Origin of the sequence: Actinoplanes missouriensis 431, assembly GCF_000284295.1 — a bacterium.
In the GTDB taxonomy this organism is placed as follows: Bacteria; Actinomycetota; Actinomycetes; order Mycobacteriales; family Micromonosporaceae; genus Actinoplanes; species Actinoplanes missouriensis.
Genome location: NC_017093.1, coordinates 283,333 through 398,106 on the forward strand (window position 1 = coordinate 283,333; position 114,774 = coordinate 398,106).

The 114,774-nt window shown below is 69.8% G+C and carries 110 protein-coding genes, 1 tRNA gene and 1 pseudogene (2 of these 112 cut by a window edge); 72 read left to right on the plus strand and 40 right to left on the minus strand.

Features of this window, described 5'->3' with window-relative positions; all coding sequences use genetic code 11:
* The 8 genes from AMIS_RS01360 to AMIS_RS01395 form a co-directional block, all read right to left on the minus strand.
* A protein-coding gene (locus tag AMIS_RS01360; protein ID WP_014440390.1) for a UvrD-helicase domain-containing protein crosses the window boundary here: on the minus strand, positions 1–883 show its 5' portion. The gene continues 926 nt to the left of window position 1, outside the view; only the first 883 of its 1,809 coding nucleotides appear in the window; it begins with the start codon at positions 881–883; its stop codon lies beyond the left edge, outside the window.
* Positions 880–2,124, minus strand: coding sequence for a DEAD/DEAH box helicase family protein (locus AMIS_RS01365; protein WP_014440391.1), 1,245 nt, complete (start codon positions 2,122–2,124; stop codon positions 880–882). Before AMIS_RS01365 ends, AMIS_RS01360 begins: the two co-directional genes overlap by 4 nt.
* Complete coding sequence (locus AMIS_RS01370; protein ID WP_014440392.1) at positions 2,121–2,381, minus strand: hypothetical protein; 261 nt, start codon at positions 2,379–2,381, stop codon at positions 2,121–2,123. The genes AMIS_RS01365 and AMIS_RS01370 overlap by 4 nt, the downstream gene beginning before the upstream one ends.
* The gene (locus AMIS_RS01375; RefSeq protein WP_014440393.1) at positions 2,374–2,661 is read right to left on the minus strand and encodes a hypothetical protein; all 288 of its coding nucleotides are present in this window, start codon (positions 2,659–2,661) and stop codon (positions 2,374–2,376) included. Before AMIS_RS01375 ends, AMIS_RS01370 begins: the two co-directional genes overlap by 8 nt.
* Positions 2,661–2,882, minus strand: coding sequence for a hypothetical protein (locus tag AMIS_RS01380; RefSeq protein ID WP_014440394.1), 222 nt, complete (start codon positions 2,880–2,882; stop codon positions 2,661–2,663). The genes AMIS_RS01375 and AMIS_RS01380 overlap by 1 nt, the downstream gene beginning before the upstream one ends.
* Positions 2,879–3,583, minus strand: coding sequence for a hypothetical protein (locus AMIS_RS01385; RefSeq protein WP_014440395.1), 705 nt, complete (start codon positions 3,581–3,583; stop codon positions 2,879–2,881). The genes AMIS_RS01380 and AMIS_RS01385 overlap by 4 nt, the downstream gene beginning before the upstream one ends.
* 77 nt (positions 3,584–3,660) lie before the next feature.
* Positions 3,661–3,852 carry a MerR family transcriptional regulator gene (locus tag AMIS_RS01390; protein WP_014440396.1) on the minus strand — a complete coding sequence of 64 codons (192 nt, stop codon included), beginning with the start codon at positions 3,850–3,852 and terminating at the stop codon, positions 3,661–3,663.
* Positions 3,852–4,088 carry a helix-turn-helix domain-containing protein gene (locus AMIS_RS01395; protein ID WP_014440397.1) on the minus strand — a complete coding sequence of 79 codons (237 nt, stop codon included), beginning with the start codon at positions 4,086–4,088 and terminating at the stop codon, positions 3,852–3,854. The genes AMIS_RS01390 and AMIS_RS01395 overlap by 1 nt, the downstream gene beginning before the upstream one ends.
* Before the next feature lie 217 nt (positions 4,089–4,305).
* Here AMIS_RS01395 and AMIS_RS01400 point away from each other — a divergent pair, with 217 nt between their 5' ends.
* The 20 genes from AMIS_RS01400 (at position 4,306) to AMIS_RS01495 (ending at position 25,973) form a co-directional block, all read left to right on the plus strand.
* Complete coding sequence (locus tag AMIS_RS01400) at positions 4,306–4,722, plus strand: helix-turn-helix domain-containing protein (protein WP_172666557.1); 417 nt, start codon at positions 4,306–4,308, stop codon at positions 4,720–4,722.
* Between the two features lie 75 nt (positions 4,723–4,797).
* Positions 4,798–6,018 (plus strand): tyrosine-type recombinase/integrase, encoded by a 1,221-nt coding sequence (locus tag AMIS_RS01405; protein WP_014440399.1) that lies wholly within the window; start codon positions 4,798–4,800, stop codon positions 6,016–6,018.
* Between the two features lie 144 nt (positions 6,019–6,162).
* Positions 6,163–6,858 (plus strand): demethylmenaquinone methyltransferase, encoded by a 696-nt coding sequence (locus AMIS_RS01410; RefSeq protein WP_014440400.1) that lies wholly within the window; start codon positions 6,163–6,165, stop codon positions 6,856–6,858.
* Positions 6,859–6,907: 49 nt separating this feature from the next.
* Positions 6,908–7,168: a hypothetical protein gene (locus AMIS_RS01415; protein ID WP_014440401.1), complete on the plus strand. Its 261-nt coding sequence runs from the start codon at positions 6,908–6,910 to the stop codon at positions 7,166–7,168.
* Between the two features lie 120 nt (positions 7,169–7,288).
* A complete protein-coding gene (locus AMIS_RS01420) occupies positions 7,289–8,578 on the plus strand; it encodes a geranylgeranyl reductase family protein (protein WP_014440402.1) in 1,290 nt (429 codons plus the stop codon).
* Positions 8,579–8,661: 83 nt separating this feature from the next.
* A complete protein-coding gene (locus tag AMIS_RS01425; protein ID WP_014440403.1) occupies positions 8,662–9,027 on the plus strand; it encodes an NADH-quinone oxidoreductase subunit A in 366 nt (121 codons plus the stop codon).
* Between the two features lie 7 nt (positions 9,028–9,034).
* Entirely contained in the window at positions 9,035–9,706 is a 672-nt protein-coding gene (locus AMIS_RS01430; RefSeq protein ID WP_014440404.1) for a NuoB/complex I 20 kDa subunit family protein, read from the plus strand.
* Positions 9,703–10,422 (plus strand): NADH-quinone oxidoreductase subunit C, encoded by a 720-nt coding sequence (locus AMIS_RS01435; protein WP_014440405.1) that lies wholly within the window; start codon positions 9,703–9,705, stop codon positions 10,420–10,422. Before AMIS_RS01430 ends, AMIS_RS01435 begins: the two co-directional genes overlap by 4 nt.
* Complete coding sequence (locus tag AMIS_RS01440; protein ID WP_014440406.1) at positions 10,419–11,744, plus strand: NADH-quinone oxidoreductase subunit D; 1,326 nt, start codon at positions 10,419–10,421, stop codon at positions 11,742–11,744. The genes AMIS_RS01435 and AMIS_RS01440 overlap by 4 nt, the downstream gene beginning before the upstream one ends.
* Positions 11,744–12,895 carry an NADH-quinone oxidoreductase subunit NuoE gene (gene nuoE / locus AMIS_RS01445; protein ID WP_014440407.1) on the plus strand — a complete coding sequence of 384 codons (1,152 nt, stop codon included), beginning with the start codon at positions 11,744–11,746 and terminating at the stop codon, positions 12,893–12,895. The genes AMIS_RS01440 and nuoE overlap by 1 nt, the downstream gene beginning before the upstream one ends.
* Entirely contained in the window at positions 12,892–14,208 is a 1,317-nt protein-coding gene (gene nuoF / locus AMIS_RS01450; protein ID WP_014440408.1) for an NADH-quinone oxidoreductase subunit NuoF, read from the plus strand. The genes nuoE and nuoF overlap by 4 nt, the downstream gene beginning before the upstream one ends.
* Positions 14,208–16,703, plus strand: coding sequence for an NADH-quinone oxidoreductase subunit G (locus tag AMIS_RS01455; protein WP_014440409.1), 2,496 nt, complete (start codon positions 14,208–14,210; stop codon positions 16,701–16,703). The genes nuoF and AMIS_RS01455 overlap by 1 nt, the downstream gene beginning before the upstream one ends.
* Positions 16,700–18,067, plus strand: a complete 1,368-nt coding sequence (gene nuoH, locus AMIS_RS01460; RefSeq protein WP_014440410.1) for an NADH-quinone oxidoreductase subunit NuoH — start codon at positions 16,700–16,702, stop codon at positions 18,065–18,067. Before AMIS_RS01455 ends, nuoH begins: the two co-directional genes overlap by 4 nt.
* A gap of 1 nt (position 18,068) precedes the next feature.
* A complete protein-coding gene (nuoI, locus tag AMIS_RS01465; protein WP_014440411.1) occupies positions 18,069–18,698 on the plus strand; it encodes an NADH-quinone oxidoreductase subunit NuoI in 630 nt (209 codons plus the stop codon).
* On the plus strand, positions 18,698–19,441 hold the full coding sequence (locus AMIS_RS01470; RefSeq protein WP_041829498.1) for an NADH-quinone oxidoreductase subunit J: 744 nt from the start codon (positions 18,698–18,700) through the stop codon (positions 19,439–19,441). The genes nuoI and AMIS_RS01470 overlap by 1 nt, the downstream gene beginning before the upstream one ends.
* Complete coding sequence (nuoK, locus tag AMIS_RS01475; protein ID WP_014440413.1) at positions 19,438–19,737, plus strand: NADH-quinone oxidoreductase subunit NuoK; 300 nt, start codon at positions 19,438–19,440, stop codon at positions 19,735–19,737. The genes AMIS_RS01470 and nuoK overlap by 4 nt, the downstream gene beginning before the upstream one ends.
* A 10-nt stretch (positions 19,738–19,747) precedes the next feature.
* A complete protein-coding gene (nuoL, locus tag AMIS_RS01480; RefSeq protein ID WP_014440414.1) occupies positions 19,748–21,676 on the plus strand; it encodes an NADH-quinone oxidoreductase subunit L in 1,929 nt (642 codons plus the stop codon).
* On the plus strand, positions 21,673–23,211 hold the full coding sequence (locus tag AMIS_RS01485; protein ID WP_014440415.1) for an NADH-quinone oxidoreductase subunit M: 1,539 nt from the start codon (positions 21,673–21,675) through the stop codon (positions 23,209–23,211). Before nuoL ends, AMIS_RS01485 begins: the two co-directional genes overlap by 4 nt.
* 3 nt (positions 23,212–23,214) lie before the next feature.
* Positions 23,215–24,747, plus strand: coding sequence for an NADH-quinone oxidoreductase subunit NuoN (nuoN, locus tag AMIS_RS01490; protein WP_014440416.1), 1,533 nt, complete (start codon positions 23,215–23,217; stop codon positions 24,745–24,747).
* A gap of 266 nt (positions 24,748–25,013) precedes the next feature.
* Positions 25,014–25,973: a polyprenyl synthetase family protein gene (locus AMIS_RS01495; RefSeq protein ID WP_172666657.1), complete on the plus strand. Its 960-nt coding sequence runs from the start codon at positions 25,014–25,016 to the stop codon at positions 25,971–25,973.
* Positions 25,974–25,995: 22 nt separating this feature from the next.
* Here the strand turns inward: AMIS_RS01495 and AMIS_RS01500 are convergent, their stop codons facing one another.
* A complete protein-coding gene (locus AMIS_RS01500; protein ID WP_014440418.1) occupies positions 25,996–27,180 on the minus strand; it encodes an MFS transporter in 1,185 nt (394 codons plus the stop codon).
* A gap of 154 nt (positions 27,181–27,334) precedes the next feature.
* Between AMIS_RS01500 and AMIS_RS01505 the strand changes: the two genes are divergently transcribed.
* Positions 27,335–28,129, plus strand: coding sequence for an IclR family transcriptional regulator (locus tag AMIS_RS01505; protein WP_014440419.1), 795 nt, complete (start codon positions 27,335–27,337; stop codon positions 28,127–28,129).
* Positions 28,130–28,256: 127 nt separating this feature from the next.
* Complete coding sequence (locus AMIS_RS01510; protein ID WP_014440420.1) at positions 28,257–28,970, plus strand: anti-sigma factor family protein; 714 nt, start codon at positions 28,257–28,259, stop codon at positions 28,968–28,970.
* 16 nt (positions 28,971–28,986) lie between these two features.
* Here AMIS_RS01510 and rarD read toward each other — a convergent pair whose 3' ends face one another.
* The 3 genes from rarD to AMIS_RS01525 form a co-directional block, all read right to left on the minus strand.
* Positions 28,987–29,940, minus strand: coding sequence for an EamA family transporter RarD (gene rarD / locus AMIS_RS01515; RefSeq protein WP_014440421.1), 954 nt, complete (start codon positions 29,938–29,940; stop codon positions 28,987–28,989).
* A gap of 153 nt (positions 29,941–30,093) precedes the next feature.
* Positions 30,094–30,474: a phage holin family protein gene (locus AMIS_RS01520; RefSeq protein WP_014440422.1), complete on the minus strand. Its 381-nt coding sequence runs from the start codon at positions 30,472–30,474 to the stop codon at positions 30,094–30,096.
* 81 nt (positions 30,475–30,555) lie between these two features.
* On the minus strand, positions 30,556–32,448 hold the full coding sequence (locus AMIS_RS01525; RefSeq protein WP_014440423.1) for a hypothetical protein: 1,893 nt from the start codon (positions 32,446–32,448) through the stop codon (positions 30,556–30,558).
* Between the two features lie 212 nt (positions 32,449–32,660).
* Between AMIS_RS01525 and AMIS_RS01530 the strand changes: the two genes are divergently transcribed.
* Complete coding sequence (locus tag AMIS_RS01530; protein ID WP_386934407.1) at positions 32,661–32,990, plus strand: WXG100 family type VII secretion target; 330 nt, start codon at positions 32,661–32,663, stop codon at positions 32,988–32,990.
* A gap of 12 nt (positions 32,991–33,002) precedes the next feature.
* Positions 33,003–33,296 carry a WXG100 family type VII secretion target gene (locus tag AMIS_RS01535; protein WP_014440425.1) on the plus strand — a complete coding sequence of 98 codons (294 nt, stop codon included), beginning with the start codon at positions 33,003–33,005 and terminating at the stop codon, positions 33,294–33,296.
* A 2,206-nt stretch (positions 33,297–35,502) separates the two neighbouring features.
* On the opposite strand, the gene AMIS_RS43580 is transcribed toward AMIS_RS01535, so the two are convergent.
* Positions 35,503–35,862, minus strand: a complete 360-nt coding sequence (locus AMIS_RS43580) for a hypothetical protein (protein WP_041829500.1) — start codon at positions 35,860–35,862, stop codon at positions 35,503–35,505.
* Between the two features lie 111 nt (positions 35,863–35,973).
* Here AMIS_RS43580 and AMIS_RS41415 point away from each other — a divergent pair, with 111 nt between their 5' ends.
* On the plus strand, positions 35,974–37,347 hold the full coding sequence (locus tag AMIS_RS41415) for an SseB family protein (protein ID WP_051041791.1): 1,374 nt from the start codon (positions 35,974–35,976) through the stop codon (positions 37,345–37,347).
* Entirely contained in the window at positions 37,344–37,709 is a 366-nt protein-coding gene (locus AMIS_RS01550; RefSeq protein ID WP_014440427.1) for a hypothetical protein, read from the plus strand. Before AMIS_RS41415 ends, AMIS_RS01550 begins: the two co-directional genes overlap by 4 nt.
* Here the strand turns inward: AMIS_RS01550 and AMIS_RS01555 are convergent.
* The 4 genes from AMIS_RS01555 to acs all read right to left on the minus strand — a co-directional run bounded on the left by AMIS_RS01555 (position 37,706) and on the right by acs (position 44,763).
* Positions 37,706–38,620, minus strand: a complete 915-nt coding sequence (locus AMIS_RS01555; RefSeq protein ID WP_014440428.1) for an alpha/beta fold hydrolase — start codon at positions 38,618–38,620, stop codon at positions 37,706–37,708. The genes AMIS_RS01550 and AMIS_RS01555 overlap by 4 nt on opposite strands.
* A 42-nt stretch (positions 38,621–38,662) precedes the next feature.
* A complete protein-coding gene (locus AMIS_RS01560; protein WP_014440429.1) occupies positions 38,663–39,103 on the minus strand; it encodes a hypothetical protein in 441 nt (146 codons plus the stop codon).
* Between the two features lie 179 nt (positions 39,104–39,282).
* Positions 39,283–42,576 (minus strand): S8 family serine peptidase, encoded by a 3,294-nt coding sequence (locus AMIS_RS01565; protein ID WP_014440430.1) that lies wholly within the window; start codon positions 42,574–42,576, stop codon positions 39,283–39,285.
* 198 nt (positions 42,577–42,774) lie between these two features.
* Positions 42,775–44,763 (minus strand): acetate--CoA ligase, encoded by a 1,989-nt coding sequence (gene acs / locus AMIS_RS01570; protein ID WP_014440431.1) that lies wholly within the window; start codon positions 44,761–44,763, stop codon positions 42,775–42,777.
* 204 nt (positions 44,764–44,967) lie between these two features.
* Between acs and AMIS_RS01575 the strand changes: the two genes are divergently transcribed.
* Complete coding sequence (locus tag AMIS_RS01575; protein ID WP_014440432.1) at positions 44,968–45,705, plus strand: Fic family protein; 738 nt, start codon at positions 44,968–44,970, stop codon at positions 45,703–45,705.
* Positions 45,706–45,725: 20 nt separating this feature from the next.
* Complete coding sequence (locus AMIS_RS01580; protein ID WP_014440433.1) at positions 45,726–46,202, plus strand: PH domain-containing protein; 477 nt, start codon at positions 45,726–45,728, stop codon at positions 46,200–46,202.
* Positions 46,203–46,467: 265 nt separating this feature from the next.
* Here the strand turns inward: AMIS_RS01580 and AMIS_RS01585 are convergent, their stop codons facing one another.
* Together AMIS_RS01585 and AMIS_RS01590 are read right to left on the minus strand one after the other, a co-directional pair.
* On the minus strand, positions 46,468–47,271 hold the full coding sequence (locus AMIS_RS01585; protein ID WP_014440434.1) for an HAD family hydrolase: 804 nt from the start codon (positions 47,269–47,271) through the stop codon (positions 46,468–46,470).
* A gap of 311 nt (positions 47,272–47,582) precedes the next feature.
* Positions 47,583–47,960 carry an STAS domain-containing protein gene (locus tag AMIS_RS01590; RefSeq protein ID WP_014440435.1) on the minus strand — a complete coding sequence of 126 codons (378 nt, stop codon included), beginning with the start codon at positions 47,958–47,960 and terminating at the stop codon, positions 47,583–47,585.
* Between the two features lie 211 nt (positions 47,961–48,171).
* Here AMIS_RS01590 and ssd point away from each other — a divergent pair, with 211 nt between their 5' ends.
* The 7 genes from ssd to AMIS_RS41425 all read left to right on the plus strand — a co-directional run bounded on the left by ssd (position 48,172) and on the right by AMIS_RS41425 (position 53,356).
* A complete protein-coding gene (gene ssd, locus AMIS_RS01595; RefSeq protein WP_014440436.1) occupies positions 48,172–49,251 on the plus strand; it encodes a septum site-determining protein Ssd in 1,080 nt (359 codons plus the stop codon).
* On the plus strand, positions 49,248–50,483 hold the full coding sequence (locus AMIS_RS01600; protein ID WP_014440437.1) for a TadA family conjugal transfer-associated ATPase: 1,236 nt from the start codon (positions 49,248–49,250) through the stop codon (positions 50,481–50,483). Before ssd ends, AMIS_RS01600 begins: the two co-directional genes overlap by 4 nt.
* Positions 50,484–50,506: 23 nt before the next feature.
* A complete protein-coding gene (locus AMIS_RS43585; protein ID WP_407921886.1) occupies positions 50,507–51,328 on the plus strand; it encodes a hypothetical protein in 822 nt (273 codons plus the stop codon).
* Between the two features lie 122 nt (positions 51,329–51,450).
* Positions 51,451–52,038: a type II secretion system F family protein gene (locus AMIS_RS01610; RefSeq protein WP_231859363.1), complete on the plus strand. Its 588-nt coding sequence runs from the start codon at positions 51,451–51,453 to the stop codon at positions 52,036–52,038.
* A gap of 240 nt (positions 52,039–52,278) precedes the next feature.
* Positions 52,279–52,407: a DUF4244 domain-containing protein gene (locus tag AMIS_RS43845; RefSeq protein ID WP_231859364.1), complete on the plus strand. Its 129-nt coding sequence runs from the start codon at positions 52,279–52,281 to the stop codon at positions 52,405–52,407.
* A complete protein-coding gene (locus AMIS_RS01620) occupies positions 52,404–52,763 on the plus strand; it encodes a TadE family type IV pilus minor pilin (protein WP_014440441.1) in 360 nt (119 codons plus the stop codon). Before AMIS_RS43845 ends, AMIS_RS01620 begins: the two co-directional genes overlap by 4 nt.
* Complete coding sequence (locus AMIS_RS41425) at positions 52,763–53,356, plus strand: Rv3654c family TadE-like protein (protein WP_014440442.1); 594 nt, start codon at positions 52,763–52,765, stop codon at positions 53,354–53,356. The genes AMIS_RS01620 and AMIS_RS41425 overlap by 1 nt, the downstream gene beginning before the upstream one ends.
* 6 nt (positions 53,357–53,362) lie before the next feature.
* Here the strand turns inward: AMIS_RS41425 and AMIS_RS01630 are convergent, their stop codons facing one another.
* A complete protein-coding gene (locus AMIS_RS01630) occupies positions 53,363–55,720 on the minus strand; it encodes a DEAD/DEAH box helicase (RefSeq protein ID WP_014440443.1) in 2,358 nt (785 codons plus the stop codon).
* Positions 55,721–55,831: 111 nt separating this feature from the next.
* Here AMIS_RS01630 and AMIS_RS01635 point away from each other — a divergent pair, with 111 nt between their 5' ends.
* The 6 genes from AMIS_RS01635 to topA all read left to right on the plus strand — a co-directional run bounded on the left by AMIS_RS01635 (position 55,832) and on the right by topA (position 63,744).
* Positions 55,832–56,188: an STAS domain-containing protein gene (locus AMIS_RS01635; protein ID WP_014440444.1), complete on the plus strand. Its 357-nt coding sequence runs from the start codon at positions 55,832–55,834 to the stop codon at positions 56,186–56,188.
* Positions 56,185–56,625 carry an ATP-binding protein gene (locus AMIS_RS01640; RefSeq protein ID WP_014440445.1) on the plus strand — a complete coding sequence of 147 codons (441 nt, stop codon included), beginning with the start codon at positions 56,185–56,187 and terminating at the stop codon, positions 56,623–56,625. The genes AMIS_RS01635 and AMIS_RS01640 overlap by 4 nt, the downstream gene beginning before the upstream one ends.
* Positions 56,626–56,888: 263 nt before the next feature.
* Positions 56,889–59,300, plus strand: a complete 2,412-nt coding sequence (locus AMIS_RS01645; protein ID WP_014440446.1) for a sodium-translocating pyrophosphatase — start codon at positions 56,889–56,891, stop codon at positions 59,298–59,300.
* 103 nt (positions 59,301–59,403) lie between these two features.
* Complete coding sequence (locus AMIS_RS01650) at positions 59,404–59,934, plus strand: hypothetical protein (RefSeq protein WP_014440447.1); 531 nt, start codon at positions 59,404–59,406, stop codon at positions 59,932–59,934.
* Between the two features lie 18 nt (positions 59,935–59,952).
* Positions 59,953–60,738, plus strand: coding sequence for a hypothetical protein (locus tag AMIS_RS01655; protein ID WP_014440448.1), 786 nt, complete (start codon positions 59,953–59,955; stop codon positions 60,736–60,738).
* A 195-nt stretch (positions 60,739–60,933) separates the two neighbouring features.
* On the plus strand, positions 60,934–63,744 hold the full coding sequence (gene topA, locus AMIS_RS01660; protein WP_014440449.1) for a type I DNA topoisomerase: 2,811 nt from the start codon (positions 60,934–60,936) through the stop codon (positions 63,742–63,744).
* A gap of 3 nt (positions 63,745–63,747) precedes the next feature.
* On the opposite strand, the gene AMIS_RS01665 is transcribed toward topA, so the two are convergent.
* Positions 63,748–65,046 (minus strand): D-arabinono-1,4-lactone oxidase, encoded by a 1,299-nt coding sequence (locus tag AMIS_RS01665; RefSeq protein ID WP_014440450.1) that lies wholly within the window; start codon positions 65,044–65,046, stop codon positions 63,748–63,750.
* A gap of 157 nt (positions 65,047–65,203) precedes the next feature.
* Here AMIS_RS01665 and AMIS_RS01670 point away from each other — a divergent pair, with 157 nt between their 5' ends.
* Positions 65,204–65,833: a TetR family transcriptional regulator gene (locus AMIS_RS01670; protein WP_014440451.1), complete on the plus strand. Its 630-nt coding sequence runs from the start codon at positions 65,204–65,206 to the stop codon at positions 65,831–65,833.
* Positions 65,834–65,837: 4 nt separating this feature from the next.
* On the opposite strand, the gene AMIS_RS01675 is transcribed toward AMIS_RS01670, so the two are convergent.
* Positions 65,838–67,043: an amino acid deaminase/aldolase gene (locus AMIS_RS01675; protein WP_014440452.1), complete on the minus strand. Its 1,206-nt coding sequence runs from the start codon at positions 67,041–67,043 to the stop codon at positions 65,838–65,840.
* Positions 67,044–67,296: 253 nt separating this feature from the next.
* Here AMIS_RS01675 and tmk point away from each other — a divergent pair, with 253 nt between their 5' ends.
* Positions 67,297–69,294: a dTMP kinase gene (tmk, locus tag AMIS_RS01680; protein WP_014440453.1), complete on the plus strand. Its 1,998-nt coding sequence runs from the start codon at positions 67,297–67,299 to the stop codon at positions 69,292–69,294.
* Positions 69,295–69,389: 95 nt separating this feature from the next.
* Here the strand turns inward: tmk and AMIS_RS01685 are convergent, their stop codons facing one another.
* A complete protein-coding gene (locus tag AMIS_RS01685) occupies positions 69,390–70,583 on the minus strand; it encodes a DNA polymerase III subunit delta' (protein WP_014440454.1) in 1,194 nt (397 codons plus the stop codon).
* Positions 70,584–71,297: 714 nt separating this feature from the next.
* Between AMIS_RS01685 and AMIS_RS01690 the strand changes: the two genes are divergently transcribed.
* From AMIS_RS01690 to AMIS_RS01700, 3 genes are read left to right on the plus strand one after another with little or no spacing between them, the layout of a single operon-like run.
* Positions 71,298–71,624, plus strand: coding sequence for a hypothetical protein (locus AMIS_RS01690; RefSeq protein ID WP_014440455.1), 327 nt, complete (start codon positions 71,298–71,300; stop codon positions 71,622–71,624).
* A gap of 1 nt (position 71,625) precedes the next feature.
* Positions 71,626–71,922, plus strand: coding sequence for a hypothetical protein (locus tag AMIS_RS01695; protein WP_014440456.1), 297 nt, complete (start codon positions 71,626–71,628; stop codon positions 71,920–71,922).
* Positions 71,923–72,519 (plus strand): hypothetical protein, encoded by a 597-nt coding sequence (locus tag AMIS_RS01700; protein WP_014440457.1) that lies wholly within the window; start codon positions 71,923–71,925, stop codon positions 72,517–72,519.
* A gap of 83 nt (positions 72,520–72,602) precedes the next feature.
* Here the strand turns inward: AMIS_RS01700 and AMIS_RS01705 are convergent, their stop codons facing one another.
* On the minus strand, positions 72,603–73,985 hold the full coding sequence (locus AMIS_RS01705; RefSeq protein ID WP_014440458.1) for a hypothetical protein: 1,383 nt from the start codon (positions 73,983–73,985) through the stop codon (positions 72,603–72,605).
* 142 nt (positions 73,986–74,127) lie between these two features.
* On the opposite strand from AMIS_RS01705, the gene AMIS_RS01710 reads away from it, so the two are divergent.
* Complete coding sequence (locus AMIS_RS01710) at positions 74,128–75,000, plus strand: PSP1 domain-containing protein (protein WP_014440459.1); 873 nt, start codon at positions 74,128–74,130, stop codon at positions 74,998–75,000.
* Here the strand turns inward: AMIS_RS01710 and AMIS_RS01715 are convergent.
* The gene (locus tag AMIS_RS01715; protein ID WP_014440460.1) at positions 74,966–76,717 is read right to left on the minus strand and encodes a metallophosphoesterase family protein; all 1,752 of its coding nucleotides are present in this window, start codon (positions 76,715–76,717) and stop codon (positions 74,966–74,968) included. The genes AMIS_RS01710 and AMIS_RS01715 overlap by 35 nt on opposite strands.
* 82 nt (positions 76,718–76,799) lie before the next feature.
* On the opposite strand from AMIS_RS01715, the gene AMIS_RS01720 reads away from it, so the two are divergent.
* Positions 76,800–76,873: transfer RNA gene (locus tag AMIS_RS01720), tRNA-Thr, on the plus strand.
* Positions 76,874–76,890: 17 nt separating this feature from the next.
* Here the strand turns inward: AMIS_RS01720 and AMIS_RS43590 are convergent.
* Entirely contained in the window at positions 76,891–77,241 is a 351-nt protein-coding gene (locus AMIS_RS43590; protein WP_014440461.1) for a tyrosine-type recombinase/integrase, read from the minus strand.
* 353 nt (positions 77,242–77,594) lie between these two features.
* On the minus strand, positions 77,595–79,010 hold the full coding sequence (locus AMIS_RS01730; RefSeq protein ID WP_014440462.1) for a restriction system modified-DNA reader domain-containing protein: 1,416 nt from the start codon (positions 79,008–79,010) through the stop codon (positions 77,595–77,597).
* Between the two features lie 693 nt (positions 79,011–79,703).
* Between AMIS_RS01730 and AMIS_RS01735 the strand changes: the two genes are divergently transcribed.
* The 5 genes from AMIS_RS01735 to AMIS_RS01755 are packed head-to-tail and all read left to right on the plus strand — an operon-like array spanning position 79,704 to position 83,131.
* On the plus strand, positions 79,704–80,117 hold the full coding sequence (locus AMIS_RS01735) for a hypothetical protein (protein WP_014440463.1): 414 nt from the start codon (positions 79,704–79,706) through the stop codon (positions 80,115–80,117).
* Between the two features lies 1 nt (position 80,118).
* Positions 80,119–80,838 (plus strand): hypothetical protein, encoded by a 720-nt coding sequence (locus AMIS_RS01740; protein ID WP_014440464.1) that lies wholly within the window; start codon positions 80,119–80,121, stop codon positions 80,836–80,838.
* Positions 80,838–81,152: a hypothetical protein gene (locus AMIS_RS01745; RefSeq protein WP_014440465.1), complete on the plus strand. Its 315-nt coding sequence runs from the start codon at positions 80,838–80,840 to the stop codon at positions 81,150–81,152. The genes AMIS_RS01740 and AMIS_RS01745 overlap by 1 nt, the downstream gene beginning before the upstream one ends.
* Before the next feature lie 22 nt (positions 81,153–81,174).
* Positions 81,175–81,957 carry a hypothetical protein gene (locus AMIS_RS01750; RefSeq protein WP_231859206.1) on the plus strand — a complete coding sequence of 261 codons (783 nt, stop codon included), beginning with the start codon at positions 81,175–81,177 and terminating at the stop codon, positions 81,955–81,957.
* A 43-nt stretch (positions 81,958–82,000) separates the two neighbouring features.
* Complete coding sequence (locus AMIS_RS01755) at positions 82,001–83,131, plus strand: geranylgeranyl reductase family protein (RefSeq protein ID WP_014440467.1); 1,131 nt, start codon at positions 82,001–82,003, stop codon at positions 83,129–83,131.
* A gap of 14 nt (positions 83,132–83,145) precedes the next feature.
* Here the strand turns inward: AMIS_RS01755 and AMIS_RS01760 are convergent, their stop codons facing one another.
* From AMIS_RS01760 to AMIS_RS01780, 5 genes are all read right to left on the minus strand, one after another.
* Positions 83,146–83,667 (minus strand): DUF6226 family protein, encoded by a 522-nt coding sequence (locus tag AMIS_RS01760; protein WP_014440468.1) that lies wholly within the window; start codon positions 83,665–83,667, stop codon positions 83,146–83,148.
* Between the two features lie 56 nt (positions 83,668–83,723).
* Entirely contained in the window at positions 83,724–83,924 is a 201-nt protein-coding gene (locus AMIS_RS01765; protein WP_041829503.1) for a DUF397 domain-containing protein, read from the minus strand.
* A 212-nt stretch (positions 83,925–84,136) separates the two neighbouring features.
* Positions 84,137–84,331, minus strand: a complete 195-nt coding sequence (locus tag AMIS_RS01770) for a DUF397 domain-containing protein (protein WP_014440470.1) — start codon at positions 84,329–84,331, stop codon at positions 84,137–84,139.
* 21 nt (positions 84,332–84,352) lie between these two features.
* Positions 84,353–85,204 (minus strand): helix-turn-helix domain-containing protein, encoded by an 852-nt coding sequence (locus AMIS_RS01775; RefSeq protein WP_231859207.1) that lies wholly within the window; start codon positions 85,202–85,204, stop codon positions 84,353–84,355.
* A 230-nt stretch (positions 85,205–85,434) separates the two neighbouring features.
* Entirely contained in the window at positions 85,435–85,872 is a 438-nt protein-coding gene (locus AMIS_RS01780) for a DUF6232 family protein (RefSeq protein ID WP_014440472.1), read from the minus strand.
* A 508-nt stretch (positions 85,873–86,380) separates the two neighbouring features.
* Between AMIS_RS01780 and AMIS_RS43850 the strand changes: the two are divergent.
* The 3 genes and pseudogenes from AMIS_RS43850 to AMIS_RS01790 form a co-directional block, all read left to right on the plus strand.
* Positions 86,381–86,560, plus strand: a pseudogene (locus AMIS_RS43850) (DUF2231 domain-containing protein); the annotation flags it as partial.
* A gap of 79 nt (positions 86,561–86,639) precedes the next feature.
* The gene (locus AMIS_RS44540) at positions 86,640–86,774 is read left to right on the plus strand and encodes a hypothetical protein (protein ID WP_269447737.1); all 135 of its coding nucleotides are present in this window, start codon (positions 86,640–86,642) and stop codon (positions 86,772–86,774) included.
* Between the two features lie 24 nt (positions 86,775–86,798).
* On the plus strand, positions 86,799–87,338 hold the full coding sequence (locus tag AMIS_RS01790; RefSeq protein WP_041829504.1) for a type 1 glutamine amidotransferase domain-containing protein: 540 nt from the start codon (positions 86,799–86,801) through the stop codon (positions 87,336–87,338).
* Between the two features lie 142 nt (positions 87,339–87,480).
* On the opposite strand, the gene AMIS_RS01795 is transcribed toward AMIS_RS01790, so the two are convergent.
* From AMIS_RS01795 to ku, 3 genes are read right to left on the minus strand one after another with little or no spacing between them, the layout of a single operon-like run.
* Positions 87,481–88,779 carry an MFS transporter gene (locus AMIS_RS01795; RefSeq protein ID WP_014440474.1) on the minus strand — a complete coding sequence of 433 codons (1,299 nt, stop codon included), beginning with the start codon at positions 88,777–88,779 and terminating at the stop codon, positions 87,481–87,483.
* 24 nt (positions 88,780–88,803) lie between these two features.
* Entirely contained in the window at positions 88,804–89,319 is a 516-nt protein-coding gene (locus AMIS_RS01800; protein ID WP_386934425.1) for an NUDIX domain-containing protein, read from the minus strand.
* 24 nt (positions 89,320–89,343) lie between these two features.
* Positions 89,344–90,297 (minus strand): non-homologous end joining protein Ku, encoded by a 954-nt coding sequence (gene ku / locus AMIS_RS01805; protein ID WP_014440476.1) that lies wholly within the window; start codon positions 90,295–90,297, stop codon positions 89,344–89,346.
* A gap of 63 nt (positions 90,298–90,360) precedes the next feature.
* Between ku and ligD (AMIS_RS01810) the strand changes: the two genes are divergently transcribed.
* From ligD (AMIS_RS01810) to AMIS_RS01855, 10 genes are all read left to right on the plus strand, one after another.
* Positions 90,361–91,305, plus strand: coding sequence for a non-homologous end-joining DNA ligase (gene ligD / locus AMIS_RS01810; RefSeq protein ID WP_014440477.1), 945 nt, complete (start codon positions 90,361–90,363; stop codon positions 91,303–91,305).
* On the plus strand, positions 91,292–92,221 hold the full coding sequence (gene ligD, locus AMIS_RS01815; RefSeq protein WP_014440478.1) for a non-homologous end-joining DNA ligase: 930 nt from the start codon (positions 91,292–91,294) through the stop codon (positions 92,219–92,221). The genes ligD (AMIS_RS01810) and ligD (AMIS_RS01815) overlap by 14 nt, the downstream gene beginning before the upstream one ends.
* Before the next feature lie 42 nt (positions 92,222–92,263).
* Positions 92,264–93,688, plus strand: coding sequence for an Ig-like domain-containing protein (locus tag AMIS_RS01820; RefSeq protein ID WP_172666559.1), 1,425 nt, complete (start codon positions 92,264–92,266; stop codon positions 93,686–93,688).
* Positions 93,689–93,886: 198 nt separating this feature from the next.
* Positions 93,887–95,578: an Ig-like domain-containing protein gene (locus tag AMIS_RS01825; RefSeq protein WP_157434708.1), complete on the plus strand. Its 1,692-nt coding sequence runs from the start codon at positions 93,887–93,889 to the stop codon at positions 95,576–95,578.
* Positions 95,579–95,589: 11 nt separating this feature from the next.
* Positions 95,590–97,008, plus strand: a complete 1,419-nt coding sequence (locus AMIS_RS01830) for an Ig-like domain-containing protein (RefSeq protein ID WP_014440481.1) — start codon at positions 95,590–95,592, stop codon at positions 97,006–97,008.
* A 51-nt stretch (positions 97,009–97,059) separates the two neighbouring features.
* Positions 97,060–97,671, plus strand: coding sequence for a hypothetical protein (locus AMIS_RS01835; protein ID WP_157434709.1), 612 nt, complete (start codon positions 97,060–97,062; stop codon positions 97,669–97,671).
* A 166-nt stretch (positions 97,672–97,837) separates the two neighbouring features.
* Positions 97,838–99,172 (plus strand): Ig-like domain-containing protein, encoded by a 1,335-nt coding sequence (locus tag AMIS_RS01840; RefSeq protein ID WP_157434710.1) that lies wholly within the window; start codon positions 97,838–97,840, stop codon positions 99,170–99,172.
* Between the two features lie 115 nt (positions 99,173–99,287).
* Positions 99,288–100,604, plus strand: coding sequence for a tryptophan synthase subunit beta (trpB, locus tag AMIS_RS01845; protein WP_014440484.1), 1,317 nt, complete (start codon positions 99,288–99,290; stop codon positions 100,602–100,604).
* The gene (gene trpA / locus AMIS_RS01850; protein WP_014440485.1) at positions 100,601–101,338 is read left to right on the plus strand and encodes a tryptophan synthase subunit alpha; all 738 of its coding nucleotides are present in this window, start codon (positions 100,601–100,603) and stop codon (positions 101,336–101,338) included. Before trpB ends, trpA begins: the two co-directional genes overlap by 4 nt.
* Positions 101,339–101,359: 21 nt before the next feature.
* Positions 101,360–102,049 (plus strand): GntR family transcriptional regulator, encoded by a 690-nt coding sequence (locus tag AMIS_RS01855; RefSeq protein WP_014440486.1) that lies wholly within the window; start codon positions 101,360–101,362, stop codon positions 102,047–102,049.
* On the opposite strand, the gene AMIS_RS01860 is transcribed toward AMIS_RS01855, so the two are convergent.
* Entirely contained in the window at positions 102,032–103,693 is a 1,662-nt protein-coding gene (locus tag AMIS_RS01860) for a DNA repair helicase XPB (RefSeq protein WP_014440487.1), read from the minus strand. The genes AMIS_RS01855 and AMIS_RS01860 overlap by 18 nt on opposite strands.
* Before the next feature lie 135 nt (positions 103,694–103,828).
* A complete protein-coding gene (locus AMIS_RS01865) occupies positions 103,829–106,222 on the minus strand; it encodes a helicase-associated domain-containing protein (protein ID WP_041829507.1) in 2,394 nt (797 codons plus the stop codon).
* 79 nt (positions 106,223–106,301) lie between these two features.
* On the opposite strand from AMIS_RS01865, the gene AMIS_RS01870 reads away from it, so the two are divergent.
* Genes AMIS_RS01870 through AMIS_RS01880 form a run of 3 tightly spaced genes read left to right on the plus strand, consistent with a single transcriptional unit; the run spans position 106,302 to position 107,564 of the window.
* The gene (locus AMIS_RS01870; protein WP_014440489.1) at positions 106,302–106,505 is read left to right on the plus strand and encodes a hypothetical protein; all 204 of its coding nucleotides are present in this window, start codon (positions 106,302–106,304) and stop codon (positions 106,503–106,505) included.
* Positions 106,505–107,131, plus strand: coding sequence for an HAD family hydrolase (locus AMIS_RS01875; RefSeq protein ID WP_014440490.1), 627 nt, complete (start codon positions 106,505–106,507; stop codon positions 107,129–107,131). Before AMIS_RS01870 ends, AMIS_RS01875 begins: the two co-directional genes overlap by 1 nt.
* 46 nt (positions 107,132–107,177) lie before the next feature.
* Positions 107,178–107,564, plus strand: a complete 387-nt coding sequence (locus AMIS_RS01880) for a cold-shock protein (protein ID WP_014440491.1) — start codon at positions 107,178–107,180, stop codon at positions 107,562–107,564.
* 3 nt (positions 107,565–107,567) lie between these two features.
* Here AMIS_RS01880 and AMIS_RS01885 read toward each other — a convergent pair whose 3' ends face one another.
* Entirely contained in the window at positions 107,568–108,419 is an 852-nt protein-coding gene (locus AMIS_RS01885) for a 1,4-dihydroxy-6-naphthoate synthase (protein ID WP_041829509.1), read from the minus strand.
* A 171-nt stretch (positions 108,420–108,590) separates the two neighbouring features.
* Here AMIS_RS01885 and AMIS_RS01890 point away from each other — a divergent pair, with 171 nt between their 5' ends.
* Genes AMIS_RS01890 through AMIS_RS01900 form a run of 3 tightly spaced genes read left to right on the plus strand, consistent with a single transcriptional unit; the run spans position 108,591 to position 113,310 of the window.
* Positions 108,591–110,609, plus strand: a complete 2,019-nt coding sequence (locus tag AMIS_RS01890) for an amidohydrolase family protein (protein ID WP_014440493.1) — start codon at positions 108,591–108,593, stop codon at positions 110,607–110,609.
* Positions 110,606–111,961 (plus strand): MFS transporter, encoded by a 1,356-nt coding sequence (locus tag AMIS_RS01895; protein ID WP_157434711.1) that lies wholly within the window; start codon positions 110,606–110,608, stop codon positions 111,959–111,961. The genes AMIS_RS01890 and AMIS_RS01895 overlap by 4 nt, the downstream gene beginning before the upstream one ends.
* An 11-nt stretch (positions 111,962–111,972) precedes the next feature.
* Positions 111,973–113,310: a glycoside hydrolase family 1 protein gene (locus tag AMIS_RS01900; protein WP_014440495.1), complete on the plus strand. Its 1,338-nt coding sequence runs from the start codon at positions 111,973–111,975 to the stop codon at positions 113,308–113,310.
* Here AMIS_RS01900 and AMIS_RS01905 read toward each other — a convergent pair.
* Both AMIS_RS01905 and AMIS_RS01910 read right to left on the minus strand, forming a co-directional pair.
* Positions 113,301–113,915 (minus strand): TetR/AcrR family transcriptional regulator, encoded by a 615-nt coding sequence (locus AMIS_RS01905; protein ID WP_014440496.1) that lies wholly within the window; start codon positions 113,913–113,915, stop codon positions 113,301–113,303. The genes AMIS_RS01900 and AMIS_RS01905 overlap by 10 nt on opposite strands.
* 9 nt (positions 113,916–113,924) lie before the next feature.
* On the minus strand, positions 113,925–114,774 hold the 3' portion of the coding sequence (locus AMIS_RS01910; protein ID WP_014440497.1) for an MFS transporter. It continues 344 nt past the right edge of the window; only the last 850 of its 1,194 coding nucleotides appear in the window; its start codon lies beyond the right edge, outside the window; its stop codon occupies positions 113,925–113,927.

Below are 114,774 nucleotides of genomic sequence, written 5' to 3' on the forward strand. Positions count from 1 at the left end.
ACCCGCGCAGCCGCAGCGGCGCCCGGAGCAGGTCCAGCCACCGGTTCGCCTCGGTCGCGATCGCCGGGCCGAATCGGAAGGACTGCGACAGGGTGAGCCGCTGGTCCGCCTGGAACTTGGACATGGCGTCGATAGCGCCCCGGAACCCGTAGATGGCCTGCGCGGAGTCGCCGACCATGATCCGTTGCGCGTGGTCCTGGAAGTGGAACAGCGACGCCATCACCGGGGACAGGTCTTGCGCCTCATCGAGGAGCACGTAGTCGACCGGCATCCGCGGCCGCGACAGCTGGTAGATCTTGAGGTAGACGTCGTGCGTGCACTGCAGCTTGCCGCCGCGGGTGAGCTGGAGATCGTCCCAGGCCTTGCGGGCGTACTTGACCAGGTACGCGGCGAGCTCCGCGTTCTCCGTGTGGGTGTAGGCGTCGATCGGCTCCAGGTGCTGGACGCCCGGCTCCTGGTCGGCCGAGTTGAGGAACCGGCCGACCATCGCCATGACCATGCGCGCGAGGGTGATCGGGGACAGCGGCGCCAGGTCGGGCGCGAGCTCCACCGGGCTGTTGATCCCGAGGGCCTCGGCCGCGGCCTTGGCCGGCACACGCGGTCCCTTGATCCGGTCGATGTAGTGCCGGCCGACCGGGCCGAACGCCAGCGAGTGAGCGGTCCTGCAGTCCACGGTGCCCGGGAAGTCGCGCTTCGCCTCGGCAGCCAGGGCCTTGTTGTACGCGACGTACGCGCCCCTGCGGGCCGGCTGCGCCTTGGCGGCCATCTTGAGCGTGCTGCTCTTGCCGCAGCCGGCACCGGCCTGAACAACGATGGTGGGCCGGTCGGCCGCGGTGAAGGCGTCGATCACCGCGGCCTGCTCGTCGGTGGGCCGGTGGTTCATCGGGCACCAGCCCCGGCCAGCTCGGTCTCGGTCGGCGGTGTCTGCTGGGCGATCCACCGCTCCAGGCGGTCGCACACCTCACGGACCTCGGCGTCGGTCAGCTCGTTGGTGCTGCCGACGTCGTGCCCGACGACGTTGCCGACGTAGGCGAGCCGCTCGTCCCGGTCGGTGATCTCCGCCTGACCGAACAGCGCCATCATCCGGCGGCGGGCCGCGTCGTTGCCCGGGTTCTTCGGCTCGGCCGCGGCGACCAGCTCGGCGCGGCGCTTCGCCAGGGCGTTCTTCAGCGTCTCGAATTCGTCGTCGGTCAGCCCGGTGGCCGCCTTGCACGCCTCGACCGCCGCGCCGTACTGCTCGCGGGTGGCCACCGAGCGGATTTGCTCGAGTAGCTGGTCGACCAGCTCCGGCTCGGCGGCCTGCAGCTCGGCCAGGTCTCGGGTGTGCGCCTGGGCCGGGTCGCAACGCAGCATGTCGAACACGACGCCCTCCACCGACCAGTCCCGGGCCAGCGGGAGCGGGTCGTCATACCCGGGGCGAACGCCCAGGTGCACAGACCGGAGGCCGACGATGGTGCCGGGCTTGGACCGGTCGAGGCGGATCCAGCAGGAGACGTCGAAGCCGAGTGTCTTGTGGCCCTCGACCTTGTATTCCTTGGTGTTCGCGATCGGGGCGCCCTTGTCGTCGAGCGCGGCCACGTCCTTACCGCGGGCGGTGAGCAGCACGATGCCCGGGAAGGTCATCAGCGTGGTCATGAGCTTGCGGTGACGGCCGCCGGCCTCGTTCCACAGGTCCATCGAGATCTTCGGCTCTTCGTCGGCCGCGAGCTGGGGCTTGCCGTACTTGCGCGCCTTGGCGTTGTGGCGCTGGCGGGCCTTGTCGCTCGCCCAGTCCTTGAGCATGTCCCACTCGGCGGTCATCGAGTCGATGACGAGCACGACCGGGGGCTTGCCCGCGGCGAGAGTGCGCTGGGCCTCGGCCTTGACGGCGTCGACGGCGGCCTGGATCTCGGCCCACGTCCACTTCTCGCCGGTGGGCTCGATGATGTCGTAGTCCGCGCCGGGGATGGCGCCGTACTCGTCGGCGGCACCCTCTCCGAGGTCGATCCAGTACATCTGGCCGATGCGGGGCGAGGTGGAGAACTGGGCGCACGCCCAGGACTTGCCGGCCTTCTCGCCGCCCTCGATCAGGATCAAGGGCCACGGGACGCGGCCGGTGGGCTTGCGGGTACGCAGGGCGGTCACTTCTGCTCCTCGGCGTAGGCGGGACCGTCGACGCGGCGGAGCAGGCCGCCGACGTTGACCAGGACGATCGGGGTGGGGAAAGGGGAGGCCGGCGGCTCGGCCGGCTTGGCGAAGATCGGCGAGCTGACGGGGATGACCGGCGCGTTCGCGAACAGGGCCATGGCCTCGGCGTGGAAGGCCGCGCAGTCGCAGATGTCGCCGAGCAGGACACCGCAGCAGTCCTTGACCGGGATGGCGTGGAGGGTGCGCTCAGCCATGGGTCACCTCGGCGGCGTGACGTGGCTGGTAGCGGCCGGTGGCCTGCCCCGAAGGCTGCACCTCCGGCTCGCCGGCCACAGCCGGGATCTCCTGGGTGGTCTCCGGCGCCTCGCCCAGGTCGACCGGGTTGAGCACCGGGCCCGGCGCGATCACCGGCTCGCTGAACAGGCCGAGCCCGCCCAGGACGAGTAGCGCGGCCAACGGGACGAAGCCGATGGCGGCCAGGATCCCGGCGAAGATGGCGCTGTTGGTGGAGCCGAACGTCGGGAAGGCCAGCATCAGCTGTCACCCCGCTCGTGCTCGGGTGTGACGGCCGGGGCGGCGTACCACTCCCGTAGCTCGGCGATCTCGCGCTGCTCGCGCAGGACCCGGTCGAGACGGCGGTTGGTGATGGTCCAGCGGCGCCGGTACTCGTACGCCAGGACCATGAGCACCGAGATGGCGATCGCGACCAGCAGCGCGGTGAGGATGATGGCTGCGAGGACGTCTGCGCGGATCATGCGGCACCGCCCCGAGCAGCCGCGACCTCGGCCTGCAGCTCGGCGATACGCGCGAGCAGAATCCGGGGATCCTCCTCGGCGGGCCGAACGACGTAGCCGTATGCCGTAATCGTGAGGGGACCGATGAAGCCTCGGGCCTTGTAGTCGTCGTATCCGGTGCTATCGCTCTTCCGCTCACCGACCTTTCCGAGGAGGTGGGCCCCGAGCGCATCGACGTTCTGGATCAACGTGGCGGAGGCCTCAGCGGTCCCGGCGTGGCCGTAGAGCACGTGGAAGTAGAGGCCAGACGGCAGTGCACCGTCGAAAGTGGCGAGCTTGTCGCCGAGGTTGTGCAGCGCGGCGGCCAGCTCGGTGCTGCGGTTCCACTCACCCTGGTTGGCGAGCGCGCCGTTCAGGCCGGCCGCCATCGCGTGGGCGGCGTTGAGCTGGGCGGTGATGTGGTCGGTCTCGCCGATGTCGTCGACCAGGTCGAGCTTCCACTCGACGGCGATGTCGGCTTCATGCTTCGGGCGCCCGGGCAGGGACCACAGGTTGTCGGCGGCCTGGAGGTGCGGCAGGGCGGAAAGCCGCCGGATGCTCACCTCGACGTGGCTCTCGGGGCCGTACTCGTCGAGGGCCTTCTCGACGGTGGTGACGAAGCCCTCCTCGTCGGCGAGGAACACCTGCCAGAGGCTGGCGTTCGCCGGGGGCTGGTAGGTCATGGGATGATTCCTTTCGTCTGGCGGTCCCGGTCGTGTGCAGCGATTGGCGGGGCCGCTGGGCGTTTTCTGTGGCCTGATCAGGCCGTGATGGCGGGCTGCTTGCCCATCCGGTGGATCTCGGTGATGTCCTCGCGGGAGAAGCGGATGTCCCGGCTCCCCAGGCGCGTGAACGGGATCTTGCGAGCGGTAACCGCCTCGTCGACCCAGCTCTTGGGCTTGCGGATCAGCTCGGCGAGTTCGGCCTTCGTGATCAGTTCGAGGTCTTTCATCAGGTCGTCGCCTCGTTCCGTTCGAACAGGTACTCGACGTTGGTGTTGAGGGCCGTCGTAGCCGCCGCGATGAAGCGGGTTCCGGGCTTGATGTGGCCTCGCCGGATGCGGCCCAACGTGGTGTGGCTGACGCCGATGCCGGCTGCTCGCTGCTGGTCGGTCTTCCAGCCGCGGTGCCCCGTCAGCTCGTCGAACCGAGCCAGATTCAGCGCGAATCCAAGGTCATGTTCGTGCACGAACAGAACCGTACTCCTTATGTGCGCGTGCGCACAAGGCGGAGGTACGCGGGTTTCTTGGGAAGTTTCGCGGTGCTAATGTGCGTCCATGCACACAGCCCTCGCGCTTGAGAACACGCCCTTCGTGGGCGTAGCGACCGTTCGGCGACGATCGAACGAAGATGTGCGTGCACGCACACGAGTGACAGGTCGCGCACCGGTACCTAATGTCGTGCACGTGCGCACGATTGAATGGCCCGAGCAGGAGGCCTTCCTCCAGCAGCTCGACGCCGTCAAGCAGCGGCACAAGATCCGTCACGACAGCGCGCTCGCCGAGCTGGCCGGCATCAGTCACACCGCCGTCTCCAACTGGCGTAACCGCAAGGCCCGCCCGTCGCTGACCGCCATCACTCGTATCGCCGAGGCGATCGAAGAGTCACCGCAGCCGCTCCTCGCCGCCGCCGGCCTCATTGAGGACCAGGACGACAGCATCGACCCGCTGGCCGGCATGCCCGACTCAATCCGCAGGATGGTCGCTCTCTACCGCGCCGGTGACGAGACTCTGCGCACGCGCCTGGAAATGGGCGCCCTCGTGCTCACTGAGTTCGCTGACGACCACGTGCGGCTCAGCAGCACCCAGAAGCGCAGCTCCTAAGCGCGCTCTTCGCCGGGCCGAGTAGCCCGCGACTCGTCTCTTTCTCCCGCTCTTCCCTGATGAGGCGGAAGTCCAATGTGGATTGAAAAGCACGGCCCCAACTGGCGTATCCGCGAGGAGATCGCCGGCCGCAAAACCACTCTGAAATCCGGTTTCCCGACCAAGACCAGCGCCAAGGCCGCGATGAACGCCATGAACACCGACCGGGCTCGCGGCGACTTCATCAACCCGCAGGACGGGAAGGTGACGCTCGCTCAGTTCGTCAACGACTTCTGGCCCGGCCACGAAACCGGCTTGAAGCCGTCGTCGCGGCGGACCCAGGGATCGAACCTGCGCGTGCACGTTCTGCCGCAGCTGGGCCTCTACCGACTCGACCAGATCGACACCTTGGTCGTGACGCGGTTCGTGCACCGCCTGGTCAACGGCGACCCGGACCCCGTCGACGGGCCACCCCGTAAGCCGCTCAGCCCCGGGTCGGTGCGCAACGTCTACGGCGTGCTGCACACGATCCTCGGCGCCGCGACCAAAGCCCGCATGATCCCGTTCAATCCTGCGATCGGAGTGAAGATGCCGCCCCGCGAGCACCACGAGATGAAGTTCTGCACGCCCATCGAGATCGAGCGCCTGCTGGCCGCCTGCACGGGTGATGACGCGCATTGGCGCCCGCTCGTGATGCTGCTCGTGACGACCGGGCTGCGCTACGGCGAGGCCCACGCCCTGCAGGTCGGCAAGGTCGATCTGTTCGCGGGAACGGTGCAGGTGACACGAACGGCGTACGAGGCGAGCGGTGGCCGCTTTGTCTATACGACGCCGAAGACCAGGTCTTCGCGGCGGACGGTGCGGATCCCGCAGGAGCTTGTGCTTGAGCTGGCTCCGTTGCTGGCGGGCAAAGCCAGTGATGCTCTCGTGTTCACGATGCCCGACGGTAAGCCCATCACGGGGACCTTCCGGAAGGGAACGTGGAAGCGGATCACCAGCCGGGCCGGGCTGACCGGGCTGCGGCTGCACGACCTGCGCCACACGGTTGCGTCGTTGCTCATCTCCGCGAACGTCCCGTTGACCGCGATCCAGCGGATGCTCGGTCACACGTCGATCAAGATGACGTCAGATCTGTACGGCCACCTCATGCCGGAGGTCAACGAGTCGATTGTCGACACGCTCACCGAAGTCCTGAAACGGGGCTCCAGGCGCGGCGGGACGACAGGGATTCCGGCGTGGCCGGTGGAGGGGGAGCGTGGGGGGAATCTGGGGGGCGCGTGGGGGATTCCAGCCCTGCCCAATCCTGCCGAATCCTGACGTACATAGGGTGTACGCAGGCCACGTTTCGTGAGGCAACGCCAGGTGCACGGCCCCGGCGTGTTTATAGAGCACAAGGTGCGGGCGGGATGGGAAACCATCCCGCCCGTTCTGTTTCCGGCGCCCGGTGGCAGAGTTGGTGCCGTGAGTCGCGCAGATCTGGACAAGCAGCCCCATGAGGTCGCCGAGATGTTCGACGGCGTGGCGAAACGCTACGACCTCACCAACACCGTTCTCTCCTTCGGCCAGGACCGGGGCTGGCGCCGTGCCACGCGCGCCGCTCTCGGGTTGCGGCCCGGCGAGCGCGTCCTGGACGTGGGCGCGGGCACCGGCGTCTCCACCGAGGAGCTGAGCCGGTCGGGCGCGTTCGCGGTCGGCGCCGACCTCTCGGTCGGGATGCTGCGGGCCGGGCGGTCGACCCGGCCGGAGGTGCCCCTGCTCGCCGGTGACGCGCTGCGGCTGCCGTTCGCCGACGCCGCCTTCGACGCGGTGACGATCTCCTTCGCGCTGCGTAACGTCGTGGACACCTCCGCTGCGCTGCGTGAGTTCGGCCGGGTGGTCCGGCCGGGTGGGCGACTGGTCATCTGCGAGTTCAGCCATCCGACCAATGCCGCGTTCCGGACGGCCTACCTGTCGTACCTGATGCGCTCCTTGCCTGCGGTGGCCCGGCGCGTCGCGACGAACCCGGACGCCTACGTCTACCTCGCCGAGTCGATCCGCGCCTGGCACGACCAGCAGGGCCTGGCCGCCGTCATCGCCGAGTCGGGCCCGTGGGATCGCGTCGGCTGGCGCAATCTGACCGGCGGTATCGCGTCCCTCCATCGCGCGACTAGGGTATAAATCCGGCAATCGGCGTACAAAGCCAGAAATGGCTGTTTAGCTCGGGTCCATGACAGATATCGGGCATCTGGAGGACACGGACATCGATCTGGCGATCGATGAGGGCGAGGCCGGCGAGCGCCGGGCCACCGAGCTGGCCAACCGTCTGCGGATGGTCGCCGCCGAGGACCCGCTTCTGGCCCAGGACCTGGTCGAAGGCCTCATCGTGGCGCTCGACCGGGCCATGGGCGGCACCATCCGGGAGCACCTGGAGGGTCCGGCCCTCGGCGTGGCGGACAAGGTTCTCGCCGACCCTGAGCAGGCACGTTAGCCACGCCCAAACAATTAGGCAGACCTAAGCGCAAAGATCTTCGATAGTCGGCCTACACTCCGATCGAGGCATGCTTGTGAACTAATTCACGAGCATCCGCGTGGAGATGGAGGTTGGCCCGTGAGCGACCGCGGAACCGGTTCGATCGTCGCCGATGAAGCAGACGTGATCGTCGTCGGCGCGGGGCCGGGCGGGTCCGCCGCGGCGTACCACCTGGCGCGCCACGGCGTGCGCGTGCTGCTGCTGGAGAAGACCGAGTTCCCGCGCGAGAAGGTCTGCGGCGACGGCCTGACGCCGCGCGCGGTGCGCCAGCTGATCCGGATGGGTGTGGACACCTCCGAGAAAGCCGGCTGGCTGCACAACCGCGGCCTGCGCGTGATCGGTGGCGGCGTCCGCATGGAGCTGGACTGGCCGGACCTCGCGAGCTTCCCCAACTACGGCCTGGTCCGGACCCGGATGGACTTCGACGACTTGCTGGCCGGGCGCGCGGCGGAGGCCGGCGCCCTGCTGCGCACCGGCGTCAACGTCACCGGCCCGGTGTTCGACGAGGACGGTTACGTCATCGGCGTGCAGGCGAAATCCGACGGCGAGCCGGTCGAGTACCGCGCGCCCCTGGTGATCGCCGCGGACGGTGTCTCCGGCAAGTTCCCGCTGGCCCTCGGCCTGGCCAAGCGCGACGACCGCCCGCTCGGCGTGGCGGTCCGGCGTTACTACCGGTCGCCGGCCAAGGCCGACGACAACTACCTGGAGTCCTGGCTGGAGCTGCGCAGCGCGCAGGACCCGGCGCGGCTCCTCCCCGGGTACGGGTGGATCTTCGGTCTCGGTGACGGCCGGGTCAACGTCGGCCTCGGCATCCTGAACTCGTCTGACGCGTTCGGCAAGACCAACTACCGCTCGCTGCTCACCGACTGGCTCGGCAGCACCCCGGAGGACTGGGGTCTGCGCGACGAGGCGAACGCGGACGGCCCGACGCTCGGCGCCGCGCTCCCGATGGGCTTCAACCGGGTGCCGCACTACACCCGCGGCGTGCTGCTGGTCGGTGACTCCGGCGGCATGGTCAACCCGATGAACGGCGAGGGCATCGCGTACGCGATGGAGTCCGGCGAGCTCGCCGCCGAGGTCGCGGTGCAGGCGCTGGCCCGGCCGGCCGGTCCCGAGCGCGAGCGCGCTCTCCGGGCCTACCCGGCTGAACTCAGTCTCCGGTTCGGTGGTTACTACCGGATCGGCGGGATATTCGTGAAGTTGATCGGCAACCCCCAGATCATGCGGGCCGCCACGAAGTACGGCATGCCGCATCCGACGCTCATGAAGTTCGTGCTCAAGCTCCTGGCCAACCTCACCGACCCCCGGGACGGCGACGCCATGGATCGCATCATCAACGGTTTGACCAAGGTGGCGCCCGCCGTCTGAGGACGGAATCGGGCACCCCGAGCAAAGGGATACAAAAGCGCAGCAACTAGTGTGAAGCGGCTAACAGTCGTACGGGAGTGAACATGACGATCAACCCTTATGTCCCGATCGTCGGGTTGCTGATCCTCGGCGCCCTCTTCGCGTTGTTCTCAGTGTCCGTCGCGCCGATCGTCGGGCCCAAGCGGTACAACAGGGCGAAACTCGACGCCTACGAGTGCGGTATCGAGCCGGCCCCACAGCCGATCGGCGGCGGCCGATTCCCGGTGAAGTTCTATCTGACCGCGATGCTCTTCATCATCTTCGACATCGAGACCATCTTCCTGTACCCGTGGGCCGTCTCGTTCGACGCGCTCGGTCTGTTCGGGTTCGTGGAGATGGTCCTCTTCATCGTCACCGTCTTCATCGCCTACGCGTACGTGTGGCGGCGCGGCGGCCTGAACTGGGACTGAGACAACCATGGGAATCGAAGAGAAGCTGCCCAGTGGGATCCTGCTCACCTCGGTGGAGAAACTCTCCAACTACGCGCGCAAGTCGTCGTTCTGGGGAGCCACCTTCGGCCTGGCGTGCTGTGCCATCGAGATGATGGCGGCGGGCGGGCCGCACTACGACCTCGGTCGCTGGGGGATGGAGGTCTTCCGGGCCTCACCGAGACAGGCCGACCTGATGATCGTGGCGGGCCGGGTCAGTCAGAAGATGGCGCCGGTGGTCCGCCAGATCTACGACCAGATGCCCGAGCCTCGCTCGGTGATCTCGATGGGCGTCTGCGCCTCGTCCGGCGGCATGTTCAACAACTACGCCATCGTGCAGGGTGTCGACCACATCGTCCCGGTCGACGTCTACCTGCCGGGTTGTCCGCCCAGACCGGAGATGCTGATCGACGCGATCCTCAAGATGCGCGAGAAGGTCATGGCTCAGCCGCTCGGTCCGAACGGGCGCAAGATGCTGGCCCAGCGTGAGGCCGAGGGCAAGACCCCCGTCGTCGCGCCCGGAGCCATGCCGTCGTCGTACCGCGTCGACAAGGCACGGCGTGCGGAATGGACTCAGGCCGTCAAGGAAGGCCGTGAGGAGCAATTGCGGATCGAGAACTGGATGAAGCTCCAGCCGCATTTGCGGGAAGGTGTCAAATGAGCATTTCTTCCGGCACTGAGGGTGGCGTACCGACTACCGCATCCACCGGTGCGAATATCGGTGCGCCGGCACAGACTCCGCCCAGCCCGGATAAGGGCATGTTCGGTGTCAAAGGGACCGGAGACGTTTCCGGCTTCGGTCGCCTGGTCCGCCCCCGGCCTGCTGTTTTTGACAGCCCACGGCCATACGGCGGGTATTTCGACGACGTCTATGACGCGTTGGAGGAAGCTTATCCGGCCTTCTCCGAAGCCATCGAGAAGGTGGTGGTAGATAGGGCGGAACTCACACTTCACATCAGGCCCGAGAAAATCACCGAGGTCTGTCAGGTAATGCGCGACGACGAGTCGTTGCGGTTCGAGCTCTGCTCCTCGGTGGACGCGGTCGACTACCTCGGCACCGACGAGCGCCGGTTCCACGTGGCGTACCAGTTGACCTCGATGACGTACCGGCGGCGGGTGCGTCTCGAGGTGGCGGTGGCCGACGGGGAGAGCGTTCCGAGCGTCACCGGCGTCTACCCGACGGCGGACTGGCAGGAGCGCGAGGTCTACGACATGTTCGGCGTCGTCTTCGCCGGACACCCCAACCTCACCCGGATCCTGATGCCCGACGACTGGGAAGGGCACCCCCAGCGCAAGGACTACCCGCTCGGCGGCGTGCCGGTGGAGTACAAGGGTGCCGAGATTCCGCCGCCCGACCAGCGGAGGGTCTACCAATGACGACATCCGAGTACGCGACCGAGCGCGAGACCACCGAGGGCCGGGTCTTCACCGTCACCGGCGGGGACTGGGACTCCATCTCGGCCGGCGTCGACCCGCTCAGCAACGAGAAGATCGTCGTCAACATGGGCCCGCAGCACCCGTCCACGCACGGCGTGCTCCGGCTGGTCCTGGAACTCGAGGGCGAGACGGTCACCGCGTGCCGCCCGGTCGTCGGTTACCTGCACACCGGGATCGAGAAGAACCTGGAGTACCGGAACTGGACCCAGGGCGTCACGTTCGTGACCCGGATGGACTACCTCTCCAACATGTCGAACGAGGCGGGTTACTGCCTCGCGGTGGAGAAGCTGCTCGGCATCACCGACCAGATCACCGAGCGGGCCACCACGATCCGCGTCATGTTCATGGAGCTCCAGCGGATCGCCTCGCACCTGGTCTGGCTCGCCACGACCGGCATGGAGCTGGGCGCGATCTCGATGATGCTCTACGGCTTCCGGGAGCGGGAGTACATCCTCGACATCTTCGAGGAGACCTCCGGCCTGCGGATGAACAACGCCTACATCCGTCCGGGCGGCCTCGCGCAGGACCTGCCGGAGTCCGCGGTCCGCAAGATCCGGGACTTCCTCAAGTACCTGCCGAAGCGCCTCAAGGAGTACGAGGCGATGCTCTCCGACCAGGTCATCTGGCAGAGGCGTACGCAGGGTGTCGCGGTTCTCGACGTGACCGGCTGCCTGTCGCTCGGCGTCACCGGACCGGTGCTGCGCGCCGCCGGACTTCCGTGGGACCTGCGCAAGACCATGCCGTACTGCGGTTACGAAACCTACGAGTTCGACGTGCCGACGGCGACCACCGCCGACGTCTGGGGCCGTTACCTGGTCCGGGTCGCCGAGATCCGGGAATCGCTGAAGATCGTCGAGCAGGCGCTGGACCGGCTCCGCCCCGGCCCGGTCTGGATCGCGGACAAGAAGATCGCGTGGCCGTCGCAGCTCGCGCTCGGCCTGGACGGGCTCGGCAACTCCCTCGAACACGTCGCCAAGATCATGGGTCAGTCGATGGAGTCGCTGATCCACCACTTCAAGCTCGTGACCGAGGGCTTCCGAGTTCCGCCTGGTCAAGTCTATGTCGCGATCGAGCATCCGCGTGGCGAACTCGGCGTACACGCGGTCTCGGACGGTGGCACCCATCCGTACCGGGTGCACTACCGCGAGCCGAGCTTCGTCAACCTCCAGGCCATTCCCGCGATGGCCGAGGGGGCGCTGCTCGCCGACGTGATCGCCGGCGGCGCCTCTCTGGATCCCGTGATGGGTGGGTGTGACCGCTGATGTCCGCAGAAACAACGGTGGAGTTCTCGCCGGCCGCTGCCCCGCTGGCGGAGAAGCTGCTGGAACCGGCCCTGGAGATCCTCGCCCGGTACCCGGCCGGCCGGGAGCGGTCCGCGCTCCTGCCGCTGCTGCACCTGGTGCAGACCGAGGAGGGCTACGTCAGCCCGACCGGCGTCTCGTTCTGCGCCGAGATCCTCGGGATCAACAAGGCCCAGGTCGGCGCGGTCGCCACGTTCTACACGATGTACAAGCGCCGCCCGACCGGCGAATACCTGGTCAGCGTCTGCACCAACACCCTGTGCAACGTGCTCGGCGGCCAGCAGGTCTACGACGAGCTGGCCGAGCACCTCGGCGTCGGGCACGACCAGACCACGGCCGACGGCAAGATCACGCTGGAGCACGCCGAGTGCCTGGCGGCCTGCGACTACGCCCCGGTCGTGACGGTCAACTACGACTTCACGGTCGACGAGGCCACCCCGGAGTCGGCGATCGAGCTGGTGGAGAGCCTGCGCAACGGCGAGCGGCCGACGCCCGCCCGGGGCGCCCGGATCTGCTCGCTCAAGGAGATGCAGTTCCAGCTGGCCGGCTTCGCGGACCCGCGCGACGGCGCGGTCGGCGACGGCGTGGCGGGCGCGCCCACCCTGCGCGGCGCTCGCCTGGCCCAGGAGCACGGCGTCGCGGTGGCGGGCTTCGACCCGGACACCCCGATCACCACGACCAAGCCGGCCCGCGAGGGCAATGCGCTGCCCCAGCCCCAGCCGGAGCAGCCGAGCCGGATCGCGGCGTTCGCCAAGAAGGCCGCGACGGCTGCCAAGGCAGCGGCCGGAGCGGTCGCCGAGAAGGCGGGCAAGGTCGCCGAGCACCGCCACGCGGGCCGCACCACCGACACCGGTGACGTCAAGGACCCGGAGGTACGCGCGGCCGAGTCCCGCAACCCGACCGCTGACACCCCGGCGCCCTCCGGCGCCGCCGACGCCGGTGGGCCGCCGCCCAGTTCACCGGCCGAGGCCGCCGGCGCCGCCGAGAACGCGCCCGCCGGCGACGGCAAACCGGCAGGTGACGGCAGTCGTGGCGAGTGGATCGTCAGCCAGCGGACCGCCGCGCAGAAGGAAGCCACGAACGTCCCGCGTGGCACCGAGGAGGAGAAGTGACCCAGCCCCGGCCGGAAGTCCTCCAGAAGCTCACCCCCGTGCTCACCAAGCGCTGGCTCTCGCCGGACGCCTGGCAGATCGGCGTCTACGAGCGGCTGGACGGCTATCTGGCGTTGCGCAAGGCGCTCGACGTCCACCCCGACGACCTGATCCAGCTGGTGAAGGACTCCGGCCTGCGTGGCCGGGGCGGCGCCGGTTTCCCCACCGGCCTGAAGTGGGGCTTCATCCCGCAGGGTGACGGCAAGCCGCACTACCTCGTGATCAACGCGGACGAGGGCGAGCCCGGCACCTGCAAGGACCTGCCGCTGATGACGTACGACCCGCACTCGCTGGTGGAAGGCGCGATCATCGCGGCGTACGCCATCCGGGCGAACCGGGCGTTCATCTACATCCGCGGTGAGGCGGTGCACGCCGCGCGGCGGCTGCGCAACGCGGTGAAGGAGGCGTACGCCAAGGGATACCTCGGCAAGAACATCCTGAAGTCCGGGTTCGACCTGGACCTGGTCGTGCACAGCGGCGCGGGGGCGTACATCTGCGGTGAGGAGACGGCGCTGCTGGACTCCCTCGAGGGGTTCCGCGGCCAGCCCCGGCTGCGCCCGCCGTTCCCGGCCATCGCGGGTCTCTACGCCAGCCCGACCGTGGTCAACAACGTCGGGACGATCGCCAGCGTGCCGTACATCGTGCTGGGCGGCGCGGACTGGTGGAAGAGCATGGGCACCGAGAAATCGGCCGGCCCGATGATCTACTCGCTCTCCGGCCGGATCGCCAACCCGGGCCAGTACGAGTGCGGCCTCGGCATCACCCTGCGCGAGCTGATCGAGCTGGCCGGGGGCATGAAGCCGGGCCACAACCTGAAGTTCTGGACGCCTGGCGGGTCGTCGACGCCCATCCTGACCGCCGAGCACATCGACACCCCGATGGACTTCGAAGGGGTCGCGGCGGCCGGGTCGATCCTCGGCACCACCGCGATGCAGATCTTCTCGGACCAGGACTGCCCGGTCTACAACACGTGGCGGTGGCTGGAGTTCTACCACCACGAGTCGTGCGGCAAGTGCACACCGTGCCGCGAGGGCAACTACTGGATGGTCCGCACGTACCGCCGGATCCTGTCCGGTCAGGGCACCTACAAGGACCTGGACACGCTCCAGGACACCGCGGACAACATCTTCGGCCGGTCGTTCTGCGGTCTCGGCGACGGCGCCGCGACCCCGGTCGTGTCGACGCTCAAGTGGTTCCGGGACGACTACCTCGGCTACATCGAGGGCCGGACCGCGCCGCGCCTGTCGGAGAAGACCCTGGTGGGAGCGCACTGATGACGGACGTAGAGAAGAAGACGGACCTCGTCACACTCACGGTCGACGGGGTCGAGGTCCAAGCCGAGAAGGGCGAGCTGGTCATCCGGGTCGCCGAGCGGATGGGCATCGCGATCCCGCGGTTCTGCGACCACCCGCTGCTCGCACCGGCCGGCGCCTGCCGGCAGTGCCTCGTCGAGGTGGAGGGCCAGCGCAAGCCGGTCGCCTCCTGCACCCAGACGGTGGCCGAGGGCATGGTGGTGAAGACCCAGCTCAGCTCGCCGGTGGCCGCGAAGGCCCAGGCCGGCGTGATGGAGCTTCTCCTGATCAACCACCCGCTCGACTGCCCGACCTGCGACAAGGGCGGCGAGTGCCCGTTGCAGAACCAGGCGATGAGCACCGGACGGGCCGACTCCCGGTTCGTCGAGCACAAGCGGGAGTACGAGAAGCCGATCCACATCTCCAGTCAGGTCCTGCTGGACCGGGAGCGCTGCGTGCTCTGCCAGCGCTGCACCCGGTTCTCCGAGGAGATCGCCGGGGACAAGTTCATCGACCTGATGGACCGCTCGTCCGGCGAGCAGATCAACGTCTACCGGGACGACTTCTTCGGCGGCGAGGGCACCGGTGACGGTCAGGCCGGCGACGGCGAGGGGGACGTACCGTTCAACTCGTACTTCTCCGGCAACACCATCCAGATCTGCCCGGTCGGCGCGCTCACCGGCGAGCAGTACCGGTTCCGCGCCCGCCCGTTCGACCTGGTCAGCTCCCCGACCTCGTGCGAGCACTGCGCGGCCGGCTGCTCTCAGCGTGCCGACCACCGGCGCGGCAAGGTGCTGCGGCGGCTGGCCGGCGACGACCCGGCGGTCAACGAGGAGTGGAACTGCGACAAGGGCCGGTGGGGCTTCCGCTACACCACCGCCACCGACCGGATCACCACGCCGCTGGTGCGCGACGCGGCCACCGGCCAGTTGCGCGAGGCGTCCTGGAGCGAGGCTCTGCTGGCCGCCGCGAAGGGTTTGCGGGCCGCCCGTGAGCGCGGCGTCGGCGTCCTTCCGGGTGGGCGGCTCACGGTGGAGGACGCGTACGCGTACGCGAAATTCGCCCGGATCGTCCTCGGCAGCAACGACATCGATTTCCGGGCACGGCCGATTCGCGCTTCGGGTACGGCACTGACCGCGACCGAGGAGGCCGATTTCCTCGCCGCGTCGGTCGCCGGCATCGCCGACGTGACCTACGAGGCGGTCGAGAACGCGCCGTCCGTCCTGATCGTGGGACTGGAGCCGGAGGAGGAGTGCCCGATCCTCTTCCTGCGTCTGCGTAAGGGTCACCAGAAGAAGAAACTCCAGGTGACGGCGGTCTCCCCGTACCTCTCCAGGGGTTTTGAAAAGCTCGGCGCGACGCTTGTCGCAGCGGTGCCGGGCGACGAGGCCCGGCTTCTCAACACCGACCCGGCCGTCGCCGCCGCGCTGAGCGCGCCCGGTTCCCTGCTGATCGTCGGTGAGCGGCTGGCGACGGCGCCCGGTGGTCTCTCCGCGGCCGCCGCCCTGGCCGGTCGGACCGGCGCACGCCTGGCCTGGGTGCCGCGCCGTGCCGGTGACCGGGGCGCGCTGGACACCGGCTGCCTGCCGAACCTGCTGCCCGGCGGCCGTCCGGTCACCGACGCGGCGGCCCGGGCCGAGCTCGCGCTGGCCTGGCGCACCGAGCCGGGCGTGCTGTCCGGCACGCCGGGCCGGGACGTCGACCAGATCATCGCGGCGGCCGCCGACGGCACGCTCGGCGCGCTGCTGGTCGGCGGCGTGGATCCGGCCGATCTGGCCGACCCGCGGCTTGCCGAGGAGGCGCTCGACGCGGTGCCGTTCGTGGTGAGCCTGGAGCTGCGGCAGAGCGCGGTGACCCGCCGCGCCGACGTGGTGCTGCCGATCGCCCCGGCGGTCGAGAAAGCCGGCACCTACATGGACTGGGAGGGTCGGCTGCGGTCGTTCGAGGCGGTGCTGCCCGGCACGGCGATGACCGACGGGCGGGTGCTCGAAGCGGTCGCGGCGCTGCTCGACGTCGAACTGAACACCGGTGACGTGATGACCGTCCGCCGGGAGCTGGGCACCCTGCCGGCCGCGGCGGCCCGCCCGGTGACGCCGGTGACCGAGGCCGCCGAGCTCGCCCGCCCGGGTGAGCGGGAGGCGGTGCTCGCCACCTGGCACCAGCTGATCGACCTGGGCACGCTGCTCGACGGCGACGAGGTTCTGGCCGGCACCGCCCGCCCGCCGGTGGCGCGGATCGGCAAGGACCTGGCCGAGTCGCTCGGCGTTGCCGACGGTGACCTGGTCACGGTCAGCACCGGCCGGGGTGGCGTGACGCTCCCGGCCGCGATCACCGACCTGCCGCCGGGTGTGGTCTGGCTGCCCACCAACTCACCGGGCTCGACGGTGCGGCGCAGCCTCGGCGTGACCGCCGGCGCGGTGGTCCGTCTCGAGGCCGGCGTCGGCGGACCGATCCTCGCCGAAGGGGCTGCGCGATGAACGCGATTCTGGCGGCACACGCCGTCGACCCGACATTGGAGACGTTCGAGAACGACGTCTGGTGGATCACGCTGATCAAGTTGCTCGGCGTGTTCGTGCTGCTCCTGCTGCTGACGCTGTTCACGATCAACTATGAGCGCAAGGTCGTGGCCCGGATGGCGGTCCGGCCCGGACCCAACCAGGTCGGGCCGAAAGGCTGGCTGCAGAGCCTCACCGACGGCCTGAAGCTGCCGTTCAAGGAAGAGATCATCCCGAAGACCGCCGACAAGGTGGTCTACTTCATCGCCCCGGTGATCTCGGCGACCACGGCGTTCACCGCGTTCTCGGTGATCCCGTTCGGTGGCGTGGTCAACATGTTCGGCCAGCAGACCGCCCTGCAGCTCACCGACGTGCCGGTCTCGGTGCTGGTGCTGCTCGCCTGCTCGTCGATGGCGGTGTACGGCGTGGTGCTGGCCGGCTGGGCCTCCGGGTCGACGTACCCGCTGCTCGGGGGTCTCCGCTCCAGCGCGCAGATGATCTCGTACGAGGTCGCGATGGGCCTCTCCATCGTGGCGGTGTTCATGACCTCCGGCTCGATGAGCACCTCGCAGATCGTCGCGGCGCAGGCGTCCGGTCAGCCGGTCAACCTCTTCGGCTTCGACATCACCGCACCCGGCTGGTACGCGCTGCTCCTGCTCCCGAGCTTCGTGATCTACATGATCGCGGCGGTCGGTGAGACGAACCGGGCGCCGTTCGACCTGCCCGAGGCGGAGTCCGAGCTGGTCGGCGGCTTCCACACGGAGTACTCGTCGTTCAAGTTCGCGCTCTTCTTCCTCGCCGAGTACATCAACATGATCACCGTCTCGGCGTTCTGCACCACGCTGTTCCTCGGCGGATGGCGGGCGCCCGCGCCGATCACCACGGTCTGGGAGGGCGCCAACTCCGGCTACTTCCCGCTGATCTGGTTCTTCGGCAAGGTGCTGATCCTGCTCTTCGGGTTCATCTGGCTGCGGGCCACGCTGCCCCGGCTGCGCTACGACCAGTTCATGCGCTTCGGCTGGAAGGTCCTCATCCCGGTCAACCTGGTGTGGATCCTCTTCCTGGCGTACTTCAAGGTCGCCCGCAGCGGCCAGCTCTCCGACGAGGTCCGGTGGATCTCCACCGCCGCCATCGCGGTGGTCGTGCTGCTCGTCGCCTGGGGCTGGCCGGGAGCGAAGAAGCCCAAGCCCGTCCCGATCCAGGAGGAGCTGGCCCAGCGGCCGCCGGGCAGCTTCCCGATCCCCCCGATGGATCTCCAGGTGCCGCCGAGCCCGCGTGCCCGCCGAGCCGTCGCCGAACGTGCCCCGGCCACCGTCGGCGGCGACCCCGAAACGAAGGAGGTGTGACGTGGCCACACTGACCGGCTCCTTCAAGGGATTCGGTGTGACCTTCGCGCACATGTTCCGCAAGGTGATCACAACCGACTACCCGTTCTCGCCGCCGAAGCCGGCGCCCCGGTACCACGGCCGGCACATCCTCAACCGGCACCCCGACGGCCTGGAGAAGTGCATCGGCTGCGAGCTCTGCGCCTGGGCCTGCCCGGCCGACGCGATCTACGTCGAGGGCGGCGACAACACCGACGAGCAGCGCTTCTCGCCGGGCGAGCGGTACGCGAAGATCTACCAGATCAACTACGCCCGGTGCATCTTCTGCGGGCTCTGCATCGAGGCCTGCCCGACCCGGTCGCTCACCATGAGCAACGAGTACGAGCTGGCCCGCGACAGCCGCCAGGACCTGATCTTCACGAAGAAGGAGCTCCTGGCGCCGCTGCTGCCCGGCATGGAGCAGCCGCCGCACCCGATGCGGCTCGGTGAGACCGACAAGGACTACTACGTCGGCGCGCTCACCAACCCGGGCACGTCGGCCGGCGCGGAGCGGGCGCCGTGGTCGGACGCGGGCACGCACGACGCCTCCGACCCGGCCGAGAACGCCGGCCGCCCGGAGACCGCCGGCACGGCACGGAAGGAGGCCGTGTGATGGACGCGGTCTCCACCGGCGAACAGGTCGCGTTCTGGATCCTCGGCACCATCTCGGTGATCGGCGCGCTCGGCATGGTGCTGGCCCGCAACGCGGTGCACTCCGCGCTCTGGCTGGTCGTCACGATGCTCTGCCTGGGCTTCCTCTACGTGGTCAACGCCGCGCCGTTCCTCGGGATGGTCCAGGTGATCGTCTACACCGGCGCGATCATGATGCTGTTCCTGTTCGTGCTGATGCTCGTCGGCCGGGACGCGTCGGATTCGCTGATCGAGACGTTGCGCGGGCAGCGGGTCGCGGCGATCCTGCTCGGCATCGGGTTCGCCGCGCTGATCGCCACCGGCCTGGCCCGCTCGCTCGGCGACATCGAGGCGGTCGGGCTGGCCGAGGCGAACCAGAACGGCAACGTCCAGGGCCTCGCCGCGCTTCTCTTCACCAACTACGTCTTCGCGTTCGAGGTGACCTCGGCGCTGCTCATCACGGCCGCGGTCGGCGCCATGGTGCTGGCACACGTGGAGCGCGCGAAGGAGGACAAGGTCGACCAGGTGACCCGGATGAAGGAGCGGTTCCGGCCGGGCAACTACCCCGGACCGAAGCCCGGCCCGGGCATCTACGCGAACACCATGTCGGTGGCCGCGCCGGCCCGGCTCCCGGACGGCAACGGCGCCGAGCGCAGCATCTCGCCGATCCTGCCGGTCCGTGAGCTGACCGACTCGGAGGTCGCACCGAAGGGGACCGAGAAGTGACTCCCGATTACTACCTGGTGCTGTCGGTCATCCTCTTCACCATCGGCGCGACAGGCGTGCTGATCAGGCGCAACGCGATCGTCCTGTTCATGTGCATCGAGCTGATGCTGAACGCGGCGAACCTCGCGCTCGTCACCTTCAGCCGGATCAACGGCGGCCTGGACGGCCAGATCATCTCGTTCTTCGTGATGGTCGTCGCGGCGGCCGAGGTCGTGGTCGGCCTCGCCATCATCATGTCGATCTTCCGCACGCGACGCTCGGCGAGCGTCGACGACGCGAACCTCCTCAAGTACTGAAGGGCCTTCCATGGAACACACTGTGGAGTTCGCCCCAGCGACGGGAGTGCTGAGCAGCATCTGGCTGCTCGTCGCGATCCCGCTCGCCAGTGCGGCCGTACTTCTCCTCCTCGGCAGACGGGCCGACAAATGGGGGCACTGGCTCGGTGTCCTCTCGGTCGCCGCGTCGTTCGTGCTCGGCCTGGTCTTCTTCCTGAGCCTGGCCGGCCTCGACGCGGACCGGCGCTCGGCCGAGCTCAGCCTCTGGGACTTCATCGTCGTCGGCGGCCTGCACGTCGACTTCGGCCTGCTCTTCGACCCGCTCTCCGGCGTCTTCGTGCTGCTGATCACGGGCGTCGGCTCGTTGATCCACCTGTACGCGGTCGGGTACATGGAGCACGACCCGGGCCGGCGGAAGTTCTTCGCCTACTTCAACCTCTTCGTCTCGGCGATGTTGCTGCTGGTCCTCGGCAACAACTACGTGATGCTCTACTTCGGCTGGGAGGGCGTCGGCCTGGCGTCGTACCTGCTGATCTCTTTCTGGTACACCCGCCCGTCGGCGGCCACGGCCGGTAAGAAGGCGTTCCTGATGAACCGGGTCGGCGACGCCGGCCTGGCCATCGCGATCTTCATGATGTTCGCCTACCTGGGCACCACGAACTACGCGGAGGTGTTCGCCGGCGCCGGGTCGCTCGCCGCCGGAACCCTGCTGATCATGGGCATCCTCTTGCTGCTCGGCGCATGCGGCAAGTCCGGCCAGTTCCCGCTGCAGGCCTGGTTGCCGGACGCGATGGAAGGCCCGACGCCGGTGTCGGCGCTCATCCACGCGGCGACGATGGTCACCGCGGGCGTCTACCTGGTCGCCCGGTCCAACCCGATCTTCTCGGCGAACACCACGTTGCAGCTGATCGTGGTGAGCGTCGGCGCGCTGACGCTGCTGATGGGCTGCATCATCGGCGCGGCGAAGGACGACATCAAGCGCGTCCTGGCCTGGTCGACGGTGAGCCAGATCGGTTACATGTTCCTCGGCGTGGGGCTCGGCGGCGCGGCGTACGCGCTGGCCATCGTGCACCTGCTGGCACACGGCTTCTTCAAGGCGAACATGTTCCTCGGTGCCGGCTCGGTCATGCACGGAATGCACGACCAGGTCGACATCCGGCGGTTCGGTGCCCTGTCGAAGCACATGAAGATCACCTGGATCACGTTCGCCACCGGCTGGCTCGCGATCATCGGCATCCCCCCGCTCTCCGGCTTCTTCTCCAAGGAGCCGATCATCGCGGCCGCGTTCGAGCGCGAGGTGACCTGGGAGTCCTGGGTGTTCGGCATGGCCGCGCTGATCGGCGCCGGGCTCACCGCGTTCTACATGACCCGGCTCTTCGTGCTGACGTTCCACGGCCCGGCCCGCTGGACCGACGACATCAAGCACCCGCACGAGTCGCCGCCGATCATGACGATCCCGCTGATCCTGCTGGCGGCCGGCTCGATCGGGGCCGGCTGGCTGATGAGCACGAGCGTGCCGGACTGGCTCACGCCGGTATTCGGCGAGGAGCAGGCGGAGGCGCACGGCGTGCTCTCGCACACCGTGATCACCATCCTGTCGCTGCTGGTGACGGTGCTCGGCGCGGGTCTGGCCTGGGCGCTGTTCCGGCGCGGGACGGCCACCGAGCCGCAGCCGGCCGGCGTGCTGGTCACCGCGGCGCGCCGCAACCTCTACACCGACGCGTTCAACGAGGCGGTGTTCGAGCGGCCCGGCATCTACCTGACCCGGGCCCTGGTGTTCCTCGACAACAGGGGCATCGACGGCCTGGTCAACGGCCTTGCGGCCGGGATCGGCGGCGGCTCGGCGCGTCTGCGGCGGCTTCAAACCGGTTTCGTACGGTCGTACGCCCTCTCCATGCTCACCGGCGCGATGCTGGTCGTCGGCGCCTTCATCGCGATCCAGCTGGGGTGGTTGGCGTGAGCGACTTTCCGTTCCTGAGCGTCCTGACGCTGCTCCCGCTCGTCGGGGCTGCGGTGGTGGCGTTCATCCCGAGGACCAAGGCCCAGCTTGCCAAGATCGTCGCCTTGGCCTGGTCCCTGATCGTTCTCGGACTCAGCGCCGTCATGTGGGCGGCGTACACGATCGACGGCGAGCGGTTCCAGTTCCACGAGTCCTACGCCTGGATCCCGTCCTGGGACGCCCGCTTCACGTTCGCCGCCGACGGCATCGCGCTCGTCATGCTGATGCTGATCGCCGTCCTGTTCCCGATCGTCATCCTGGCGTCCTGGAACGACGTCGACCAGAGCCGGCGCTCCGCTCCGGCGTACTTCGCGCTCCTGCTCTCCTTCGAGTTCACGATGATCGGGGTGTTCGCCGCGGCGGACATCTTCCTCTTCTACGTGTTCTTCGAGATCATGCTGATCCCGATGTACTTCATCATCGGCTCGTTCGGCACCGGCCAGAAGCAGTACGCGGCGGTGAAGTTCTTCCTCTACAGCCTGGTCGGCGGCCTCTTCATGCTGGCCTCGGTGATCGGGCTGTGGGTGGTCGCCGGGCACACGTTCGACTTCACGAAACTGGTGGAGGCGACCGGCTCGGTGGATACCGGGACCGCGCGCTGGCTGTTCCTCGGGTTCTTCGTGGCGTTCGCGATCAAGGCGCCGTTCTTCCCGTTCCACACCTGGCTGCCGGACTCCGGTGGCGCGGCGCCGGCAGGCGCCGCCGCGCTGCTCGTCGGCGTGATGGACAAGGTCGGCACGTTCGGCATCCTGCGTTACTGCCTCTCGCTCTTCCCGGAGGCGTCGCGCTGGTTCGCTCCGGCGGCGATGGCCCTGGCGGTCATCGGCATCATCTACGCGTCGCTGCTCGCGGTCGGCCAGAACGACCTGAAGCGCCTGGTCTCGTACACGTCGATCGCGCACTTCGGCTTCATCGGCATCGGGATCTTCGCGTTCACCACGCAGGCCGGCACCGGCGCGGTGCTCTACATGGTCAACCACGGCCTCGCCACCGGCCTGCTCTTCCTGGTGGTCGGGATGTTCGTGGCCCGGCGCGGATCGGCGCTGGTCAGCGACTTCGGCGGCGCTGGAAAACTGGTGCCGGTGCTGGCGGGCGTGCTGTTCTTCGCCGGCCTCGCCTCGCTGGCGCTGCCCGGCACCGCGCCGTTCGTCAGCGAGTTCCTGGTGCTGCTCGGGACATTCAGCACCCACAAGGGGTACGCCGTGGTGGCCACGCTCGGCATCATCCTGGCCGCCGCGTATGTGCTGTGGATGATCCAGCGGACCACCCAGGGCACGCTGAACCCGGCTCTCACCGAGGTTCCGGCCATGCAGAAGGACCTCAGCCTGCGCGAGAAGTTCGTGGTCGCCCCGCTGATCCTGCTCATCGTGGTGCTCGGCTTCTATCCGAAACCGGTCACCGACGTGATCAACCCGGCGGTGCAGGCGACCCTGCAGGACGTCGGCGCCACCGACCCGGCCCCGGTGGTGGCCGCAGATGGAAAGGCAGGCGGCTGAGCCATGGGAGAACTGCAACTTCCCGCCATCGACTACGGCGCTCTGGCGCCGATGTTGATTCTCTTCGGAGCGGCCTGCGTCGGCGTCCTGGTCGAGGTGCTCACCCCGAAGAAGGCCCGCAACGCGGTGCAGCTGACGCTGGCGCTTGTCGCGGTGGTGGCGGCGCTGGTGGCCGTGGTGCTGCAGCGGGACACCCGGGTCACCACGATCGGCGGCGCGGTCGCCATCGACGGGCCGTCGCTCTTCCTCCAGGGCTCGATCCTGGTGCTCGGCGCGGTGTCGCTGCTGCTGATCGGTGAGCGGTCGATCGAGAAGGGCGGCGCGTTCGTGTCGCAGGCCGCGATCACGGTCGGCTCCCAGAAGGACCTGCGGCAGGCCGGCGGCGCGCCCGGCGCCACCGAGGTCTACCCGCTCACCTCGTTCGCGCTCGGCGGCATGATGCTCTTCGTCGCGGCGAACGACCTGCTCACCATGTTCGTGGCCCTCGAGGTCTTCTCGCTGCCGCTCTACCTGCTCTGCGCGCTGGCCCGCCGCCGGCGTCTGCTCAGCCAGGAGGCGGCGCTGAAGTACTTCCTGCTCGGCTCGTACGCCTCGGCGTTCTTCCTGTTCGGCGTGGCCTTCATCTACGGCTTCGCGGGCGGGATCCGGCTGGAGAACGTGCAGGCCGCGGTCGCGAACCCGCAGCGGAGCCAGGTGCTGCTCTACGCCGGCTTCGGGCTGATCGCGATCGGTCTGCTCTTCAAGGCCGCGCTGGCGCCGTTCCACGTCTGGACGCCGGACGTCTACCAGGGCGCCCCGACACCCGTCACCGCGTTCATGGCGGCCTGCACCAAGGTCGCCGCGTTCGGCGCGCTGCTGCGCATCCTGTACGTCGCGTTCGCGGGGGTGCAGTGGGACTTCCAGCCGGTCCTCGGCACGATCGCGGTGCTGACCATGTTCGTCGGCGCGATCCTGGCGGTCACCCAGACCGACCTGAAGCGGCTGCTCGCCTACTCGTCGATCGCGAACGCCGGCTACCTGCTGGTCGGCGTCCTCGCGATGAACTCCGAGGGCCTGGCCAGCACGATGTTCTACCTGGTCGCGTACGGGTTCTCGGTGCTCGCGGCGTTCGCGATCATCAGCCTGGTGCGGGACGCCGACGGCGAGGCCACCCACCTGTCCCGGTGGGCCGGCATCGGCCGGAAGAGCCCGCTGCTCGCCGCCACGTTCACGTTCATCCTGCTGGCCTTCGCCGGCATTCCGCTGACCAGTGGCTTCATGAGCAAGTTCGCGGTCTTCGGGGCGGCGATCGAGGGCGGGCAGACCTGGCTCGTGATCTTCGGTGTCATCTCCAGCATGCTGCTGGCGTTCCCGTACTTGCGGGTCGTCGTGCTGATGTGGCTCTCCGAGCCGGGTGAGACGACGCCTGCGGTCTCCATCCCGGGATTCCTGACCGCCACGGCGCTGACCCTCGGCGTGCTCGCCACGGTGGCGCTGGGCGTGATCCCGGCGCCCCTGCTGGACCTGACCGAGCAGGCGGGCCAGTTCGTCCGCTGACCGCGTCCGACCACTGACAGGCCCCGGTGACACACCGGGGCCTGTCTCGTCTGCCACATCCACCGGGCCGAATGCCGGGCGATCCGGGCTCGGGTCCGGCAAGGGTTGGGGGGCGGGCTCAGGCCGTACCCGATGGTGTCGGATTTTTGATCTTGTCCCTTGCCACCCTGGGACAGAATCCGTCGGACCCGTATGGCATCGTGAGATGCGTGGTGAGCACCGGTGATCTGACGCTGTCGTCGCTGGGCCTCGACGTCGATCCCGCAATGGACGCGTCGGTGTCGGCGACGCTGGCCGCCGTGGAGGAAGCGCTGCGAGGCCATGTCGCCAGCGCCGACCCGCTGGTGGCCGAGGCCGCGCGCCATCTCGCCGACGCCGGGGGCAAGCGGTTCCGGCCGCTGCTGGTGGCGCTCGGGGCGCAGTTCGGTGATCCGACGTCGCCGCAGGTCGTCGACGCGGCGAACGTGGTGGAGCTGACCCACCTCGCCACGCTCTACCACGACGACGTGATGGACGAGGCGACCGTGCGCCGCGGAGCGCCGAGCGCCAACGCGCGCTGGGGCAACTCGGTGGCGATCCTCGTCGGTGACTACCTCTTCGCGCAGGCCGCCGACCTGGCCGCCCAGCTCGGCACCGAGGCGGTGCACCTGCAGGCGCAGACGTTCGCCCGCCTGGTGCACGGCCAGATCGCCGAGACGGTCGGCCCGCGCGGCAGCGACCCCATCGAGCACTACCTGCACGTCATCGCGGAGAAAACGGCTTCGCTGATCGCCACGGCGGCCCGGTTCGGCGGCCTCTTCTCCGGCGCCCGACCCGAGCACGTGGAGGCCCTCGCGCGGTACGGCGAGACCATCGGCATCGCCTTCCAGCTCTCCGACGACCTGCTCGACATCGCGTCCGAGTCGGTGCAGTCCGGCAAGACCCCCGGCACCGACCTGCGTGAGGGCGTGCCGACGCTGCCGGTGCTCTACGCCCTGGCCGGTGACGACACCGACGCGTCCGCGGTCCGGCTGCGGGAGCTGCTCTCGGCCGGCCCGATCACGGACGACGCGCTGCATGCCGAGGCGTTGACGCTGCTGCGCGAGTCGGCGGCGATGAAGCAGGCGCGGGAGACGGTGCGGACCTACGCCGAGGAGGCGCGGGCCCGGCTGGCGCCGCTGCCGGCGGGCGAGGCGAAGCGCACGATGGAGGCGCTCTGCGACTTCATCGCCGACCGCACGAGCTGACCTCCGGCCCGTTTCCGGCGGATCAGGTGGCTCCGTGGTGTCGTAGCAGGCGGCTGCCCACCAGCATCAGTGCTGCGGCGGAGACCATCGCCAGCGCGCCGGCCGTCCACATGGCCGGATACCCGGCATGCCCGGCCAGCGCGCCCAACCCGAGCGGACCAACGCATCCACCTGCGTAAACGCCGGTTTGGGTGATCGAGGTGGCGGCGGCTGGAGCCTGCGGGTGCAGCCGGACCACGGCGAACGTCATCAGGCCCGGCCAGGCCCAGCCGAACCCGAAGCCGAGCACGATGCCGGCGACCATCGCGAGGGTTCCCGGTGTGGACAGCAGCGCCAGCCCGCCCGCGCCGATGGTCAGCAGCACCGCGATCACACCGACCTGCCGGTCCGGTCGCCGGTCGGCCTGCCAGCCGCCGGCGATCCGGGCGAGCGCGCAGATCGCCCCGCCGAGGGTGAGCGCCAGGCCGGCCGGTCCGGGGCTGACTCCCCGGTCGACCGCGGAGGCGACCACGAACGTACCGAGGGCGTTCGCCGATCCGGCGGCGAGTGTCGCGGCCAGGCCGATCACCACCAGGGCGCCGGTGGCCTGGCCGGTCTCGGCGCTGCGCCGGCGGTGACCGGAGTCGCGGGGAACCAGGGGGATGGCCGCCACGGCGGCCAGGCCGGCCAGCGCGAACGCCCAGCGCCAGCCGATGGTCAGGGCCACCGCTGGTACGGCCGCGCCGGCCAGCAGCGTGCTGACCGGGATGGCCGCCTGTTTGATGCCGAACGTCAGTCCCTGGCGCCGGGCCGGCACGTGCCGGGACAGGCTGGTGTTGCTGGCGAGCTGCCCCATCGCGTTGGCGGCCGCGCCGAGGGCGAGGATCGCCACGAGTGTCCACAGTGAGCGCGCGAGGGCCGCGACGGCGATCAGCGAGACGGCCGCGAGAGCGATGCCGCCGCAGGCGATTCGTGTCGCGCCGTAACGTTCGACGAGTGCGCCGGCCGGCACGGAGGCGAGTGCGCTCGCTCCGAAGTAGGCGGACACGGCCAATCCGAGGCCCGTCGGCGAGAAATCGAGCTCGTCGCCGACCTGAACGGCGAGTCCTCCCACCAGGAAGACGGGTATCGAAACAGCGATGGTCGTGGTAAGTGCGCCGACCGTTGCCCAGCCCGCATTTCTGCTGGTAGAACCGGTTCCGTCGGATTTGATCTTTGCGGCTCGCACTTGACGCAGACTATGGCAGTTTCCGGCGCTTTGGCTGCGGACAGTCCTAATGATCACACCCGCTGTGCAAATCGATCGTGATCCACATGCTTTTGGCATTCCGTCGACGGGGGTTTCTTCATATGGTGTAAGTCCCTGGGCCTCGGAGGTAGCTGTGCGTGACCCCCTAGCGGAGCCGTCAGATCTCATCCGGAGCGTGTCGCGTGCCCTGCGCGTGCTGGAGTCGGTCGGACGAGCCCCGCGTGGACTCACCGTCAAGCAGATCGCCCGGCGATGCGAGCTGACCGTCGCGACGACCTATCACCTGGTGCGAACCCTGGCCTACGAGGGCTACGTGATCCGTCGCGAGGACGGCACGTACATCGTGGGGCTGGAGATAGCCGACCGGTACCGCGAGCTGGTCTCCGCATTCCGTGGCCCGCCCGCGGTGGGCGAGGCGCTGCGCCGAGCCGCCCTGGACACGGGTTACAGCCACTATCTGGGCCGGTTCGTCGGCGGCCGGATAGCCGTGACCGCGTCGGCGGAAGGCGCGCGATCGCCGTTCCTCGACGACGTCGCGCCCGGCTTCGACGAGGGCGGCCACGCCACCGCGCTCGGCAAGGCGCTGCTCGCCACGCTCACCCCCGACCAGCGCTCGCGCTATCTGCGGGACTACGGGATGCGCGGCTTCACCCCGGCGACGCTGACCACGCCGGAGGCGCTGGAGGCCGATCTGGCTGCCGGTGAACGACGCGGCATGCAGATCGAAATGGGACAGTTCCGGCAAGGGCTGGCCTCGGCCGCCGTGGTCGTCGTCGCCGACCGGGACATGGAACGGCGCCTGGTGCTGGCCTGTTCGATGCCGGCCGCGGAGATGCTGACCTCGGCTCGCGTGGTCCGGGCCAAGCTCACCGCAGCCGCCCGTAACGTCGCCGAAGCGCTGTCCGGAGGCGAGTCCGCAACTGCCTGAACGGGTGGTGGCTCTCCGCGTTCAGGCCGCCACAGCCTGACGAGGGGCGCTAAGGAATCGTTGAACCTTCGCGTCACGTGCCGCGTACCACAGACCGGGAGCGACGAGCCGGTTGGAGGCGGTACGCATGCGGTGCGAGGACGGGCATGACGACGCCGCCTACGTGCTCGGCGCGTTGTCGCCGGGGGAGCGGGCTGCCTACGAGAGTCACCTGGCGACCTGTTCGTTCTGCCGGGAGGCGGTCGCCGACCTGGCCCGCGTGCCGGACATGCTCGATCGGCTCGACGCCGACGAGTTCGCCAAGCTGCTGGATCCGACACTCGGCGAGCAGCCCGGGCATTTCTCGGCCGGCGGGCGCGCGGCGCTCGGCGAACGGCATCGGCCACCGCCGCGATCGCGGTTGCGCAATCTCTCGATCCGGGTGCTCAGCACCGCCGCCGCGGCAGTGCTCGTGCTGCTCATCGGCGGTGGCGTGGTGGCCTGGGGACTGAATCAGGACGCTCCCGCGGCCCCGCCGGCCGGACCCGCCGTCGCGATGAAGGCCGTCGACGACGTCTCACCGATCACGGCCACGGTCCGGCTCACCAGCACGGCCGGTGGCACGAAGGTGGAGATGCTCTGCTCGTACAGCAGGGCGGCGGAGCAGGCCTACACGTTCCGGCTCATCGCGTACGGGCCGGACGAGCAGAAGGAACAACTGGGCTCCTGGCTGGCACAGCCCGGCACGGAGTTCCGGATGCCCGGCGCGACCCACTTCGGCGAGGGCAGCCTCTCCCGGCTCGAGATCGTGCGTTTCGACGGAAAGGCGATGCTCACCTACGAACCGCCCGGGTTCGACTGAGACTCCGCGCGCTGATTCAGCGCGCGGGCAGGGCGGCGGCGGCCGGCCCGGTGGCGGTGGCGGCCGTCGCCTCGGCCGCCGCCCGCTCTCGTGCCGCAGCCCGGGTGTGCCGGATGCCGTCCACCGTGAAGATCATCAGTGCGATCCAGACCAGGCCGAACCCGGCGAGACGGGCGGGCGGCATCGGCTCGTGGTAGATCAGCACACCGCAGCCGAGCTGCAGGATCGGCGCCACGTACTGCAGGATGCCGAGGCCGACGAGCGGCACCCGGTTCGCCGCGCCGGCGAAGAGCAGCAGCGGGATCGCCGTGGCCGCGCCGGAGAGCAGCATGAGGAGGGTGTGCGTCGCCGACACGTGCCCGAACTCCGCCCCGCCGGTGAGGTTCAGCCAGGTGAGGAACGCGAACGCGGGCAGCGCCAGCACGCCGGACTCGACGAACAGGCCCTCCGCGGGCGGCAGCGACATCCGCTTCTTGATCAGGCCGTAACAGCCGAACGAGGCGGCGAGGGTCAGCGCCACGTACGGCAGATGTCCGTAGTCGACCGTGAGGATCGCGACCGCCAGCGTGCCGATCCCGACCGCCACCCACTGCCAGGCCCGGACCCGCTCGCGCAGCACGGTGACGCCGAGCAGGACGGAGACGAGCGGGGTGATGAAGTAGCCCAGCGCGGTCTCCACCACCCGGGACGAGTTCACCGCGGCGATGTAGGTACCCCAGTTGATGCCGATCAGCACCGCGGCCAGGGTGATCCCGCCGAGCAGCCGTGGGGTGCGCAGGAGCCGGCCGAGGAAACGCCAGTTGCGTGCCACGCTGAGCAGCAGCGCCACGAAGAGCACCGACCAGACGACCCGATGCGCGAGGATCTCCAGTGGCTGCGCGGGCTGCAACAGCTTGAAGTAGATAGGGAAGAAACCCCAGAGCGTGTACGCCGTGAGGCCGTACAGATATCCGCGCCGCTCATCGCTCATACCTCCACCGTAAGGGCGTGGCGGCGAAACGGTCCTTGCGGTTGTGATGCCGGACATAAGGCCAATCCGCGGTGCCTGGCCTGTTGCCGCGTCTCGGGTGCCGCACCAGGACGGCGCCGGGAGGGCGCTGCGGCCGCGCCCTCCCGGGATGCCTCAGTCGTCGCCGTCCGGGACCAGCATGTTGAGCACCCAGCTCACGACGCCGACCAGGAGCGCGCCGAGGAGCGCGGCCGGCCAGAAGCCGTCGACGTGGAAGCCGAGGCCCACCTCGCCGGCGATCCAGCTGGTGAGCATGAAGAGCAGGCCGTTCACGACGAGCGCGATCAAGCCGAGCGTGAGGACGTAGAGACCGCAACCGAGGACCTTGATGATCGGCCGCAGAATCGCGTTGACCACACCGAAGATCACCGCGACGGCGATCAGCGTGCCGGCCTTACCGGCCGTGGTGTCGGAGGTCAGGTCGATTCCGTCGATCACCAGGGTCGCGATCCACAGCGAGACGGCCGTGATCAACAGCCTGATGAGGATGCCCATGGCAGGGGATCGTGCCACGCGCGGGCCAAGCCGGGGAGCGACACCCCGCGATCTTCATCCAGCTGCGCCGGTCGAATCGGGTCAGAGTGGAACTTGCCGGGTATTTCGCTGCGTCTCGATGGTCCTGACCGGCTGCCCGATCAGGACTTTCTCCACCGAGGTCGGTGTCAGCGCCGCCCATCGGACCGCTCGCTGAGTGACGACCGCGAGCATGCCCGGCCGCATCCGGGACAGCAGGCCGGCGGTCTCGCCGAGGTCGAGAGCGGTGCCGAGCAGCGCTGCCTCGTCGGGCGTGAGCGGCTGCAGGAGAAGAAGGTCGGCGGAGGCGGCGAGATCGGCGTCGGGGTGGGCGAGAACGGTCATCGTGGTCGTCCAGGGCCGGCTGGACGCCTGACTCGCCACGGCGGCGGTGCCCGTCGTGCTGTGCCCGCCGGCAGCCTCGTCGCCCGGCTCCGGGCCGGCTTCATCCGAACTCTGCTGCCCGGCGGGTGGCGTGGTCGGCCTGTCGTCCCTGACGAGCAGGACCGGGGTCAGCTGGGAACCGGGCGGGACGGTGTCGAGGCCCGGCGGGTGCAGTGTCAGCGACTCGTCGCCGGCCAGGCCACGCAGGAGCGGCGCCCAGGCCTCCGGACGAGCGGTGCTGACCAGGACGCGGGCGCCGAGCGCGAGCGCACGGAAGATGATCAGCTGGGCACACCGGCCGGTGCCGACCAGAACCAGGTGCGTGGGGCCGGGACGGAACGGCTGGATCAGCACCGGACGTCCCTGGCGGTTGCGGCCCAGCATCAAGCCGTGCGGGAGCCTCGGCAGGACCGGGTCGTTCGGCTCGGGTGGGATTCTCGGCAGGACCGGGTCGTCCTGATGGTGCGGGTGTCTCGGCAGGCCCGGGCCGTTCTGCTGGGGCGGGAGCAGCCCCGCTGCTCCGGGCCGGGGTGCCGGGAGAGGCGTGGACAGAGGCAGCGTGGCGGTGAGTGCGGGCAGGTGGTCCCCGTCGTAGCGGTGGGCCGTCATCCGCTCGCTCGCCAGCAGGCGCCGGAGTGACCGGGCCGCCGTCTCCAGAGCCGGCATGCCCGGAGCGGTGATCCGGATCAGGAGTGTCGCGGCCGGTCCCGGGTCCACCGTCAATGCCAGCGTGGTCGTGGTGGCAGGCAGGTGCAGCAGCCGGGCGAGCAGACGTGCGGAGAGTCCGGCGCCCGGCTCGGGATCACAGCGGAACACCGCCTGGGCCAGGCCGCCGGCGGTCAGCCCGGTCCATGACTCACGGAGGACGGTCTCCGGCTCGATGCATGCGAGGTCGGCGATCACCCGTACCGTCGCTGTCTCGTCCAACGGCCCGGCAGCCGAAGTGCCCAGCTTGCGCAGCATCGCGCGGGTCGCGGCCGTCGCGGCGTGACGCAGCTCCTCGTCGGGCTCGTCGCGCTGCCGCGGCACCCGGATCGCCAGGATGGCGCGGTGCTGTGCCAGCGGGCCGTCCCGGCCGAGCGCCCGATAGGAGACGGCGGCCGGACCCGCGCGTGCGACAGGAGCGGGGGCGCCGGTGAGAACGAGTTGAAGGCGTACCGGAGGGGTGATTTCCAAGGTCGCCAGCCGGGGGAGCGTGCCGAGCTCGACCAGCATGGTCAGCCCGAGATCGTCGGAGATGATGGCGGCTGGTCGGCCGGACAGGTCCGCCCTGATCAGCCGGGTGCCGGGAGCGGTGAGCGCGAGGATCGCGGACGGGTTGGAGAGCCGGGCGGTGCGGCGGCGGGTGGCGAAATGGGCCAGCAGGGCGAGCCACTGGAAAGCCCAGCGGTCACGGACCCGGACCCACGTCATCGCGAGCAGGCCGGCGGCGCCTGCCGCAGCGAGAACCACACTGAGATCGCCGTCCAGAACACCGAGCAGGATCAGAACGGCGGCGGCCTGGGTGGACACCAGCTGATGGAGATGGACGCGGAACGCGCGTCCACTCCCGACAGACAACGACACGGTCATGCTCACACCTCCCGCCGCCGTCGCCTCATGGTAGGTCGGCGACGCGGTCCGGCCGGACTTGTCCACAGGCGGTTGGCCCGGTTGTCCACAGGCCGCGAATCGAGTCACCGGGCCGGTCGGAAACGCGGATAACGTCGGCCCTGAAATCCCATATCTAGTGATCTACGTCGATGGCATGTAACAGTCCACATAAGATGCCGAGTGAGGGGCGGGTGGCATCCGGGATGACCGATACCCAGGCTGAAATGGCGGTGATGGCGCGCACCGCTGCGCGGTTCGACCAGGTGAATGACGGGCTGCAAAGCACGTTACGCACCCTGATGTCCGAGTTGTCAGTGCTGAACGGCGCCTGGCGCGGACTGGGCGCCGATGCGTTCGAACAGGTGAAAACGGAGTACGCGGCGGATCTGCGCCGGCTCGGCGGGGCGCTCGCCGAGACCGCCGAGGCGATCCGCACCACCGGCGCCGGATATCAGGCAGCCGACGCCGGCGCGGCCGCCCGGGTCACCCGGACCGGCGGCACGATCGTCCTGCCGCTGTAGGGGAGGGCGACGATGAACGACGGGCTTCTCCGGGTCAGCTTCGGCGCGCTGCGCCAGGCCAGTGCCGACATCGACCGGGCGCTTGCCGCCCTGCGCAACCAGCTCGACCAGCTCGAACGCGACGCTGTCCCGCTCGTGTCGACCTGGTCCGGCGCGGCGCGCGACGCGTATGAGCAGCGTCAGAACACGTGGCGGGCGGCCTCCGAGGATCTCCAGGGCATCCTGCGGCAGATCAAGGTGGCTCTCGACGAGTCGGTGATCGATTACGCCGAGACCGAACGGGTGGCGACGCAACGCTTCCAGTGAGTCCCCCGAACGCGTAATGGACCCAGCCACTTGCGGAACTACCATCGGTGGTTGGATGATCGCGCCCGGCGATCAATTGAGGCTCGCGAGGTCCGCCGGATCTCGTGCCGGGAACGCTGCGAAAGCGACTCAGCAGTCAGCACGCCGCCGCCCATTGTGATTGCGGCCTGACCTTGTAGGTTATACGCGTTGAGTTGGCCCGTTCGCAGCGTGGGGAGAGGTGGACGTGTCCGAGTGGGAACCGGCTACGGACGCCGAGATCGCGATGCGCGATGCGTTGCGCACCGACGACCAGGAGTCCTACTTCCGCATTCTCGCCGGTGTCGACCTTCTGTTACCAGTCTCGGCGGACGCGCTCGCGGGTCTGGCGCCACTGGGCTGGGGGACGTGGAGCACCGGCGGGCGTACGCACGTGCTCGCCTTCACGTCGCAGGCCGCGCTGAAGTCGTGCCTCGCTGACTACACGGGTTCCGCGCGCCGCGTGCCGTATGCGGAGCTCGCCAACACCTGGCCCAACCTGGAGTGGTGGCTCGCCGTCAACCCGGGCCTGCCGATCGAGGGATACCTGCCGGCCTGGTTCGTGGCCCAGCTCGCCCGCGGTGACCTGCGGCTGCCGACGCGCGGCCCGGGCCGGGAAGCACAGACCAGCACCTCCAAGATCCAGGAGATCGGGGCGGCTGCGCTGGCAGCGAGCCGGGGATCCGAGGCGGGTGGACCCACCTATGACCCGGCGCAGGGCCGGCCGCAGGCGGCGGCGTCTCCGCAGCCCGGTGCTCCGGGCGCGCCGGGTGGTCCCGCCGCTTCCCAGCTTTCTCCGGGTGTTCCCGCAGTGCCGCCGGGTGCTCCTGCGGTGCCGCCGGGTGCTCCCGCGGTGCCGCCGGGTGCTCCCGCGGTGCCGCCGTTTGCGCCGGCGGTGGCTCCGATTCCGCCGGTGGGTGCGCCTCCTACCGGGCCCGGTGGGCTGCCGGTGCGGTGGCCTGGGCAGACTCAGGGGCCGGGTGGGCTGCCGGTGCGGTCGCCGGGTTCGGGTGGCGCTCCCGCTTCTGCGCCTGGGTTGGCTGCTCCTGGGGCTGCCGCTCCTGCTCCGGCCGCGCCTCCGGCTTTGACACCGGGCGGGTTGCCGATGCGGACCCCTGGCACTGCTGCGCCTGGTGGGACCCCCGCCGGTTACCAGCCTCCCGGGTACCAGCCTCCGGCCGCGCCCGGTGCCACACCCGCGAGTTACCAGCCTCCGGCCGTGCCCGGTGGCACTCCTGCGGGCTATCAGCCTCCTGCTGTTCCGGGGCCGTCCGCCTACCAGGTTCCGGCGGTGCCTCCTGCTGCGGCGCAGCCTGCCAGTCTTCCGCCGGCTGCGGCCGCGCCGGGTGCCGGCCTGCCTCCGGGTGCTGGCCTGCCTCCGGGTGCCGGCCTGCCTCCGGGTGCCGGCCTGCCGTCGGGTGGCGGCCTTCCTTCGGGTGCCGCAACGTCGCCCGCTGCGCCGTCCGCTCCGCCCGTTTCGTCGGGTCCGCCCGCTCGGCCGGTCATCGGGGGGCCTACTCCTGGAGCCGGGCTGGCGACGCCGGGCTGGGACAAGCCGTCCCTGCCGTTCAACGTGCACGAGGACCCGCGCGGGCCGCTGCAGGACCCCGGTGCGCCACTGCCGGTCCGCAAGCCGATGGCGAATACCCCTCCGGTACCCGAGCATGTAGCGCCCTACGACCCGGCCGAGACGCCGTTCGCGCCGAGTTGGTCCGGCCAGCGCGCCGCCGGTGCACCGGTTTCCGCAGCTCCGGCTCCGGGCGTGCCAACTTCGAGTGGGCCGGCTTCGGGCGCTCCGATCTCGGCGGTTCCGGCTTCTGGCGTCCCCGCGTCGGGTGTTCCCGCCTCGGGTGTGCCGTCCTCTGGCGTGCCTTCCTCGGGGATGCCGTCTTCAGGCGTGCCTTCGTCTGGCTTCCCCGATTCGTCGGGTTTGCCGGCTTCGTCGCAGCCTGCCGCCAGCGCTCCGGCCTCGGGTGCTCTGGGGTCCGCACTACCTCGCCGTCAGCCTGGACAATCCGCAGGTTCCGGGCAGGGTGGCAGCGCCGCCGCGTTCTCCAGTTTCCCGGGGTTCGCCCCGGCTTCGGGTGCTCCAGCATCCGGTGTCCCGGCGTCGGCGCCTCCGGCTCCCGCGGCATCGTTCCCGCAGGGTCCAGCGTCTCCGCTGGCCGCCGCCGCTCAGGCGGCCGCCTCAGGCCAGCAAAACCTGAGCCAGCCTGCTCTCGGGCAGCCCGGTCTGGGTCAGCCTGGCGTCGGCCAGCCCGGTTCCGGCCAGCCTGGTCTCGGGCAGCCCGGCTTCGCGGGTCAGCCGGGCTTTGCCGGTCCGGGCGGTGCCGCTGGGCAGGGCGCTTCCACCGGGTCGGATGTGCCCGGGAGCCCGCTGCCTCGTCGGCAGGTCACTCCGCCTTCGGAGCGGCCCACCTCGATGGCGGCCGCCGCTCAGGCGCTCGGTGCCGGCCGGCAGCCGGCGGTTGAGCAGGTTCAGCCCGGAGCTGACCGCTTCGGGCCGTCCGGACCGCCGCCGTCGATCCAGGGTCCCGCCCAGCCGCATCAGGCCGCGCCTCTCGCGGCCGGTCCGGCGCTCGCTCCGCCGGTGATCCCGGGTGCGCCTGCGGCCCCCGATTCGGGCTACAGCCAGGGTGCCCCCGGCAGCGCGAGTCCGGTGTCCGCACCGGCGGCCTACGCGGGCCAGCAGAACACTCAGCCCCCCGCAGCCGCCCAGACCCCGGCCGCAGCGACCCCGGCCGCCCAGACCCCGGCCGCTCCGACCCCGGCCGCCTACGCCGCGCCGATCGCGACCCCGGCGCCGTACACCGCGCCGCCTGCGCCGCAGATTCCCGGGATGCCGCCTCAGGGCAGCCCCGCCTCGGCCTACGCCGCGCCTGGCCTTGCGAACGCCTACACGACCCAGATCATCCCGGTTACGCCGGCGACCCAGGTCATCCCGGTCACGCCGGCGACCCAGGTCATCCCGGTCACCCCGGCGAGCTATGCCAACCCGGCCGCCTCCGGGCTCGGCGTGGCCGGCTCGGCGACCGGCGGGCAGGCGCCGCAGGAGCACGGTGACGCCGTCGAGTTCGTGCCCGCCAACGACGTGGAGCGCGATCTCCAGGATGCCGCCGATGCGGGTAACACCGACGTCTTCCTCTCCACGCTGCTGCTGGCGAACGTGCTGGTGCCGGTCGCGAGTCACTCCCGGCCGGGCAGTTCGCCGGGCGAGTCGGGCTTCGCGTTCCTGCCGGAGGACGTCGACGGGGAGAAGTTCCTGATCGTCTTCACCAGCAAAGACCGACTTTCCGACCATTTCGGGGAGCCGACACGTACGGTCGGTGTCCGGTTCTACGAGCTGATCCGCAACTGGCCCGACCCGGCCTGGTCGTTCGCGGTGAACCCGGGCACGCCGGTCGGCGCGAAGTACCCGGGCGCCCAGATCATCGCGCTGGCGAACTGGGCCACCGAGGCCGGACTCGGCGCGGAACCGGCCGAGGGCCCGGTCGCCGATGAAGCGGTCAGCCCGGTGCCGGCGCCGGAACCGGCGAGCGACGAGGCGCAGTCCGCGACGGTCATGCAGAAGACGATTGCCGCCGAGCAGGTCGACTACTACCTGGACCGTGGGTACGACCGGGTGGCCGGGTTCGTGCACCGCGCCTCCGAGGTCGAGCACCTGCGGACCCCGGGCGAGCTGTTCGGCGCGCTCGGGCTCTACTACGACTCGTCGCCGTTCCAGCCGGACGCCAAGGAGGCGTTCGTGCTGCGCTGGCCGGCGTACCGGCCGAGCCTCTACCGGATCCCCTACGGCGGGCAGAACGAGCAGGCGCTGCGGGCCATGGACGGATGGGTGATCGAGCGCCCGCCGTTCCGCGGCAACGGGTTCGCGCCCGGCGAGGGCCGGGATGTGATCGCCGAGTTCAAGGTGGACAGCGTCCGGCTGCCGCACGGCGCGCAGCTGTGGCGGATCGACGCGGACGGCAACGAGCGGATGCTGGCGATCTTCGACGCGGACGCACCCCTGTGGCGCCGGGTGGGTGAGCAGTGATGCGTGACGGTTACGTAGTGACCTGGCAGGGCCGGGAGTACGACGCGGCACCCGACGGGGACAAGGTGCGCATCTACGCCACCGACCCGCAGGAGGGCTTCGAGGAGATCAAGCCGGGCCGGTACCTCCGGGTGCTGGAACCGGACGAGTACGACGAGATCGCGTACGTCCGGACCCTCTGCACCTGGCGTGGCGAGCCGTTCATCGTGCTCGCCGAGGCGGACAGCTGGCTACGCCTGGAGTACACCGGCGGCCGTGCCCCGGTTGCCCGCAGGCTGGGCCTGGAGGAGTTCGACTACGGCGTCTACCAGGGCTGGGCCCCGGCTCACGAGGTCCGCGACCGTTACGAGCACCGGGTCTAGGCCGGCGTCTTCAGCCAGCGCAGGATCTCGCCGGTGACCACGTCGGGGGCCTCGCGGTGGAGGAAATGGCCGGTGTCGGGGATCAGGCGCCACTCGTAAGGGGCCGTCACATAGCGCCCTGAGCCCTGGGCCGTCCGGGGGAGCACCGCGGTGTCCAGCGCGCCGTGCAACTGCAGCGTGGGCACGCTCGACGGCCGCTGCATCAGCTTGACGAACCGGTAGCCCTGCAGACGCAGCGCACTGCGCGCGACCCAGCGGTAGGCCTCCATCGCGCAGAACGCGGCCTGCGGGATCTGCATGGCCTGGCGGCAGCGGTACGCGTACTCCCCGAACTCTTCGGTGACGGCGAACTGCGGGCTGCTCCACTTGGTCATCAGCTCGCCGACCAAGGCCGCGTCGTCGCGGGTCAGCACGTGCTCGAAGCGCGGGACCTGGAAGCGCAGGATGGCCGTGGACGCCGCCATCTGGCCGCGCGGGTCGGCGAACAGGGCCGCCCGCAGCCGCAGCGGATGGGCGGCGCCGAGCACGACGAGCCGGTTGACCAGTTTCGGGTGGAACGACGCGGCGGCCCAGCCGATCATGCCGCCGGCACCGGCGCCGACCACGGTGGCCGAGCGCTCACCGAGGGCCCGGATCAGGCCGGTGATGTCGGCGGCGAGCGTGTAACCGTCGTACCCCCGTGGGGGTTTGTCGCTTGCGCCGTAACCGCGCAGATCGATCGCGGCAGCGCGGAAGCCCGCGTCGGCGACCCGGGTCATGATGTCGTGCCAGGCCCACCAGAACTCCGGGAACCCGTGCAGGAAGAGCACGAGCGGGCCGGTGCCGACCTCGGCGACGTGGAAACGGCTGCCGTTGGCGCCGACGAAGCGATGGCTCCACGGCCCCTCCGCCAGTACGAACGACTCGTCCATGTGGTCAGACTATGCGCCGCTGTCACGGAGTCCTGCGGAGACTCACGTGATCGGTTCGGCGGCGGTCATCGCCATCAGGTGGCCGGGCCCGCAGTAGATGCGGACCATCGTGGTCTCCAGCTGCACCTTCACCCGGTCGCGCTGGGTCAGTTCCAGGCCTGAGGTGTTGTAGAGCGCGTACCGCGTACCGTCGTCGGCGGTGAATCCGTAGCACGGACCTGTGCCACCGCGGGTGACCACGCCGCTCACCCAGCCGGTGGCGGGCGGTTTGTCCCCAGGCTCGCGAGCCGGATCGGACGGAGGCAAAGACGGGGCCGGATCGGACGGAAGCGAAGACGGGGCCGGATCGGACGGAAGCGCGGACGACGCCGAGCCGGCGACCCCCGGAGAGCCGGGCTGCGTGGACGTCGAGCCGCACCCGGCGGCGATCGCACCGGCCGCCACGGCGACGCCGATCCGGAGGGTGGCGTGCATACGCATCATCGAGCTCCTCCAATTGAGTCCACCGGAAGCTGAGTCCGTCGAAGGATGGGACGGATCCCGGCGGCGAGCGGTTCCCGGAACCGCCCGCGGTCACTCAGGCGCTACGGTGCCCGGATCAAAATCAATCGAGGCCCGCCGGGTTGTCCCGGCGGGCCTCTTCGCTGAACCGTGCCTGTTGCTTACTCGGTGACGGCCGTGATGGCGACCGAGCCGCGGCCGACGACCGCGCCCTCGTCCGTCACGATCGACATCTCACCGAACATCTTGCGACCGGCCGGCGGCACCGAAGCCGCGGTGACCGAGCCGGTGACCGTCGCGCTCTTGCCGTTGGCGAGCGAGAACGGGGTGGCCTGGGTGGCCACGCTGCCCAGCGACGGGCTGTAGTAGACGTCCAGGTAGTCGTACTGGGTGGTGCCGCTCGGCACGGCGTAACCCGCCACCGCGACCGTGTAGGTGCCGGCAGCCGGCGAGGCGACCGAGACCGCCTCCTCCGAGTCGCCGTCGGCCTGCTGGGCCACGACCTTGCCGGCCTCGTTGTAGAGCACCAGGTCGAGGTCGGCGGCGGCGTCGCTGGTGTTGCCGATCGACACGTTCAGCCGCTGCACGCCCTCGGGCACCACTACCTCGTACGCCTGGTCCTCGCCGTTGGCGATCGTCGGCCGTGCGGAGTAGCCACTGCCGAGCGGGCCGCCCTGGGCGGTGAGGTTGAGCGGGCCGAAGTTGTTCGTGACGGTCCAGGTCAGCGGCGTGGCGACACCGGCCTTGACGCTCGGAAGCGTCACGGCGGCCGGGTCGATCGTGACCCCCTGGATCTTCGCGGTCAGCTTGTACGGGTTGTTCAGCGACGGCGACGTACGCCGGGACTCGACCTCGAGTTCCCAGATGCCCGGGATCGGGTTCTCGTACGACCGCTCCTGCGGCTTGCAGGCGTTCGCGTCGGAGAAGTTGGTGTAGCAGGCGGTGCTCGCGGTCGACTCGACCGGAACGCCCCACGGGTTGATCGCGATCCAGCGCGTCTGCGAACCGGTCGCGATGCCCGCCAGGTTCACCTGCAGCGCGGTGGCGCCCTCCGGCACGTTCACGAAGTACGACGTGCTGGAGTTGCGGTCCACCGAACCGGCGAAGGTCTCGGCGTACGCCGGCTTCTTGGTCGTGACGGCGGTGACCACCGTGTTGAGCACCTCGAAGTCGATCACCGGGGTGCGCGGGTCGTCGACCTTCAGGATCGCGCTGCTCACGCCCTCGCCGGGACGGACCTTGACCTTGACGCTGACGGTCTTCTTGAGCGGCAGGTCCACCGAGCCGGCCGAGGAGAACGCCTTGCGGTCGCCGATCCAGCTGAGGTTGTGCTTGACAGTCTTGTTCGGGCCGCTGGTGCGGGTCAGCTTGACCGTGACGGTCCGCTCCTTGCCGACCGCGTAACCGCCGTCGCCCACCGCGCACCGGTTGTAGATACCGGTGCCCTGGTCAGCCGTCGCCAGCTGGTCGGAGAGCGGCGTGCAGACCGGAGCCGAGGAGGTGTAGGAGCGGGTCTCCGACTCCTTGGTGAGCAGCTTCCACGCGGCCGGGACGTCCATCTGGCCGTAGCCCTGGGCGTGCACCTTCTCGCCCGGGATCAGGTCAGCGGTCGTGTAGAGCGCGCGGCGCAGACCGGCCGGCGTGATGCCCAGGTCGTTCTGCTTCGCCGCCGAGAGCAGCAGCGCCGCGCCACCGGTCACCTGCGGCGCCGACATCGAGGTGCCGTTCTGCATCGAGTAACCGGGCGGCAGGGTGTAGCCGACGGTGTCGACACCGGCCATCGGCTCCCACGTCGGGACCGTGGAGATCGCCGAGCCGGGCGCGCTGATGTTCGGCTTGAAGCCGCCGTCCTCACGCGGGCCGCGCGACGAGAAGTTGAACAGCTGGAGGTTGCGGCGGGTGACCGAGCCGTAGTTGGCGAGCCAGGTCTCCTTGCTGATCGCCGCCGCCACGCTGATCACGTCGGTCGCGACCGACGGGTCGCCGATCGTGTTGGTGCCCGGGCCGGAGTTGCCGGCCGAGATGACGATCTGCACGCCGTACGTGTCGATCAGGTCGTCGTAGAGCCGGGCGCGGGCGTTGTTGCCGTCGTTGAGGCCGGGCAGGCCACCGATCGACACGTTGATCACGTCGACGCCCCGGTTGATCACCAGGTCCGCCATGCCGGTGGTCAGCGACGCCGCGGTGCAGCCGCCGCCCCACGAGCAGGACCGCGCTGAAACGATCTTGGCGCCGGGTGCCTGGCCGTCCAGGTTGGCGTTGCCGAACAGGTCGTTACCGGCGGTGATGCCGGCGACGTGGCTGCCGTGCATGCCCTCGACGATGCCGATGTTGACGAAGTCGGCGGTCGCCGGGAGCGACGGGTCGCCGTACGGCTTGAGGGAGACGTCCTCGCGGAACTCCACGACGAACGGCATCCGCTCGGCGATCGCGGTGGCCGGGTTGTCGGTGCCGAAGTAGCCGACGTCGTACTTCTCCTTGTACGGCCGCATCACGGCGTCGTCGGTGAAGTCGAAGTTCTGGTTGGTGTCCACGCGGATGTCGTGGCTCACCGGGTCGTAGAGGACGCCCCACTGGTCGGTGGTGTCACCGTCCCGGTTCACGTCACCGGCCGGCTCGGAGTCCTTCGTGATTTCCTCGATGAAGCGGTTGACCTGGTAGGTGCCCGCCGGAGCGGTCCAGGTCGCGCCGTTGTAGGTGAAGGACGGGCCGGAGACCGAGCCGAGCATGCGCCGCCAGGTGCCGTCGCCCTCGGTGATCGGGTCGGTTGCCGTGACCCAGTCGACGATCTTGCGCTCGCCGGTGGTCGTCTTCTGCAGCGCCGGGTGGGCCAGGTCCACACCGGAGTCCATGATGCCGATGGTCACGCCACGGCCGTCGTACTTAGGGTTCTTCTTCTTGAAGTCGACCGAACCCGTCTCGCCGGTGGGCATGTACGGGTTGTCCGCGGGCGTGGTGGCGCCCGGGCCGGACGGGGTGGCGGCCTGCTTGGCCGCGCCCTTGCTGGTCGGGAGATCCGTCTCGGGCAGCTTGATCGTCTCGTCCAGGTCGACAGCAGCGACGCCCGGCAGGTTCGCCGTGTTCAGCACCTTGGCGGTGGGGACGGTGGCGAGGACGTACCCGATCTGGTCGAAGCGGCGGTTGATGCTGCCGCCCAACTTCTCGATCTTGGCAGCGACGTCGCCTGACTTGCCCTTGTCGGCCGCGACGATGACGGTGACCTGCGGCTTGTTCTGGGCTTCCGCGTCCGCCAGAAGATCAGCGTCGTGCGCGCCCAGCGTGTCCGCCGGTGATTCCTTGGGGGTGGCCGGCTCCTGCGATGCGGCGGGAACCGTGCCCGTGCCCGGTTCCGCCGAGGCGGGAAGAGGGCTGCTCAACGTCGTCACGCCGGCGGCGACACCGAGCGCGAGGACAGAGGTGACGGTTCGCCGGCCCCAGGTGATTTGTTGTGTCACGTACGGGTCCTCCGGAAGGAACGAACGCCCGAGGGGTGATCGGGCGAATCCTCTGGATCCTGCGATCGATCCGGATGAAAGTCACTACGATCGATGACGTTGTGACCTGGCCGTGACCTTGCCCCGTCGAACGGTTTTCCGGCAGGAAAAAAGCCGGTGACGTCCAGAGCGTCACCGGCTTTTCTTGGCCTGGAAGGGTCAGTCTTCGGACTTGCCGGTCTTCATCCCGGACGAGATCAGATCCATCACCGTCGAGTCCTGGAGCGTCGTCACGTCACCGAGCGACCGGTTCTCCGCGACATCGCGCAGCAAACGCCGCATGATCTTGCCGGACCGCGTCTTCGGCAGCTCGGCGACGAGCATGATCTGACGCGGCTTGGCGATCGGGCCGAGCGTCTTCGCCACGTGGTTGCGCAGCTCCTTGATCAGTTCCTCGCCGGCCGCGCCCTCGGTCTCCACGCTGCCGCGCGGGATGGCGAACGCGACGATCGCCTGGCCGGTGGTCGGGTCGGTCGCGCCGACCACGGCCGCCTCGGCCACCGACGGGTGCGAGACGAGCGCCGACTCCACCTCGGTGGTGGAGATGTTGTGGCCGGAGACCAGCATGACGTCGTCCACCCGGCCGAGCAGCCAGAGGGCGCCGTCGTCGTCCTTCTTGGCGCCGTCGCCGGCGAAGTAGATCCACTCTTGGGAAGAGGAGTCGGCGCCTGCGCCGAACCGGGACCAGTACGTGTCCAGGAACCGCTGGTCGTCGCCCCAGATGGTGCGCAGCATCGACGGCCACGGCTCGCGCAGCACCAGGAAACCGCCGCCGCCGTTCGGCACCGACTGCGCCTGGTCGTCGACCACGTCGGCGCCGATGCCGGGCAGCGGCGTCATCGCGGACCCCGGCTTCGCCTCGGTCACGCCGGGCAGCGGCGAGATCATGATCGCGCCGGTCTCGGTCTGCCACCAGGTGTCGACGATCGGGGTGCGCTCCCGGCCGACGTGCTCCCGGTACCACATCCAGGCCTCGGGGTTGATCGGCTCGCCCACGCTGCCGAGGACCCGCAGCGACGACAGGTCGTACTTGGCGGGGATGTCGTCGCCCCACTTCATCATCGTGCGGATCAGCGTCGGAGCGGTGTAGAGGATCGACACCTTGTACTTGTCGACGATCTGCCAGAACCGGCCGCGGTCCGGGGTGTCCGGGGTGCCCTCGTACATGACCTGGGTCGCGCCGTTGGAGAGCGGACCGTACACGATGTACGAGTGGCCGGTGACCCAGCCGATGTCGGCGGTGCACCAGTAGACGTCGGTCTCGGGCTTCAGGTCGAAGACCGCGTGATGGGTGTACGACGTCTGCGTCAGGTACCCGCCGGTGGTGTGCAGGATGCCCTTCGGCTTACCGGTGGTGCCGGACGTGTAGAGGATGAAGAGCGGGTGCTCGGAGTCGAACGGCTGCGCCTCGTGCGAGCCGGCGGCCTGCTCGACCGTCTCGTGCCACCACTTGTCCTTGTCGGTCCAGGCGACGTCCTGGCCGGTGCGGCGGACCACCAGCACGTGCTCGATGCTGTCGGTACGCGACACCGCCTCGTCCACGGTCGGCTTGAGCGCCGACGGCTTGCCCCGCCGGTAACCGCCGTCCGCGGTGATCACGACCTTGGCGGCGGCGTCCTGGATCCGGGTGGAGAGGGCGTCCACCGAGAAGCCACCGAAGACCACGCTGTGCGTCGCGCCGATCCGGGCGCAGGCGAGCATCGCCACCGCGGCCTCCGGGATCATCGGCAGGTAGATCATGACCCGGTCGCCGGCCGTGACGCCCAGATCGGTCAGCGTGTTCGCCGCCTGGGAGACCAGTTTCAGCAGCTCGGCGTAGGTGACGGTCCGGGTGTCGCCGGGCTCGCCCTCCCAATGGATGGCGACCTTGTCGCCGTTGCCGGCCTCGACGTGCCGGTCCACGCAGTTGTACGCGATGTTCAGCTCACCGCCGACGAACCACTTGGCGAACGGCGGGTTGGACCAGTCCAGCACCTGGTCCCACTTCTTGGCCCAGGTGAGACGCTCGGCCTGGCGCTCCCAGTAGGCCAGCCGGTCGGCGTTCGCCTCGTCGTAGGCGTCGGCCTTCACGTTCGCGTTCGCCGCGAGTTCGGCGGGCGGCGGGAACTTCCGCGTCTCCGAGGACAAGTTCTCCAGGGTCTCGCTCATGAGGGCGGCTCCTCTGCCTGACCGGGGATTCTTCGTTGCACACTAGTTCTGGCCGGTGGGTCCGGCGAGGGTTCGTCCGCCGGGACGCGCCCGATGGCGTCGTATGCGCGCCGACCGGCATCCAGCTGATCGGTTCTGCGCGAATCTTGCCATTTCCACGCTCGTTTGTGCACCCCATGTTTCAGCTGTTTTACCGGTTACCGTGTGCACGTGGATCCACTAGCCCCATTGCTCGACCTCGCCGACGTCGCGCCCGCATTCGCCGAAGCCCGGAACACCGTCGACGCCGCGATGCGGCACCGCGCCCTGCGCCGGCACGGCGGTCAGGTCGCGGCCGAGGCGAGCCTGCGTGCCGCCGTCGCCAGCGCCGCCCTGGAAGGCAGCACGTACGACCTCGAGGAGGTCCGCGGCGGGACCGTCACCGACCCGACCGTGCAGGGCGCCCTGCGCGTCGCCGAGTCGCTCGGCGGCCTCGTCGACCTCTGGCCCCGAGCGCCCCGCCAGGTCCTCGCGAAACTGCACGTGCTTGCCGCCCGCGGCGTCGTCCACGACCACGACCTGGGCCGTCTGGTCTCCGGCGCGGAGCGGATCGACGCGCTGTCCGCCCTGGTCGCCGGCAACGAGGAGACCCCGCCGCTGCTGCTCGCCGCGATCGTGCACGCCGAGCTGATCACCCTGCGGCCGTTCGCCGGGCCGGCCGGTGTGGTGGCCCGCGCGGCGGCCCGCCTCACGCTGATCGGCCGCGGCTTCGACCCGCGCGGTCTGGTCGGCGTCGAGGCCGGTCACCTCGAGCGCGAGCCGGAATACGTCGGATCGGCCGGCGCCTACGCCACCGGCACCCCGGACGGCGTGCGGTCCTGGCTGCGGCACTACGCCTCGGCGGTCACGGCGGGTGCGCAGCAGATCGCGGTAATCGGCGACGGAGTCCTGGCAGCGGTCTGAGCGGCGGCATACTTCTTGGCGTGGATGACGACTGGGTTCGTCCGTACCCGCCCGGTTCCGGCCGCTGGCTCGTGATCGCCTGGGAAGCGGCGGCGCTGGGGCTGCTGACCTACGCCACGATCGAGCAGTTCGACCTGATCGGGCACGGCGTCCGGCTGACCGCCTGTGTCCTCGCGGCGGTCTGGGTGGTCGGCGCCTACCGGATCCTGCGGCACGGCGTCTACGTCAGCTCTCAGGGCGTGCGTATCGAGGGTCTGTTGCGGTCGCGGACCATGCGGTGGCGGGAGGTCGCGGGTGTGCGCCTGCACCACGCCACCCATCGCGTCGGGCCGTGGCGGATCGAGAGCGGGATGACCGTGCTCCTGGAGCGCCACGACGGGGCGACGGTCGGCACCGAGCTGTGGGCTCAGGGGGTCGACTTCCACGCCCGGCCGCGGCTTTTCCGCGACGTCTATCAGGAGATCCGTAACCGGCATCAAGCGGCGGCGCAAAGATAGAGCCGGCGTCCCTCGCGGGGGCGCCGGCTGCGCGCGTCCGAACCGGGTTATCAAGCGTGCACCTGGGTCGTTGTCGACGGTCCAGCAGCCCCTCGCGAAGCATTAGGTCCCGTCGCAACGTGCCTGCCGTGGCTGATCGCGCGTGGGTTCCCGGTGGCCGTGCACGGTTCCCGTTCGCACGGGCCCGCGACTTCTTTCTACGCCCCTTCGCGCATGATCACCAGATATGCCCGATTACTCAGACCAATGGCATTTGCGCTGGTCATTACGCTACGGCGGCCCGGGTGCGCCGGTGGCGCCCGTAGAGCGCGAAGCCGATCGCCACCCCGACACCGACACCCAGGGCCGCAGCGGCGACCGGCACGGCCGGCCGGTCACGCAGGCGTCTTCCCAGCGGTACGGGGTTGCGGAACTCCAGAATCGGCCAGGACCGCTCGGCCGCGACCCGGCGCAGCGCCCGGTCCGGGTTCACCGCGCTCGGATGCCCGACGGCCTCCAGGAGCGGCAGATCGCTGCTCGAGTCGGAGTAGGCGAAGCACTCGGCCAGATCGTAGCCACGGGACTCGGCGAGCTCACGGACGCCGACCACCTTGTTCGGCCCGGCCGAGTAGAAGTCGACCTCGCCGCTGTAACACCCGTCGGCGATCGCCATCCGGGTCGCGATCACGTCGGTGATGCCGAGCAGCGCGCCGATCGGGCGGACCATCTCGTCACCGGAGGCCGAGACCAGCACGACGTCACGGCCGGCCGCCTGGTGCTCGGCGATCAACGCGGCGGCCTCCGCGTAGACATACGGATTGATCAGGTCGTTGAGAGTCTCGGCGACGATCTGCTGCACCTGCTCGACCCGCCAGCCCTTGCTCAGGGCCGCCATGTAGTCACGGGTGCGCGCCATCGCCTGCTCGTCGGTGCCGCCGCCGAGGCGGAACATCAGCTGCGCGTATCCGGACTTGACCACGTCACGGCGGCTGATCAGGCCATCACGGTAGAAAGGCCGTCCGAAGGCCAGGGCGCTGGACTTGGCGATGACGGTCTTGTCGAGATCGAAAAAGGCGGCGCTCGGGCCCACGGGCCGAAAGTGTAGCCGTACCGCGCCCGGGACGTTCGATCCGTACGCCCAAGAGCCTCGTTGGTGACGCGCTGTGAAAACGGTCAGACGGGCAGGGAGTGTCGCATCGGGTTACATTCGGTACTCGACGGAACGGCAGAGTCTGAGGCAGACTTGTGTTCGCCACTGTGAAGCGTGTTGTTACGACCGCGTCCAGTGAAGCTGGCCCTCGGTAATCGCGCCCCCCGCGATTGCCGGGTTGATTCGGCTCGACCCCCCCGGAGCCGAATCCAAGGACGACCCCCGTCTCCCCCGACGGGGGTCGTTCCCGTTCAGGCGCCGGTGGCCGACGTGCGCTCCGGCCGGGCCTCGTCGATCGCCCCGCCCGCGGACGAGCTGATCAGGCCGAAGAAGCCGGCGAGACCCGTCACGTCCAGCACCCGGCGGAACGACTCGGTCGGATTGACCACCAGGAACTGGCCGCCGCGCTCGGTGACGTCCCGATAACCCTCGATCAGGGCGCCCAGCCCGGTCGAGTCGATGAAGGACGCATCGCGCAGGTCGACCCGCACGAGCGTCGCCGACCAGTCGATGAGCGCGTCGCGGATGCTCTGGGCGACGTCGTCGGCCCGGGAGTAGTCGATCTCACCCAGCACGGTGACGGTCACTGTCCCGTCGTCGGCGACCGTGGTCCGGATCGCGTTGTCCATGCCAGCTCCATCGGTCTGTGTCGGCACCAAAGATACCCAACCCGCCCGAGTTCATACGCGGGGCGGCTCGGCGTACCAGATCGTCTTCCCGGCGGCGAGTTATCCACAGGATCGGAAGTTATCCACAGGCGGCTCCGGACCCGTTGCCCGGCCGGACGGCGGCTCGCGACGGTGGGCGCTCGACACCCGCCGCCGAGCCTGGAGGCCCCCGATGCCCGCACCACGCCGTCCCCTGGTCGTGACCGCCGACCGCGACCTCCTCGACGACCTGCTCCGGCTCGCCGCCGCCGGTGGCGCCGAGGTCGACGTGGCGCCCGACCCGGCCGCTGCCCGCGCCCGCTATCCCGCCGCGTCCCTCGTGGTGGTCGGCGCCGACCAGGCGGAGTCCTGCGCACGGGCCCGGTTGCCGCGCCGCCCCCGGGTGATCGTGGTCGGCCGTCACTCGGACATGGACGCCACCACCTGGGAGTTCGCCGAGCCGCTCGGCGCCGAGCACGTCGCGGTGCTGCCGGCCGCCGAGACCTGGGTGGTCGAGCAGTTCGCGGCCCGTCCCGAGCAGCCGGACGCCCGCTCGCGGACCGTCGCGGTGATCGGCGGGCGGGGTGGCGCCGGCGCGAGCATGCTGGCGGCCGGGCTGGCCACCACGGCGGTGCGCTGCGGGCACCGGACCCTGCTCGTCGACGCCGACCCGCTCGGCGGCGGCCTCGACCTGCTGCTCGGCTGGGAGGACGTGACGGGTCTGCGCTGGCGCGGTCTGCGCGCCGCGGACGGACGGGTCGATCCGCCGGCGCTGCTCGCCGCGCTGCCGCAGCGTGGCGACCTGGTCCTGCTCTCGTTCGACCGCGACCAGCTGCCCGGTGTGCCGGCCGAGGCGATGGCGGCGACGCTGGACGCCGCCCGGCGCGGCCGGGACGTCATCGTCGCGGACCTGCCCCGGCAACTCGACGACGCCGCCGTGCTGGCCCTGCAGGCGGCCGACCGGACGTTGCTGGTGGTTCCGGCGGAACTACGGGCCGCCGCTTCGGCCGCGCGGACCGCCGCCTCGATCCAGGTGCACTGCGAGGACATCGCGGTGGTGGTGCGCGGACCCGCGCCCGGCAAGCTGCGGGCCCGGGAAGTCGCCGGCGCGCTGGGCCTGCCGCTGGCCGGCACCCTGCGCCCGGAACCGTCACTCTGCGAGAAGGTGGAGAACGGCGCCGCGCCCTGCGCGGACGGGAAGGGGCCACTCGCCGACCTCTGCCGCCGGCTGGTCGACGATCTGATGCGTACGGGTTCGGCGGCGCACGCATGAGCGCGCTGACCCATCGGGTACGCCACCACCTCGCCCACTCCGGCGACGAAGCCACCCCGGCAGCGGTCGTCAGCGTCGTCCGCCGGGAGAACAAGGTGCTCGGCGACACGGCGGTGCTGCGGCTCGCCGACCAGGTCCGGGACGAGATGCTCGGGGCCGGGCCGCTCGCGCCGCTGCTCGCGGATCCGGCCGTCACCGACGTGCTGGTCAACCAGGGGCAGGTCTGGATCGACCGGGGCGCCGGGCTGGAACGGGCCGCCGTCCGGCTCAGCGGACCGGACGAGGTGCGCCGCCTGGCACAGCGCCTGGTGGCGGCCTGTGGTCGCCGGCTCGACGACGGTCAGCCGTACGCAGACGCCCGCCTCCCGGACGGCACCCGCCTGCACGCGGTGCTGCCGCCGGTCGCCGTCGACGGGCCGTACCTGTCGCTGCGCACCTTCCGGCAGCGGCCGTTCAGCCTGGACGATCTGGTCCGGCACGGCACCGTCGCGCCGGCCGCCGCGCGGGTGCTGGCGGCGCTGGTGGAGGCGCGGCTGGCGTACCTGGTGACCGGTGGCACCGGCAGCGGCAAGACCACGCTTCTCGCGACGCTGCTCGGGCTGGTGCCGCCGACCGAGCGGATCGTGCTGGTGGAGGACGCGGCCGAGCTGCGGCCGGTGCATCCGCACGTGGTGGCGCTGCAGTCGCGTACCGCGAACGTGGAAGGCGCCGGCGCGGTCGGCCTCACCGATCTGGTACGCCAGGCGCTGCGGATGCGACCGGACCGGCTGGTCGTCGGCGAGTGCCGGGGCGCTGAAATAGTTGATCTTCTGGCGGCTCTGAACACAGGTCACGACGGCGGCGCGGGCACCCTCCACGCCAACGCGCCGTGTGACGTGCCGGCCCGGCTGGAGGCGCTCGGCCTGCTCGGCGGGCTGCCCCGGGCCGCGCTGCACGCGCAGGTGCTGGCGGCGTTGCAGGTGGTGCTTCAGGTTCGGCGTACCGCGGCCGGCCGTGTCCTGGAATCCATCAGCGTCCTGGTGCCCGCGGAGGAGTCCCGCCTGATCACGGTCCAGCCGGCCTGGGCCGGTTCACCGGGTCCGGGCGCCCCAGTGCTGGCCCGCCTCCTCACCGCCCGCGGAGTCCCCGTCCCGCCCGCTCTCCAAGCCGTTCCCGTCGCGCCGGCCGGGCCCGTCGCGCCGCGCGTCGGCTTCTCCGGGCCGCACGCCGTTTCCTCCGGGCGGCCGGGATGACCGGCGTGCTGGCGGCGGGGCTGATGGTTGCGGCGGTGCTCGTGGTTCTGAGGCCGCGGCGTGCGGCCCGGGCACGCTTGCCGGGGCGGCGGCGGGCTCCGGCGCGGTTCGACCCCGCCCGGGTACGCCGATGGCGCGCCCACCTGACCACCGGGCCGGCGTGGCGCCCGGTGCTGGCGGCGGCCGGTCTGGCGTCCGTGCCGGCGCTGCTGGCAGGGGGTCCGGCCGGCGCGGCGATCGCGGCGGTCTACGCGGCCCTGGCCGCGGGTGAGTGGGCCCGCCGGGACCGCCGGAAACGCGCGTCGGCCGCACGGGCGGCCGAGCTGGACCGCTTGTGCGCGCTGGTGGCCGACCTGCGAGCCGGCCTCCCGCCGGTGGCCGCCGCGGGTTTCCCGGGCTACTCCGCGGGCGGTGTCCCCGGCTACTCGGCGGCCGGTCCCTCGGACACTGCTGATCCACTCGGAGCGGGTTCGGGCGGTGCCGGCCCTTCCGGCGCTGCGGAGGGCGGCGCCGGGCGGATCCGGGAACTCGTCGCGGCCGTCTGGCGGCTCGCCGAGCAGACCGGCGCGCCCGCGGCCGATCTGCTCGACCGGATCGAGTCCGATGCCCGATCCACCGACCGGACCACGGCGACGGCCGCTGCTCAGGCGGCCGGGGCGCAGGCCACGGCCCTGCTCCTGGCCGGGCTGCCACTGGGCGGGATCGGACTCGGCTACGCGATCGGGGCCGACCCGCTCGCGGTGCTCCTACGAACCCCGGTCGGCGTGGCCTGCGCGCTGACGGCGGTGCTGTTGCAGGTCGCGGGGCTGCGCTGGTCCCAGCGACTGGTGGACGGCCCGCGATGACCGGAATCGTGGCGACCTGCCTGGGCCTGGCCGCCGTCCTGCTCGTCGTCCCCGTGAACAGATCCGGTCAGCGACTGCGCCGCATCGGCTCGCACGAGGCACCCGCCGCGAAGAATCGACAAATGCCGCGAGTGATCCCGTCCCTGCTGGTCGGCATCGGAGTCGTCGTGATTGTCGGGGGCCGTTGGGGCGTACCCCTGGGTGTGATCGCCGCAATCGGAGCGGAACGCGCGCTGCGACGCCGGGAACCGCCCGGAGCGCGTCGTGAGCGGCAGCGAGCACTGGCTGACCTTCCGCTCGGTGCGGACCTGCTGGCTGCCGCGTTGCGTGCCGGTGCCCCGGCGGACCGGGCTGCCGCAGCGGTGGCGGATGCGCTCGGCGGGCCGCTCGGGACCAGGCTGGACCGCGTCGGCCGCTCGTTGCGACTCGGTGCCGGTCCGGCCGAGGCCTGGGCTCATCTCGGTGACGTGCCCGGGGCGGAACGTCTGGTCGCGGCCGCGATCCGATCCAGCGCGAGCGGCGGTGCGCTGGCCGGAGCGCTGGAACGTCTGGCCGGTGACCTGCGTTCGGACCGGACCGTCGCGGCCGAGGCGGCGGCTCAGCGAGCCGGCGTCCTGATCGTCCTGCCGCTCGGGTTGTGCTTCCTGCCCGCGTTTCTGCTGGCCGGCCTGGTCCCGGTCGTGATCGCCGTCCTGAGTGACGTGCTGTGAAAGCCCCGCACCGCTCCCGGAACGACGGGCATGGCTTCGAGGCCGGTGCGGCTTCGAGATCGGTGCCGCTTGAGACCGGCGCGGCTTCGAGATCGGCGGGGCTTTGAGACCGGCGCGGCGTCCGCCGCGCCACCGCAAGACCGGCACGGCAGAAAGTCGTGCCGCCTATCTGAGGAGGACCACGTGCACACCATCGTCACCCGCTTCCGGCGGCTCCGGGCCGAGGCCGCCGATGCCGGAATGAGCACCGCCGAGTACGCCGTCGGCACGCTCGCCGCGGTGGCCTTCGCCGGCATCCTGCTCAAGGTGGTCACCAGTCCGGCCGTGCAGCAGGCGCTCGGCGGCATCATCGGCCGGGCCCTGAAGTGAAGCGGCGCCGGCGGCCCGGCCGGGACCGGGGTGCGTTCACCGCGGAGCTCGCGGCCGGGCTGCCGGCGCTCCTGCTGCTGTTCTACGCCGGGTTGACGGCGATCTCGGCGGTGACCGACCAGGCGCGCTGCCTGGACGCGGCACGTGAGGCGGCCACGGCTGCCGCCCGCGGCGCGCCGACGGACGGGGCCGCGAGGCTGGCCCCGGCAGGTGCCGAGATCCAGGTGTCCGGCGACGCGGAGACGGTCACGGTGGTGGTCATTTCCCGGGTACGCGTTCCGGGTGGCGCCCACCTGCCCGCAACCACCCTGCGAGCCGAGTCGCACGCCGCCCGCGAGCCGGAGCTGATCCCCTGATGACGCCGAATCGTCCGGCCGGTGGCCGGGCCCGCGACCGTCACCGGGCCCGCGACCGCGACCACGACCGTGACACTGACCGCGGCCGTCACCGGGCCCGCGACCACGACCGTGACACTGACCGCGGCCGTCACCGGGCCCGCGACCACGACCGTGACACTGACCGCGGCCGTCACCAGGCCCGCGACCACGACCGCGACCACGACCGGGACCGGGCCCGCGGCCGGGACCGGGGCGCCGCCTCGATCCTGCTGCTCGCGCTCGGCCTGGTCCTGCTCGCCGGAGGACTGGCCGGAGCGGCGATCGGCGCGGCCCAGGTGGCCCGCCGCGAAGCCCGCAACGCGGCGGACCTGGGCGCTCTGGCCGGCGCGCAGCAGGCGGTGCTGGGTGCAGCCCCGGCGTGCGAGGCCGCCGCCCGAATCGTGAAGCGCAACCGGGCCACGATGACCGCCTGCACCCTGGAGGGCCTGGAGCTGGTGATCCACACCAGCGTCCCCACCGGCCTCCTGCTGGGCGCTGCCTGGACAGCCGAGGCCGCCGCCCGAGCCGGCCCCCTCACCATCCCCGCCGGCATGTCAGGCCCGGCGTTCTGACCGGAGTCAGGAGGGTGGGAGGGCGGCCAGGACGGTGTCGAGGACCTTCACCGCTGCGTGTTTGTCGAGGGGGTTGTTGCCGTTTCCGCACTTCGGGGACTGGACGCACGCCGGGCAACCTGCCTCGCAGACGCACGCGGCGATGGCCTCGCGGGTGGCCCGCAGCCAGTCCGCCGCCACCCCGTACGCCCGCTCGGCGAAGCCCGCCCCGCCGGGATGGCCGTCGTAGACGAAGACCGTCGGGGCCTCGGTGTCCGCGTGGTTCGCGGTGGAGAGGCCGCCGATGTCCCACCTGTCGCAGGTGGCGATCAGCGGCAGCAGGCCGATGCCGGCGTGCTCGGCCGCGTGCAGGGCGCCCGGGAAGTCGGCCGGTTCGACGCCGGCTGAGACCAGGGCCTCCGGCGAGATGGTGAACCAGACGGCGACGGTACGCAGTTCGCGCACCGGGAGGTCGAGCGGTTTGGTGTCGATCACCTCGCCGGTGCCGATCCGGCGGCGCTGGTACGACACCACCTGGTTCGTCACGTCCACCTCGCCGAGGAAGAGGCCGACCGGGCCGGCGTCGACGTACGAGCGGACGTTCACCACGGACAGGTTCGTCACGTCACGGGCGTGTGTGGTCCAGTCCGGCTCCTGCTGGTGCACCAGGGCGATCGCGTCGTCCAGGTCCAGCTCGTCCACCACGTACGAGACGCCCTGGTGCAGGTAGACCGCGCCGGTGTGCAGCATGACGTGCGAGGAGCCGTGGTCGACGGTGCCGAGCAGCCGGCCGGTCGACGACTCGACCACGGCGACCGGGGCGCCGCCGGTGCCGCGCAGGTCCACGTCGGGCCGTCCGCGGTGCGTCCAGTACCAGCCGGACGGCCGGCGTCGCAGCACGCCTTCCCCGGCCAGCGCGTGCACCGCGGCGACGGCCGCCTCGCCGCCGAAGAGTTCCAGGTCGGCGTCGGTGAGCGGCGCCTCGGAGGCGGCGCAGCAGAGTTGCGGACCGAGGACGTAGGGGTTGGCGGGGTCGAGCACGGTGGCCTCGACGGGACGGCCGAAGACGGCTTCCGGGTGGTGCACGAGGTAGGTGTCGAGCGGGTCGTCCCGGGCGATCAGCACGGCGAGCGCCTCACCGCCGGCCCGCCCGGCCCGTCCGGCCTGCTGCCAGAGCGAAGCCCGGGTGCCCGGATATCCGCAGATCAGCACGGCGTCGAGGCCGACCAGGTCGACGCCGAGTTCGAGCGCGTTCGTGGAGGCGAGGCCGAGCAGCTCACCGGAGAGCAGGGATCGCTCGATCGCCCGCCGGTCCTCGCGCAGGTAACCGGCGCGGTAGGCGGCGACCCGGTCGCCGAGCCCGGGAACGGCTTCGTCGAGGGATCGCCGGGTCATCGACGCGACGACTTCGGCGCCGCGCCGGGAGCGGACGAAGGCGAGGGTACGGGTACCGGCCACGACCGCGTCGGTGAGCAGATCCGCGGTCTCTCGCAGGGCGGACCGGCGGATCGGAGGCAGCTCGACGTCGGTGAAGTCGGACGTGTCGGACGGCAGCGACACACTGGACGCGGGAAGCAGCGGCGGCTCCCACAGGGCGAACGTCACCCCGCCGCGCGGCGACGTGTCCTCTGTGACCTCTGTCACGTCAAGTCCGGTGAGCCGGGACGCCGCTCCGGCCGGGTCGCCGGAGGTCGCCGAGGCGAGGATGAACGTGGGCGACGACCCGTACCGGGCCGCGGCTCGGCGCAGTCTTCGCAGGACATGGGCGACGTGGGAGCCGAACACCCCGCGGTACGTGTGGCACTCGTCGATCACCACGTACGAGAGGCGGCGGAGAAAGACCCCCCACCGGGCGTGCCCGGGCAGCAGCGAGTGATGCAGCATGTCGGGGTTCGTCAGCACGAACCGCGAGTGCTGGCGCACCCATTCGCGCTCCTCGCGCGGGGTGTCGCCGTCGAAGGTGGCGGGGCGCACGCCGTCCAGGCCGAGCCGGGCGATCGCACGGAGCTGATCGGCCGCGAGCGCCTTGGTAGGTGACAGATACAGCACGGTCGCCTTAGGGTCCCTGGCGAGCGCGCTGAGAGCAGGCAGCTGGTACGCGAGGGATTTGCCCGACGCGGTGCCGGTGGCCAGCACGACGTGCGTGCCCTCCCAGGCGAGGGTGGCGGCGGCAGCCTGATGCTTCCACGGCGCGATGATCCGTTGCGCGGTGAACGCGTCACGCACCGCGGGGTCGGTCCATCCGGGCCACGGCGCCGCCTGCCCGGCCCGGGGTGGCACTCGCTCGATGTGCGTGATCGGGGACACCTCCGCCGCGGTGCCGCGAGTTCGCAGTCGATGCAGCAGCTCAGCAGGACCGAAGGCGGTGGAGGTCACGCATTGCACTGTGACACCGGTATGCCCCGAACCTCAAACGGGTAGGACGGTGGGTGCCACGCGTCGCCCGATGTCGGTCGGTGGTTAGATTTCGCGGGGGGAGATCAGGGAGGAGGACCGATGGAGCTGTCGCTGGCGGACCGCACCGTCGCTGGGCACACTGTGCTCGAAGTCGGTGGTGAGGTCGACGTCTACACCGCCCCTCGGCTGCGTGAGCGGCTGATCGAGCTGGTGGACGCGGGTGCACGTGACGTCGTCGTCGATCTGGAGAGGGTCGAGTTCCTCGACTCGACGGGTCTCGGCGTCCTGGTCGGTGCCCTCAAGCGCCTGCGAACCGCGCACGGGACGTTCGGTCTCGTCTGCGCGAAGGAGCCGCTCCTCAAGATCTTCCGGATCACCGCGCTGGACCAGGTTTTCCCGATCTTTCCAACGGTCGAGGCGGCCACCGAACGCGACGGCAGCGGTCCTGTTTCGTGATGGCTACGGTTCGGCTCTCCTTCTCGCCGGCTCCGGTGCACGTGCGCACCGCGCGACTGGTCGGTGTCGCGGTCGCGCGCCGGGCGGGTGTCGCCGAGGAGCTGCTCGACGAGGTCCGGCTGGCGATCGGTGAGGCCTGCACGCGTGCCGTGACCCTGCACCGTCAGTACGGCCTCACCGACCTGGTCACGGTGGAGATGTCCGACTCGGACTCGTACACCGTCCGGGTCATCGATCATGCCCCGATCGAGGCGAGTGTGGGGCTGACGAAGCTGCCCCCGGACGAGCTCGCCGACGAGTCGCTGACCGACGACGCGCTGACCACGGGTGTCGGATTTGCACTCCTTGCCGGATTTGTTGATGATTTGCAGGTGCGTCCGGTGGATGATGGCCCGGGCACCGAAGTGCGCATGGTCTGGCCTGTAACCCGCCGCTGAGCAAAAAGCGCCGCAGCCTGCACAAAGAGATCAACCGCGCCCTATACCCGCTCGCCGCGCCGCTAACACAGCGGCAAACATCACCGCGACACGGCTGCGTGCAGGTGTGACGATCGCCATACCGGCCCTATACAGTACGCGAGTTGTCAGCTACTGCTGGTCCGCGTCCGCGGGCCTGGTCGGTCGTTCCCCGCGATCCGGGGAATGCGCCCGGAGGTCTCGTCCGCCGTCCGGGTGCGATCGGTGTGTACAGGAGGACATTGATGTCCGGGACCTCGATAGACCTCGCCGCCGAGGGTGGCGGGGTGTCCCTGAGTGGTGAGAACCTCTCCTACGTCATCGTCGCGCTGGCGTTCGCGCTGGTGGCGCTCGGCTTCGCCGCTATGTTCGTCCAATCCGTGCTGCGTACCGGTCGCGGCACCCCGAAGATGCAGGAGATCGCCGGCGCCGTGCAGGAGGGCGCTTCGGCGTACCTGATCCGGCAGTTCCGGACCCTGGCGATCTTCGTGGTGATCGCGGTCGTCCTGCTGTTCCTGCTCCCGGTGCACGCCACCGAGAACGAGACGCTCGTCAAGATCGGCAGGTCGGCGTTCTTCATCGTCGGCGCGATCTTCAGCTCGTTCATCGGCGGCGCCGGCATGGCGCTGGCGACCCGGGCCAACCTGCGGGTGGCAGCCGCCGCCGGCGAGGAGGGCGGCCGGGAGAAGGCGATGGGCATCGCGTTCCGCACCGGCGGCGTGGTGGGCTTCCTCACCGTGGGCCTCGGCCTGTTCGGTGCGGCGCTCGTCGTCTGGATCTTCAAGGAGGACGCGCCCACGGTCCTGGAGGGCTTCGGCTTCGGCGCCGCGCTGCTCGCGATGTTCATGCGGGTCGGCGGCGGCATCTTCACCAAGGCCGCCGACGTCGGCGCCGACCTGGTCGGCAAGGTCGAGCAGGGCATTCCGGAGGACGACCCGCGCAACGCCGCCACGATCGCGGACAACGTGGGCGACAACGTCGGTGACTGTGCCGGCATGGCCGCCGACCTGTTCGAGTCCTACGCGGTGACCCTCGTCGCGGCGCTGATCCTGGGTCAGGCCGCGTTCGGCCAGGACGGCCTGATCTTCCCGCTCATCGTCTCCACGATCGGCGTGCTGATCGCGATCATCGGGGTCTTCATCACCCGGCTGCGCAAGAGCGACCGCAACGCCCTCACCGCGATCAACCGGGCCTTCTACATCTCGGCCGCGATCTCCGCGATCGCGGTGGCCGTGGTCAGCTTCCTCTACCTGCCGGACACCTTCGCCGGCTTCGGCGACACCGGCATCGCCGAGGACATCCTGGCCAGCGACCGGAACCCGCAGCTCGTGGCGATCGGCGCGGTCATCATCGGCATCGTGCTGGCCGCCGCCATCCAGGCGCTGACCGGCTACTTCACCGAGACGAACCGGCGCCCGGTGCAGGACATCGGCAAGTCGTCGCAGACCGGCGCGGCCACCGTGGTCCTGGCCGGCATCAGCGTCGGCCTGGAGTCGGCGGTCTACTCGGCCCTGCTGCTCGGCGCCGGCGTCTACGGCGCGTTCCTGCTCGGCGGCTCGTCGCTGACCCTGTCGCTGTTCGCGGTGGCGCTGGCCGGCACCGGCCTGCTCACCACGGTCGGCGTGATCGTGGCGATGGACACGTTCGGCCCGATCTCGGACAACGCGCAGGGCATCGCGGAGATGTCCGGTGACATCGACGAGCGCGGCGCGCGGACCCTCACCGAGCTGGACGCGGTCGGCAACACCACGAAGGCGATCACCAAGGGCATCGCGATCGCCACGGCGGTGCTCGCCGCCACGGCGCTGTTCGGGTCGTACACGAACAGCCTGGCCGACTCGATGGCCGACGCCGGGGTGACCGACACGGCCGCCGAGATCCTCTCGGTGCTCAACATCGCCAACCCGCGCAGCCTGGTCGGCCTGCTGGTCGGCGCCGCGGTGGTCTTCCTCTTCTCCGGTCTGGCGATCAACGCGGTGTCCCGCTCGGCGGGCGCCGTGGTGATGGAGGTCCGCCGCCAGTTCCGCGAGTTCCCGGGGATCATGGACTACACGCAGCGCCCCGAGTACGGCCGCGTGGTCGACATCTGCACCCGGGACGCGCAGCGTGAGCTGCTCACCCCCGGTCTGCTCGCGATCCTGGCCCCGATCGCCGTCGGCTTCGGGCTGGGCCCGGGCGCGCTGGCGGCGTACCTGGCCGGCGCGATCGGCGCGGGCACGCTGATGGCGGTCTTCCTGTCCAACTCCGGCGGCGCGTGGGACAACGCGAAGAAGCTGGTCGAGGACGGCGCCTTCGGTGGCAAGGGCTCCGAGGCGCACGCCGCCACGGTGATCGGCGACACGGTCGGCGACCCGTTCAAGGACACCGCCGGTCCGGCCATCAACCCGCTGCTCAAGGTGATGAACCTGGTCTCGCTGCTGATCGCCCCGGCGGTCGTGGCGGTGAGTTACGGCGACGACGCGAGCGTCGGCGTCCGGGTCGGTGTCGCGGTCCTGGCCGTGGCGATCATCGCGGGCGCCGTGATCTGGAGCAAGCGTAAGCCGATCTCGATGGGCGACGACGCCGCCACGGCGTCCGCAGCCGGCGCCGCCGACACCGCGAAGGCCGCGCAGGACGCTCGCGAGACGTCCACGTCCCGCGTGAAGGACAACGTCTGACCAGGACGAACGGCACCACGAAGGGCACCCGGTCCCCGGGTGCCCTTCGCTATGACTCGATCGAGGCGTGTGGAGTGTCCGCCTGTGCCCGTACTCTGCTCCCATGCGCGCGGTCCGACCGATATCCCTGGCTCTCGTCCTCGTGCTCGCTGTGCCGCTGGCGGCCTGCTCGGGCCAGCCCGGGGCGCAGGCCTGGGCCGCTCTGGTCTGCACGTCGCTGAGTCCCTGGCGCAGCGAGATCGATTCGCTGACCAGCCGGGCTCAGGCGCAGATGACCGCGGAGACGACACCCGGCCAGGCCAAGGAAAATCTGGCCCGGCTCTTCGACGGCGCGGCGACGGCGAGCGAGCAGGCCCGTGCCGGTGTGGAGCGCGCCGGCGTGCCGGACGTGGACGACGGCGAGCGGATCGCCGACGGCTTCCTGGGCTCGCTGGCGGGGATCCGCGACGCTTACGGACAGGCCCGCACCGGCATCGAGGCGCTCGCCACCCGGCCCACGGAGACGTTCTACGCCGAGGTCGGCAAGGTGCTCGACCAGCTCTCCACGAACTACGAGAAGAGCAGCCTGGACACGACGAAAGTCGAGTCGGTGGAGCTGCGCCAGGCGTTCGACTCGCTGCCGGAGTGCCAATGAGACCGGAGTCTCAGTGAGATGACCGACGCGGGCTGGCCGCTGATACCGCGCGAGATCCTCCCTCCGCCGGTCCCGGTGGCGAAACGGACCGTGGCGCGTGGCACAGCGAGCCGGCGTCCGGGTCATCAGCTGCCGATGTTCGGCGCGGAGACCTCGGAGCCGTCGCCGGCCGATCTCGCCGGTCTGCTGGCCGGTCCGGGCCACCTCGGCCGGATGGGCGGCACGGCCCGCGTCTGGGTCCAGGTGGATGCCGCGTGGCGGGTCCATGCGCTGGTCACCGAGCTGCGCACGCGCGGCCTCGCGGCCACGTGGGCGCAGGTCACCCCCGATCCGGTACGGGCGGAGAAAGCACCCACCGATCCGGCCGAGGAACCGTCATCCGGGGAGGAAGCCGAGGAACCGTCATCCGGGGCGGAAGAGGAGACCGCCGAGCAGCCCGAACCGGAGCCACCGGCCCAGGTCTTCGAGGTGCGTACGGCGTACTCCCGAAGGTTGAACGCTCTGGCGAACGCCTGGCCGCAGGCCGCCACCCAGCTCTTCCTCAGCGGACCTCGGCTGAGGCTCTGGGTGGCCGCCGCAGGCGAGCCCCGGGCCGGCGGCTGGACACTCGGCCTGGATCCCGGCAAAGATCCCGATCCGGTCGATGCGGCGCTGGTCCGAGCTGGTCTGGCGGGCCGTGTGTCGGATGACGGACGCATCTATCTCATCACCGGTCGCCGACGGCTCGCGCGGCTCGCCGAGCTGGTCGGTGAGCGTCCGCCGGCAGCGCCCGAAGAGCTCTGGCCAGGCGGCGCAGCTGCGTGATCTTCACCGATTGTGTCCGACACGACACCGGTTTTCCGGTGTACGGTGTCGCGGTCGGACGCATGCGGTGGCCGGACCGTTACCATCCGACTGCGGGGCTCCCCGGGAATGCAGGCTTGTCCGGCGCGTTACGTTGAACATCTGTGCTCCGCCGGGCGAGACGGGGAGCGCCGAGTCTTGATAGCTGGGAGTGCCGTGCCGAGTAACGCCAGGACGACCCGTCTGGTCATCGTCGAGTCTCCGTCGAAGGCCAAGACGATCGCCGGTTATCTGGGCCCCGACTATCTGGTCGAGGCCTCCGTCGGCCATATCCGCGACCTGCCCCGCAACGCCGACGAGGTGCCGGCGAAATACAAGGGCGAGTCGTGGGCGCGGCTGGGTGTCGACGTCGACAACGGTTTCCACGCGCTCTACGTGGTGTCCGACAGCCGCAAGCAGCAGGTGGCCAAGCTGCAGAAACTGGCCAAGGAAGTGGACGAGATCTTCCTCGCCACCGATGAGGACCGCGAGGGCGAGGCCATCGCCTGGCACCTGGTCGAGACGATCAAGCCCAAGGTGCCGGTCAAGCGGATGGTCTTCCACGAGATCACCAAGCCGGCCATCCAGGCCGCGGTGGCGAACCCGCGGGACATCGACCGTTCCCTGGTCGACGCGCAGGAGGCGCGCCGGATCCTGGACCGGCTCTACGGCTACGAGGTCAGCCCGGTCCTGTGGAAGAAGGTGATGCCGAAACTCTCCGCGGGACGTGTCCAGTCCGTCGCCACCCGGATCGTGGTGGAGCGGGAGCGGCAGCGCATGGCCTTCCGGTCCGCGGAGTACTGGGACATCCTGGCCCAGCTGTCGGTGCAGGGCCGGATCGAGGGCGCACGCTCGTTCCAGGCCACCCTGATCGCGCTGGACGGCGACCGGATCGCCACCGGCAAGGACTTCGAGCCCACCACCGGCCGGCTCAAGCCGGGTTCCGGAGCGGTGCAGCTGGACGGTGACGGCGCCCGCGGGCTGGCCGCCCGGCTGGCGGACCGTCCGTTCACGGTCACCCGGGTCGAGGAGAAGCCGTACCGCCGCAAGCCGTACGCGCCGTTCATCACCTCGACGCTGCAGCAGGAGGGTGCCCGCAAGCTGCGGTACTCCTCGGCACAGACGATGCGCACCGCGCAGAGTCTGTACGAGAAGGGCTACATCACTTATATGCGTACGGACTCGGTGAACCTCTCCGAGACCGCGATCGCCGCCGCCCGTCGCCAGATCGCCGAGCTGTACGGGGCGAACAACGTCCCGCCGCAGCCGCGCCGATACACCACCAAGGCGAAGAACGCGCAGGAGGCGCACGAGGCGATCCGGCCCGCCGGTGACAACTTCCGCACCCCGGGCGAGGTCGCCAAGGAGCTGAGCACCGACGAGTTCAAGCTCTACGAGCTGATCTGGCGGCGCACCATCGCGTCGCAGATGACCGACGCGGTCGGCAACTCGGTGAGCGTCCGGATCCGCGCGGTCTCCACGTCGAACGAGGAGGCCGACTTCGCCGCCTCCGGCAAGACCATCACCGACCCCGGTTTCCTGCGGGCCTATGTGGAGTCGTCCGACGACGAGACCGCCGAGGCCGAGGACGCCGAGCGCCGCCTGCCGAACCTGGTGAAGGACCAGCCGCTCACCGCCGACGAGCTCACCGCGGCCGGCCACCACACGTCGCCGCCCGCGCGGTACACGGAGGCCTCGCTGGTCAAGGCACTGGAGGAGCTCGGCATCGGCCGCCCCTCCACGTACTCGTCGATCATGCAGACCATCCAGGACCGCGGTTACGTCGAGAAGCGCGGCCAGGCGATGATCCCGTCGTTCCTGGCGTTCGCGGTGATCGGGCTGCTCGAGGGCCACTACCCACGCCTGGTGGACTACAACTTCACCGCCGCGATGGAGGGCCAGCTCGACGACATCGCCGCCGGTGATCACACCCAGCTGGACTTCCTCACCTCCTTCTACTTCGGCACCCAGGTGGCCGGCGCGGACGAGGAGATCGCCAAGGCCGGCGGCCTGAAGAAGATGGTCACCGAGAACCTCAGCGCGATCGACGCCCGGGTGGTCAACTCGATCCCGCTGCACGTCGACGAAGAGGGTCGGCAGGTCGTCGTCCGGGTCGGCAAGTTCGGGCCGTACCTGCAGCGCAAGGCGCCCGTCGTCGAGGGCGCCGAGGAGGAGCCGGCCGAGGACCGCGCGTCGATCCCGGAGGGCATGGCGCCCGACGAGCTGACCCCGGAGAAGGTGACCGAGCTCTTCCTGGCCGGCAACGGCGACCGCTCGCTCGGCGACGACCCGTCCACCGGCGAGCCGGTGGTGGTCAAGTCCGGCCGTTACGGGGCGTATGTGCAGAGCGGCGAGCGCAGCTCGTCCCTGTTCGCCTCGCACTCGCCGCAGACGCTCACCCTCGACGAGGCGTTGAAGCTGCTCTCGCTGCCGCGGATCCTGGGCAAGGACGCCGAGGGCAACGAGATCGTGGCGCGTAACGGGCGCTACGGGCCGTACATTCAGCGGCTCAAGGACTCCCGCTCGCTGGACAGCGAGGACAAGCTCTTCACGGTCACCCTGGACGAGGCGCTCGCCCTGCTGGCCCAGCCGAAGGTCCGGCAGCGCGGGGCGGCCAAGCCGCCGCTGCGCGAGCTGGGCCCGGACCCGGTGACCGAGAAGCCCATGGTGATCAAGGACGGTCGCTTCGGGCCGTACGTGACCGACGGCGAGACGAACGCGACGCTGCGCCGCGGTCAGACGCCGGAGGAGATCACCATCGAGCAGGCCTCCGAGATGCTCGCCGAGAAACGTGCCAAGGGTCCGGCGCCGAAGAAGAAGGCGGCCGCGAAGAAGGCTCCGGCCAAGAAGGCGACCGCGGCCGAGACCCCGGCGAAGAAGACGGCGGCCGCCAAGAAGACGACCGCCGCGAAGAAGACGACGGCTGCGAAGAAGGCCCCGGCGAAGAAGGCGGCCCCGCGCAAGGCCGCCGCCTCCGCGAGCGAGTGACGCTCAGGCTCCCAGAACCCGGTCCAGGTATTCGTTGGTGAAGACCCGGGCCGGGTCGAGGCGGTCGCGGACCGCCACGAAATCATCAAACTTCGGGTACGCGGGACGCAGGTCCGCAGCCGTCCGGTAATGCAGCTTCCCCCAGTGCGGGCGTCCGCCGAGCGGCTCGCACAGCGACTCGACGGCTTTGAAGTACGGCTCGTACTCGCTGCCCAGGAACTGGTGCACCGCGACGTAGGCGGACTCCCGGCCGTACCCGTGTGACAGCCAGACGTCGTCCGGGCCGGTGAACCGCACCTCGACCGGGAACTGCACCTTGAACGGCAGCACGTCGTAGATCCGGGGGAGCGCGTCGAGCACCTCGGGCAGGGCGGCGCGCGGGATCTCGTACTCCATCTCGGTGAACCGCACCCGGCGGGGCGAGCAGAAGACGCGGTCGGATCGGTCGGTGTAGGTCCGCGGGCTCAGCGCGCGGGCCGCGAAGCCGTTCAGCGCCGGAACCGTGCCGGGCAGCCGCTGGCCGACCTTGCAGACGCCCTCCCAGAGGGTGTTGGAGAGGAACTCGTCGTCCAGCCAGCCGCGGAACGCAGGCAGCGGCTTGTCGTTCGCGCCCACGATGTTGTTGCGCTTGAGCTGCGCCCGGTCGGTGTACGGGTACCAGTAGAACTCGACGTGATCGTTCGCCGGGATCCAGTCCTCGAGCCCGGCCAGCACGTCGGCCAGCGCCATCGGACGCTCGTCGGCGTGCAGCACGAACTGCGGCACGCAGCGCAGCGTCACCTCGACGAGGATGCCGAGGGCGCCGAGCCCGAGCCGGACCGCCTGGAACTCCGGGGCGTCCTTCGTGAACCGCTCGACCTTGCCGGCCGCGGTCACCATCGTCACCGCCTCCACGCTGGACGCCAGTGTGGAGTGCGTGACGCCGGTGCCGTGGGTGCCGGTGGAGATCGCGCCGGCGACGGTCTGCGCGTCGATGTCGCCCAGATTCGGCATGGCCAGCCCGTTCTCCGCGAGCACCGCGTTGAGAGTGGACAGCCGCATCCCGGCCTGTACGGTGACCAGTGGCCCGTCGATGCCGACGAGTTGGTTGAGGCGGTGCACCGTCATCCGCTGGTCGTCGGCGACAGCGATCGCGGTGAACGAGTGCCCACTGCCGACGACCTTGACCCGCCGCCCGTTTGTCGCTGCCTGGTTCACTGAGGCTGCGATCTCGTCGACACTGCCAGGGGTCAGGACCTCCGCGACGGACTCCTGGTTGCGTCCCCAGTTCGTCCAGCGCCGCGCGTTAACGGGTGTAGTCATTCCGGCTTTTGTCCTCCATCCGAGCGGACACCCGTACCTGGCGTCCCGTCGATGCGCCTCGCTCGTTGATCCGAGTAACGTTCGATTTAACACTGAGATTTATTCATGACCTTGCTGCTCGTGAACAGATCTCACTGCTGAGAGGGAGTGGCGACGCGTGTCGACACCAACCGTCAGCACCGGTCCGCTGCGGCGGGTTCCGGTGCAGGGCAGAAGCGTTGCCCGGGTACAGCGCATGCTCGACGCGTGCGCCGAGCTGGTGGACGAGGTCGGTTATGAAGGGCTGACCACCACTTTGCTGGCCGAGCGCGCCGAAGTCGCCATCGGCTCGGTCTACCAGTTCTTCCCGGACAAGAGGGCCATCGTCCAAGCTCTGGCACTGCGCAACATGGATGCGTACCTGCAGAGTCTCTCCGATCGGTTCGCCAGCGAGACGTTCACCCATTGGTGGGACGCCGTGGATGCCGCCATCGACGGCTACATCCACATGCACCGCAGCGTTCCCGGTTTCCGGACGCTGCACTTCGGTGACGTGGTGGACCTGCACCTGCTGGACTCCGACCGGGACAACAACGCGGTCATCGCCGAGCGGCTGGCCGAGCTCCTGGTCGAGCAGTTCCAGCTGATCGACCGGGCTCGGCTGCGGTTCGCGCTGCAGATCTCGGTCGAGGCGGCGGACGCGCTGATCAAGCTGGCGTTCCGGCGTGACCCGGCCGGTGACGAGTCGGTGCTCGTCGAGGCCAAGGCGTTGATAAGGGAATACCTGCACCGCCACGTCGACGCCTGAGGCGTCAGCCCAGGAAAGCACGGCCTTCTCCGCGGTACGTGAGGGCCGGTGTCGCTGTGTCACCGTCGATCAGCTGTAGCTCGTTGACGCGTTCACACAGCTCACCGGCCTTGGCGTGCCGGAACCAGACCCGGTCGCCGGGACGCAGCTCCTCGGCGGCCGGACCGAGCAGGGGCGTCTGCACCTCACCGGCGCCCTCATCGCCCTTGAATTTCAGGCCGTCCGGCAGATAGGGCGTCGGGAGGCGGGACGTCTCGGCCGGCCCGGACGCGATCCAGCCGCCGCCGAGCACCGTCGCGATCCGCGGCGCCGGGCGGCGGACCACCGACAGCGCGAAGAACGCGGCGGGCGCCGGCCGCCAGCTGCGGTACGTGTCGAACAGCGTCGGGCCGTACAGCCCGGAACCCGCGGTCACCTCGGTGACGGCCGGGTCGGCGCTGGTGGCGGCCACGCTCCCGGTGCCGCCGCCGTTGACGAACTCCAGGTCGGCGTGCTCCCGGATCGCGCGCACCGCGGCGGAGCGCCGGGCCAGCAACTCGGGCAGCGCCTTCTTCTGCATCAGGCGGATCGCCCGTGCGCGCAGAGCGCGGCCGGGCGGGTCGTCGCCCACGCCGGCGATGTGCGCCTCGTAGGACATCACGCCGACCAGCTGGAACCCCTGTCGCGCGCTGATCTTGCGGGCGAGCGTGCCGGCCTGGACCGCGGAGTGCACCGGGGAGCGCCGGACGCCGACGTGCAGGGACCCGGCGGGCTTCCAGGAGGCGTCCACGTCGATGCAGAGGCGGATCGGCGGGCGGGTGCCGGGCGCGGAGGTCTGGTCGATCAGGTCCAGCTGAGCCGGATGGTCGACCATCACGGTGACGGCGGCGGCCAGCGCCGGGTCGGCGGCGAGCTCGCGCAGCGCGGTCCGATCGGCTGTGGGGTACGCCACCAGGACGTCGTCTGTCACGCCGGTGCGCACCAGCCAGATCGCCTCGGGCAGCGTGTACGCCATCACGCCCTTCCAGCCGGGGCGGGCCAGGACGCGCTCCAGCAGCGCCCGGCAGCGTACCGACTTGCTGGCGACGCGGATCGGCTTGCCCGCGGCACGACGGGTGAGCTCGGCGGCGTTGGCGTCGAAGGCGGCCAGGTTCACCGCGGCGACCGGGGTCTCCAGGTGATCGGTCGCCTGGTCGAGTCGCTGGCGCAGGGCAATGCGGTCAGTCACCACGTCAGCACGGTATCCCTTCCCGAGGGTAATGCGAAAGACATTCATCTCTGTTCCACCCGAACGTGCGGATCCGGCGGGGGGATCCGGCGTGCTGATCCGCGGGTCCCTGCCGGACCCCCGGTGAGCTGCGGCGGCCGGATACAGTGCTCCGGGCAAGTGACCACGGGAGGTAAGGGCCATCAGTACCGAACAACGCCAGGACGGCGGCCCTGTCGACCTCTCGGGGGCGGCAGCGCTACGGTCCGTCCTCCGGCTGCGCGGCTTCCGCCGGCTCTGGCTCGTCCTCGCGGCGGCCTCCTTCGGCGACTGGATCGGCATCCTCGCCACCGGTCTGTTCGCGTCCGCGCAGTTCGAGAACCCGGCGGCACAGGGCGCCGCGTTCGGCGGGACCATCGCCGTACGCCTGCTGCCCGCGCTGCTGCTCGGCCCGATCGCCGGTGTGATCGCCGACCGGTTCGACCGCCGCTACACGATGGTGATCGTCGACCTGCTGCGGTTCGTCATCTACCTGTCGATCCCGCTCGTCCCGCTCTTCGGCGGGTCACCGGCCCTGACCGTCGCCTGGGCCACCATCGCCACCTTCCTCGGCGAGACGATCACCCTGATCTGGATTCCGGCCAAGGAAGCCGCGGTACCCAACCTCATCCCGAAATCGCGGATCGAGATCTCGAACCAGCTGACGCTCGTCACCACGTACGGGATCACGCCGATCCTGGCGGCGCTGCTGCTGTCCGGGCTCACCGCCGGCCTCCAGCAGTCCGGCGCCTCACTGCCCGACTGGGCCCAGCCCGTGCAGCTTGCGCTCTACATCAACGCCTTCGCCCGGCTGGCCACCGCGATCGTGGTGTTCTTCGGCATCAAGGAGATCGGCGGCAAGAGCCCGGCGCGGGAGATGGCCGCCGAGCAGAGCATCGGCAAGCAGTTCACCGCCGGCTGGAAGTACATCGGCAGCACCCCCCTGGTCCGCGGCCTGGTCGTCGGCATCTTCGGCGCGTTCGCGGCCGGCGGCGTGGTGATCGGCGCGGCCCGGACCTACGCCGTCTCGCTGGGCGCCGGTGAAGCCGCGTTCTATCTGCTCTTCGGCACCATCTTCATGGGCCTCGCGCTCGGCATCGGCCTCGGCCCGATGATCGTCCGGGAACTCTCCCGGCGCCGCTGGTTCGGCATGAGCATCGTGCTCGCGAGCGGCTCGGTGATGTTCCTCGGCCTGGCCTTCCACCTCTCGATGGCCCTCGTCGGCGCGCTGCTCGTGGGCGCCGGCGCCGGCATGGCGTTCCTGTCCGGCACCACCCTTCTGTACGGCGAGATCGCCGACGAGTTGCGCGGCCGGGTCTTCGCCGTCGTGCAGATCGGCGTCCGGATGGTGCTGCTGCTGGCGATCACCCTGGCCGGCATCCTGGTCGGCCTGGGAAGCTCCCGCCGGGTCGACCTCGGTGCGTTCAGCGTCGACGTCTCGGCCACCCGGGTGCTGCTTCTGGTGGCCGGTGCGATCGGCATCTGGGTCGGCATCGGCTCGTTCCGGCAGATGGACGACAAACCGGGCGTGGCCGTCCTGGCCGACCTGTGGAGCTCGCTGCGCGGGCGCCCGCTCTCCCCGGCCGAGTCGTTCGTCGCGTCCGGCTGCTTCGTGGTCTTCGAGGGCGGCGAGGGCGCGGGCAAGTCGACGCAGGTCACGCTGCTCGCCGAGGCGCTGCGCAAGGAGGGCCGGGACGTCGTCGTCACCCGCGAGCCCGGCGCGACCGACCTCGGCGCCCGGATCCGCGGGCTGGTGCTGAACAAGGCGGAGGACGCGCCGTCCGCGCGGGCCGAGGCGCTGCTCTACGCCGCGGACCGGGCACATCACGTCGCCACGGTGGTGCGGCCGGCGCTCGCCCGCGGGGCCGTGGTGGTCAGCGATCGGTACGTCGACTCGTCCCTCGCGTACCAGGGCGCCGGGCGTACCCTCCCGGTCCAGGAGATCTCCTGGCTGTCGTCCTGGGCGACCGGTGGCCTCAAACCCGACCTGGTGGTGCTCCTCGACGTGGAGCCCGGCGTGGGCCTGACCAGGGTCGACTCACGGGGCGGCGACGCCGACCGGTTGGAGAGCGAGTCGCGGGCCTTCCACGAGCGGGTCAGGTACGCCTTCCTGGACCTGGCGGCGGCCGATCCCAAGCGTTACCTGGTGCTGGACGCGTCGCGCCCGGTCGAGGAACTCGCCGGGGCCGTCACGGAGCGGCTCTCCAGCATGCTCGGCGCGGTCGAAGGCTCCTGACGCGGCGTGCCCCTTGGCCAGGCCTGGGCGCGCCGCGGTGCAACCGCGTGCCGGGCGTGACCGTGCGTTTCCGGCTCAGCTGCGCTTGCCGGGGATCAGCCGCGCCATAGCGTGACCATCATCGCCTCCAGGGCGATGTCCGGTTTCACGTTGCGCTCGATCGCGTCCTGGCAGGCCAGCACCGCCTCCAGGCGCCGCAGCACGCTCTCCGGCGACCACTTGCCGGCCGCTGCCGCCGAGACCTGCTGGATGTCGGCGTGCACCACGGCGACCGGCGCCCGCATCGAAGTGACGAGCACGTCGCGGTAGAACCCGGCCAGATCCTTCAACGACCTGTCCAGCGCGTCCCGCTGGGACCGGGTGGACCGAGACTTCTGCCTCTTCTCCAGCTCCTTGATCTGGCCGGCCGCGCCGCGCATCGCGGTAGTGGCGCCACGACCGGTGCCGCCCGCGCCGAGCGCCTGCTCCAGCGCGGCACGCTCCGCCGCGTCGATCTCGACGACCGCGTCCAGTGCCTCCCGGCGCGCCGCGTTCACCATCGCCTGCGCCGCGTCGAAGCAGGCGCCGATGTTGCTCAGCAGGCGCGGCATCGCCAGCACCTCCTCGCGCCGCAGCCGCGCCTCCTGGTCGGTGGCGAGCTGCCGGGCGCGCTCCACGTCACCCTGCGCCGCCGCGGCCGCCCAGGCAGCCTGCTCCGGGTCGATCCCGTGCCGCTGCACCAGCACCTCGGCGACCGCCGCCGCCGGCGCCTGCCGCAGCGCCACCACCCGGCACCGGGACCGGATCGTCACCGAGATGTCGTCCGGATGCACCGACGGGGTGCAGAGCAGGAACACGGTCCGCGGCGACGGCTCCTCAACGGCCTTGAGCAGCGCGTTGCTGGCCCGCTCACCGAGCCGGTCGGCGTCCTCGACGATCACCACCTGCCAGCGCCCGGCCGACGGCGAACTGGCCGCACGCAGCACCAGCGCCCGCATGTCCTTGACGCCGATCGACAGGCCCTCCGACCGCTCGATGCGCACGTCCGCATGCGTGCCGGCCAGCGTGGTGTGACACCCGTGGCACTCACCGCACCCCGAACCGTCCCGCTCACACTGCAACGCCGCCGCGAACACCCGCGCCGCCGTGGAACGCCCGGCACCCGGCGGCCCCGTGAAGATCCAGGCATGCGTCATGCCGCCGCCACCGGCCGCGTCACCCGCAACCACGCGAGCCGCAGCAGAGGCCGCCCGGCGAAGCGTTTCCACCGGCTCGTCCTGCCCCACCAGTTCAGCAAAGACGTCATGCACCCGACGATGGTATTGCGACCCCCCGACAACACCCACACGCCACGTCACCCGCCGCCCCCTTCCGCCGCCACGCCACCCGCCCGCCACGCCGAGCCGTGCCCCTCCACGCCGAGCCGTGCCCCACCGCGCGCTCCACCTGTCCGCGTAGCCGCCCGCCCTCCGCGCCCGCTACGTCGTCGCCGGCCCTCCTTGGGCCCGCCCTCGCGCCCACCACCGTCTGCCTCCGAGCCGTAGCCCACGCAGGTGAAGCGCCGTCATTGCCTGCGTGGCCTACGGCTGAGGTGCCCGAGCCGTAGGCCACGCATCCAAAGCGGCGCCTCAACCTGCGTGGGCTACGGCTGAGGCGCCCGAGCCGTCGTCCAAGCGCCTAAAAACGCCGCCATCACCTGCTTCGGCGACAGCTCGCCTCAACGGCAAGCCGATCTTGGAGAGCTCCGGGCCGGTGGCCCACGGGACGCTTCGACGGGGCAGAGGTGGTCATTTCCGGTCAAGATGCGTCTCGACGGGCCCGATGGCGACCATCAGGCACCCGGATGACCATGAAAAGTCAGCCGTTTGATTACATTCGGTCACCCTTATGGCGATCTTCGTTACGGTCGGTCTTGAACTATCGGTTATCCACAGGAGACTTTGCGGCGTAGCGGGACGGTCACTGAAGCGGTACGGTCTGGTGCCGGAACGCTACGGCGGCATGACACGCGGTGAGGAGCCGGAATGGCCCGCGAGATCGACGAGGCGTGGATCGACGAGGCTATCGAGCGATATCGGCGTGTCGAGGACCTGCGTGCCGAGTTCGATCGTGCGGTGTCCGCCCACTCCGTCTCGGTGCACTCGCCGGACCAGTCGATCGAGGTCGTGGTCACCGCCGCCGGCACCATCGTGGACGTCCGGCTGCACGGTGAGCTGCGCCATCGGGTGCCGGCCGAGTTCGCGGCGGAGATCAAGGCGGTGGTGGTGAGCGCCGCGGAGGCCGCCCGCTGGGCGAGGGAAAAACTGCACGGCGAAGTTTTCGGATCGTTCCGCACGCTGGAGGGGCACTGAGGTGGACCGACTCGCCGACCAGATCGACAACGCGGCGGCTGTGCTGTCGACGATGGACCGACAGATGCCGTTGCTGACACCGGCCGCCGCCTCGTTCGGCGCCGACGACGCGGGCCGCCCCGGGCGCATCGGCCGCGCCCTCTATGCCGGCTGGACCGCGGTGCTGGCGGCGCGTGCCCGGGAGGCGGCGGACGCGTCCGCGACTCTGGCTGAGATGGCCCGTTCGGTGCGGTCCGGCGCCCGTGCCTACGCCGATACCGACGAGGCGGTCCGGCACAGGTTCCACCGGGAGCTGTAGATGATGGACCGGCTGGATCACCTGCTCGATGCCGCGAGCCCGCTGCTGGACCGGGTCGATCGGGTGCTCTCCACGATCGGTGCGCCGGAGGGTCACCCGGTCTGGCCCGAGCTGCGCCGGGTGCGTCTGCTGCCGGGGGACGCGGCCCGCGCGGTGGGCGCGCTCTACCCGGAGGCGATTCTCGACGCGGTGCCCGAGTTGCGCGCCGACGCGCAGGCCTATGCGGCGGTCGCGGATGCGTTGCCGCTGGCCGGCGCGTGGGAGGGTGAGGCCGCCGACGCGTACGAGCAAGCCCGTCGCCGCGCCGCCGAACACCTCAACGGTGGTCCGGAGAGCCTGGGGCGCCGGATGGAGGCGACAGCCGACCTGGCTGACGCGCTGACCGCCTGGATGGCGCGCTCCCGTGGCGATCTGGCGGCGATGCTGGCGACCGTTCTGACCTCGGCGGAGGCCGTGGCGTTGACCGCCGGTGACCTCCCACCGGACGAGGAGGCGCGGCTGGCCGCCGACGTGGCGGCTCCACTGCTGCGGACGGTCGCCGACAGCTACGACCGGGGTGAGGCCCTGCTGGATCAGTCGGTGTCCCTGCAGACCTGACAGGTGGACGGCTGCCCGTGACGGGTGGGGCGGGTGGACGGTCGCCCGGCCGCCACCGGGCGACCGTCCACTGTGTGTGGCGCTCAGGACTCCCGGCGCCGGCGGCTGCTCAGGAGGAACGCGCACACTCCGCCGATCACCATGCCCGAACCGGCCAGCAGCAACGGGATCAGGCCCGGGCCGGTGATCGGCAGACCGGCAGCGCCCGCGGGGGACACGTCGGGGGAGCCCGGCGCGGCGGCGGGGGCGGCTGTGCCGGTGCCGGTCCTGTTGCTGGAGCCGGTCCCGGCCCGGGTCCCGGTGGGACGTTTCGGCGCCACGGCCGCGCCGTCGAGCACCCCGAGGCTGAGGTCGGCGACCACTGCGGACGACTGGTGGCCGGTGGTGGCGGGACCGTCGTCACCCCGTACCAGAAGGATTTTGATCGCAGTTGCCCGCGCCGCGATGGCCTTGCCCTTGGTGGCCTGGCGTGCGGCGCCGAGTGAGATGCGCAGCTTCGCGCCGGTCGGTGAGTCCGGGGCCGGAGCGTTCTCCGATTCGGGCGCGGCAGGGACGCCGGGGATCGACGGCAACGGCAGGGGGTCGGCGGACGCGAGCGGCGACGGAATCGATTCCAGTGGCGTCGATGGCTCACTGAGCGTTACATCATGGTGGTCACCGGGCGTGTCGAGAAGGGTCTGTTCGCCGTCCCGTGTGGTGATCTCGACGGCGGCCGGCTCGTAGGCGGCCTCAGCGCGCCCGCCGGACGACATGCTCACCCGCAGCGTGGCGGCCCGCAGCACCCGGATCCGCACCTCGCCGTCGACCAGGCTGATCTTCCCGGCGTTGAGCGTGGTGGTCGACACCGACTCCGCCTCGCCGCCGCGCCTGCGCAGGCCGGTGCTGCTCGTCGCCGAGAACGCCTCCGGCACCCGGACCAGCGACTGGTTGCCGCCGCCGGTCAGCGTGACCCGGTTCAGCGCGGCCGCCGACTCGGACGCCTCGCCGGTGACGCTCGCGCAGGCCAGGCCGTTGTTCCAGCGGGCGTGCGCGGTGAGCGTGCCGGGACCGGTACGCAGCGGACCGAAGCGCTTCGTGCCGACCCGCTGCCGGCTCGCCGCGCGGTTGTCCGGTGGCGCCTGCTGCAGGACGAGATCGTTCTCGGACCCGCCGGGGACACGGCCGTCGAGGGTGCGGGCCGCCGCCGCTGACTTGACCTCACCGCCCGCGATCAGGACGCTGCGGACGTCGCCCAGCGCTACGCCGGTGACCGCAGGAGGGCCGGCCTCGGGGGCGCGCGTCGCCGGCTTCGCGACGGCGCCCAGCTCGAGCCGGTTGATCCGGAGCACCTGAGCGCTGGATTGAGCGGCATGACTGCCCGGCGAGGCGCACCGGGCGTTCTGGGCGAGCGCCGGCAGGGGCGCCGTGAGCGCTCCCGCGAAGCCTAGCGCAGCGACACTGGCGGCCACCGACCTGGCGGGTGTCATGGCAGTTCCTTTCGACGTGTCGTCTACGGGACTGGCCAACGAAGGTCGATTGGGGCGGTTGCGCAGCATCTATGTGACAACCCTCGCGGGTAGTTCAAATCCGGCATTTGGTACGGCTTGCTGTGCGTCGTAGGGTTGTCGCATGGGCATGCTGTGCGCGGTCAGCTTCAACCGGTACGGCCGCCTCTACTACCTCGATCCGAACGGGTTCACCCCGTCCGTCGGCGACCGCGTTCTGGTCCCCACCGACGACGGCCCCGAGGTGGCGGAGTGCGTCTGGGCGCCGCAATGGGTCAGCGAGGAGACCGACGGTTTCCCCAAGGTCGTCGGGCTCGCCGACGACGGCGACCTGCGCCGCGACGAGCTGCTGCGCAAACGCAAAGCCGAGGCCAAGGTGGCCGCCAAGAAACTGATCAAGGCGCACGAGCTGCCGATGAAGGTGGTCGCCGTGGACCACGTCCTGGACCAGGGCGGGTCGCCGGGCAGCGCCCGGACCACCATCTATTTCACCGCGCCGCACCGGGTCGACTTCCGTTCCCTGGTCCGCGACCTCGGCGCGACCCTGCACTGCCGGGTCGAGCTGCGCCAGCTCTCCGCGCGCGACTCCGCCCGCGTGCAGGGCGGCATCGGCTCATGCGGGCGTGACCTCTGCTGCGCCACGTTCCTCACCGACTTCGAGCCGGTCACCATCCGGATGGCGAAAGACCAGGATCTGCCACTCAATCCGCTGCGCATCTCCGGCGCCTGCGGGCGGCTGATGTGCTGCCTCAAGTACGAGCACCCGCTGTACCAGAAATTCCAGGCCTCCGCCCCGGCGGTCGGCACCCGCGTCACCACCGCCGAGGGCGACGGCCGGGTCGTCGGGCACAGCGTGCCGAAAGACGAGGTGGTGGTCCGCCTCGACGCCGACGGTTCGCGCTGCTCCTGCAGCCGCGCCTCGGTCTGCGGCCCCCGCCAGGCCCACGACGAGCGTTACGACTCTACGGCCGAGGCCCCCGCGGACCGGCAACCCTGACCGGCGGCTCGATCCGGTGCGGGGTCAGTGGCGTGCCCGGGCGCAGCCACGGGCTCTGCGGTGACCCCTGCGGGTCGGGCAGCCACTCGTGGCAGACCTTCTCCAGCCCGATCGGGTGGATCGTCAGCGTGCCGCCCGCGTCGATGTGCATGCGCAGGAAACTCTTGCCCTCCTCGATGCCCTGACCGGCGAACAGCTCGTTGACATTCACCCCGAACCGGGCCGCGCTCAGCAGGTAGAGCGCGGTCAGCTGGGTGGACAGCACGGCGATCAGCGGCCCGTACACGGCGGCGGCCACCACCAGCGGCCACGGCCACGGCCAGTCCCGGAAATCCAGCCGCAGCCAGACGAACGTGCCACCGGCAGCCAGGGCGATCTGGGCGAAGCCGTGCAGGACGCCGAGGACCCAGTGCCGCACGCGTTTCGGCGACGGGGCGGGCGGCGGCTGCGCGAACAGGGTCGTCGCCGCCATGACCACCAGAAGCATCAGGACCAGCGGGATCGTGAACAGCTTCAGGATGCTGCCGTCCTCCCGGGAGGCGGCCGCGCCGGCCATCGCCAGCATGGTCAGCGTCTGGATGATCCCGAGCATCGTGGCGAAGCCCTTGTTGCGGCGCGGCAGCCGGTGGAACACCCCTCGGCCCCATCGGCGGGACAGGTCCGGGTCCGGGAAGCTCTTCTCCAGCCCGTACGTCCGGCTGCGGCTCTTGCTCCTGGTCAGCGTCTCCTTCGGCGGCACCGTCAGCTCGCCCGGCAGATTCTGCGTCCCCAGCGTGTACGCCCCGCCGCCACCACAGGTGATCAGCTCCCGGTCGTCGCCGGTGTAGCGCGCGTAATGGTGCAGGTCGCCGGAGACGAGCACCCGCACGTGCGCCCGGGTCGGCGCCAGAATCGTCCGGATGAAGTAGTCGACGGCGTCGTACTCCTCCGGCTTGTCGGCCGCCTTGACCCAGGTCGGCGACGGGGTCATCAGGATCACCCGGTCGTCCGGCCCGACCTCCTCGGCGGCCCGCTCGAAATACAGCAACTGCGGATCATCGATGTACGCCCCGAACTGCTCGTCCACCGCGAAAAGCCACCAGTTCGCCGGCAGTCTCACCGCGAAGTACGACCGGCGCTGCTCGGTGCGCCAGCCGCCGATGTGACCGTCCTTCCGGCGAGCGAAAAGTCGCAGGAAAGCGGTCAGACCGTCGTACCAATCGTGGTTGCCCGGCAGGGCGAAAAGCGTGGGTCGCGGCTCCCCGGCCGGCGCCTCCGGCAAGGCCGCGCGGTACGGACCCTTCATCCGGTTCTCGTAACCGTCGCCGCTGGCCAGCGGATAGACCTGGTCCCCACCCATCAGCAGCAGCCGGCCGCGCGGCAACCGCTCGCCGTCCACCTCCAGCTCCGGCTGGGCGAGCAGATAGGCCACCGAGTACGTCGCGTCGAACCCGTCCCCGAGATCCGCCACGTAGTCCAGCCACAACTCGCCGTCCGCCGTCGACGAGTGGTCGAAGAAGTCGTCGTCCAGCGAGTTCTGCAGCTCACGCTTATCCAGGTAGGCGCCGAAGAGGATCGCCAGCAGCGCCCGCAGCCCGGTGCTGAGCAGCAGCAGAGGCGCGAGCCAGCCGATCGGCCCTTTCGGCGTGAACCCCAGCTCCTGCGGGTCCAGGCTGCCCGGCCGCTCCGGAACCGTCTGCTCCGACTCCACCGGATCCTGCCGCGGAACGAACGCCATCGAACGATCGTAGTCGCGGGGCGGCGGATGTGCCGTCCCCGTGCTGGCGGTTCCGGACAATGCCGTACACTGACTTCTCGTTGCCGCCTTAGCTCAGTCGGCTAGAGCGACGCACTCGTAATGCGTAGGTCGACGGTTCGATTCCGTCAGGCGGCTCAGAGAGAAAGCCCAGGTCATCGGCCTGGGCTTCTTCTTTTGAAGAGATCCACGACGGTGTCCGGCGCTCCCGCAGTCCGCATATAGTCCGTACCCCGCGTCGCGGCCTGATCGAGACGATCAGCGACCTGATCTAGGTCGTCCTCGAAGAGGTCCGCGTACACGTCGAGCGTCATGGCTGCCGAGGCGTGGCCGAGCATCCGCTGTACCGCCTTGACGTTGGCGCCGGCCGCCACAGCGAGGGACGCCGCCGTGTGCCGCAGGTCGTGCGGAGTCAGTCCGGCCCTGCGCCGCGCTTGCGCGGCGCAGGGCCGGACGCGCCGGCCGATGCCGGCCGGAGGCCGCCAGCAGGCCGGCGCGCCGGTCACCTGCTCGAGTTCTCGTCGCGGCGTGACCGACTGGACCAGCGGGTCGGCTGTCCCGGTCAGCGGGGCCGAAGAACGGCCGGCGTGGCCGTCGCGGCCGAGTCCGTAGATACTTCCGTAGTTCTTGCGAATGCCCTGACCGGAACGGGCATGAGGAGCAGCTGAGAGCCTGGCTGGCGTCGTTCCGGGTCCAAGTCGGACCTTACTGCCGCGCCGCTTCGCGGCTTGCCACCGAATACGGTGGTTGAGGCAATGCCCTAGGCATGCTGAACACTGAATTAGCCAGTCGGGTCACTGACCTGTGCCGAGGCAATGCCGACGGGCTGAGGAGCACGCCTATCTGGCGTAGCTTGCTGCTACTTGTCGAACGTGCGGATCACAGTCAGGAAGTTGCGGAGGCGGTTGACGTCTGATGGCGGAATCGGGTCGGGGTTGTTGAAATGAGTCACCTTGTTACGGATCTTGCGGATCTCGTCCAGATGCTCGCCAAAAACCTTCCTGTCCAGGTCCCAGCCGAGTTTCTCCCAGCAGTCACTGTTCCTCAGGACAGCGAGGTAGTCGCCCATCGTCATGTCGTCGAACGACTGCAGTTCTGTGCCGGCCGCGCAGACCGGTTGGACGTCTTCGATTTCGAAGCGGTTGCGAATCAGCCGGCGCAATTCTTGGTCTACCTCGCCGATGAGAAAGAATGGCGTGGCCATCTGGTCGTAGACGCGCACCACGTCGGCTGCGGTCACGATGCCGTAAATCCGCTTGTCGTGCGACCGAACGAAGACGAACTCTTCCTTCAGAAGGACATCGAGTACGTCTAAAAGGCGGGTGTCGTATGGGTAATCCCGTGCTGGCCTCAAGGCGTCGCTGAGTGTGATGTCCGATCCGGCCTGGCGGGCCACCGCAATCGATCGCCAGGTGATGGCACCGCGGAGGTCGCGTTCCCCGGATAGCACCGGTACCTGCGAGAAGTCACTCATGACCATCTGAGTCACAGCCTGATTCAATGAAGCGGAGGGCGTCACGGAGATCAGCCGATGGTCGTCCGGCAGGAGGTTGCCTAGAGTTTGGCCAATCTCCCCGCTGTCTTCCTCATCGGATGCGGTGGCTAGGTTCAATGCCCGAGGCGTTGCCGTCGCTTCTGCCGCCTTGTCGGCTGGCAACGCTTCTTCAGGCCCGGGAGTCACCGTCAGCGTGATCGTCGTGTCGAGGCCGACGGCCCGGAAGTCTGGCACGGTCAATAACCCATGGTTCGCCAGGTCAGCATCGATTTGATTGATCACCTCGCGGTCCCGTTCCTGTGCGCCCCATCGTTTGAGAAGGTCACGAACGGTCAGTTGCTCTGGCTCCCCGGCTTCCGCCCGGTTCCGTGCCTCGCCAAGTTCCATAAGCCGGCCAACCGCAACTGCGATATCGTCTAGATCTATGTCAACGGGCTCGTTAGGCGTCGTCTGACTAGCCGCCGACTTGAGCAGCTCTTGCCTCAGCTGGTCGAGCAGTGGCCCATCGTCGCCTACGCGCCAGGCGTACCAACCATCGGTGCCAGTGCCGCTGACGTCGTCAGCTGCGCGCGATGGCGAGGCGAACTCCTGGCCGTCAGCCACCCTGATGCGGCCATTATCGGTGACCACAGCCCGGTGGATTTCGCCGATCCTTGGGCGTTCGAAGACGAGCTCCTGACCAGGGTTGAGCAGCCCTGCCTTGATCAAATCGAGGATCCGGACGCGGCGGCCGTTGATGAGAAAGCTTCTGCGGCGAGATACGTCATCCGACGATGTCATCCAGGAGTCTCCGATGGAGCGACCGAGAACAGGGAGCCAGGCTGCGGAAGACCATGCCCGAGGTACTGATCAAACCATGATCGGAGCGGCTTGTCTGCGCCAGCGCCAGCCGTAACAGTATGCCGGTCGCAGGCGGTGGCGTCCGGCGCCAACCTAAGATCCAGTAGTCCGCAATCAGTCCGCACGACGTCCGCAGAAGCAGCGCAACGCTGTCAGATCATGGCAAGCGTTTCCGCAGCTCAGCGGACATCTATCCAGCTAGATCAACGATCTCGTTTGGTCTCGTAATGCGTAGGTCGACGGTTCGATTCCGTCAGGCGGCTCGGAGAGAAACCCCAGGTCAACGACCTGGGGTTCTTCTTTTGGGCAGGTCGATGACGGTGTCCCTGGGTCGGCGAGCGTAGGGACGCGTCAGAAGTGTTCGCCGATCCAACGCGCGACCACGTCCCTGCTCCCGGCCAGACGATGCTTCCAGCGGAAACATCCTCGCGTATAGGTGCCTGCCCACGTGTCAGATGATGCCTCCCGCGGGATCCATGAACCGTGCCGACGTCACAGGCGTGTACCACTGTGGATGGATTCGACTCCATCTCCAGACGCCCACGGGACGAGACGACTGCTCAAGTAGCCACGTTGCGTCGGACGGTTGGTTCGAGACGATCCTGTTGAAGGCTCGCGGACGAGGAGTAGGCCATGGTCGGGCAAACGGGCCGCGGAGACCGTGCCGGCGGTTTCACCCTGCTGATGCTGTGCACGACGGCGTCGGTCCTGCTCCTCGGTGTGGCTCTCCTGGTGGCGGTCTCTGATGATCTGGCGGATGCGACGCTGTTCAGCCGCGCCGGGATCATGGCCGTGACGATCGGTGGTGTCGTCGTGGTCTGTGCCGCAGGCGTGATCGCTCAGCGCCGGACGGGGCCTCCGGCGCGTACGGTGACCGTGATCTTGTCGATGGTCGCCGCTGCCCTGGTTGCCTGTGTCGGGTTCCTCTTCCTGTTCTCCGCGACCCCGCAGCTCTCCGCAGGGCTGCTGCTGGTTGTCGCGGCCGTGCTGATCGCCCTGTGCGGGCGGGAGGCGGCGCACGCCTCCCGAGCCGGGGAGGCACGCTGAGATGCAACAGGATCTGATGCAACGTCTCCAGCAGCTACAGCAGCGCACCACCCAGCTCGGTCAGCTCGCGGCGGAGCTGGCGTCGGCCGTACCGGAATGCTCGGAGGGTTGTGACGCGAGCGGACGGGTGCTGGTGGTGCTCGGCAGGGATGGGGTGCCGGCCGAGATCCGTGTGCGCGACCGATGGCAGGAGCGACTGGAGCCGGATCAACTGGGCGCCGCGGTCCTGGATGCTGCCGCCGATGCCGGGCAGTCGGCGATCCGGGCGTTGACCGGGAGGCTGGACGAGAGCCGCTGGTGGCGCCGGCAGCGGGACGCGGACGAGGGCACGATCCAGGACGAGGAGCCTCTGGTGAGGCCACCGCTGGGACGGCCGCAGCATGACGGCGAGTTCAACGAGCAGGTCATGAACGCTCTGCACGCGTCGGTGCGTGAGGCCGGCCAGCCGCACACAGCGCTCGAGGCGACGGGCACGGACAGCGGGCAGCACGTCGCCGTGACGCTGACCGGCGGAGGCATCGTTGGATGTTTCGTCGACCCGTGGTGGGCGCGCGACCGGACCGGCAGCGCCATCACCGAGAGCGTGTCGGCGGCACTTCGGCGGGCACGGCGCGATCTCGCGACCCCCGCGCACCCGAGCGCTCAACTCGACACCCTGGTGGGCGATGCCCTGGCCACGCTGAACGCCGTCGTCCATCAGCGAGCCGGCGGTGATGAGTGATGGGACTGCCCAGTTCAGAAGAGGTCTCGGTCGCCACTGACGCCCTGCGCACCGAAGCGACATCGTGGCAGGTCCAGGGCGAGAAGCTCGATGCGCTCAGCGCCCAGGTCGAGGCCATGGAGTTCGGCCGGGTCGAAGCCGGCCTCTTCCAGATCATGGTGAGCCCGTACAACGACGTGATCCGTACCGTCACCGCGCGCTGCGCGGAGGGCGCCGTCGCGATGGCGGAGATGGCGAACACGCTGCGCCACGTCGCGGACGTGTACGAGGCGGAGGACCAGGCCGGCGCGCACCGCATTCGGAATGTCTACTGAACCGGGGGACACGATGTTCAGCATGGCGCAGTACGAGGCAGTGATCAGCGAGATCGAGCAGGGGACGAAGACGTTCGAGGCCCGGCTCGCCGAGGTCATTCCCGCCGCTGACCGGGTCTCCAGTCAGTGGTACGTCGGTGAGGTTCTCGGTGACCTGCTCCAATGGATCGCCCGCAAGACGGTCGAAGCGGGGACCGCGATTCTGAACTTCATCCTGGACGTGCTCAAGGGCGCCACCGCACCGATCTTCATGTTCATCGACGCCTACAAGTGGACGGACTTCAAGGCAACCGCCAACGGCGTCTCAACCGACCTCACCGCTCAAAACCTGGTGATCGACAATACGGACTGGTCAGGCAAGGGGCACGACGCCTACCTCACCGCCGCATCGGCCCAGGCCACCGCAGCCGGCCGCGTCGGATCCATCGCCAAGGCCGCGTCTGACAACCTGCTGTTGTGCGCCACCGCCGGCCTGGCGTTCTACATCGTGGTCGCCGGCGTGATCGCCAAGCTGATCGTCGAGGTCGTCGCCGCCACTACCGCCATCAGCACGGCGGTCTTCTCCGCCGTGGGCGCGATGATCTTCCTGGAGTCGGGTGCCGTCAACACGGCTGCGATCGTCACCGCCGTCGGTGTGCTCGCCGCCTTCCTGGGCACCCAGGTCAACGCCCTGGTCATCCTGCACAGCGAAGCCGTCGACCCCACAAGCTTCCCGAACAGCGCATGGCCGAAGTCGAACTCAGCTCAATACAACGACGGCACGGTCAACGACGGAGACGCGGACTGGTCCCTCAAGGGCGGTTAGACATTGTCTCGTCACGAAGCCGGGGGGAATTAGACTTCCGTGAATGCGGGCGGGAGCTGAGTGGGACGTCGCTGTCGTCGGGGGCGGGCCCGCCGGCCTCGCCGCCGCCCATGCCGCCGCGCAGGCCGGTGCGCGGGTGGTGGTGCTGGAACGGGCCGAGCACCCGCGTTACAAGACCTGCGGCGGAGGGCTGCTCGCGCCGTCCGTGGCGCTGAGCGCCGACAAGTTCGCTGTCCCGGCTCGGGACCGGATCAACGCGGTGACCTTCACCCACGACGGCCGGCGGGCGTTCACCCGCAGGTCAGCGGGGGAGCCGGTGGTCACGATGGTGCGCCGGGACGACTTCGATTCTGCCTGGTGCCAGGCGGTGGTCAAGGCAGGCGCGACGATCAAACAAAATTCCCGGGTACGGGGTATAGCCCAGCACCCGGATCGGGCGTCGGTGCTGCTCGACGGGGGTGCCGAGGTCACCGCGAAGGTGGTGATCGGGGCGGACGGCTCGGCGGGTGTCAGCGCGCGGCATGTCGGTGTGACGTTCGAGCAGCAGGATCTCGGGCTGGAACTGGAGCTGGCGGCGACCCGGGAGGACCGGGCGCGCTGGCAGGGGCGGCTGCTGCTGGACTGGGGGCCGGTGCCGGGATCGTACGGATGGGTGTTTCCCAAAGGGGATCAGACCACGGTCGGCGTGATCATGGAGAAGGGCCGGGGCGCTGAGACGAAGCGGTACCTGCGGGACTTCGTGGCGCGGCTGGGGCTTGCCGATCGTGCGGTGCTGCGTGACTCGGGGCATCTGACCCGGTGCCGGCGTGCGGACGCCCCGGTGCGGCGCGGGCGGGTGCTTGTCGTGGGGGACGCGGCCGGGCTGCTCGAACCGTGGACGCGGGAGGGGATCAGCTACGCGCTGCGGTCCGGGACGTGGGCCGGGCGCATCGCTGCGAGCGGCGCAGACCTCGATGAGTACGACCGGATGGTCGGCGAGCGACTGGCACCGGAGATGGCGGCCGGGCGGCGGCTGCTGCGGCTCTTCGGCAGGCATCCGGCGCTCGTGCACGCCGCGATGGACAGTCCGGTCGGGTGGCGGGCGTTCACCGGTTTCTGTCGTGGAGAGCTCTCCATGACCCGGGTCCTGCGCCGCCGCCCGATCCGTGCGGCCGTCGGGTTTCTGGGTCGGTGAGTTGATCGGGAAAATTACCGGGAGCGGAACTGCCAGGGCGCCCACTGCACCGCGGCGGCGAACCCGCCGCGACGGGCGTCCCGGGCGCCGGCCGCGGAGAGAGGGCCCTCCCGATCCGCGGTGACGCCGGCGCCGATCAGCCTGGTCTCGAACCAGGATCCCCCCACGCCACGGCGGACGCGTTCCCAGAGCCCGCCCTCGATCAGGGCGGCGATGTGAACGCGTAACCGTTCCTCCAACGCCCGCGGGTCGTCGTCGCAGGTGGCGCAGGCGCACGGCGGCAGGGACTCCTCCCACCAGCGGCCGAGCCGCACGACCAGGCCCGGGTTGGTGAAGTGGATCGCCAGCGGCGCGGCGGAGGGGGAGCGGGGAATGAGGCGGACGGTCCGCACGAGCGCATCGTCGAGCCCGAACGGTTCCTTGGTTTCCCGGCGCTCCACGAGGTAGCGCTCGGTGAGGTCGTCCAGCAGTGCGTCGGCCGCGTCGTGCAGCGCAACGAAGCGGTCCGTCGGGGTGGCGTGCCGGTCGCCGTCCACCAGTGCAGTATGCCGCGTACGGCCCGCGGCACCACGATGCTCCGGAGGAAGCGGAGTCATTCGAGACCGAAGTCCCCGGCCTTGACTCCCGCGACGAACGCCTCCCACTCGGCTCGGGTGAAGGCCAGCGGTGCGATATCGAGATTCTTCGAGTCCCGGATCAGGACCTCGTCTCCGACCGTCGCCACCTCGACACAGGTGCCGCCGGTGCAATCTCTGCTACGTCGCCAGTGCAGCCTTTCCGTCGGATTGATCATGTGTGCGTACCTCCATGACGGCTCGAGTCCACGGTAAGCGACTGAACCGGGCATGGAGGCGTATTCACATGAGTGAAACGAAAGGGCGCCGCTTATCACCTCAAATGTGAGGTGTGCGGCGCCTCTTCGTACTGATATAAGCTTTTTGTGAATATTTTTTGACGCGCCCGCCTCGCGAAGCCGGCTACGCGAAGCGGGCGGCTGGCTGACTGTCAGAAGCGGAACTCGCCCGCAGCCACACCCTCGACGAACGCGTCCCACTCGTCCTTCGTGAAGGCGAGCGCCGCGGACTGCGGGTTCTTCGAGTCGCGGATGAGGTACCGGTCATCGACCTTGGCGACCTCGACGCAGGTTGACGTTCCGCAGCGGCTGCTCTTGCGCCACGCGGGCACGTTCATGTCTTCCATGGTGGACCTTCCACGCTTTGTTTATCGGGTTTCCCGAGAGCCGTTGCCCTCGAGGATCTCTATTTGCCCGCGGATGAATTCGATCGTGTCGTCCTCATCCGCGACCTCTTGCCAGACCTTGTCGTAACGAGCGCGATGTTTCGCGGTCGACTCACGGTCCTCGATCAATTCATCACCGATACCGGTCTCCCGGTAGAGGACCTCACCCTCGCCGAGCACCAGCAGGTCGAAGCTGGCGTTGTTGGTGACGGACGCGTCGAGAGAGAACGGGACCATCCGTACCCGGACCGTGCCGTTCTCGGCGAGCGCCTTGATGTCACGCAGCTGGTCGGCAAAAATCTCCGGCCCGCCGATGGTGCGTCGCAGCACCGATTCATCGACCATCATCAGGATCTGAACGTCGTTCCGGGACAGCAGCGCCTCCCGGCGCATTGCCCTGGCCTTCACTCGCCAGCTGCGCTGCTCCTCGGTCAACTCATCCTCGTACCGCTGCATCAGGGCGGTCGCGTACGCCGTCGTCTGCAGCGGGCCGGGGATGTAGTAGATCGAGTACGACCGGATCTCAGCGGCCTCGGACTCGTACTCGATGAGTTTGCGCAGGTGGTCCGTGAGGTTCTCGCGGAACCCGGGCGCCTGGTACCACGCTTGGCGTTGCCGGGTCCGTGCGACGCGGGCGTCCGCGATCATCGCCGCGACGGCCGCCTTGTCCCGGATGCCGAGGTAGAACAGCAGGGGCCGGAGATCGTTCGGGGAGATGCTGACGTCCCCGTTCTCAATCCGGATCACCTTGCTGAGCGACCACTCCATCTCCTCGGCGACTTGGAGTTGGGTGAGATCGGCTCGCTCCCGCGCTTCGCGAAGCGCGAGTCGCACGCGTCGCCGCGCGATGGTAGGCGAGTCACCCTCAGCCATGAGTCCTTCATCGTCGAAGTAAATGGTGACAATCGGTAACAGCGGACGTGCGATGTGCTACCTCGCTGAATGCCAGGTGGCAGTCAGCGAGGTTGCGGACATCCTATTACTGTCCTATCAGAACGAGGGGTGCAAGGTGCGGTTTTGATCAAATAGAGATCTCACCCGAGAGGTATTCGCGAATCGCCTGGTCAGGCTGCGGCTAGCCCGTACCCCCAGGGTGTCCGGCCGGAGTCCTCCATGGCCCTTCGCAGCGCTCGGCTCACCTGGTTGAAGACCCGTGCGTCGGAGGAGGAATAGAGCACCACGGCCTGCTTCCGGTACTGCGCGTGCAGCTCCCAGTGCCTCGGTTTACGCCACGCGGCCATTACAGCCGGTGCTGAGACGGTGAGGAATCCCGCCACGTACCACGTGGGGCTCGGCATCAGGCTCCAGCCGGCGACCGCGGCGAACATGACGCCGACGGCGAGGGCCGGCGCGAATGGTCGCATCCGCGCGGGCGCCTGGACGAGGCCGACATTGCGAAGTTCCCGCACGGTGAAGGATCGTTGTGCCGAGACGGTGTTCCAGACGAAAAGATCGTCGGTCACCATGGCGTCGGGCCCGTGATAATAGGTTCGTGTGCGCATGGCGAACTCCTCTTCGCTTTTTCTTGCGAGGGGGAGGAGAGCGGGCCACCATTGGCGCGAGGACGCCCCCGCCTCGCGTGCCGCAAACGATCAGAGTCGTGACAAGAAGATTTGTAGCTGAGCCGTACACAGAAGCCGTAGAGGCGGACAACGGCACCCGTTTGCCGCCGGGTGCCGTTGTATGTCTCTCCCTCCGACTCCACCCTTTATTGCCGTATCCGTAGTACAGCACGCCACACCGCTGTCCGCCATCACTCAATCTGCCATGTTGCAGATTGCGTACAAGCCGATGTGACCGGGTGTGTGTGCCGCCACGGCCTCTCCCGGCGGCGTTTCAGCCCTCATCGGACCGGGTAGCCCAGACACGGATGCCGCGACGAACCTGTATTTACCCAGGTGGGAAGGCGATTGCCGGATGGAGAGCCGATTGAGTGTCGCGGGCCAGGCGGTGCAGCCGATATTGGTGATGTTCCCGCTCGGTCTATTCGCGATGGCCGTTATGTTCGATATGGCCGACTTGCTGGGGGGCCCTAGCATCTTGGGCGCGCTGGCCTACTGGAACGTCATCGCCGGCCTGATCGGCGGGGTGCTCGCCACGCTGGCCGGAGCGGTCGACGTGATGTTCGTGAGCAGCCCCGACGCGCGCCGCCTCGGTGTGCTCCGCGGCCTGATCAACATGGGTGTGCTGGTGATCTTCGCGGTCATCCTGATGCTCCGCGTCCACACCCCCCGAACGTGTCGTCGGAGGCGGCCTCTTCGTCGTCGAGGTGCTCGCGCTCGCCCTCGCGATCTTCGGCGCCTGGTTCGCCGGCGAGCTCGCCAACGGCCGTACGCCGGCGTTCGCCCGAGCCGCCGCCGGCAAGGCGTTTGCCCGGCCCGTCGCTGGGAACCGCAACATCTGACAGTTGTTGCGGAAGGAGTCGATGATGACCACATCGATCAAGGGGAAACGTGTTGCTTTCCTCGCGACCGACGGTGTGGAGGAGATCGAGTACACCGAACCCCGGAAAGCCGTGGAATCCGCGGGCGGAACCGCGGAACTGCTCTCGATCAAGAACGGCGAGATCCAGGCCGTCAATCACATGGACAAGGCCGGCACGTACCCGGTGGAAAAGAGCGTCAGCGACGCTGATCCCGCCGATTACGACGCGCTGGTTCTGCCCGGCGGCGTCGCCAACCCGGATTTTCTGCGCGCCGACTCGGACGCGGTCCGGTTCGTGCGTGACTTCGTCAACGCCGGCAAACCGGTGGCCGCGATCTGCCACGGGCCGTGGACGCTCGTCGAAGCTGGCGTGGTCGACGGGCGCACGCTGACCAGCTGGCCCAGCCTGCGCACCGATCTGGTCAACGCCGGGGCGACCTGGGTGGATGAACAGGTCTTCGTGGACAACGGGCTGGTGACCAGCCGCAAGCCCGATGACTTGCCGGCCTTCTGCGAGGCGATGCTCGACCAGATCGCCGCCTAGCTCCGCAGTCGGGAGCGGTCACCCGGGCGGAGGACCATCACGGTTCGAGTGAGGGCTCGACACCAGGTTTGGGGAAGGCGGCCTGCGCGACTGGGCATAGGGAATGCAGGCCGCCCCCACGGTGCCGCTGCGGAGGAACCGGTCAGGAGCGGGCGGCTGCTGCGGCCGCCCACTCGTCGTCGGCGGCCTTCTTGAGGGCCATGCCGTTCTTTCCGTCGTAGCGGACCAGCTTCGGCAGGGCGGCGGCCAGGGCGACCGTGCCGGCCACGCAGAGCACCCCACCCACCCAGATCGCGCCCGGGACGCCGAGCGAGGTGCGGGCCATCAGGCCGGAGCGCAGCTGGCCGGCCAGCGGACCCGTGGTGTACGAGAGCATCTCGATGCCGGCCAGCCGCCCGCGGAGATGATCAGGGATGGTCTGGTTCCAGATGATCATGCGGAAGATGCCGGAGATCATGTCGGCCGCTCCCGCGAAGGCCAGGCAGAACAGCGTCAGCCAGAGTGAGGTCGACAGGCCGACGCCGACGATGCCGACACCCCAGAAGCCGGCCGCGATCAGCACCATCAAACCGTGCCGGTGCACCCGGCCGGTCCAGCCCGAGCCGAGCGTGGCGATCAGGGACCCGACCGCCGGGGCGGCGTAGAGCAGGCCGAGCACGCTGGGCCCGCCGAGCTTGTTCGCGAGGAACGGGTAGAGCGCGGACGGCATGCCGAAGAACATCGCGTTGATGTCGACCAGGTACGTGCCGAGCAGCTCGGGCCGGGACTTCGCGTACCGCAGGCCGGTGACGACGCTGGACAGCGACGGGCGGTCCGCGGCCGGGGGCGGCGGGACGGCCTTGACCAGGGTCAGGCAGGTCAGGGAGACGGCGAAGGTGAGCAGGTCGAAGGCGTACACCCAAGCAAGGTCGAAGTTGGCGAGCAGGATGCCGGCCAGGGGCATGCCAAAGAGCTGGGCGAACTGGGCGCCGAGCGACTGCAGGGACATGGTCGCCGGCAGCTGTTCCGGCTTGACCAGGCGGGGGACCATCGCCTCCAGGGCCGGACGTTGCAGGCCGGCCACCGCCGCGGTGAGAAACGCGGCGACGTAGAGCAGCCACAGGTGCGGCTCGTCGGAGAGCGAGTTGATCAGCAGGATGCCGCAGATCGCGGCGAGCGCGACCTCGGCGCCGCGAACCAGCAGCCGCCGGTCGATGTAGTCGGCGAGCGCCCCGCCGACGAACGCCATGATCAGGATCGGGGCCAGCTCGCAGACGCCGATCAGACCGACCATCAGCGGGTCGTCGGTCAGTTTCGCCACCTGGTACGGGATGGTGACGTAACTGATGAAGGACCCGAAGCTCGTCACCACGCCGGCGGTGAACACGAACCGGAAGTCCCGGGACGTGCGTAACGGGGTGAGGTCGAGGGCGAAGCGCTTGCGGTCGGTCACGAGAGGCATCCTGCCCGACCAGGCGCCCGCCGGTCACTTCATTACCAGCCGCCCGGTCTTCCGGAAGTCCTCGAGGTCGCTGAGCGCCTCGTCGAGGACGAACGACTTCGGACCGGGCAGCGCGTCCAGGGCGAAGAACCCGGCGTCCACGCTCTCGTCGGTCTGCCGGAGGAGCTCGCCTTCCCAGCTGTGCACGACGAAAGACATCAACACCTGCTGGTACGTGTGCTGGAACTCGTTCGTGTACGTGTACGCCGTGTAGAACGCGTACGGCGTGAGGGATGTCGCCCGCAGCCCGGTCTCCTCCCAGAGCTCGCGGACCGCGCACTCCTCCATGCTCTCGCCGAGCTCCATCGCGCCGGCCGGAATCGCCCAGCGATGGTTGTCGGAGCGCTGGATCAGCAGTAACCGGTTCTGATCGTCGAAGACCAGCGTGCGCGCCCCGACGAAGAAGATGGTGTCGGTGTCACCGACGCTGGCCCGAACCCGGCCCAGGTAAGACTCAGCCCACGTCAGCGCCACCGGGCCACCCCGCCGCTCACGACCCATGCAAATCCCATGGGCCGAGCGTAGTCACGCGGACTTCTTGGCGGGCTTCTCGGCGGACGTGGATTTCCTCGCAGCGGTGGTCTTCTTGGCCGGGGCCGCCTTCTTCTTCGCCGGCGTCGCCTTCTTGGCGGGCTTCTTCTCGGCGGGCTTCCCGGCGGGCTTCCCAGTGGGCTTCTCGGCGGGCGGGGAGTCGGTGGAGGAACGCGCCTGACGTGCCCGCTCGACGGACGCCTTGAGCGCCGCCATCAGGTCGATCGCCGCGGCCGGTGCCTCCTCGGCCTCCTCCGGCTGGACCACCTCACGGCCCTCGACCTTGGCGTCGATGACCTCCTGGAGCGCGGCCCGGTAGTTGTCGGTGAAGTCGTCCGCGTCGAACGTGCCGGCCATCGAGTCGATCAGGGAGCTCGCCATCGCCAGCTCGGCCGGCCGGGTCTCGATGTCGTCGTCGAGGAAGCCGAAGTCGGGGGTGCGGACCTCGTCCGGCCACATCATGGTGTTCAGGATCAGCACGTCGTCGCGGACCCGCAGGGTGGCGAGCTGCTCCCGCTGCCGGATGGCGATCTTCACGATGGCGACCCGGTCGGCGTCACGGAGGGCGTCACGGAGCAGCACGTACGGCTTGGCGGCCTGGCCCTCGGGCTCCAGGTAGTACGACTTCGCGAACAGGATCGGGTCGATCTGGTCGGCCGGGACGAATTCCAGCACGTCAATGGCGCGGGAGGTGCTGAGCGGCAGATCGGCGAAATCCTCGTCGGTCAAGATCACCATTTCGCCGCCGCCGATGTCGTACCCCTTGGCGATGTCGTCGTAACTGACCACTTCGCCGTCGACCGAGCAGGTCCGCTGGTACTTGATCCGGCCGCCGTCGGTGCGGTGCACCTGGTGGAACCGGATGTCCTTCTCCTCGGTCGCCGAATACAGCTTGACCGCGATCGACACCAGGCCGAACGAGACAGCGCCTTTCCAGATCGCCCGCATGTTCTCAGAATCGCATTACTGGGACGCCTGCGTAAGGTGATTGCTTCTGCTTATGGTGATCAGGTGCCGGGTCCACCCCTGTCGCCGATGCTCGCGACGGCGGGCCCGCTGCCGGTGGGGCCGGAGTGGAGCTACGAGTTCAAGTGGGACGGCGTTCGCGTCCTGGCCCTGTTCGGCGGCGGTCCGCCGGACCTCTTCGCGCGCTCCGGAGCCGTGGTCACCGCCGCCTACCCGGAGATCGCCGACCTGCATCTGCCGGAGGGCACGCTCCTCGACGGCGAGATGGTGGTCTTCGACGCGGCGGGACGGCCGTCGTTCACCGCCCTCGCCGAGCGCATGCACGTGCGGGACAAGGCACGGGCCGCCCGACTCGCGGTGAGCCTGCCGGTGACGTACATGATCTTTGATTTGCTCTTTCTCGACGGGATGGATCACACCGGGTTGCCCTATCTGGCCCGTCGGGAACGGCTCGAGGAACTTGGCCTCGCGGGGCCACGCTGGATGGTGCCGCCCTCGTTCGGCGACGGCGCCGCGACCGCCGACGCCGCCCGGGAGAACCACCTCGAAGGTGTCATGGCGAAGCGTTCCGACTCGGTCTACCTGCCCGGACACCGCTCGCCGGACTGGGTGAAGGTCAAGTTCGACCGGACCGGGGACTACGTGATCGGTGGCTGGCGGCCGGGTGCCCGCAAACTGGGCGGCCTGCTGATCGGCGTGCCGACCGCCGACGGCCTGGCATTTCGCGGGCGGGTCGGCGGCGGCATCGGCGCGGTCGCCGAGAAGGAGCTGCTGGCCCGGCTCGAGCCACTCGCCTCCGGCGAGTCGCCCTTCGCCCCCGGCGCGGTGCCGAGGGAGGATTCGCGCGGAGCCCATTGGGTACGCCCGGAGTTGGTCGCCGAGATCAGATACGGCAACCAGACGCCCGACCGTCGTCTGCGGTTCCCCCGGTTCCTGCGGCTGCGCGACGACAAGACCGCCGCGGAGTGTGCCGACGATGAAGACGCCTGACCGGTTCGTGGTCACCGTCGAGGGACGCGACCTCGAGCTGTCCAACCTCGACAAGGTGATGTACCCGGCGGCCGGATTCACCAAGGGCGAAGTGATCGACTACTACACCCGGATCGCCCCGGTCATGCTGCCTCACCTGCGCGATCGCCCGGCCACCCGGATCCGCTTCCCCAACGGCGTCGACGGCATGCACTTCTTCGAGAAGAACAAGCCCGGAGGTACGCCGGACTGGGTGCGCCTGGAGACCCTGCCGGTGCCCGGTTCCACCAAGAGCCGGGAGACCATCGAATTCGTGGTCGTCGACGACCTGCCCACGCTCGTCTGGCTGGCGAACCTGGCCGCGATCGAACTGCACACCCCGCAGTGGCGGATCGGCGCCGACCCGGACCTGATGGTGGTCGACCTGGACCCGGGAGCGCCGGCCGGGCTGCGGGAATGCTGCGCGGTGGCGACCCTGATGCGGGACCGGCTCGCCGCCGACGGGATCGACGCCTATCCGAAGACGTCCGGGAAGAAGGGCATGCAACTGTGCTGCCCGATCTCCGGCACACAGGACTCCGAGGTGGTCTCCGCGTACGCGAAGAAGGTCGCCGACGAACTGGCGGCGATGGTCCCCGGCTCGATCACCGCGAAGATGGCCAAGGCGATCCGGCCCGGCAAGATCTTCATCGACTGGAGCCAGAACGCGGCGGCGAAGACGACAGTGACGCCGTATTCGCTGCGGGCGGGGGAGGGGCCGACCGGTTCGGCGCCGCTGACCTGGGACGAAGTGATCGCGATGGCGACCGGGGAGGTGGAGGCGCGGCAGTTCGGGGCGGGCGAGGTGCTGGAGCGGGTCGAGGAGCACGGTGATCTGATGGCGGCGCTGTCCGAACCTGGCCCCGCCGTGCCGGTGTCGTATCGACGTAGGTCGTGAGCGAAGGTATGCTCCGCGAAGTTGATCTTCGAGGAGTCTTCTGTGAGCAGGTTGCGGGCCGGAACTGTCGCGGCGCTGTCCAGCGCATTGATCCTGACGAGCGCGGGCCCGGCGGCAGCCGACGAGATCTCTGACGAGACGAAGCCGGTGGTCACCGCGACGGGCGTCGTCAACGGGCAGTACCTCGGGCAGATTTTTCGGGTCGTTCCGGAGTACAGCGACAACGTGGGTGCCGCCCAGATCGACTTCCTGATCAACGGGGAGGTGCAGCGCTCGTACAAGCAATTCAAGGGCATCCGGAGCTTCCCGGTGCCGCTGGACCCCAAGTTCGACGGCCGCGAGGTCGACTTCACCGTGCGGGTCCTGGACGCGGCCGGAAACGCCGGCGAGGCCGTGACGCGGGTAAATGTGGACCTCGTGGCGCCGGTGGCGACGTTCTCCCCGGACGGCTATGGCGACCGGGCCAAGGGAATCATGACGATCACCGCGACCGGCGTGTCGAAGGACGCCGTGACGATCACGTCGTCCGAGGGGCATCGGGTTACCTCGGCGCCGTGGGTCTTCACGTGGGACACGACGCCGTATGCCAACGACATCGCGTCGATCGGCTTCCGGGTCATCGACCGGGCCGGCAACTCGACCGTCTACCACCAGCAGCACTACATCGACGACACCGGTCCGAAGATCGAGGTCCGCTCGCTTCCCAGCGTGACCGGCACGCAGGCCACCTACCTGTACGCCTACGCGGTCGACGACCGGACCGCGACCACGCGCTTCGAGTGGTGGATCGACGGCGTTCTCCGGTCCACCACGCAGAGCAGCTTCCAGCACAATTTCGGCACCAAGGACCGGGTGTCGACGGTGACGATCAAGGCCTGGGACAAGTGGGGCAACGCCTCGTCGACGACCCGTAAGGTGACAGTGGACGCGACCGGTCCGGCGGTCAGCTGGATCTCCCCGAAGTCGGGCGCCCTCCTACGTGGCAGCACCGTCACCACCGCGATCCGGGCGGTCGACGCGCACGCCGGGACGACGAAGGCCCTGCTGCACAACAACGCTTCCGGTTACCACACCTGCAAGCCGATCTGCAGTACGAAGGCACTCCTCTCCGAGGGCAAGCAGGACCTGGTCTGGTCCGTTTACGACCAGTTCGGCAACGTGACGGTGGTTCGGCGTCCGGTGATCGTGGACAACACCAAGCCGTCCCTCAAGGTCACCAAGGCGCCGAAGAACAAGGCGAAGGTCAAGGGGACCGTGAAGATCACCGCCGCGGCGAGCGACAGGAACGGCGTCGCGCGGGTCGAGTTGCTGGTCAACGGCAAGGTCGTGGCGAAGGACAGCAAGGTGGCGTACCGGTTCTCGGTCAACACCAGGAAATACGGCAAGAAGATCAAGGTCCAACTGCGGGCGTACGACCGGGCGGGCAACGTGCGGACCACGAGCACCCGGACGTGGTACCGCCGCTGAGGTCCCGCGTGGCCACCCGGCGCGAGCGGCGCCGGGGTTGACGAGGTCGCACGCAGCCTCATCGTGTGCCCGCGGCCCGGGCTCGCAGATCTTGGAAACGCCGATGCCGGCCGGCGCTCAGTGCGGACGAGCGGCTCCGGGCCACGTCGTACCGGAAGCGGATCGACGTAAGTGATCTTCCATGGTTAAGATCCCGGCATGCTTCGTGCCGCCGCATCAGCGGTGCTCACTTCTTCGCTACTTCTCGCCACGGCCGGCCCAGCTCGCGCCGACGATCCGGTCCCCGACACCACCCCGCCGGTGATGGTCTCCACCGGTCTGATCGATGGTCAGTACATCCGGCCGTTCCACGAAATCTTTCCCTCCGCCACCGACGACGTGGCGCCCCAATGGGCGCAGGTCCTCGTCGACGGCAAGCGCACCGGTGACGGCTTGTTCGGCCCCTGGCAGGGGAAGCTCTACGGCCAGGTGGTTCTCGCAGACACTATCCCGGACGGCGCCCACGTCGAGGTAGGCGTTCGTGTCCAGGACGCCGCACGCAACTGGAGCGATACCCTCAGCACGCGGGTGATCGTCGACCGGATCAAGCCGACCGCGACGATCTCGCCGTCCGGTGATTTCATCCCGGCCGGGCGTTCCGTGACGCTCACCGCGACGAATGTGCCGGCGGACGCCACCAAGATCGTGATGTACGACCGCCTGGACCGGGAGCTCGCCCGGGCCACGGCGGCGCCCTGGAAACTGCCCCTGAACACGGCGGATCTGGGCACCTGGAACTCGGTGCGGATCACCATCACCGACCGGGCCTCCAGCGAGACCGACTATTACCGCTTCTTCGACATCGACACCACCGGCCCGGAGATCTCCATCGAGTCCCAGGTCCCCGGGCGGATAGGCCCAGGAACGCAGGCCGTGCTCGGTTTCGCGGACGACCGCTCCGGCGTGGCCCGGGCCGAGTGGTGGGTCGACGGCGCGGTACGCGGCCGGAATCTGGACCAGCTGAACTACGACTTCGGCACCCGGGAGCGCACCGCCACCGTGGAGCTGCGCGTCTGGGACAAGCTCGGCAACATGACCGTCGGGCGGTACCCGTTCACGATCGATACGCAGGCACCCACACTCGTATCCCACACTCCCGGCGCGAACGCCCGGGTGCGTGGCACGACTCTCCGGGCCTCGCTGCGCCTGTCCGACCCGTCCGGCACCGGATGGGTCATGACGGAGGAGGGCTACGGGCCGATCGGCGACGACCCCTACACGGCCACGTTCCCGCTTTACGCGGATGGCAAGCAGACGCTGGGCTGGGTGGTCTCCGACATCTGGGGAAACCGGCGGAAGGTCTACCAGACCGTCGTCGTCGACAACACCGGTCCGTCGGTGGGGTGGCTCTCGCCCGGCGCCAACGCCCTCGTCCGCGGCTCCAGGATCACCTCGACCGTCAAGGCCGCCGACGGCGCCGGGATCCGATCGGCGACGCTCTCCGGGGCGAAGGCCGACACCGCGGCGCCCTACACCGCCTCGATCGCGGCCGGCAGCGACGGCAAGAAGACGCTGACCTGGACCGTTCTCGACAAGCTGGGCAATCGCACCACGGTCCGGCGGACCGTGATCGTGGACAACACCAAGGCGAAGCTGACGGTGACCGCGGCGCCGAAGAACAAGGCGAAGGTCAAGGGCACCGTGAAGATCACCGCTGCGGCCAGTGACAAGAACGGTGTCGCGAAGGTTCAGCTGCTGGTCAACGGCAAGGTCGTCGCCACGGACAGCAAGGCGGCCTATCAGTTCTCGCTGAACACCAAGAAATACGGCAAAAAGATCAAGATCCAACTACGTGCGTACGACCGGGCGGGCAACGTGACTACCACGACGCCCCGCACCTGGCGACGCTGACGGGACTCTCCATGCGTTTTCTGCGGGCTGCGGCCGCAGCCGCTATCAGCGGATCCCTGATCTTCACCGGCGGAGCGCCCGCCCGGGCAGCCGACGGTGGTCCGACCATCGTGGACAGCGGCCTGCCGTCCGGGCTGGTCGGCGCGAAGCCGGTCATCACCGCGACGGTGAGCGACGACCTCGCCGTCGTCCGGCTCGAGCTTCGGTCCAGTCGTGTCCGGCTCGCCGAGGCGACGGGCGCGAACCTGACCACCGTCACCCTCCGGCCGGATCTCACCGCGCTGAGCGGACCGATGGTGGAACTCGAGCTGCTGGCGTACGACGCGGGCGGCAACTCGACCCGGGCGACCAGCTCGGTCTTCGTCGACGCGGAGTTCCCGGCCGCGACGCTCAGCCCCGCGCAGGGCGCCAGCATGCGCGGCATCGCCACGATCACGCTCTCCGGCGTCTCGGCCGACACCGTGCTGGCCACGCTGGAGCAGCGCGACCCGCGGCTGGTGCTCTCCCAGGCCACCTCCGCTCCGTGGACGCTCACCTGGAACACCGTCGGCTCGGACGACTTCCCGCAGGTGCGGCTGGTGGACCAGGCCGGAAACGTGACCATCTACCAGCCGGTGTGGCACGCGGACAACGAGCTGCCGGTGATCGGCGCGCTGAGCTGGAAGCGCTCGGGCGGTCCGACGGCGCCCAGCGGCCGGGCCGGTGGCCAGGGCAGGTTCGAGGTCGCGGTCAAGGACGAGACCGTGAAGCCGAAGGTCGAGTTCTGGGTGGACGGCAAGCTGGTCTCCACCGACGGCGCCTGGAACACGGGCGGCGCGAACCGGACGGCCACCGTCGAGGTGAAGGCCCGGGACAACGCCGGCAACACCGCTTCGCGGAAGTTCAGCGTGGTCCTCGACAACGCCGGCCCGTCCACCGGGATCACCGCGCCGGGCACCAACGCGCTGATCCGCGGCTCCAGGATCTCGTCGACGGTGAAGGCCACCGACCCGTCCGGGATCGCGAAGGCGCAGCTCTCCGGGGCGGGCGCGGACACGGTTGCGCCGTACACGTCGTCGGTTGCCGCCGGTAAGGACGGTAAGCGCACGCTGACCTGGACGGTCACCGACCGGGTCGGCAACAGCACGGTGGTGCGGCGGACCGTGATCGTGGACAACACCAGGGCGAAGCTGACGGTGACCGCGGCGCCGAAGAACAAGGCGAAGGTCAAGGGCACCGTGAAGATCACCGCTGCGGCCAGTGACAAGAACGGTGTCGCGAAGGTTCAGCTGCTGGTCAACGGCAAGGTCGTCGCGACCGATGCCAAGGCCGCTTACAAGTTCTCGCTGAACACCAAGAAGTACGGCAAGAAGATCAAGGTCCAACTGCGGGCGTACGACCGGGCGGGCAATGTGACCACCACGACGACCCGTACCTGGTACCGCAAGTGACGATCTGAGGTTAGGCTCCCGCGCACCTTCTGACCTGCGAGGGAGCCCACCTTGGGAATGCTGCGGACCGCGATCTTCGCGGTGCTGTCCGGTTCGCTGACGCTGTCCGCCGCGTCCCCCGCGCCGGCCGCCGAGGTGACGGTGGGTGCCGGGGCCGCTTTCACGTCGGCGACCGGGACGGTTCTGCACGGAACGGCCACGATCACGGCTGACGGGCTGCCCGACGACGCCACCGGAGTGGTGCTGATCTGGGGTGGCCGGGAGATCAGCCGGGCGACGGCGAAGCCCTGGGCGCTCACCTGGGACACCAGGAAGACTTTCGGGTACGCCGTGAGCGGCGACTACCGGCTGAAACTGGTCGTCACCGATCGTGCCGGCCACACCACCGCCCACCACGAGTGGTTCCGCGTCGACAATGCCGGCCCGGAGATCGACGCCACCGGCTTCCCGGCGCGGATCGGACACGGGCAGGCCGAGCTCGCGGTCCGCGTGCGCGACGCCTCCCGCACGGCTCGCATCGAGTGGCGGGTCGACGGCGAACTGCGCGGCACCGGCGAGCGTTACCACGCTGACCTGGGCCCCGGCCCGGTCCGGGTGACCGTCGAGGCCTGGGACCGGGTCGGCAACGTCACCTCGCTGACCCGCGATCTGCGTCCCGATTGAGATCGACTTGGGTGAGCAGGAGGATTAAGCTCCCGGTCAAATTGATCTTCGGGGAGCCACCTTGAGCACGTTGCGGACCGCGGTTGTGGCGGCGCTTTCCACTTCTCTCATCGTCTCGACCGCTGCGCCGGCCCTCGCTGACGAAATCGTCGACGAGGTGAAGCCGGTGATTACCTCAACTGGTCTCACCGAGGGGCAGTTGATCGGGCTCTCGTCGCGGATCTTCCCGACCGCCACCGATGACACCGGCGTCCAGTACATAGCCGCGCTGATCGGTGGTCGCGGCCGTATGCAGACCGTCGAGTCGGTGGCGAAGGACGGGCTGCTGGTGACACCGGGAGTCCAGTACAACAACATGGACGTGGATCTCACGGTGCGTGCCTACGATGCTGCCCGGAACTACGGCGAGGTCACCACACGAGTCCACGTCGACGCGGTGGCGCCGACAGCCACATTCACGCCGAAATCCGTCAAGCTGAGCGGCACCACCACGATCACGGCCTCGGACGTGTCGGATGACGTCACCGAGATCGTCATGAGCCGGAACGGTCAGGAGATCAGCCGGGCGACCGCTGCACCGTGGGTCTTCGGGTGGAACACCCGGGCCACGGACCCCGACTACGACGGATATCCGCAGATCAAGTTCACCATCCGTGACCGGGCCGGCAACGTCACCGAGGTCTTCAAGAAGTACCACGTCGACAACCGCGGACCCAAGATCGAGGACGTCACGTCGCTGGTCGGGCGCGGCCGGTCCACACTGCGTGCCTGGGTTTCCGACCAGGGCGGAGTCGCTCGCGTGGAGTGGTGGGTGGACGGCGCGCGGCGTGGCGAGGGGTGGGAGTTCGCCTACGACTTCGGAACCCGGAGCCGGGTCGCCCCGCTCACGGTGAAGGCCTGGGACAAGTTCGGCAATCTCACCGCCGTCAGTCAGAACGTGGTCGTGGACGCGACCGCGCCCGCGGTCACCTGGATCTCGCCCGCCTCCGGTGCGCTGGTTCGCGGTGACCGGATCGCGACCTCGATCAAGGCGTCCGACTCGGCCGGTTGGCTCCATGCCGGTCTGGCCGGGGGATATGTGAACAGCGAACCGCCCGTCGACGCGACCAGCGGCAAGCTGACCGGCGTCCGATACGTCAAGGCCGACGGCAGGTACACGCTCACCTGGAACGTCTATGACCGGGTGGGCAACCGGACCACGGTGAGCCGGACCGTGATCGTGGACAACACCAGGGCGAAGCTGACGGTGACCAAGGCGCCGAAGAACAAGGCGAAGGTCAAGGGCACCGTGAAGATCACCGCTGCGGCCAGTGACAAGAACGGTGTCGCGAAGGTTCAGCTGCTGGTCAACGGCAAGGTCGTCGCGACCGATGCCAAGGCCGCGTACAAGTTCTCGCTGAACACCAAGAAGTACGGCAAGAAGATCAAGGTCCAACTGCGGGCGTACGACCGGGCGGGCAACGTGACGACCACGTCCACCCGTACCTGGTATCGCCGTTGATCTGAACCGCATGAACGGCCCGGCCCCGGACGACGGGGGCCGGGCCGTTTGCTTTTCCGTCCTTGCGTGTCACACTGTTCTAGAACTGTAGAGTTCTAGAACAGTGGGGTGCGTCATGTCTGATCTTGTGCTGCCCGCGGAGCGGGTGATGGCGGAGCCGGGGGAGCTCGGACGCTTCGGTGAGCACGGTGGGCGCTTCGTCCCGGAGTCGCTGGTGCCGGCGTGCGCCCGGCTCGAGGAGGGGTTCCGCGAGGCCTGGTCCGACCCGAGTTTCCACCGTGACCTGGAACGGCTGCTGACCGTGTACGCCGGGCGGCCGACCGCGCTCACCCCGGCCTGGCGGCTCTCCGCGGAGCTCGGGATCACCGTGCTGCTCAAGCGCGAGGACCTGGCGCACACCGGCTCCCACAAGATCAACAATGTTCTCGGTCAGGCGCTGCTGGCCCGCCGGATGGGCAAGACCCGGCTGCTCGCCGAGACCGGCGCCGGCCAGCACGGCGTCGCCACCGCGACCGCGGGCGCGCTGCTCGGGCTCGGTGTCACCGTCTACATGGGTGAGAAGGACATCGAGCGGCAGGCGCTGAACGTCTTCCGGATGAAGATGCTCGGCGCCGAGGTGGTGCCGGTGACCAGCGGCAGCCGCACGCTCAAGGACGCCACCAGCGAGGCCATGCGGGCGTGGGTCACCTGCCTGGACGAGGCGCACTACTGCCTCGGCTCGGTGATGGGGCCTCACCCGTACCCCTGGATGGTCCGGGAATTCCAGCGGGTCATCGGGGACGAGGCGCGGCGGCAGAGCGCGGCCGAGCTGAGCACCGGGATCCCCGATTACGTGGTCGCGTGCGTGGGTGGCGGCTCCAACGCGGCCGGGACGTTCGCCGGGTTCGCGGACACCGGCGCGCGGCTGATCGGTGTGGAGGCGGCCGGTGGCGCGGCTGTCGCGTCGGGGCGGACCGGTGTGCTGCACGGCTTCCGGTCATATCTGCTGCAGGACGAGAATGGGCAGGTCAGCGAGGCGCACTCGATCGCGCCGGGGCTGGACTATCCGGGTGTGGGGCCGGAGCACGCCTACCTCAACGACATCGGCCGGGCTCGTTACGTCACGGTGAGCGACGAAGAAGTGGTGCCTGCGGTGCATCGGCTCGCCCGTACCGAAGGAATTCTGCCTGCTCTGGAGTCCGCCCATGCGATCGCCTGGGTGATCCGGGCCGCCGAGTCCGGTGAACTGCCGCCGTTCTCCACCGTGCTCGTGACGCTCTCCGGCCGGGGCGACAAGGACGTGGCGACATTGATGGAGGCCCCGGCTCCCACGGGGGCCCCGGCTCCCACGGGGGCCCCGGTTCCCACGGGGGCCCCGGTTCCCACGGGGGCCCCGGCTCCCATGGAGGCCCCGGCTCTCAAGGAGGCCCCGGCTCTCAAGGAGGAACAGTGAAGGGTCTGGTTCCCTATCTGACCGGCGGCATCCGGCCGGACTGGACGCGCTACCTGCGGGAGTACGAGCGCAACGGCGCCACCGCGATCGAGATCGGCCTGCCGTTCTCGGATCCGATCCTGGACGGGCCGACGATTCAGGAGGCCTCCGATCGGGCGCTGCGCGCCGGCGCCTCGGTCGCCACGATCCTCGCGGAGGTCGCCGCCACGAAGATGACCATTCCGCTGATCGCGATGACGTACTACAACCTGGTCGTCCACCGCGGGCCGGAATTGTTCTGCCGCGAGCTCGCGGACGCCGGCATCACCGGTCTGATCGTGCCGGACCTGCCGATCGACGAGGCGGGCGCCCTCGCCGCAGCCGCCGAGAAGCACGGCGTCGACCTGACCCTGCTGGCCGCGCCCACCACCCAGCCGGACCGTCTCGCCGAGATCGCCCGGCGCAGTCGCGGCTTCATCTACGCGATCTCGGTGATGGGCACCACCGGCGAGCGTGACCAGATCGCCGAATCCGGCATCCGGCTCGCCGGTGAGCTGCGCAGACTCACCGACAAGCCGGTGCTGCTGGCGTTCGGGATCTCCCGGCCGGAGCACGCGGCGGCCGCCGCCGGTGTCTGCGACGGCGTGGTGGTCGGCGCCGCTCTGATGCGCCGCATCCTGGACGGCGGGACCCCGGAGGAGTTGGGTGCGGTTCTCGGCGGGTTCCGCAGGGCCCTCGATAGTGTGGCGGTCTGAAACGATCGTGACGGGAGGACCATGGCGGATCGGGTACCGGCCTATCGGCGCATCGCGACCGACCTGGCCGAGAAGATCCGCGACGGCGTCTACCGTCCCGGGGACGCGTTGCCGGCTCAGCGGGAGCTCAGCGCCAGTTACGGCGTGACGCTGATGACGCTGCGCCAGGCCTTGCAGGAGCTTCGCGACCAGGGGCTGATCGTGCAGCAGGCGGGCCGGGGCACCTATGTGACCCCGGCCCATGCCGCCTATCGGGTGGACACCCTGCGCAGCTTCGTCGAGGACCTGCGGGAACAGGGGCACGAGGTGACGACCGTGGTGCTGTCCCTGGAGAACGGCGTGCTGGAGAGGCTCCGGCTGCTCGACGGGCAACCGGCGATCCACCAGACGTCACGGATCGCCGTGCCGCTCGCGCCTGAGGTGGATTTCCGGATCGTCTCGCTGTATTCGGCGTTGGCCGAGGCGGGCGCCGTCATCGCCCGGGCCTCCGAGCGGATCGTCCCCGGCCTGCTCCCCGAGGACGTCGCAGGGTTCCTCGAACGGCCGGCCGGCAGCCCGGTCTTCGTCAGCGAACGCACCACGGTCGGCCTCGACGAGAGGATCCTCGTCGAGGACCGCGCGATCATCCTCGGTGACCTGATGGAGATCCGCGCCGAGCGGGCCGCCACCCGCCTCTCGCTGCAGTGGGGCAGCTCAGTCGATCTGGGGTAGCGGCGGGCCGAGCACGTCGTCGGCGTCGACGATCGTGTACGCGTAACCCTGCTCGGCCAGGAAACGCTGCCGGTGCGCCGCGTACTCGGTGTCGATGGTGTCCCGGGAGACGACCGTGTAGAAGTGCGCCTGCCGGCCGTCGCCCTTGGGCCGCAGCACCCGGCCGAGGCGCTGCGCCTCCTCCTGGCGGGAGCCGAACGTGCCGGAGACCTGGATCGCCACCGCAGCCTCGGGCAGGTCGATCGAGAAGTTGCCGACCTTGGAGAGCACCAGCGTCCGCAGTGAGCCGTCACGGAACGCGTCGAAGAGCCGTTCCCGCTCCTTGTTCGTGGTGGAGCCCTGCACGATCGGGGCGTCCAGGTACTCGCCGAGCTCGTGCAACTGGTCCAGGAAGCCGCCGATCACCAGCACCTGCTCGCCCGGGTGCTTCTCGACCAGGGCCTTGACCACAGGCAATTTGGTACGGGCGGAGGCCGCCACCCGGTAACGCTCCTCGGCCTCGGTCACCGCGTACGCCATCCGTTCCGCGTCGGTCAGCGTGACCCGGACCTCGACGCACTCGGCCGGGGCGATCCAGCCCTGCGCCTCGATGTCCTTCCACGGGGCGTCGTAGCGTTTCGGGCCGATCAGCGAGAAGACGTCACCCTCGCGACCGTCCTCGCGTACCAGGGTGGCGGTGAGGCCGAGCCGGCGGCGGGCCTGCAGGTCCGCGGTGAAGCGGAAGATCGGCGCGGGCAGCAGGTGCACCTCGTCGTAGATGACCAGGCCCCAGTCGCGGGCGCCGAACAGGTCCAGGTGGGTGAAGGCGCCGCCGCGGCGCGACGTGAGCACCTGGTACGTCGCGATGGTGACCGGGCGGATCTCCTTGCGCTCGCCGCTGTACTCCCCGATCTCGTCCTCGGTCAGCGACGTCCGCGCGATCAGCTCGCGTTTCCACTGCCGGCCGGCGACCGTGTTGGTCACCAGGATCAGGGTCGTCGCTTTCGCCGTCGCCATCGCAGCCGCGCCGACCAGCGTCTTGCCGGCGCCGCAGGGCAGCACCACCACGCCGGAGCCGCCGGCCCAGAAGCCGTCGACCGCCTCCTGCTGGTACGACCGCAGCGTCCAGCCGTCCTGCGCGAGGTCGATCTCGTGCGCCTCGCCGTCGACGTAACCGGCCAGGTCCTCGGCCGGCCAGCCGAGTTTCAGCAGCGCCTGCTTGAGCCGGCCGCGCTCCGAGCCGTGCACCGCGATCGTCTCGTCGTCGATCCGGGCGCCGAGCATGCCGGCCAGCTTCTTCGATTTCGCCACCTCGACCAGCACGATCCTGTCGAGGCCGCGCAGGACCAGGCCGTGTACCGGGTCGTTCAGCAGCTGCAGACGGCCGTAGCGGTCCATTGTCTCGGCGATGTCCACGAGCAGCGCGTGCGGCACCGGGTAACGCGAGAACTTGATGAGCGCGTCGACCACGCTCTCCGCGTCATGGCCGGCGGCCCGCGAGTTCCACAGCCCGAGCGGGGTCAGTCGGTACGTGTGCACGTGCTCCGGCGAGCGTTCCAGCTCGGCGAAGGGTGCGATTGCCATCCGGCACGCCTGTGCGTCCGGGTGATCCACCTCCAGGAGCAGGGTCTTGTCCGACTGCACGATCAGTGGTCCGCCGCTCACTCGTACACCCTCCGCACCGCGAAAAAGCCGACCCTCCAGTCTGCCACGGAAATCGGGTGCAACATTCCGCGGCGCCCGCGCGTGTATAGGGAAGCCGGGCCGTGCGCGATACGGGGGCGTGCGGCCCGGCAATACTCACTCCTCGGTGACCGCCGCCGTGATCCGGTGCAGGGCGAACGTGTGCAGGCTCTCCCCGCGCTCATCCTCGGCGCGTAGGTAACCGGCGCTCAACGAGACCGGCTTGACCAGCCGGGACAGCGTGGCGCCGTGCGAGTCCACGTACCCCACCCAGACCCGGGCCTTGTCCCGGACCGCCTGCTGCAGCACCGCCATGGCCTGGCTGTGCTGCTGCACCGCGGTGAGCCCGGGCACCGCCTGGCCCTGCGCGGCACGCACGGTGACCGGCGCCCGCCGGGCCGCACGCGTCGCGATGTCGCCGCGGCGCAGCTGTTCGACGACGCCGGCCAGGCGGGGGCCGGCCAGCAGCGGCGGCCCCAGCGGTTCGGCGATCCGAGGGGTACGGCTCGGCGCCCGCCGCGCTTTCGGCCGGGTGAGCACCGTCGCGCCGCCGGCGTCCTCGGCGACCGGCGCGTAACCCGCGTCCCGCAACGCCCCCAGCAGGCGGGCCACCGGACGGGGGCTGACCAGCACGGTCGGCGCGATCCGGCGCAGGTCCACCGGGATCAGCCGCTTGTCGCCGAGCACCTCGGCCAGCAGCGCCTCGTCGTCGCTGCGCAGGTAGGAACCGGCCGAGCCGCTGCGCAGGCCGCCGTGCTTGCGCGCGGTGTCGTCGATCAGGTAGGTCAGCGTCTGCGGCACGGGCGTCCGGGACCGTCGCCGGAACAGCGTGTGCAGGTCGTCGGCGCGGTAACCGATGTCGAGGGCGCGCCGGACGCTGGCCGGGGTGACCCGGAAGACGCTCGCGCCGCCCGCCGACTCCGGCTCGGCGACCGCGTCCAGCTCGGCGGCGAGGTCCGGTTCCGGCGGGCCGGGCACCACCACGGTCAGGTCGGCCTGGACCAGCAGGTGGTCGACCGGTGCCGGGAGCAGCTCGTCCAGCGCTCGGACGGCGTCGGCCGGGGCCTCCGCCGGGTGCAACCCCAGCGGGTCGGTCTCGTCCGGCTCCGGGTCGGCCAGGAGCAGGCGGGCGTACGAGGTGAGCGCACCCAGCCCGGTGACCCCGAGAAGAGCCGCCCCGGTGTAGGCGTCCCGGTGTGCCACCTCGCGGCCACGGGACCGTCGCGGCGCCTGCCAGGTGAGCAGTCCGAGCAGGTCGTCGACGGCGGGCGCGGCGCCCGGCTCCAGATCGGCGAGGGCGTCCAGCGCCTCCCGCCGGGCCTGCGGCGCGCCCGCGCGTTCGGCGTCCGGCGCGAGCGCGCTGATCGGGCGGTCCCGGTCGTCGCGGCGGCCGACCAGGCCGGGCTGCCGGGTCATCATCAGCCAGGAGCGGGCCAGCGCGGCCCAGCGGTGCGCGACGCCCGTCGCCCGCCACAGGTCGTACGCCCCGGTCGGCAGGAACACGTCCTGGGCCGCCGTGGTGGCGTTGCGCGCATTCACCTCGGACTCGCCGAGCAGGCCGGCCGCGTACGCCGTCTCGATCAGCAGGGCCGCGCCGGGCTCGTCGACGCCGGCCGCCTTGGCCAGCCGTTTCAGGTCACGCACGCCGAGGCCGCCGGCCCGCAGAACGGGTGCGGCCTCGGCGGCCAGCGCGTCGAGGATCGCCTCGGTGGCGCGGACCGCCTCCATCACCTGACCGGCGCCGGCCGAGTCGGCGGCCTTGCGGTCGCGGACCGGCGCGTCGGGCAGCGGCGGGAACGGGCGCAGCGCACCGAGCGGCCCGGTCTCGCGGCGCAGCAGCATGCCGACTTCCCGGGGCAGCTCGACCAGCTCACCGTCCGGGCGCGGCGCCCGGCCGGCCTCCGACACCGGCACCAGGATGTGCTGGTCGACGAGCCAGCGAACCGGCTCGGTCTGGTCGAGCGCGGCCCGGGAGAGTGCCCCGATCGGGGGACCGGCGGCCAGCCGATCGAGGACCGCGCGGGCGGGGGCCGGCGCCGCGAGCACGGTGCGCCGCAGCTTCGCCCGGTCCGCGACGAGCGCGCCGGCCTGCGGGTCGAGAAAGTCGGCGGGACGGCCGAGGCCGGCCGGGTACGGCGAGGTGACCTCGTCGACCGCGCCCACCACCTGCAGCGACTCCAGCGGGCCGAACAGCAGGAAACGGGTGCGGAGACGGTCGATCGCGCCCCGGACGTCCGCGGCGTCGACCCCGCCGGTGAGTTCGAGAACGGCGTCGACCGAGGTCAGGGCGGTGTCGGCGGAGCGGCTCAGGCGGGCCGCGTCCAGGATCAGCAGGGTGAACTCGTCAAGCGAGTCCAGGCAGCGGGCGACCGAGTTACGGGACTGTGCGCGTACGGCGAGGGCCGAGATGTCGGCGGGCACCGGAACGACGAGATCGGGGCGCAGCTGTATGAGCGCGCCCAGAGCCTCGTCGGGCAGCGACCGTAGTTGATCGGCGAATGTGGTGGCCATCGTCTTCAACGCTAACGTTCATGGGACGATAGTGGTGGGTCCGGGCGTGGCCGGGCCTCGATTGCGAGGAGGACTCATCGTGGCAGCGAAGGCCAACATGCCGGGCACGCAGGTGACCGCCAGCCCCAAGGGCGCACCCCGTGGGGTCGACATGAAGGGTCAGATGCACGTTTCGGAGCTCATCTCCGACCGCGCTGCCGCTCCTTCGCCGTTCGGTGACGACATCACCTTCCCGCTGCCCGTGGAGAACCTCACCTACACGCCCACCTTCACCCAGGAGTGATGCCCGCGGCGGTCGGGTTCGACCTGGACATGACCCTGATCGACTCCCGGCCGGGCATCCGCGAGGCCTATCTGGCGCTCAGCGCCCGGACCGGCGTGCACGTGGACGCCGATCTCGCCGTCTCCCGGCTCGGCCCGCCGCTGCGGACCGAGCTGGGGTACTGGTTCCCGCCGGAGGAGATCGAGGACGCCGTCGTCACCTACCGGGCGTTCTACGAAGAGCTCGCGATCGCGCCGACGGTGCCGATGAAGGGTGCCGTCGAGGCGCTCGACGCGGTCCGCGCGGCAGGTCTGCGGGTGGTCGTGGTGACCTCGAAACTGGGCCGGCTGGCCGCTCTGCACCTGGACCATCTGGGCATGCGCGCGGACGAGCTGGCCGGCGACCTGTTCGCCGAGGGCAAGGCGTCCGCGCTGGTGGAGCACGGTGCGCGGTGGTATGTGGGCGATCACGTGGCGGACATGGTGGCAGCCCGTACGGCCGGTGTGCCGGGCATCGGGGTGGCCACCGGCCCCTGCTCCGAGGCGGAGTTGGCGGAGGCCGGAGCGACGTACGTATTGCCCGATCTGACCTATCTCCCGACCCTGCTGGATGAGATTGCTGTTGGGTCCGGGCCCGCGTCTGGATAGCCTTGCCGTGAGCAGTTGTGCCCATTGAGTGAAGTTGAGGTCAGCGGTGCCCACGGGTCGAGTGAAGTGGTACGACGCGGCGAAGGGATTCGGGTTCGTCACCAGTGATGAGGGCGGCGACGTGTTCCTGCCCAAGGGTTCGCTGCCCACCGGGGTCACCGAGCTGAAGACCGGTCAGCGAATCGAGTTCGGCGTGGTCGACAGCCGCAAGGGCGCGCAGGCGCTCGGTGTGAAGCTGCTGGAGGCGCCGCCGTCGGTGGCCGAGCTCCGCCGCCGCCCGGCGGACGAGCTGGCCAGCATGATCGAAGACATGATCAAGGTGCTGGAGAGCTCGGTGCAGCCGTCACTGCAGCGAGGCCGTTACCCGGACAAGAAGACCGCACAGCGGATCGCCCAGCTGGTTCACGCGGTCGCCCGCGAGTTCGAGCTCTGATCCTCAGATATTCGATACAGCAGGTGTCAGACCCGCCGCCGCCGCGCGCCCGAGCAGGGCCTCGACGGCGGCGAGTCCGTCTTTGCCCAGCTCCAGGGTGAACTCGTTGACGTAGAGCTCGATGTGCTGGTTCACCACGTCCGGCTCCATCTCCTGCGCGTTGGCGAGGACGAACTCCCGGCTGGCGGCCGGGTCGAGCCAGCCCTGGCGCAGCGACGCACGGATCCACTCGGTGGCCTCGACCGGGTCGACGGTCCCCTTTTTCGCCAGGATCGCGCCGAGCGGGATCGGCAGGCCGGTGTCGCTCTCCCACCACTCGCCGAGGTCGGCCAGGGCGGTCAACCCATAGCGCTGGTACGTGAAACGGGCCTCGTGGATGACCAGGCCGACGTCATAGCGGCCGGCCGCGACGCCCGGCATGATCTCGTGGAACGGGACCACCTCGATCCGGGCCGGCGGGTGCTCGGCGGACCAGAGGCGGAACAGAAGGTACGCCGTGGTGCGGTCACCGGGCACCGCGACGGTCTTGCCGGTCAGATCGGCCTTCCCGCTCGCTCCGGCTCCGGTGTTCCCGGTCGGATCCGCGAGGGGTTCGCGCGCCAGCACCAGCGGGCCGCAGCCCCGCCCGAGCGCGCCGCCGCAGTGCAGCAGCTCGTAGTCGTCGAGCAGCCAGGGCAGCGCCGCGTAACTCACCTTGACCAGGTCGAACTTGCCGTCCAGCGCGGCCGTGTTCGTCACGTCGACGTCCGCGAACGTCAGATTGACCGGCGGCGCGTCGGGAACCAGCCCGTGGATCAAGGCGTGGAACACGAAGGTGTCGTTCGGGCACGGCGAGACGGCCAGTGAGAGTTCCACGAGTTTCACGCTAGCGCCGCCCGCCGGTGAGTGCCGCATGGGGCGGCTGTCTAGCTCCCCACACCCGGGGGTGCGCGGGGGAAAAACTTTCGCGTTTACATCTGGATCTATGGCGTGACAATTCTTACACTCCGCTTTGTTGGATCATTTGATCGATCAAGGGGGTGTCCCGTGGCCCGGTTCCGATCACTAGCCGCGGGCGTCCTGGTGCTCGGCCTGGTTGGTGGGCTGCCCGCGCCCGCCGCCCACGCCGCGAGCTGGACGCCCGCCAACGATTTGGAGGGCGCATGCGTCACCCTCCAGGCTTCGAACGGTTACGTCTTCAAGGACAGCGTCGGGTACGGGTACACCAGCACCGCGTCGAAGGCGGAGAAATTCCGCTTCGAGGCCACCCAACTGGGGCGGTACGCGATCCGCGACTCCACCGGTGCCCCGATCTACCAGAGCGTGGTCGGCTGGGTCTGGGCCGGCGCCGACTACGGCGACCGCGCCGACTGGACCGCCACCGTCTCCGAGGGCAAATACCGCTTCGTCTCCACCGCCACCGGTCAGCAGATGGGCGTCTACCTCGGCGGACTCGGTGCGGGCAGCTCCACCTACACGCTCGCGGCGGCCACCGGCTGCGCCACGAACCCGGACATCGCGACAGGCGTGACCGGCACCCCGGCCCCCGGTGTGGACGCCAACGGCAAACTGGCCGGCTGGATCGACGCCCACGCGCACATCACTGCGGCCGAGGCGTTCGGCGGTTCGCTGCACTGCGGTGACCCGTACGCGCCGGGCGGGGTGACCGTGGCGCTGAAGGGCTGCCCCTCACACGCCACGCTCGGCTGGGGGGCCCTGCTCGAAGCGATCATCGCGGGCACCGACCCGATCAACTCGGCCGAGGACGGGTGGCCGACGTTCGGCGACTGGCCGCAGAACGACACGATGCTGCACGAGGCGTCGTATTTCCGCAGCCTGGAGCGGGCCTGGAAGTCCGGGCAGCGGGTGCTCAACGTGCTGCTCGTCGCGAACCGGGTGATCTGCGAGCTGACCCCGCAGCACACCTCCTGCGACGAGATGGACCAGATCCGGGCGCAGGCCACGTACCTGAAGAAGATGCAGGATTACGTGGACGCCCGCAGCGGCGGACCGGGCAAGGGCTGGTTCCGGCTGGCGACCACCCCGGCCCAGGTACGCCAGATCGCCGCACAGGGCAAGCTGGCCGTCACGATCGGCGTGGAGAACTCCGAGCTCTTCGGATGCCGGGAGATCAAGGACGTGCCGCAGTGCACGACCGCCGACATCGACGCCGGGCTCGACGAGCTGGCGAGCCTCGGGGTGAGCGGCCTCTACCCGGTGCACAAGTTCGACAACGCGTTCGGCGGCACCCGGTTCGACGAGGGCACGACCGGCGCCGCGATCAACGTGGGCCAGTTCCTCTCCAGCGGGCACTGGTGGACCGCCACCAGCTGCACCGGTCCGAGCGACAACGAGCAGCCCCTGGTGAGTGACGACTTCGCGAAGCTGCTGGAACTCGGGGTGAGCCTCCCGGCAGGCACGATCCTGCCGGTCTATCCGAGCGGGAAGATCTGCAACACCCGCGGCTTGACCTCGCTCGGAACGTACCTGATCCAGGAAATGATCGAGCGCGGCATGATCATCCACATCGACCACATGGGGGTGAAGACCGCGCAGGCGGTCCTCGACATCGCCCAGCAGGCCGGATATCCGGGCGTCACGTCGGTGCACACCTGGTCGGATCCGACGATCGTCAACCGCATCCTGGGCCTCGGCGGATTCGTCGCCAGCTATGCCTTCGCGGCCACCGACGACGGCCAGGACACCCCGACCTTCCTCGACGAATGGCGCGCGCACCAGGGTCTCGCCAATGCTTCGAAGATCACCGGGTACGGGGTCGGCACCGACGTGAACGGGCTGGGCCCGCAGGCCGCTCCCCGGTTGAACGCCGGGTCCAGCCCGCTCAGCTACCCGTTCACCGCGACGAACGGCACGACAGTCACGAAGCAGGTCTGGGGCGGCCGGACGTTCGACCTGAACACCGACGGTGTCGCCCAGTACGGCCTCTACGCCGACTGGATCACCGATCTGATCAACCAGTCCGGATCCGACGCGACGAAACTCCGTAAGCAGCTGCTCAGCGGCGCCGAGGCCTACACGGTGATGTGGGAAAGGGCGCGTGCGTGACAGTGGTCGAGGCACCGGTCCGCCGCCGCTGGATGATCGCCTATGGCCTGGCCATGGTCGGTGTGGCGGCGGGCTGGTTCGGTCCGATCCAGATCCTGCTCCCGGAGCAGGCTGCACGGCTGGCCGGTGAGGACGGCAAGGAGGCTCTGCTCGCATTCGTGACCGCGTGGGGCGCCGCTGTGTCGATGGTGGCGAATCCGCTCTGGGGCGCCCTCTCCGACCGGATCGGATCACGCCGGTTGCCGATCTTCGTGGCCGGCGCCGGGGTTGGTGTCGTCGGTCTGCTGGTGCTGGCCGGTGCGGACACCCGGGTGACGATGGTGGCCGGCTGGTGTCTGGTGCAGGCGGGGTTGAACGGGCCGCTTGCCGCGCTGGCCGCGATGATCGGCGACCGGGTGCCGGAACGACAGCGCGGCACGGTCGGATCGATCTTCGGGGTGGCGCAGATCGTCGGGGTGGTGCTGGGTACCGCGTTGGCTGTCGCGGTGGGGCAAGGCGCGCCGGGTTACGTGGCGGTGGCGATCGCGGTGCCGGCGCTCGGCGCAGCCCTGTTGATCCTGCACAGGGACAGACGCATGCCCGTGGCGGCAAGTGTTGACGCATGGACCGCACCGGCATCAACTCAACACAGAGGACACGTTGATTCAGCTGGACGTGTTGATTCAGCTGCACGTGTTGACTCGGCTGCACGTGTTGATTCAGCGGGACGCGACGACTTGACTGGACGTGTTGATTCGTCAACACGTGCGGCCTCGTCGACGCGTCGGTCTGTACACGTCAAGCTTCGCGTCACGGAGCAGTTCGCCTGGGCGTGGCTGATCCGGTTCCTGCTCAACCTGAGCAACGCGCTCGTCCTCGTCTACCTCTTCTACTACCTGTCCGACCGGGTCGGCGTCGCCGACCCGGCCCTCTGGGTGCTGATCCTGACCGTCGTCAACGTCGTGTTCGCCGGCATCGCGGGTGGATTCGGCGGCGTTCTCTCGGACCGGTGGGAACGACGTCGCGTGTTCGTCGCGGTCGCCGCCGTGGTGATCGCGGCCGGCGCCACGTTGATGGCGTTCGTGCCGGTGACCGGCGTCGTGATCGCCGCGTCCGTACTTGTCGGGATCGGCTGGGGCGCCTACATCGCGGTCGACATGGCGGTGATGACGCACGTGCTGCCGGACGCCGAGACCCGCGCCACGATGCTCGGCGTCGCCAACATCGCCGGCACCCTGCCCCAGCTCATCGCCCCGGTCGTGGCCGCGCCGATCGTCACCGGCCTCGGTGGATACCCGGCGCTGTACCTGCTGACCGGGGTAGCGGCGCTGCTGGCGCTGACAGCCCTGCCGCGCCTGCGCGAACTCCCATAGAAAGGAACCCCTTGCACATCCAGTTCCCACCCGGTTTCCGGTTCGGCATGTCAACCTCGGCCTACCAGATCGAGGGCACGAACGGCCTGGTCCCGAGCATCTGGGACACGTTCGCGGCGCGGCCCGGGACGATTCGGCACGGCGAGAACGCGGGGGTCGCGATCGACCACGTGAACCGATACGCCGAGGACGTCCGGCACATCGCCGACGCCGGTACGCACGACTACCGGTTCTCGTTCTCCTGGCCGCGGGTGCTCTCCGGCGGGATCGGCTTCTACGACCGGCTCGTCGACGCGCTGCTCGAAGCCGGGGTACGGCCGGTGCCGACGCTCTACCACTGGGATCTGCCGCAGAACCTGGAGGACGCCGGCGGCTGGCTGAACCGGGACACCGCGCACCGCCTCGCCGACTGCGCCGGCACGCTGGTGCAGCGACTCGGCGACCGGGTTCGCGACTGGATCACGATGAACGAGATGAACGTCCACACCCTGTACGGGTACGCGCTCACCGACCACGCCCCCGCCCGTGGGCTCGGGCTGGAGGCGCTGCCCGCGGCGCACCACCAGCTGCTCGCCCACGGTCTGGCCGTGCAGGTGCTGCGGACGCACGGCGCCGCCACGGTCGGGGTGGCGAATCAGCACTTCCCGGTCGTCCCGGCCAGTGAGGATCCGGCGGATCTGATGGCGGCGGGACTGTTCGAGGAGCTCACGAATTGGACGTTCTCCGACCCGATCCTGCGTGGCGCGTACCCCAGTGAACTGATCACCGCCGGGATCGGCACCTCCGGCGCGCAGCTGGACCGTGATCTGGAGCTGATCCGCGCGCGACTGGACTTCTACGGGCTCAACTACTACGAGCCGACGATGATCGAGGCGCCGAAAGCCGGCAAGGACTACTCCGGCGTACTCGAAGTGGATATTCCGGATGGTATGCCGTTCTCCCCGGTGCCGGTGAAGAGCGACGAGCGTACCGATTTCGGGTGGGCGATCGTGCCGTCCGGGCTCACCGAGATCCTGGTGACGCTGAAGGACCGCTATCCGAACCTGCCGCCCGTAGTGATCACCGAGAACGGGGCCTCGTTCCATGACGCGCCGCCCGGCCCGGACGGCCGGGTGCACGACGAGCGCCGCATCTCCTATCTGGACGCCCACTTGCGCGCGGTGGCAGAGGCGATCACAGCGGGGGTACGGGTTGACGGGTACTACGTCTGGTCGGCGCTCGACAATTTCGAGTGGGCAGCCGGCTACGACGAGCGCTTCGGACTGATATATGTCGACAAGTCGAGCCTGGAGCGCACCCGCAAGGACTCCTGGTACTGGTACCGCGACCTGATCGCGGCTCAGCGCTGAAGCGTGTCGGCCCGCTGAAGCTGGTCGACGAACTGTGTGGCGAGGCGGGTCAGGCGCTCCGCGCGGCCCTCCTCGGCCCACCCGTCCACGAGGCTGAGCAGCGTGCTGCCCTCCACCAGGATGATGAAGTCGTCGATCACCGACTCGTCGTCCACTCCGGCCCGTAGCTCACCCAGCTCCCGTGCCTCGCGCAGACAGTTCACCAGGTGCACCCGGATCTCCTGGTGTGACAGGCGGCGCGACTCGGCGAGCCGGGGGTGGGAGAGCGCGGCGCCGGCGAACGCGACGTTGACGTGGGCGTCGGCGGCACGCTCCTCGTCCAGTGGCAGCACCGCTTCGAGCGCGGCACGCAGGCCGTCCAGCCCGAACAGGTCACCGCCGATCCGGAAAGCTCGCTCCACGATCCGGTCGTAGACCGCTTTCTGCGCGGCGACCAGGATGTCGTCCTTGCCGCCCAGGAAGTGGGCCAGCACGCTCAGCGAACAACCGGCCTCGTCGGCGATGGCGCGGGTCGTGGTGCCTTCCACCCCGCGGGCGCGGACCACCCGCCACGCCGCGGCGAGCAGCTCAGCCTTTCTCCGGTCGTGATCGACGAGCCTCGGCACGCCGCAAGCTTAGCCAGCGGGTTTCGCTGCCGGTGCGGCGATGGTGAGGTGATTGAGGCGGCGGGCCAGGGGAAGCGTCAGGACCACCGCGACCACCGGGATGAGGAAGGCGATCTGCAGCCCGATCGGCTCGGACAGGGCGCCGAACAGCACCGCGCCGACCAGGGCGCCGCCATAGTTGAAGAGGTTCACCTTGGCGATCACCTCGTCGCTGTTCTCGGCGGCGGCCTCGCCGGCCGCGCTGAACGCCAGCGGGACGAGCACGCCCACCCCGATCCCGGAGATGGCGAAACCGGTGACCGCGGCGCCGACCGACGGCAGCAGCGCCACCAGCCCGCAGCCGATCCCGCAGACTGCCAGGCCGCCGACGGCGACCATGAGGCGGCCGGCCCGGGGCATCACGTGGTCGGCGACGAGACGGCTCACCAGGACGGCTGCCTGGTAGGCCGCGTAACCGAGCGGCGCCACCGAGGAGGCCGCGGCGAGCGAGTCGTGCAGGTAGACCGAGCTCCACGTGCTGACGGCCGAGTCAACCAGGAACGCCGTGAAGATCAGCATGCCGCAGACCAGCACGATCGGGCGGATCGCGCGGCCACCGTGCGGGTGCACCGCGGCCGACCGCAGGGTCCTGCCGGGTTCGAAGAGGCGCCAGCCGATCACGCCGATCAGCGCCGCGAAGACCGCGGCCACGCCGACCGCCAGCTCGGCGCCCGCGCCGCTTTCCAGCACACCGGACATCAGCAGCGCGGCGGCGATCGCAGCCGCCGTGTACGCCGCGAAGAGCCGGCTCATCACGCTGCGCCCGAGCCGTGCCTGCACCAGCACGCCCTGCATGCTCAGCGATGCGTCGACCGCGCCC

Bases quoted from the DNA above. Each gene is read 5' to 3' on its own strand.
- AMIS_RS01770 (WP_014440470.1), bottom strand. From the start codon at position 84,331: ATGGAAGACATGAACGTGCCCGCGTGGCGCAAGAGCAGCCGCTGCGGA.
- AMIS_RS01635 (WP_014440444.1), top strand. From the start codon at position 55,832: ATGGAGCTGTCGCTGGCGGACCGCACCGTCGCTGGGCACACTGTGCTC.
- AMIS_RS43580 (WP_041829500.1), bottom strand. From the start codon at position 35,862: ATGCGGCTGGGCGGGACCCTGGATCGACGGCGGCGGTCCGGACGGCCC.
- trpB (WP_014440484.1), top strand. From the start codon at position 99,288: ATGTCTGATCTTGTGCTGCCCGCGGAGCGGGTGATGGCGGAGCCGGGG.
- AMIS_RS01510 (WP_014440420.1), top strand. From the start codon at position 28,257: ATGCGGTGCGAGGACGGGCATGACGACGCCGCCTACGTGCTCGGCGCG.
- AMIS_RS01655 (WP_014440448.1), top strand. From the start codon at position 59,953: ATGACCGACGCGGGCTGGCCGCTGATACCGCGCGAGATCCTCCCTCCG.
- AMIS_RS01755 (WP_014440467.1), top strand. From the start codon at position 82,001: ATGCGGGCGGGAGCTGAGTGGGACGTCGCTGTCGTCGGGGGCGGGCCC.
- ku (WP_014440476.1), bottom strand. From the start codon at position 90,297: ATGCGGGCGATCTGGAAAGGCGCTGTCTCGTTCGGCCTGGTGTCGATC.
- AMIS_RS01390 (WP_014440396.1), bottom strand. From the start codon at position 3,852: ATGAAAGACCTCGAACTGATCACGAAGGCCGAACTCGCCGAGCTGATC.
- AMIS_RS01520 (WP_014440422.1), bottom strand. From the start codon at position 30,474: ATGGGCATCCTCATCAGGCTGTTGATCACGGCCGTCTCGCTGTGGATC.
- AMIS_RS01375 (WP_014440393.1), bottom strand. From the start codon at position 2,661: ATGCTGGCCTTCCCGACGTTCGGCTCCACCAACAGCGCCATCTTCGCC.
- AMIS_RS01600 (WP_014440437.1), top strand. From the start codon at position 49,248: ATGAGCGCGCTGACCCATCGGGTACGCCACCACCTCGCCCACTCCGGC.
- AMIS_RS01825 (WP_157434708.1), top strand. From the start codon at position 93,887: ATGCTTCGTGCCGCCGCATCAGCGGTGCTCACTTCTTCGCTACTTCTC.
- AMIS_RS01765 (WP_041829503.1), bottom strand. From the start codon at position 83,924: ATGATCAATCCGACGGAAAGGCTGCACTGGCGACGTAGCAGAGATTGC.
- AMIS_RS01470 (WP_041829498.1), top strand. From the start codon at position 18,698: ATGGACGCGGTCTCCACCGGCGAACAGGTCGCGTTCTGGATCCTCGGC.
- AMIS_RS01415 (WP_014440401.1), top strand. From the start codon at position 6,908: ATGACAGATATCGGGCATCTGGAGGACACGGACATCGATCTGGCGATC.
- AMIS_RS01790 (WP_041829504.1), top strand. From the start codon at position 86,799: ATGACCACATCGATCAAGGGGAAACGTGTTGCTTTCCTCGCGACCGAC.
- AMIS_RS01865 (WP_041829507.1), bottom strand. From the start codon at position 106,222: ATGGCCACCACATTCGCCGATCAACTACGGTCGCTGCCCGACGAGGCT.
- AMIS_RS01535 (WP_014440425.1), top strand. From the start codon at position 33,003: ATGAACGACGGGCTTCTCCGGGTCAGCTTCGGCGCGCTGCGCCAGGCC.
- AMIS_RS01590 (WP_014440435.1), bottom strand. From the start codon at position 47,960: ATGGACAACGCGATCCGGACCACGGTCGCCGACGACGGGACAGTGACC.
- AMIS_RS01875 (WP_014440490.1), top strand. From the start codon at position 106,505: ATGCCCGCGGCGGTCGGGTTCGACCTGGACATGACCCTGATCGACTCC.
- acs (WP_014440431.1), bottom strand. From the start codon at position 44,763: ATGAGCGAGACCCTGGAGAACTTGTCCTCGGAGACGCGGAAGTTCCCG.
- AMIS_RS01830 (WP_014440481.1), top strand. From the start codon at position 95,590: ATGCGTTTTCTGCGGGCTGCGGCCGCAGCCGCTATCAGCGGATCCCTG.
- AMIS_RS01425 (WP_014440403.1), top strand. From the start codon at position 8,662: ATGACGATCAACCCTTATGTCCCGATCGTCGGGTTGCTGATCCTCGGC.
- AMIS_RS01455 (WP_014440409.1), top strand. From the start codon at position 14,208: ATGACGGACGTAGAGAAGAAGACGGACCTCGTCACACTCACGGTCGAC.
- nuoL (WP_014440414.1), top strand. From the start codon at position 19,748: ATGGAACACACTGTGGAGTTCGCCCCAGCGACGGGAGTGCTGAGCAGC.
- AMIS_RS01780 (WP_014440472.1), bottom strand. From the start codon at position 85,872: ATGCGCACACGAACCTATTATCACGGGCCCGACGCCATGGTGACCGAC.
- AMIS_RS01665 (WP_014440450.1), bottom strand. From the start codon at position 65,046: ATGACTACACCCGTTAACGCGCGGCGCTGGACGAACTGGGGACGCAAC.
- AMIS_RS01495 (WP_172666657.1), top strand. From the start codon at position 25,014: ATGGACGCGTCGGTGTCGGCGACGCTGGCCGCCGTGGAGGAAGCGCTG.
- AMIS_RS43845 (WP_231859364.1), top strand. From the start codon at position 52,279: ATGAGCACCGCCGAGTACGCCGTCGGCACGCTCGCCGCGGTGGCCTTC.
- AMIS_RS01650 (WP_014440447.1), top strand. From the start codon at position 59,404: ATGCGCGCGGTCCGACCGATATCCCTGGCTCTCGTCCTCGTGCTCGCT.
- AMIS_RS01750 (WP_231859206.1), top strand. From the start codon at position 81,175: ATGGCGCAGTACGAGGCAGTGATCAGCGAGATCGAGCAGGGGACGAAG.
- AMIS_RS01385 (WP_014440395.1), bottom strand. From the start codon at position 3,583: ATGACCTACCAGCCCCCGGCGAACGCCAGCCTCTGGCAGGTGTTCCTC.
- AMIS_RS01380 (WP_014440394.1), bottom strand. From the start codon at position 2,882: ATGATCCGCGCAGACGTCCTCGCAGCCATCATCCTCACCGCGCTGCTG.
- AMIS_RS01435 (WP_014440405.1), top strand. From the start codon at position 9,703: ATGAGCATTTCTTCCGGCACTGAGGGTGGCGTACCGACTACCGCATCC.
- nuoN (WP_014440416.1), top strand. From the start codon at position 23,215: ATGGGAGAACTGCAACTTCCCGCCATCGACTACGGCGCTCTGGCGCCG.
- AMIS_RS01430 (WP_014440404.1), top strand. From the start codon at position 9,035: ATGGGAATCGAAGAGAAGCTGCCCAGTGGGATCCTGCTCACCTCGGTG.
- AMIS_RS01855 (WP_014440486.1), top strand. From the start codon at position 101,360: ATGGCGGATCGGGTACCGGCCTATCGGCGCATCGCGACCGACCTGGCC.
- AMIS_RS01645 (WP_014440446.1), top strand. From the start codon at position 56,889: ATGTCCGGGACCTCGATAGACCTCGCCGCCGAGGGTGGCGGGGTGTCC.
- AMIS_RS01555 (WP_014440428.1), bottom strand. From the start codon at position 38,620: ATGGACGAGTCGTTCGTACTGGCGGAGGGGCCGTGGAGCCATCGCTTC.
- AMIS_RS01745 (WP_014440465.1), top strand. From the start codon at position 80,838: ATGGGACTGCCCAGTTCAGAAGAGGTCTCGGTCGCCACTGACGCCCTG.
- AMIS_RS01800 (WP_386934425.1), bottom strand. From the start codon at position 89,319: ATGGGTCGTGAGCGGCGGGGTGGCCCGGTGGCGCTGACGTGGGCTGAG.
- AMIS_RS01405 (WP_014440399.1), top strand. From the start codon at position 4,798: ATGTGGATTGAAAAGCACGGCCCCAACTGGCGTATCCGCGAGGAGATC.
- AMIS_RS01560 (WP_014440429.1), bottom strand. From the start codon at position 39,103: ATGATGCGTATGCACGCCACCCTCCGGATCGGCGTCGCCGTGGCGGCC.
- AMIS_RS01710 (WP_014440459.1), top strand. From the start codon at position 74,128: ATGGGCATGCTGTGCGCGGTCAGCTTCAACCGGTACGGCCGCCTCTAC.
- rarD (WP_014440421.1), bottom strand. From the start codon at position 29,940: ATGAGCGATGAGCGGCGCGGATATCTGTACGGCCTCACGGCGTACACG.
- AMIS_RS43585 (WP_407921886.1), top strand. From the start codon at position 50,507: ATGGTTGCGGCGGTGCTCGTGGTTCTGAGGCCGCGGCGTGCGGCCCGG.
- nuoE (WP_014440407.1), top strand. From the start codon at position 11,744: ATGTCCGCAGAAACAACGGTGGAGTTCTCGCCGGCCGCTGCCCCGCTG.
- AMIS_RS41425 (WP_014440442.1), top strand. From the start codon at position 52,763: ATGACGCCGAATCGTCCGGCCGGTGGCCGGGCCCGCGACCGTCACCGG.
- AMIS_RS01610 (WP_231859363.1), top strand. From the start codon at position 51,451: ATGCCGCGAGTGATCCCGTCCCTGCTGGTCGGCATCGGAGTCGTCGTG.
- AMIS_RS01690 (WP_014440455.1), top strand. From the start codon at position 71,298: ATGGCCCGCGAGATCGACGAGGCGTGGATCGACGAGGCTATCGAGCGA.
- AMIS_RS01795 (WP_014440474.1), bottom strand. From the start codon at position 88,779: ATGCCTCTCGTGACCGACCGCAAGCGCTTCGCCCTCGACCTCACCCCG.
- AMIS_RS01715 (WP_014440460.1), bottom strand. From the start codon at position 76,717: ATGGCGTTCGTTCCGCGGCAGGATCCGGTGGAGTCGGAGCAGACGGTT.
- AMIS_RS01740 (WP_014440464.1), top strand. From the start codon at position 80,119: ATGCAACAGGATCTGATGCAACGTCTCCAGCAGCTACAGCAGCGCACC.
- ssd (WP_014440436.1), top strand. From the start codon at position 48,172: ATGCCCGCACCACGCCGTCCCCTGGTCGTGACCGCCGACCGCGACCTC.
- AMIS_RS01440 (WP_014440406.1), top strand. From the start codon at position 10,419: ATGACGACATCCGAGTACGCGACCGAGCGCGAGACCACCGAGGGCCGG.
- nuoH (WP_014440410.1), top strand. From the start codon at position 16,700: ATGAACGCGATTCTGGCGGCACACGCCGTCGACCCGACATTGGAGACG.
- AMIS_RS01700 (WP_014440457.1), top strand. From the start codon at position 71,923: ATGATGGACCGGCTGGATCACCTGCTCGATGCCGCGAGCCCGCTGCTG.
- AMIS_RS01735 (WP_014440463.1), top strand. From the start codon at position 79,704: ATGGTCGGGCAAACGGGCCGCGGAGACCGTGCCGGCGGTTTCACCCTG.
- AMIS_RS01370 (WP_014440392.1), bottom strand. From the start codon at position 2,381: ATGGCTGAGCGCACCCTCCACGCCATCCCGGTCAAGGACTGCTGCGGT.
- AMIS_RS01730 (WP_014440462.1), bottom strand. From the start codon at position 79,010: ATGACATCGTCGGATGACGTATCTCGCCGCAGAAGCTTTCTCATCAAC.
- ligD (WP_014440478.1), top strand. From the start codon at position 91,292: ATGAAGACGCCTGACCGGTTCGTGGTCACCGTCGAGGGACGCGACCTC.
- AMIS_RS01705 (WP_014440458.1), bottom strand. From the start codon at position 73,985: ATGACACCCGCCAGGTCGGTGGCCGCCAGTGTCGCTGCGCTAGGCTTC.
- AMIS_RS01525 (WP_014440423.1), bottom strand. From the start codon at position 32,448: ATGACCGTGTCGTTGTCTGTCGGGAGTGGACGCGCGTTCCGCGTCCAT.